This window comes from Kribbella sp. NPDC056861, assembly GCF_040687575.1.
Taxonomy (GTDB): domain Bacteria; phylum Actinomycetota; class Actinomycetes; order Propionibacteriales; family Kribbellaceae; genus Kribbella.
The window spans coordinates 434952-548723 of sequence record NZ_JBFBNQ010000002.1 but is presented as its reverse complement, the minus strand read 5'-3'; the positions used below and the strand labels follow the sequence as shown (position 1 = coordinate 548723).

General features: G+C 68.5%; 105 protein-coding genes and 2 tRNA genes (1 of these 107 cut by a window edge). 62 read left to right on the top strand and 45 right to left on the bottom strand.

Annotation, left to right across the window (positions count from 1 at the left end):
- Positions 1–430: 430 nt before the first annotated feature.
- The 12 genes from AB0P21_RS09605 to AB0P21_RS09550 all read right to left on the bottom strand — a co-directional run bounded on the left by AB0P21_RS09605 (position 431) and on the right by AB0P21_RS09550 (position 7403).
- Positions 431–853 (bottom strand): hypothetical protein, encoded by a 423-nt coding sequence (locus AB0P21_RS09605; protein WP_363695206.1) that lies wholly within the window; start codon positions 851–853, stop codon positions 431–433.
- Positions 854–1653: 800 nt separating this feature from the next.
- Positions 1654–1923: a helix-turn-helix domain-containing protein gene (locus AB0P21_RS09600; RefSeq protein ID WP_363695205.1), complete on the bottom strand. Its 270-nt coding sequence runs from the start codon at positions 1921–1923 to the stop codon at positions 1654–1656.
- Positions 1920–2573 carry a hypothetical protein gene (locus tag AB0P21_RS09595; protein WP_363695204.1) on the bottom strand — a complete coding sequence of 218 codons (654 nt, stop codon included), beginning with the start codon at positions 2571–2573 and terminating at the stop codon, positions 1920–1922. The genes AB0P21_RS09600 and AB0P21_RS09595 overlap by 4 nt, the downstream gene beginning before the upstream one ends.
- Positions 2570–2767: a hypothetical protein gene (locus AB0P21_RS09590; RefSeq protein ID WP_363695203.1), complete on the bottom strand. Its 198-nt coding sequence runs from the start codon at positions 2765–2767 to the stop codon at positions 2570–2572. Before AB0P21_RS09590 ends, AB0P21_RS09595 begins: the two co-directional genes overlap by 4 nt.
- Complete coding sequence (locus AB0P21_RS09585) at positions 2755–3591, bottom strand: hypothetical protein (RefSeq protein WP_363695202.1); 837 nt, start codon at positions 3589–3591, stop codon at positions 2755–2757. The genes AB0P21_RS09590 and AB0P21_RS09585 overlap by 13 nt, the downstream gene beginning before the upstream one ends.
- Entirely contained in the window at positions 3588–3923 is a 336-nt protein-coding gene (locus tag AB0P21_RS09580) for a restriction endonuclease (RefSeq protein WP_363695200.1), read from the bottom strand. Before AB0P21_RS09580 ends, AB0P21_RS09585 begins: the two co-directional genes overlap by 4 nt.
- A gap of 457 nt (positions 3924–4380) precedes the next feature.
- Positions 4381–4752 (bottom strand): hypothetical protein, encoded by a 372-nt coding sequence (locus AB0P21_RS09575; protein ID WP_363695199.1) that lies wholly within the window; start codon positions 4750–4752, stop codon positions 4381–4383.
- A gap of 182 nt (positions 4753–4934) precedes the next feature.
- Entirely contained in the window at positions 4935–5195 is a 261-nt protein-coding gene (locus AB0P21_RS09570) for a hypothetical protein (protein ID WP_363695197.1), read from the bottom strand.
- Positions 5192–5383 carry a hypothetical protein gene (locus tag AB0P21_RS09565; RefSeq protein ID WP_363695196.1) on the bottom strand — a complete coding sequence of 64 codons (192 nt, stop codon included), beginning with the start codon at positions 5381–5383 and terminating at the stop codon, positions 5192–5194. Before AB0P21_RS09565 ends, AB0P21_RS09570 begins: the two co-directional genes overlap by 4 nt.
- Entirely contained in the window at positions 5380–6174 is a 795-nt protein-coding gene (locus AB0P21_RS09560) for a recombinase RecT (RefSeq protein WP_363695195.1), read from the bottom strand. The genes AB0P21_RS09565 and AB0P21_RS09560 overlap by 4 nt, the downstream gene beginning before the upstream one ends.
- A gap of 15 nt (positions 6175–6189) precedes the next feature.
- Positions 6190–7188: a lambda-exonuclease family protein gene (locus AB0P21_RS09555; protein WP_363695194.1), complete on the bottom strand. Its 999-nt coding sequence runs from the start codon at positions 7186–7188 to the stop codon at positions 6190–6192.
- Positions 7185–7403: a helix-turn-helix domain-containing protein gene (locus AB0P21_RS09550; protein WP_363696469.1), complete on the bottom strand. Its 219-nt coding sequence runs from the start codon at positions 7401–7403 to the stop codon at positions 7185–7187. Before AB0P21_RS09550 ends, AB0P21_RS09555 begins: the two co-directional genes overlap by 4 nt.
- A 411-nt stretch (positions 7404–7814) precedes the next feature.
- Between AB0P21_RS09550 and AB0P21_RS09545 the strand changes: the two genes are divergently transcribed.
- From AB0P21_RS09545 to dmpG, 7 genes are all read left to right on the top strand, one after another.
- Positions 7815–8135 (top strand): helix-turn-helix domain-containing protein, encoded by a 321-nt coding sequence (locus AB0P21_RS09545; protein ID WP_363695192.1) that lies wholly within the window; start codon positions 7815–7817, stop codon positions 8133–8135.
- Between the two features lie 461 nt (positions 8136–8596).
- Positions 8597–8773 (top strand): hypothetical protein, encoded by a 177-nt coding sequence (locus AB0P21_RS09540; RefSeq protein ID WP_363695191.1) that lies wholly within the window; start codon positions 8597–8599, stop codon positions 8771–8773.
- Between the two features lie 510 nt (positions 8774–9283).
- Positions 9284–10504 (top strand): acetyl-CoA C-acetyltransferase, encoded by a 1221-nt coding sequence (locus tag AB0P21_RS09535; protein ID WP_363695190.1) that lies wholly within the window; start codon positions 9284–9286, stop codon positions 10502–10504.
- The gene (locus AB0P21_RS09530; RefSeq protein WP_363695188.1) at positions 10504–11259 is read left to right on the top strand and encodes an SDR family oxidoreductase; all 756 of its coding nucleotides are present in this window, start codon (positions 10504–10506) and stop codon (positions 11257–11259) included. The genes AB0P21_RS09535 and AB0P21_RS09530 overlap by 1 nt, the downstream gene beginning before the upstream one ends.
- A gap of 63 nt (positions 11260–11322) precedes the next feature.
- Positions 11323–12117 carry a fumarylacetoacetate hydrolase family protein gene (locus AB0P21_RS09525; protein ID WP_363695187.1) on the top strand — a complete coding sequence of 265 codons (795 nt, stop codon included), beginning with the start codon at positions 11323–11325 and terminating at the stop codon, positions 12115–12117.
- Complete coding sequence (locus AB0P21_RS09520; RefSeq protein WP_363695186.1) at positions 12114–13052, top strand: acetaldehyde dehydrogenase (acetylating); 939 nt, start codon at positions 12114–12116, stop codon at positions 13050–13052. The genes AB0P21_RS09525 and AB0P21_RS09520 overlap by 4 nt, the downstream gene beginning before the upstream one ends.
- A complete protein-coding gene (gene dmpG / locus AB0P21_RS09515) occupies positions 13049–14068 on the top strand; it encodes a 4-hydroxy-2-oxovalerate aldolase (protein ID WP_363695184.1) in 1020 nt (339 codons plus the stop codon). The genes AB0P21_RS09520 and dmpG overlap by 4 nt, the downstream gene beginning before the upstream one ends.
- Here dmpG and AB0P21_RS09510 read toward each other — a convergent pair.
- Genes AB0P21_RS09510 through AB0P21_RS09495 form a run of 4 tightly spaced genes read right to left on the bottom strand, consistent with a single transcriptional unit; the run spans position 14055 to position 17479 of the window.
- Positions 14055–14771, bottom strand: a complete 717-nt coding sequence (locus AB0P21_RS09510) for an ABC transporter permease subunit (protein WP_363695182.1) — start codon at positions 14769–14771, stop codon at positions 14055–14057. The genes dmpG and AB0P21_RS09510 overlap by 14 nt on opposite strands.
- 2 nt (positions 14772–14773) lie before the next feature.
- A complete protein-coding gene (locus tag AB0P21_RS09505) occupies positions 14774–15688 on the bottom strand; it encodes an ABC transporter ATP-binding protein (protein WP_363695180.1) in 915 nt (304 codons plus the stop codon).
- Positions 15685–16632: an ABC transporter permease subunit gene (locus tag AB0P21_RS09500; RefSeq protein WP_363695179.1), complete on the bottom strand. Its 948-nt coding sequence runs from the start codon at positions 16630–16632 to the stop codon at positions 15685–15687. Before AB0P21_RS09500 ends, AB0P21_RS09505 begins: the two co-directional genes overlap by 4 nt.
- Positions 16625–17479: an ABC transporter ATP-binding protein gene (locus AB0P21_RS09495; protein WP_363695178.1), complete on the bottom strand. Its 855-nt coding sequence runs from the start codon at positions 17477–17479 to the stop codon at positions 16625–16627. Before AB0P21_RS09495 ends, AB0P21_RS09500 begins: the two co-directional genes overlap by 8 nt.
- 165 nt (positions 17480–17644) lie before the next feature.
- Here AB0P21_RS09495 and AB0P21_RS09490 point away from each other — a divergent pair, with 165 nt between their 5' ends.
- Both AB0P21_RS09490 and AB0P21_RS09485 read left to right on the top strand, forming a co-directional pair.
- Positions 17645–18535: a GNAT family N-acetyltransferase gene (locus tag AB0P21_RS09490; RefSeq protein ID WP_363695176.1), complete on the top strand. Its 891-nt coding sequence runs from the start codon at positions 17645–17647 to the stop codon at positions 18533–18535.
- Between the two features lie 84 nt (positions 18536–18619).
- Positions 18620–19507 carry a GNAT family N-acetyltransferase gene (locus tag AB0P21_RS09485; protein WP_363695175.1) on the top strand — a complete coding sequence of 296 codons (888 nt, stop codon included), beginning with the start codon at positions 18620–18622 and terminating at the stop codon, positions 19505–19507.
- Here AB0P21_RS09485 and AB0P21_RS09480 read toward each other — a convergent pair.
- Together AB0P21_RS09480 and AB0P21_RS09475 are read right to left on the bottom strand one after the other, a co-directional pair.
- Complete coding sequence (locus tag AB0P21_RS09480) at positions 19504–19956, bottom strand: MaoC family dehydratase (protein ID WP_363695173.1); 453 nt, start codon at positions 19954–19956, stop codon at positions 19504–19506. The genes AB0P21_RS09485 and AB0P21_RS09480 overlap by 4 nt on opposite strands.
- Positions 19957–19968: 12 nt before the next feature.
- The gene (locus AB0P21_RS09475; RefSeq protein ID WP_363695171.1) at positions 19969–20727 is read right to left on the bottom strand and encodes an SDR family oxidoreductase; all 759 of its coding nucleotides are present in this window, start codon (positions 20725–20727) and stop codon (positions 19969–19971) included.
- 108 nt (positions 20728–20835) lie between these two features.
- Here AB0P21_RS09475 and AB0P21_RS09470 point away from each other — a divergent pair, with 108 nt between their 5' ends.
- Genes AB0P21_RS09470 through AB0P21_RS09455 form a run of 4 tightly spaced genes read left to right on the top strand, consistent with a single transcriptional unit; the run spans position 20836 to position 22567 of the window.
- On the top strand, positions 20836–21267 hold the full coding sequence (locus tag AB0P21_RS09470) for a thioesterase family protein (RefSeq protein WP_363695170.1): 432 nt from the start codon (positions 20836–20838) through the stop codon (positions 21265–21267).
- Positions 21264–21683, top strand: a complete 420-nt coding sequence (locus AB0P21_RS09465) for an acyl-CoA thioesterase (RefSeq protein ID WP_363695169.1) — start codon at positions 21264–21266, stop codon at positions 21681–21683. The genes AB0P21_RS09470 and AB0P21_RS09465 overlap by 4 nt, the downstream gene beginning before the upstream one ends.
- Before the next feature lie 13 nt (positions 21684–21696).
- A complete protein-coding gene (locus AB0P21_RS09460) occupies positions 21697–22116 on the top strand; it encodes a globin (RefSeq protein ID WP_363695168.1) in 420 nt (139 codons plus the stop codon).
- 22 nt (positions 22117–22138) lie between these two features.
- Complete coding sequence (locus AB0P21_RS09455; protein ID WP_363695167.1) at positions 22139–22567, top strand: OsmC family protein; 429 nt, start codon at positions 22139–22141, stop codon at positions 22565–22567.
- Positions 22568–22632: 65 nt separating this feature from the next.
- Here AB0P21_RS09455 and AB0P21_RS09450 read toward each other — a convergent pair whose 3' ends face one another.
- A complete protein-coding gene (locus AB0P21_RS09450; RefSeq protein ID WP_363695166.1) occupies positions 22633–22998 on the bottom strand; it encodes a hypothetical protein in 366 nt (121 codons plus the stop codon).
- 98 nt (positions 22999–23096) lie between these two features.
- Between AB0P21_RS09450 and AB0P21_RS09445 the strand changes: the two genes are divergently transcribed.
- Together AB0P21_RS09445 and AB0P21_RS09440 are read left to right on the top strand one after the other, a co-directional pair.
- The gene (locus AB0P21_RS09445) at positions 23097–25433 is read left to right on the top strand and encodes a tetratricopeptide repeat protein (RefSeq protein ID WP_363695165.1); all 2337 of its coding nucleotides are present in this window, start codon (positions 23097–23099) and stop codon (positions 25431–25433) included.
- Positions 25434–25554: 121 nt separating this feature from the next.
- Positions 25555–26469 (top strand): aminoglycoside phosphotransferase family protein, encoded by a 915-nt coding sequence (locus tag AB0P21_RS09440; RefSeq protein WP_363695164.1) that lies wholly within the window; start codon positions 25555–25557, stop codon positions 26467–26469.
- Here AB0P21_RS09440 and AB0P21_RS09435 read toward each other — a convergent pair.
- A complete protein-coding gene (locus tag AB0P21_RS09435; protein WP_363695162.1) occupies positions 26462–27007 on the bottom strand; it encodes a DUF642 domain-containing protein in 546 nt (181 codons plus the stop codon). The two genes, AB0P21_RS09440 and AB0P21_RS09435, sit on opposite strands and share 8 nt — an antisense overlap.
- Before the next feature lie 271 nt (positions 27008–27278).
- Here AB0P21_RS09435 and AB0P21_RS09430 point away from each other — a divergent pair, with 271 nt between their 5' ends.
- Positions 27279–28967, top strand: coding sequence for a DUF222 domain-containing protein (locus AB0P21_RS09430; protein ID WP_363695160.1), 1689 nt, complete (start codon positions 27279–27281; stop codon positions 28965–28967).
- 1540 nt (positions 28968–30507) lie between these two features.
- On the opposite strand, the gene AB0P21_RS09425 is transcribed toward AB0P21_RS09430, so the two are convergent.
- The gene (locus AB0P21_RS09425; protein ID WP_363695158.1) at positions 30508–31230 is read right to left on the bottom strand and encodes a mechanosensitive ion channel domain-containing protein; all 723 of its coding nucleotides are present in this window, start codon (positions 31228–31230) and stop codon (positions 30508–30510) included.
- Between the two features lie 542 nt (positions 31231–31772).
- Between AB0P21_RS09425 and AB0P21_RS09420 the strand changes: the two genes are divergently transcribed.
- Positions 31773–32582, top strand: a complete 810-nt coding sequence (locus AB0P21_RS09420) for a hypothetical protein (RefSeq protein ID WP_363695157.1) — start codon at positions 31773–31775, stop codon at positions 32580–32582.
- 2 nt (positions 32583–32584) lie between these two features.
- Here AB0P21_RS09420 and AB0P21_RS09415 read toward each other — a convergent pair whose 3' ends face one another.
- The gene (locus AB0P21_RS09415; protein WP_363695155.1) at positions 32585–34072 is read right to left on the bottom strand and encodes a glycerophosphodiester phosphodiesterase family protein; all 1488 of its coding nucleotides are present in this window, start codon (positions 34070–34072) and stop codon (positions 32585–32587) included.
- 210 nt (positions 34073–34282) lie between these two features.
- On the opposite strand from AB0P21_RS09415, the gene malQ reads away from it, so the two are divergent.
- The 5 genes from malQ (at position 34283) to AB0P21_RS09390 (ending at position 38612) form a co-directional block, all read left to right on the top strand.
- Positions 34283–36400 carry a 4-alpha-glucanotransferase gene (gene malQ, locus AB0P21_RS09410; RefSeq protein WP_363695153.1) on the top strand — a complete coding sequence of 706 codons (2118 nt, stop codon included), beginning with the start codon at positions 34283–34285 and terminating at the stop codon, positions 36398–36400.
- 145 nt (positions 36401–36545) lie between these two features.
- Entirely contained in the window at positions 36546–37181 is a 636-nt protein-coding gene (locus AB0P21_RS09405; protein ID WP_363695151.1) for a lytic polysaccharide monooxygenase, read from the top strand.
- A 179-nt stretch (positions 37182–37360) separates the two neighbouring features.
- Positions 37361–37864: a hypothetical protein gene (locus tag AB0P21_RS09400; RefSeq protein WP_363695150.1), complete on the top strand. Its 504-nt coding sequence runs from the start codon at positions 37361–37363 to the stop codon at positions 37862–37864.
- 84 nt (positions 37865–37948) lie between these two features.
- The gene (locus AB0P21_RS09395) at positions 37949–38227 is read left to right on the top strand and encodes a hypothetical protein (RefSeq protein ID WP_363695148.1); all 279 of its coding nucleotides are present in this window, start codon (positions 37949–37951) and stop codon (positions 38225–38227) included.
- Positions 38214–38612, top strand: a complete 399-nt coding sequence (locus AB0P21_RS09390; protein ID WP_363695146.1) for a DUF5130 family protein — start codon at positions 38214–38216, stop codon at positions 38610–38612. Before AB0P21_RS09395 ends, AB0P21_RS09390 begins: the two co-directional genes overlap by 14 nt.
- A 39-nt stretch (positions 38613–38651) precedes the next feature.
- On the opposite strand, the gene AB0P21_RS09385 is transcribed toward AB0P21_RS09390, so the two are convergent.
- The 3 genes from AB0P21_RS09385 to pepN all read right to left on the bottom strand — a co-directional run bounded on the left by AB0P21_RS09385 (position 38652) and on the right by pepN (position 42950).
- Positions 38652–39548 carry a hypothetical protein gene (locus tag AB0P21_RS09385; RefSeq protein WP_363695144.1) on the bottom strand — a complete coding sequence of 299 codons (897 nt, stop codon included), beginning with the start codon at positions 39546–39548 and terminating at the stop codon, positions 38652–38654.
- Between the two features lie 301 nt (positions 39549–39849).
- Entirely contained in the window at positions 39850–40377 is a 528-nt protein-coding gene (locus AB0P21_RS09380; RefSeq protein WP_363695142.1) for a hypothetical protein, read from the bottom strand.
- A complete protein-coding gene (pepN, locus tag AB0P21_RS09375) occupies positions 40377–42950 on the bottom strand; it encodes an aminopeptidase N (protein ID WP_363695140.1) in 2574 nt (857 codons plus the stop codon). The genes AB0P21_RS09380 and pepN overlap by 1 nt, the downstream gene beginning before the upstream one ends.
- Positions 42951–43106: 156 nt before the next feature.
- Between pepN and AB0P21_RS09370 the strand changes: the two genes are divergently transcribed.
- From AB0P21_RS09370 to AB0P21_RS09340, 7 genes are all read left to right on the top strand, one after another.
- Positions 43107–43721 carry a DsbA family protein gene (locus tag AB0P21_RS09370; RefSeq protein WP_363695139.1) on the top strand — a complete coding sequence of 205 codons (615 nt, stop codon included), beginning with the start codon at positions 43107–43109 and terminating at the stop codon, positions 43719–43721.
- A gap of 93 nt (positions 43722–43814) precedes the next feature.
- Entirely contained in the window at positions 43815–44939 is a 1125-nt protein-coding gene (locus AB0P21_RS09365) for a hypothetical protein (RefSeq protein ID WP_363695138.1), read from the top strand.
- 183 nt (positions 44940–45122) lie between these two features.
- Positions 45123–45596 (top strand): ribose-5-phosphate isomerase, encoded by a 474-nt coding sequence (locus tag AB0P21_RS09360; RefSeq protein WP_363695136.1) that lies wholly within the window; start codon positions 45123–45125, stop codon positions 45594–45596.
- A 174-nt stretch (positions 45597–45770) separates the two neighbouring features.
- Complete coding sequence (locus tag AB0P21_RS09355; RefSeq protein WP_363695135.1) at positions 45771–46610, top strand: DNA-formamidopyrimidine glycosylase family protein; 840 nt, start codon at positions 45771–45773, stop codon at positions 46608–46610.
- A 114-nt stretch (positions 46611–46724) separates the two neighbouring features.
- Positions 46725–47921 (top strand): PP2C family protein-serine/threonine phosphatase, encoded by a 1197-nt coding sequence (locus tag AB0P21_RS09350; RefSeq protein ID WP_363695133.1) that lies wholly within the window; start codon positions 46725–46727, stop codon positions 47919–47921.
- A 63-nt stretch (positions 47922–47984) separates the two neighbouring features.
- The gene (locus AB0P21_RS09345; RefSeq protein WP_363695131.1) at positions 47985–48617 is read left to right on the top strand and encodes a hypothetical protein; all 633 of its coding nucleotides are present in this window, start codon (positions 47985–47987) and stop codon (positions 48615–48617) included.
- Between the two features lie 43 nt (positions 48618–48660).
- On the top strand, positions 48661–49113 hold the full coding sequence (locus AB0P21_RS09340; protein ID WP_363695130.1) for a hypothetical protein: 453 nt from the start codon (positions 48661–48663) through the stop codon (positions 49111–49113).
- On the opposite strand, the gene AB0P21_RS09335 is transcribed toward AB0P21_RS09340, so the two are convergent.
- On the bottom strand, positions 49110–49556 hold the full coding sequence (locus tag AB0P21_RS09335; protein WP_363695129.1) for a MarR family transcriptional regulator: 447 nt from the start codon (positions 49554–49556) through the stop codon (positions 49110–49112). The two genes, AB0P21_RS09340 and AB0P21_RS09335, sit on opposite strands and share 4 nt — an antisense overlap.
- 60 nt (positions 49557–49616) lie before the next feature.
- Between AB0P21_RS09335 and AB0P21_RS09330 the strand changes: the two genes are divergently transcribed.
- The 4 genes from AB0P21_RS09330 (at position 49617) to AB0P21_RS09315 (ending at position 52032) form a co-directional block, all read left to right on the top strand.
- Positions 49617–49793 (top strand): hypothetical protein, encoded by a 177-nt coding sequence (locus tag AB0P21_RS09330; RefSeq protein WP_363695127.1) that lies wholly within the window; start codon positions 49617–49619, stop codon positions 49791–49793.
- Positions 49794–49841: 48 nt separating this feature from the next.
- Positions 49842–50285 (top strand): nitroreductase family deazaflavin-dependent oxidoreductase, encoded by a 444-nt coding sequence (locus AB0P21_RS09325; protein ID WP_363695125.1) that lies wholly within the window; start codon positions 49842–49844, stop codon positions 50283–50285.
- Positions 50286–50396: 111 nt separating this feature from the next.
- On the top strand, positions 50397–51125 hold the full coding sequence (locus AB0P21_RS09320) for a CDP-alcohol phosphatidyltransferase family protein (protein ID WP_363695123.1): 729 nt from the start codon (positions 50397–50399) through the stop codon (positions 51123–51125).
- Position 51126: 1 nt separating this feature from the next.
- A complete protein-coding gene (locus tag AB0P21_RS09315) occupies positions 51127–52032 on the top strand; it encodes a hypothetical protein (protein ID WP_363695122.1) in 906 nt (301 codons plus the stop codon).
- On the opposite strand, the gene AB0P21_RS09310 is transcribed toward AB0P21_RS09315, so the two are convergent.
- Both AB0P21_RS09310 and AB0P21_RS09305 read right to left on the bottom strand, forming a co-directional pair.
- A complete protein-coding gene (locus AB0P21_RS09310; protein WP_363695121.1) occupies positions 51977–53155 on the bottom strand; it encodes an AAA family ATPase in 1179 nt (392 codons plus the stop codon). The genes AB0P21_RS09315 and AB0P21_RS09310 overlap by 56 nt on opposite strands.
- Positions 53133–54092 (bottom strand): LysR substrate-binding domain-containing protein, encoded by a 960-nt coding sequence (locus AB0P21_RS09305; protein ID WP_363695120.1) that lies wholly within the window; start codon positions 54090–54092, stop codon positions 53133–53135. The genes AB0P21_RS09310 and AB0P21_RS09305 overlap by 23 nt, the downstream gene beginning before the upstream one ends.
- A gap of 50 nt (positions 54093–54142) precedes the next feature.
- Here AB0P21_RS09305 and AB0P21_RS09300 point away from each other — a divergent pair, with 50 nt between their 5' ends.
- The gene (locus AB0P21_RS09300; protein WP_363695119.1) at positions 54143–55093 is read left to right on the top strand and encodes a Gfo/Idh/MocA family oxidoreductase; all 951 of its coding nucleotides are present in this window, start codon (positions 54143–54145) and stop codon (positions 55091–55093) included.
- Positions 55090–56028 carry a quinone oxidoreductase gene (locus tag AB0P21_RS09295; protein WP_363695117.1) on the top strand — a complete coding sequence of 313 codons (939 nt, stop codon included), beginning with the start codon at positions 55090–55092 and terminating at the stop codon, positions 56026–56028. Before AB0P21_RS09300 ends, AB0P21_RS09295 begins: the two co-directional genes overlap by 4 nt.
- Positions 56029–56079: 51 nt before the next feature.
- Here AB0P21_RS09295 and AB0P21_RS09290 read toward each other — a convergent pair whose 3' ends face one another.
- The 5 genes from AB0P21_RS09290 to AB0P21_RS09270 all read right to left on the bottom strand — a co-directional run bounded on the left by AB0P21_RS09290 (position 56080) and on the right by AB0P21_RS09270 (position 66021).
- The gene (locus AB0P21_RS09290) at positions 56080–57948 is read right to left on the bottom strand and encodes an ABC transporter ATP-binding protein (RefSeq protein ID WP_363695115.1); all 1869 of its coding nucleotides are present in this window, start codon (positions 57946–57948) and stop codon (positions 56080–56082) included.
- Positions 57945–59609, bottom strand: coding sequence for an ABC transporter ATP-binding protein (locus AB0P21_RS09285; RefSeq protein WP_363695114.1), 1665 nt, complete (start codon positions 59607–59609; stop codon positions 57945–57947). The genes AB0P21_RS09290 and AB0P21_RS09285 overlap by 4 nt, the downstream gene beginning before the upstream one ends.
- A gap of 339 nt (positions 59610–59948) precedes the next feature.
- A complete protein-coding gene (locus AB0P21_RS09280; protein ID WP_363695113.1) occupies positions 59949–62783 on the bottom strand; it encodes a hypothetical protein in 2835 nt (944 codons plus the stop codon).
- Positions 62784–62871: 88 nt separating this feature from the next.
- Complete coding sequence (locus AB0P21_RS09275; RefSeq protein WP_363695112.1) at positions 62872–65661, bottom strand: hypothetical protein; 2790 nt, start codon at positions 65659–65661, stop codon at positions 62872–62874.
- Between the two features lie 286 nt (positions 65662–65947).
- Positions 65948–66021 (bottom strand) — tRNA-Gly (locus AB0P21_RS09270).
- Positions 66022–66144: 123 nt separating this feature from the next.
- Between AB0P21_RS09270 and AB0P21_RS09265 the strand changes: the two genes are divergently transcribed.
- From AB0P21_RS09265 to AB0P21_RS09220, 10 genes are all read left to right on the top strand, one after another.
- Positions 66145–66217 (top strand) — tRNA-Pro (locus AB0P21_RS09265).
- A gap of 77 nt (positions 66218–66294) precedes the next feature.
- Positions 66295–67686 carry a trigger factor gene (gene tig / locus AB0P21_RS09260; RefSeq protein ID WP_363695111.1) on the top strand — a complete coding sequence of 464 codons (1392 nt, stop codon included), beginning with the start codon at positions 66295–66297 and terminating at the stop codon, positions 67684–67686.
- 88 nt (positions 67687–67774) lie between these two features.
- The gene (locus AB0P21_RS09255; RefSeq protein WP_363695109.1) at positions 67775–68149 is read left to right on the top strand and encodes a VOC family protein; all 375 of its coding nucleotides are present in this window, start codon (positions 67775–67777) and stop codon (positions 68147–68149) included.
- 79 nt (positions 68150–68228) lie between these two features.
- Positions 68229–68852 (top strand): ATP-dependent Clp protease proteolytic subunit, encoded by a 624-nt coding sequence (locus tag AB0P21_RS09250; protein WP_363695108.1) that lies wholly within the window; start codon positions 68229–68231, stop codon positions 68850–68852.
- 28 nt (positions 68853–68880) lie between these two features.
- The gene (locus tag AB0P21_RS09245; RefSeq protein WP_363695107.1) at positions 68881–69492 is read left to right on the top strand and encodes an ATP-dependent Clp protease proteolytic subunit; all 612 of its coding nucleotides are present in this window, start codon (positions 68881–68883) and stop codon (positions 69490–69492) included.
- 214 nt (positions 69493–69706) lie between these two features.
- On the top strand, positions 69707–71002 hold the full coding sequence (clpX, locus tag AB0P21_RS09240) for an ATP-dependent Clp protease ATP-binding subunit ClpX (RefSeq protein WP_363695106.1): 1296 nt from the start codon (positions 69707–69709) through the stop codon (positions 71000–71002).
- Positions 71003–71182: 180 nt separating this feature from the next.
- Positions 71183–72778, top strand: coding sequence for an alpha/beta hydrolase (locus AB0P21_RS09235; protein ID WP_363695104.1), 1596 nt, complete (start codon positions 71183–71185; stop codon positions 72776–72778).
- Positions 72765–74372, top strand: coding sequence for an alpha/beta hydrolase (locus AB0P21_RS09230; RefSeq protein WP_363695102.1), 1608 nt, complete (start codon positions 72765–72767; stop codon positions 74370–74372). Before AB0P21_RS09235 ends, AB0P21_RS09230 begins: the two co-directional genes overlap by 14 nt.
- A gap of 80 nt (positions 74373–74452) precedes the next feature.
- The gene (locus AB0P21_RS09225; protein ID WP_363695100.1) at positions 74453–75991 is read left to right on the top strand and encodes an alkaline phosphatase D family protein; all 1539 of its coding nucleotides are present in this window, start codon (positions 74453–74455) and stop codon (positions 75989–75991) included.
- Positions 75992–76002: 11 nt separating this feature from the next.
- Positions 76003–77256 carry a hypothetical protein gene (locus AB0P21_RS09220; RefSeq protein ID WP_363695098.1) on the top strand — a complete coding sequence of 418 codons (1254 nt, stop codon included), beginning with the start codon at positions 76003–76005 and terminating at the stop codon, positions 77254–77256.
- 70 nt (positions 77257–77326) lie between these two features.
- On the opposite strand, the gene AB0P21_RS09215 is transcribed toward AB0P21_RS09220, so the two are convergent.
- Entirely contained in the window at positions 77327–78625 is a 1299-nt protein-coding gene (locus AB0P21_RS09215; protein WP_363695097.1) for a phosphodiester glycosidase family protein, read from the bottom strand.
- A 96-nt stretch (positions 78626–78721) separates the two neighbouring features.
- On the opposite strand from AB0P21_RS09215, the gene AB0P21_RS09210 reads away from it, so the two are divergent.
- Entirely contained in the window at positions 78722–79645 is a 924-nt protein-coding gene (locus AB0P21_RS09210) for an AEC family transporter (protein ID WP_363695095.1), read from the top strand.
- 15 nt (positions 79646–79660) lie between these two features.
- On the opposite strand, the gene AB0P21_RS09205 is transcribed toward AB0P21_RS09210, so the two are convergent.
- Entirely contained in the window at positions 79661–80527 is an 867-nt protein-coding gene (locus AB0P21_RS09205) for a hypothetical protein (protein ID WP_363695093.1), read from the bottom strand.
- A gap of 227 nt (positions 80528–80754) precedes the next feature.
- Positions 80755–83295: a valine--tRNA ligase gene (gene valS / locus AB0P21_RS09200; protein WP_363695092.1), complete on the bottom strand. Its 2541-nt coding sequence runs from the start codon at positions 83293–83295 to the stop codon at positions 80755–80757.
- Between the two features lie 72 nt (positions 83296–83367).
- Here valS and AB0P21_RS09195 point away from each other — a divergent pair, with 72 nt between their 5' ends.
- From AB0P21_RS09195 to AB0P21_RS09155, 9 genes are all read left to right on the top strand, one after another.
- Entirely contained in the window at positions 83368–84729 is a 1362-nt protein-coding gene (locus tag AB0P21_RS09195) for a folylpolyglutamate synthase/dihydrofolate synthase family protein (RefSeq protein ID WP_363695090.1), read from the top strand.
- 2 nt (positions 84730–84731) lie between these two features.
- Complete coding sequence (locus tag AB0P21_RS09190) at positions 84732–85058, top strand: DUF4233 domain-containing protein (protein WP_363696467.1); 327 nt, start codon at positions 84732–84734, stop codon at positions 85056–85058.
- A 55-nt stretch (positions 85059–85113) separates the two neighbouring features.
- Entirely contained in the window at positions 85114–85524 is a 411-nt protein-coding gene (gene ndk / locus AB0P21_RS09185; RefSeq protein ID WP_270131885.1) for a nucleoside-diphosphate kinase, read from the top strand.
- Between the two features lie 158 nt (positions 85525–85682).
- Positions 85683–86708, top strand: coding sequence for a rod shape-determining protein (locus AB0P21_RS09180; protein WP_363695088.1), 1026 nt, complete (start codon positions 85683–85685; stop codon positions 86706–86708).
- Positions 86709–86721: 13 nt separating this feature from the next.
- On the top strand, positions 86722–87648 hold the full coding sequence (gene mreC, locus AB0P21_RS09175) for a rod shape-determining protein MreC (protein ID WP_363695086.1): 927 nt from the start codon (positions 86722–86724) through the stop codon (positions 87646–87648).
- Position 87649: 1 nt separating this feature from the next.
- Positions 87650–88183 (top strand): rod shape-determining protein MreD, encoded by a 534-nt coding sequence (mreD, locus tag AB0P21_RS09170; RefSeq protein WP_363695084.1) that lies wholly within the window; start codon positions 87650–87652, stop codon positions 88181–88183.
- Positions 88180–90258: a penicillin-binding protein 2 gene (mrdA, locus tag AB0P21_RS09165; RefSeq protein WP_363695083.1), complete on the top strand. Its 2079-nt coding sequence runs from the start codon at positions 88180–88182 to the stop codon at positions 90256–90258. The genes mreD and mrdA overlap by 4 nt, the downstream gene beginning before the upstream one ends.
- An 85-nt stretch (positions 90259–90343) precedes the next feature.
- Complete coding sequence (gene rodA / locus AB0P21_RS09160; protein ID WP_363695082.1) at positions 90344–91510, top strand: rod shape-determining protein RodA; 1167 nt, start codon at positions 90344–90346, stop codon at positions 91508–91510.
- A 73-nt stretch (positions 91511–91583) separates the two neighbouring features.
- Positions 91584–92336 carry a hypothetical protein gene (locus tag AB0P21_RS09155; RefSeq protein ID WP_363695080.1) on the top strand — a complete coding sequence of 251 codons (753 nt, stop codon included), beginning with the start codon at positions 91584–91586 and terminating at the stop codon, positions 92334–92336.
- A gap of 12 nt (positions 92337–92348) precedes the next feature.
- Here the strand turns inward: AB0P21_RS09155 and AB0P21_RS09150 are convergent, their stop codons facing one another.
- Positions 92349–93338, bottom strand: coding sequence for an asparaginase (locus AB0P21_RS09150; RefSeq protein WP_363695079.1), 990 nt, complete (start codon positions 93336–93338; stop codon positions 92349–92351).
- Between the two features lie 35 nt (positions 93339–93373).
- Between AB0P21_RS09150 and pcaD the strand changes: the two genes are divergently transcribed.
- The 3 genes from pcaD (at position 93374) to AB0P21_RS09135 (ending at position 98657) form a co-directional block, all read left to right on the top strand.
- On the top strand, positions 93374–94132 hold the full coding sequence (pcaD, locus tag AB0P21_RS09145; RefSeq protein WP_363695078.1) for a 3-oxoadipate enol-lactonase: 759 nt from the start codon (positions 93374–93376) through the stop codon (positions 94130–94132).
- A 52-nt stretch (positions 94133–94184) separates the two neighbouring features.
- Entirely contained in the window at positions 94185–96527 is a 2343-nt protein-coding gene (locus AB0P21_RS09140) for a P-loop NTPase fold protein (protein WP_363695077.1), read from the top strand.
- Positions 96528–96725: 198 nt separating this feature from the next.
- Entirely contained in the window at positions 96726–98657 is a 1932-nt protein-coding gene (locus tag AB0P21_RS09135) for a TIGR03960 family B12-binding radical SAM protein (RefSeq protein ID WP_363695076.1), read from the top strand.
- Positions 98658–98694: 37 nt separating this feature from the next.
- Here AB0P21_RS09135 and AB0P21_RS09130 read toward each other — a convergent pair whose 3' ends face one another.
- The 5 genes from AB0P21_RS09130 to AB0P21_RS09110 all read right to left on the bottom strand — a co-directional run bounded on the left by AB0P21_RS09130 (position 98695) and on the right by AB0P21_RS09110 (position 103814).
- Positions 98695–99141, bottom strand: coding sequence for a hypothetical protein (locus AB0P21_RS09130; protein ID WP_363695075.1), 447 nt, complete (start codon positions 99139–99141; stop codon positions 98695–98697).
- 144 nt (positions 99142–99285) lie between these two features.
- On the bottom strand, positions 99286–99990 hold the full coding sequence (locus AB0P21_RS09125) for a tyrosine-protein phosphatase (protein WP_363695073.1): 705 nt from the start codon (positions 99988–99990) through the stop codon (positions 99286–99288).
- A 5-nt stretch (positions 99991–99995) separates the two neighbouring features.
- Positions 99996–101318, bottom strand: a complete 1323-nt coding sequence (locus tag AB0P21_RS09120; RefSeq protein WP_363695072.1) for a M20/M25/M40 family metallo-hydrolase — start codon at positions 101316–101318, stop codon at positions 99996–99998.
- Position 101319: 1 nt separating this feature from the next.
- Complete coding sequence (locus AB0P21_RS09115) at positions 101320–101562, bottom strand: hypothetical protein (RefSeq protein WP_363695071.1); 243 nt, start codon at positions 101560–101562, stop codon at positions 101320–101322.
- Between the two features lie 56 nt (positions 101563–101618).
- Positions 101619–103814, bottom strand: a complete 2196-nt coding sequence (locus tag AB0P21_RS09110; RefSeq protein ID WP_363695069.1) for a M43 family zinc metalloprotease — start codon at positions 103812–103814, stop codon at positions 101619–101621.
- Between the two features lie 265 nt (positions 103815–104079).
- Here AB0P21_RS09110 and AB0P21_RS09105 point away from each other — a divergent pair, with 265 nt between their 5' ends.
- The gene (locus AB0P21_RS09105; RefSeq protein WP_363695068.1) at positions 104080–104625 is read left to right on the top strand and encodes a hypothetical protein; all 546 of its coding nucleotides are present in this window, start codon (positions 104080–104082) and stop codon (positions 104623–104625) included.
- Here the strand turns inward: AB0P21_RS09105 and AB0P21_RS09100 are convergent.
- From AB0P21_RS09100 to AB0P21_RS09090, 3 genes are read right to left on the bottom strand one after another with little or no spacing between them, the layout of a single operon-like run.
- Positions 104622–105605, bottom strand: a complete 984-nt coding sequence (locus tag AB0P21_RS09100) for a GNAT family N-acetyltransferase (RefSeq protein WP_363695066.1) — start codon at positions 105603–105605, stop codon at positions 104622–104624. The genes AB0P21_RS09105 and AB0P21_RS09100 overlap by 4 nt on opposite strands.
- A 56-nt stretch (positions 105606–105661) precedes the next feature.
- A complete protein-coding gene (locus tag AB0P21_RS09095; RefSeq protein WP_363695065.1) occupies positions 105662–106540 on the bottom strand; it encodes a prephenate dehydratase in 879 nt (292 codons plus the stop codon).
- 39 nt (positions 106541–106579) lie between these two features.
- Positions 106580–107380, bottom strand: coding sequence for a lysophospholipid acyltransferase family protein (locus tag AB0P21_RS09090; protein ID WP_363695064.1), 801 nt, complete (start codon positions 107378–107380; stop codon positions 106580–106582).
- 261 nt (positions 107381–107641) lie between these two features.
- Between AB0P21_RS09090 and AB0P21_RS09085 the strand changes: the two genes are divergently transcribed.
- From AB0P21_RS09085 to AB0P21_RS09075, 3 genes are all read left to right on the top strand, one after another.
- Positions 107642–109861 (top strand): M64 family metallopeptidase, encoded by a 2220-nt coding sequence (locus tag AB0P21_RS09085; protein WP_363695063.1) that lies wholly within the window; start codon positions 107642–107644, stop codon positions 109859–109861.
- 78 nt (positions 109862–109939) lie between these two features.
- Positions 109940–110767 (top strand): TIGR03936 family radical SAM-associated protein, encoded by an 828-nt coding sequence (locus tag AB0P21_RS09080; protein ID WP_363695061.1) that lies wholly within the window; start codon positions 109940–109942, stop codon positions 110765–110767.
- A gap of 146 nt (positions 110768–110913) precedes the next feature.
- Positions 110914–113772, top strand: partial view of an Rne/Rng family ribonuclease gene (locus tag AB0P21_RS09075; protein ID WP_363695059.1) — the 5' portion only. 507 nt of this gene lie beyond the right edge of the window; the window shows 2859 of its 3366 coding nt (coding positions 1–2859); the start codon lies at positions 110914–110916; its stop codon lies beyond the right edge, outside the window.

The following is a 113772-nucleotide window of genomic DNA, read 5'->3' as shown; positions in this document are numbered from 1 at the left end:
CTAGGCATGTACCTAGTAGGCGGTTGGGTGATGCCTAGGTGCAGGGTTCTAGCTCTACGGCAGCATGGGCGCACTCGCACCAGTCGAGGTACCAGGTTCCCAGTGCGCGCGGTAGGGCATAGGGCCAGGCTGTGTGTCTGTTGGCTTGCTCGACTGCCTCATGCCATAGCTCGATGTACAGGGGCTGTAGGTGTAGGGGCTCGGAGCAACAGACTGTCCATCCTGCACTGTCGCTGTGCCTGTGTACCTGTGGCCTACAGGGGGTGTCTGTGGGTGCTGTGTGTGGGGCCTGCACCGGGGTCACTCCCTCAGCTCTGACGGTGAGGGCAGCTCGTCCACGGCGTACGCATGGCCGCCTACCCATACAACGCAGTCCTCTGGCTGTGCCTCGCGCTCCTCGCGGGCGTAGTCGTACGGTCCGTCTTGCATCTCAGCCTCCTGATGCGGCGATGCCGCCTGGCGTGATGGTCCAGACGATGACGTTGTTGCCGAACCGGTTGGGCCGACGAACGCCGGTGTCCTCCACCAGTCCATCGATGGCGCAGCGGCGACGGCCGCCGCTGATGGACTGGTGCGAGCGCCGCAAGACCGGCTCCAGTTCGTAGTCGGTGAGCGGTCCATGCGCCCGAAGGGCGCGGAGTATGTCGAGCCGGATTCCCTTGACCATCTGCGCCATGCGGTGCGAGGTCGCGGGGTGGTTGCGGGAGATGTTGATGTCTGGTCCCGTGATGGTCGGGGCCGGCCGTGGGGGCTGGCTGCGGTGACGGGCCCGCCAGCGGGCCTGTAGCCGCCAGAATTCGGGGTCGCAGGTCGGGTGGCGGCCGGTGCCCTCGGCAATGATCACGGCGTGCATGAGCGACCCGCAGACCTTGCACAGCGGGCTCATCGGAGGGTGACCCCCGCCGACCGGTCAGCAGCGGATGGCGGAGACGCTGCGAGATCGGCGGGGGTGGCTTGTGGCAGCTCGGACCCGATCGGTACCGGTACATGGCCGATGTCGGTTCGGTAGAGGCAGGTGGGGCGGTTCTTCTCATCGACCCAGCCGTCTTGGTCGGACCGGAGGTCTTGTGAGTCATCGAACCAGAGGTAGTGGCGGCAGTCGGCGCAGATCGCGCGCGCCTGTGTCAGGTCTGCCATCAGGCCATCACCGCCCCTCCTGGTTGGTCGCGGGCTGTTCTGCGGCGGTGGCACAGGCCACAGAGCGCGCGCAGGTTCTGCCAGCGGTTGTCGGTCTTGTCGCCGTTGATGTGGTCGGTCTCGGTGGACCAAGCGCGGTGGCATAGCTCGCACAGCGGATACGCCTTGCGGCGGTCCAGGCTGAGCTGTCGCCAACCGCCCTGGTCGTAGGCGCGGTTGGTCCGTAGACGGTCGGCTCTGCGGCGATGCTTAAGACATTGGGCAAGCCGATCGGTCACCAGCTCGGGACAGCCGGGGACCGAACACGGCCGAGGTGCGCGACTGGGCATGGCAACCCCCAGGCGTCAGCGCCGACAGTGGCCTTCGGATTTCAGGTCCGGGACTTGGCGGCCGATACACGCGGAGGCTCCGGGAAGGCGAATGCCCCGACCGGAAGGCGTAAGCGAGGGGAGCACCCTAACTTCAGCCGCTTCAGCGGGGCATTCTGCCTGGGGGGCACTTGGGTCCACCTACCCATCAAGATGGTGGAGTGATCCCAGACTGAAGCCATCCTGCGTCACGCAGGAGGTCAGACGCAAGTCGGCGCTGCCTGCGGTGGGTTGGATCACGGCGGCGTGCTTCGCGCTCGGCCAGGAGTACATCCTGAGACGAGTACAGCAGCGGTTTGCCCGGCAGATGCTCCGCCTTACGGACGGACTTGAGCAGGCCGCGCCGCGCCCACGACTTCACCGTGGCAACTGGTACGCGGGTGAGTTCGGCGGCCTGCCTGGCGGTCACGAGCTTCATGAGCGGGCCTCATCGACCAGCATCCGCACGAACAGCCGGTACTCGGCCTCACGCCAGTTCCGCCGACAGGCGGTGCACCGGACGAAGTCTTTCCCGTCGTCGCGGACGAGGGTCAGGGTGTCGCAGTACGGGCATGGAGCGGGCAAGCGGTGGACCAGGCGCGACCATCCGAGGATCTGGTCTGCGCGCACGCGCAGCCGAAACGAGCCGTCCACGGCAACGATGCCGGGTTCATAGATTAGGGCTCGGTGCCACAAGGTCAGCAGGCTCTGGCTGGCTTCGACGAGCGCCTTTGCTGGCCGCATCATGTTGTACGGCCGACTGCGCCACGACATCGCCTCACGGACCTTGGAGTCGGTCAGCGTGGCCCAGGCGGTCAGGTCTTCCATGCACGAAAGGGCGGCAGCGCGCAGCGGCGGAGACGAGGCGAAGCCGGGGCCGCTGATCTTCTCGCCGGCCGTGCCTCGGTACCGCAGGGCCACGCGGAGAGCGGCATAGCGGCGCGGCAGTCCGGCGATGTCGGCTCGGCCGCGTTCGGCGCATCCGTCGCAGACGAGTCGTTCGTCGGGCAGGTGCCGCGGGAGGCCATCCGGTCCGGTGCAGCGGGCGGCGCGGCAGCGGCGCGCCAGGGCCAGGGCGGTAGCGGTCATGCCAGGTCCCTCGCAATCTGTGCCATCTGGGGTTCGACGTTCACGGCGTAGCCCTGCTCGAATTGATCTAGGGCTTCGTCCACCAACTCGCAGAGCCGGTGGTAGGTCTGGACCTGCGGCGGGGTGAGGCGGTACATCGCCGCGAGGATGCGGTTGCTGCGTTCCTGACGGTCGAGTTCGCTCAGGCTGCCCATGTGATCCACTCCTGCGGCTTGAGGGCGACCGGGATACGCTCGATGCCGGGTTTCCAGACGAGCTGCTGGACGGTCTCGCCGCGACCCCACATGTTCCATGCCTTGAGCAACTTGCACATCAACACCGACTGCTCCGGAAGGGACAGGCCGCCGCGCTGCTTGCGGATCACGAGCGCCTGCCGGGCGAGCAGGAGCGGGCTGTCGATCGGGATGTTCGCACCGAGCGCCACGTCGTTCCACACGGTGTAGGCATCGGTGGAGGCTTCCTGGCACAGCAAGAGCGCGGTTGCCAGGACCGAGGGGGAACCGCCGCCGATCTTGCGGCGGGCGACCTTCGCCCAGGCGATGTGATCCGACAGTTCGGGGTGGAGCTCAATCACCGCGAACATCTGGTCAGGACTCGGCGTGCCTTTGCTGAGGTCGGTCCAGGTGCCGCCTTCGACAGCGCGCTTGTAGCGCCAGACCATCGCGGCTGTTGCAGCGAGGGTTCGGCCGTCGCCGTGCCCCTTCATCGCTAGGAGGTTGCCGGCCGTGCGGGACCGGCCGACATCGATGGTCTTGAACGCCTCTGGGTCGACGCCGTAGACCACGGTCATGGGAACGGTGCAACCGGAGTCCACGACGGCTTGTAGCCGGTGCTGGCCGTCCTTGAGCCGGCCGTCTGTGCCGACCTTGACGGTCTCGGCATTGTCGGCCCACTCGCCTCGGCGCATGCGGCCGACGAGGTCACGGACGAAGGCGTCATTCATCGGCCGGTTGCCGATGTTTCCGGCCAGCAGTCGCTGGGCGTACGTCGGGGTCATGGTGGCCTGCTCGAACTTCATGACATCTCCAGGTAGTCGGCGGTCCACTCGACCCGGTCCTGCGGGCCGGGGCCGGTGAGTCGCCAGTAGTGGATGGCGGAGGAGCGGGGCTGCTTCCAGGCGACGAGCGGAATTGCTGCAATGTGCTGGGCCATCCGCAGCAGCTCTACGCGCTCGGCCGGGCTGATGCGGCCGTTGCGTTTGCATTGCACGAAAAGGGCCTGTCCGGGCTTGAACGCGGCTAGGTCGACTTTGGTTTTGGAGCCCGCCGACCGGATTACGTCGTAGCCGTCAGTCACGAGCGCTGCCCGGACGGCGTGCTCGAAGTCCCTGCCAGCTCGGTAGTGGCTCATGGCAGGTCCCTCAGGGGAGGCATCGCGTCGAAGTCGCGCCAGTGCTGGACGTGCTCGTAGCACAGGTAGCGAGATGGGTGGCCGGGCATGCGGCGCTCGAAACGGCCGGGTAATGCGAGCGGAGCGGAGGTCCGGCCGAGATGGTTTGCCATGCAGTCGTCGCAGCGATGGGTGACGCGGTGTAAGCGCCGGTAGGTCGCGGACCGTCGCTGGCCCAAGGCTGGGGCGACTCGGGGGCGCGGTGCCTCGTCCGCCATGCCCTCAAGGGGAAGCGGGACATCCACAGGTCTGTCCACAGTTTCCACAGCTGTCCCTTTCGTCTAGATCTGCGCGCGCGGGTAGGGGTACAGGTAAGACCAGCCATCTACCTCTGATCTGATCTAAGAACCGGAATCCGCACGGAATAGAAATCCGGATTGGCTCTATTCCGTGCGGAATAGGGTCATCGTCTTAGCGGTCAGTCCGGGATGCGGAAGGCTCCGCGCGGAATGCCATTCTTGAGCCGCTTTCGCTGTCGATCTGCGGCGCGACGTGCATGAATAGCGTCGATGGGTTCGTGCCACTTGTCCCAGGACGGGATGTAGTAGGTCTGGTCGTCCTTCTGGCTAATCCGGCCGGAACGGAGCAAGAGACGGAAACTGTTCTGCCAGCCTTTGCGGCCGAGATGACGCAGAGACGATGTCGAGACGATCCCGTTTGTATCTCTTCTGTGACAATCGATGAGGATGCGCTGGAACAGCACCATCGCCGCGTCAGTGAGGTCGTCGGCGTACCCGTCATCGAAGAAGTTCCAGTCGATGGGGACCCATCGCTTACCCGATCTCGGCATCTAGTGCTTCCCATCGCTGATCGCCTCCTCAAGGTCTTTGAGTCGTCTGGCCTGTCCCTGCCGTTCGTCTGGTGGGGACAGGTCCGGGCGCGGCTGTACGCGCCGGCCGTTGCCTTCGGCCTCTAGATCTGTGAGTGCGCCGAACCGTTCCCGCATCAGGCGGCGGTACAGTTCGGCCGTGCTCACGGCTCCTCGACCTCGACCGTGACGGTGGTCTGGTTCTCGGGGATCACAACGACCGTGGGCCGCAATGGGAGCAGCACCGACTTGGGCAGGCGCAAGGTCAGCCTGACCAGCACCGAGCCGCCGAGCGGTACCTCTGGTCGGCGCTGGGTGATCCGGGCGACTCGCGCGGACTTCAGGGTGTCGCCGGTCGCGTGGAACTCGGGGACGACCTGGGCGTAGAACGTGGCATCGATGAACTGGGAACCGACCGAGTTCATGGCAGCTCCACTTCATCAGGAGTCACCAGGAGCGCGCGAGCACCGGCCGACTTGGCGAAGTCGCCCAGGCCGGACGTGCTGTACTGCACGTCGGTGATGTCGCAGCGATCGACGACGAGTGCGAACGGGGTCTGCACCTGGCCATCGGATGAATGGTCTAGTGGCAGTTCCAGAATCTGGAGCCTCATGCTGCCTCCCCGCTACCGGTGTCCACGCCCGCGAGGGTGGCCAGAACCTCGGGGTCGGAGACGCCTGGGGTGAAGGTCGAGATCTCTTCGTCCACCTGCATCGCTTGGGCCAGCTCGACGCTCATCGGCAGGTAGGGCGCGAGGCGGCGGATGCAGGTCTTGCGGGCCATTGCGTCGTAGTCGGTGACCCAGGGGCCGTCGTCCTTGGACCGGGCGCGGGCTCGGTACGCCTCCACCTTGAACTTGTCGAGGACGACGAAGTTGGTGCCGCCGTTGGTGAAGGTTGCGCAGGCGTACCAGCACTTCACCGGGCCGGGGTCCTGACCCAGGATCGGGGTGTGCTCGAGGAACGGGTTCGACCCGTACTTGTAGTCGAAGTGGTCGTTCTCGTAGACCGTCATCGCCATGATGTTGCGGACCTGGCCGGACTGGTTGGCCAGCTTGATGTAGCCGCGGTAGCCGATGATCAACTGCACGTTGCGTCCGAACGGCAGCAGATACGCCTCACCAGTCGGGGTGTTCGGCTCCAGGCCGAGCTGGGCGGCGGTGAGCAGCGCGCCCAGGAACGAGGTCTGGGTGCAGTCGGCCAGCTTCGGCGTGACCCGTACTGCGGTGGTGGCGATGCGGGCGATCCGCTCCGGCTTCACATGCTGCGGTAGGGCTTTCGCGATCTCGGGAAGAGATCGGTTGATCATGCTGATGACGTTGTCCGCCTTGGACTGCGGCGGGCGGCTCTGCGCAACTTCCTTGCTGTGGGCAAGTTCCTCGCGGACGGAGTCGGCGGTTGCCACGATGGGTGCTCCCTTCTAGAGGATGGCGAAGCGGCGGTACGGGTCGCCGGTGACCGTGTACTGATCGGCGATCTCGGGATAGTCCGCGCGCAGCGCCTTGGAGTTGATGGATCTGCGGCCGGAGACGTTGCCCCAGCGGACAGCGGGCTCACCGTGCAGGAGGCCGACCTCGGCCTCGCCCAAGATGTCCTTGATGGCGCTGTCGATGGCCTGGCGGATCTCCTCGGCCGACCGGATGTCGTCGGCCAGCTTGTTGCGCTGGGCCAGCAGTGAGGCAGCACCGATGCCGAGGTCCACCGACTTATCCGGGGTGGCCTTCGGATAGACCCGACCCAAGGTGTCGCGGGTGGAATCCGATCCGTCGATCGGCGGCGGTGTGTCACTTTGGACCAGGCGCCAGAACTCCTCCTCGCGTTCGAGGAGGTACTCCTCCAAGTGGCTGTCCCGGTCGAGCGCTCGCCACCGGAACTCTTGACCTCCGACCAGGCAACCGAAGTAGACGACCGGCACGCCGGTCACGGCCATGTAGTGGACGCCCTGGATCAGGGCGTGCTTACCGATGCCATCCGGTTCGGCCCAGTCGGCGGCGTTGCGAAGGCCAACGGTCTTGATCTCGGCAACAGCTACCGGTTCAGCGGATCTGTCGGTGCCTGACTGACAGGCGTAGACCAATCGGTCGACGTTAGCGAGTTGCCAGGGCCTGGCGATCGACTGTAGGGATCCAACGGCCGGCCGTAGCTGGAGGTCGCTGGTCAGGTCGGTCTCTAGCCTCTTGGCCAACTCGTCGGCGAGGACCGGTTCCAACTGAGTGCCCCAGTAGGCGGCCTCCGAAGGCGATGCGGTGTCGGCCGGTACCTTGCCGGTTTTCTCCTGCCAGATGGTGAACGCCGACTTGTACGGATTGAGGCCGAGGATCGCCGAGGCGTCGGACCCGCCCAGGCCGCGAGCCCGCTGTTCATGCCACTCCGGCGAGTGGGCGTCGACGGGGTCGAGGACCTGGTAGGCGGCGGTCACGACGCCTTCCGGCGAGGCTTGCGCACGGGCTTGGGTGAGGTCACTTCAAACCGGTTGCTGGCGAGGTACTGCGCGATGTCGTCCTCGCTGAACTGGACGCTTCCTTGGGTCCCGGCCCCGACCCTTGAGTAGCTGATCCGACCCTGGGCGCGGATGCGCCGGACGGTTCGATGAGACACGCCCAGCCGAGCAGCCAACTCGGTTTCGTTCAGCATCTTCGCGGTTGCTGTAGACAACGATTGCTCCCTTCACGGTGTGTCGCCTTGCTAAAGGCAACAAAATCCGGAAGAGGCGAAACCGTGCAAGAGGGGTGTCCAGGTGGTGCCAGTTTGGGCCAGCATTGGCCGCTACTAGCCGCTCCGGGCCAGAATTCAAGCCATCCGGCCGAGATTGCACCTTGTTGCAACGGCGCTTCGGAGCCGTGTCTATTGCTTGGCCGAACCTGGCCACTTTTGGAATAATAGTTGCCTGAGAAAGCTTCCTACTGACCTGATCGTCAGATTACGGTCATTGCCTATTCGATGGATGGGTGGCCGTCCGTCAACGGAACCAGGGGGATACCGGAGATTGGAGGTGGCTATTGAGTGCGGGTCCGAGGGGTCAGATTTGGGACTCGGGCAGTGTGGATGACGGAGGACAAGAATGGGGAGCCTGTCCTTGTGGTCAGAGAGAACAACCTCACCAACAGGGAGTTCATCGATGAGTTGAACGACACGCTGCGGATGTACAACCTGCGTGAGGAGTACTTGCGCAAGCCCTTCTCCTACCAGGAGGCGGCTACGCAGTTGGGGGTGTCAAGACGGACCTTGCAGCGCTGGAGGAACACAGGCAAGGTGCCGTACATCATGGTGGGGAAGCGTCCCAGGTTCACGGGGGCTGACATCGAACAGATACGCGAAATGATCGCGGACGGCTTGCTCTACGAAGAGCAGCGGCAACCGCGATAGAGGCCCGCCGGCCGTACGCCAAAGGCAGGACCGGCAGGGGCGCAAGGAGCACTTGCACCCCGACGTGCGCGGCCATATCCGCAACTGAGTACCAACCAGACGCCGACGCCTGGGGAGGCACAACCCCCCTCAGTAGCCGCCCCCGGCGTCGGCTGCACCCTGCCCAAAAGATGCCTAGGAGCACTGGGCGCGGCAGGGGCTCCATCGGGGGAGCGGGCGGGCCGCTGCCATCAACCGCGGCCCGCCCGTTGCAAAACATCGAGAGGATAAGGCATTGAGTACCGACGCACTACCGGTCGACCAACAGGACCGCCGATGACTCGGCGGCGATTCCACCCAGCCCACAAACCGGATGACGAGCGCTGGCTGCACCTCGTGCCTCCACCGCCCCGGCACACCCGGCCGTCCTGGTCCAGCAGGATCCGGCACGCGGCCCGACGGCTTCTGCGAACGCTGGCGCGATGAACGAGCTGACCGAACGCGAGCTGGCCATGCTGCGCGAGATGAACGAAGCCGCGAGCATCATCGCGGAGGCTCTGGGCTACCCGCACGACGAGACCTATGGCTGGGTGATCGGTGATCACACGGTGGTCACCTTGGCTCTAGAGGTGCGCTCTCGAGGAGTTGCTCCGCTATGACCGAGCGACCCGTACACCGGTACTTCCAGTGCCCCCGCTGCGATACCAGAAGCCAACATCCCCGAGACATCGAGTACGGCTACTGCGGCCGATGCCATGACTGGACTGGAGACGACCTTGCACGACCAGCCGACCACCGCCAGACCGCGCAGGCAGGGGCTGCGGTTCGGGACACGATCGCTGGCCACAGGCACCGATTCTGAGGCCGACGAGCGGCTAGTGGCCCCTGCGGAGGCCGAGGCGCTAGCGGCAGCGGAGCGGGCCCACTCGCATCTACCGGCCATCCTCGCTGAGTCACCGGTCACACTCGACACGCCGGTCTGTTGAGTCGGGTTTGTGGCGACCTACCATCGACCTACGACCCGTCTACCTTTGGCCATTGATGACCTAGAGTGACCAATGTTGACCTCATTTGCCACTTGGGCGATTACTCTCCGCAGGTCAGACGGGGGTGGCCAATGAGGAAAGAACTCATCGGCCGCGATCTGGGCCTGTAGAAGGGAATCAGCTGTGCCTGAAGCAGTCATCGTCTCCACCGCGCGCTCGCCGATCGGCCGGGCCCACAAGGGTTCGCTGAAGGACATCCGGCCGGACGACCTGGCCGTCCAGATCATCGAGGCAGCGGTCGGCAAGGCCGGCCTGACCGGGGACCAGATCGAGGACCTGATGCTCGGCTGCGCCGAGCCGCACGACGAGCACGGCGGCAACATGGCCCGCCGGATCGCCGTCCAGCTGGGCTGGGACAACACGCCGGCCACCACGATCAACCGGTTCTGCGCGTCCTCGACCCAGACCGCGCGGATGGCCTACCACGCGATCAAGTCCGGTGAGGGCGACATCTTCGTCAGCGCCGGCGTCGAGTGCGTCTCGCGGTACAAGAACTTCGGCTCGGCCGGGGTGGGCGACCCGAGCTCGTTCAACCAGGTCTTCGCCGACGCGGTCCAGCGGACCGAGAAGTACGCCGAGACCAACGACGTCTGGCACGACCCGCGCACCGACGGCCTGATCCCGGACGTCTACATCTCGATGGGTCAGACCGCCGAGAACGTGGCGACGCTGCGCGGGATCAGCCGCGAGGACCAGGACGCGTTCGGCGTCCGCTCGCAGAACCTGGCCGAGAAGGCGATCAACAACGGCTTCTTCGAGCGCGAGATCACCCCGGTGACGCTGCCCGACGGCACGGTGGTCAGCCACGACGACGGCCCGCGCGCCGGTACGACGCTGGACAAGGTCAGCCAGCTGAAGCCCGTGTTCCGCCCCGACGGCACCGTCACGGCCGGCAACTGCTGCCCGCTGAACGACGGCGCGGCCGCCGTGGTGATCATGAGCGACACCAAGGCCCGCGAGCTCGGCCTGACCCCGCTGGCCCGGATCGTCTCCACCGGCGTGAGTGGCCTGTCGCCGGAGATCATGGGTCTCGGACCGGTCGAGGCGACCAAGCAGGCGCTGGCCCGGGCCGGGATGAGCATCGGCGACATCGACCTGGTCGAGATCAACGAGGCGTTCGCCGTCCAGGTGATCGGCTCGGCCCGCGAGCTCGGGATCGAGGAGGACCGGCTGAACGTGCACGGCGGCGCGATCGCGCTCGGCCACCCGTTCGGCTCGACCGGCGCGCGGATCATGACCACGCTGGTCAACGGCCTGCAGTTCGAGGACAAGCAGTTCGGCCTCGAGACGATGTGCGTCGGCGGTGGCCAGGGCATGGCCGTGATCCTGGAGCGCCTGAGCTGATGAGTCTCAAGGGCAAGACGGCGATCGTCACCGGTGCCTCCCGCGGGATCGGGCTGGCGATCGCCAAGCGGCTGGTGGCCGACGGCGCCCATGTGATCATCACCGGCCGCAAGCAGGACGCGCTGGACGAGGCGATCGCCGACCTGGGTGGCCGGGACAACGCGATGGCCGTGGCAGGCAACGCCGCCGACGGCGCTCACCGGGCCAGCGTGGTGGCGGCGGCAGTAGCGACGTACGGGTCGGTGGATCTGCTGGTGAACAACACCGGCATCAACCCGATCTACGGCTCGCTGCTGGACGTCGACAGCGCGGTGGCGGCCAAGATGGTCGACACGAACGTGCTGGCGACCATCGCCTGGGTCAAGGCCTGCAGCGACGCCTGGATGCGCACCCACGGCGGCGCCGTGGTCAACCTGTCGTCGGTGGCCGGCCTGTCGCCGTCCCCCGGCATCGGCTGGTACGGCGCGACGAAGGCGATGCTGTCCCGCGTCACGGCGGAGTTGGCGGTCGAGCTGGCACCGGCGATCCGGGTCAACGCGGTCGCGCCGGCGGTGATCAAGACCAAGTTCGCCGGGGCCCTGTACGAAGGCCGCGAGGACAAGGTCGCGGCGGCGTACCCGATGAAGCGGCTGGGTACTCCGGACGACGTCGCCTCGCTGGTCTGGTTCCTGCTGTCCGACGAAGCCTCCTGGATCACCGGCCAGACCATCACCATCGACGGTGGCCTGACCTTGAACGGCGGCATCGTCGGCTAGACGGGAGTCCCGGTCAGCGGAACTCCGACCGTGACGGCCGGTGGAATTCGCGCACGATGAGCCATGACTTCCACCGAATCGATCGACGAAGCCACGGCCCGGCTCGCTCATGCGGTCAGGTCCGGCATCGGCTGTGCGCCGGTCCGCGAGCTGATCGGCGCGGACGGCGCGGCGGCGTACGAGGTGCAGCAGCGGGGGATCGCGACCAGGGTCGGCAACGGCGCGACTGTCCTCGGGCGCAAGATCGGCTTGACCTCGGCAGCGGTCCAGCGGCAGCTCGGCGTCGATCAGCCGGACTTCGGCGTACTGCTCAGCGACATGGCGTACGCCGATGCGGCGGAACTGCCGGTGGACCGGTTGCTGTTGCCTCGGGTGGAGGCCGAGATCGCCTTTGTACTGAAGGCAGATCTGGTGACCGGGCCGTTCGACGCCGAGACAGTCGCACAGGCGGTCGACTACGCGGTCGCGGCGCTGGAGATCGTGGACAGCCGGATCACCGGCTGGGACATCACCTTCGCGGACACGGTCGCTGACAACGCGTCGGCCGCGCAGTACGTGCTGGGGCGAGAGCGAGTCGGGCTGGATGCTTTCGTCCCGCGTGAGGTGACGATGTCGATGAGTCTCAACGGCGAGGTCGCTTCCACCGGAGCCGGTACTGCGTCGCTCGGCGATCCGTTGGCTGCCTTGGCTTGGCTGGCCACCACCGCGCTGGCGATGGGTGCGCCGCTGAGCGCCGGTGAGGTGGTGCTCAGCGGCGCGCTCGGACCCGTGGTGCCGATCGGCGCCGACGACTTCGTGACGGCCACGATCAGCGGCCTGGGCTCGGTCCAGGCCTCCTTTGTGAAGGCGCCGGCATGACCGGGCGGACGAAGGTCGCGGTGATCGGCTCGGGCAACATCGGCACCGACCTGATGATCAAGGTGCTCCGGCTGTCGCAGACCCTCGAGCTCGCGGCCATGGTCGGGATCGATCCGAAGTCCGACGGCCTGGCCAGGGCCGCCCGGCTCGGGGTGCCGACGACGGCGGACGGGGTCGACGGGCTGATCGCGCTGCCGGACTTCGGCGAGATCGCGATCGTCTTCGATGCCACCTCGGCGCCGGCTCACCGGGTCAACGCGGCTGCGCTGGCTCCGTACGGGAAAAGGTTGATCGATCTGACGCCGGCGGCGATCGGGCCGATGGTGGTGCCGGCGGTGAACCTCGACGACGAGCTGACCGCGCTCAACGTGAACATGGTGACCTGCGGCGGCCAGGCGACCATCCCGATCGTGGCGGCGCTGGCGGCCGTCGTACCGGTGCCGTACGCCGAGATCATCGCCTCGATCGCGTCTCGCTCAGCGGGACCGGGGACTCGGGCGAACATCGACGAGTTCACCGAGACAACCTCGCGGGCCATCGTCGAGGTCGGTGGCGCGGGCCGGGGCAAGGCGATCATCGTGCTGAACCCGGCGGAGCCGCCGCTGATCATGCGGGACACCGTGCTGGCGTTGGTCGATGCGCCCGATCCGGCAACGCAGGAAGCGATTCGGACGGCTGTCGCCGAGATGGTTCAGCGGGTCGCGGCCTACGTGCCGGGCTATCGGCTGAAGCAGCAGGTCCAGTTCGTCGCGGTCGATGGCACGAAGTACGCGACTCTCACCAGCGAACGCGTTACCCACCAGGTGTCCGTCTTGTTGGAGGTTGAAGGCGCCGCGCACTACCTGCCGGCGTACGCGGGGAATCTCGACATCATGACGAGTGCCGCGCTCCGGGTGGCCGAAGCGCTGGCCGGATCCAGGAAGGTGCCGGCATGAGGATCTTCCTGCAGGACGTGACGTTGCGGGACGGGATGCACGCCTTGCGGCATCGGATCACTCCGGCCAAGGTGGCTGAGATCGCGCGAGCGCTCGACGAGGCCGGCGTGGACGCGATCGAGGTCTCGCACGGTGACGGGCTGGGCGGCGGATCGCTGGTGTACGGGCCGGGAAGCCACACCGACTGGGAGTGGATCGAGGCGGCCGCGGGCGCAGTCACGAGGGCTCGGCTCACCACGTTGTTGTTGCCGGGCATCGGGACGGTCGAGGATCTGCGGCGGGCTCACGAGCTCGGTGTGCGGTCGGTCCGGATCGCGACGCACTGCACGGAGGCGGATATCAGCGCGCAGCACATCGCCGCGGCGCGGGAGCTCGGGATGGATGTATCGGGCTTTCTGATGATGAGCCATCTCGCCGAGCCGGCGGAGCTTGCCCGTCAGGCGGCGCTGATGGCGTCGTACGGGGCGCATTGTGTCTATGTCACCGACTCGGGTGGTCGGTTGTTGATGGACGACGTACGCGATCGGGTGCGGGCGTACCGCGAGGTGCTCGGCGACGAGGTGGAGATCGGCATCCACGCGCACGAGAACCTGTCGCTGGCGGTCGCGAACTCGGTGATCGCTGTGGAAGAAGGCGCGACCAGGGTGGATGCGTCGCTGGCCGGGCTCGGTGCCGGGGCCGGCAACTGCCCGATCGAACCGTTCGTTGCTGTGGCCACGCTGCGAGGTTGGGAGCAGGGCGCGGACCTGTTCGCGTTACAGGATACCGCTGAGGAGCTGGTCCGGCCGCTGCAGGATCGACCGGTCCGGGTCGACCGCGAGACGCTGACGCTCGGATTCGCCGGGGTCTACGGCTCGTTCCTGCGCCATGCGGAAGCCGTTGCCGAACGAACCGGTACCGAGGTCCGCGCGATCCTGGTCGAGGCCGGCCGCCGACGGCTGGTCGGTGGCCAGGAAGACCTGCTCACCGACATCGCCCTCGATCTGGCGGCAAGCCGAAGCCTCACTCAGCAGTAGAAAGGACCAGCGAGCGCAGCCGGGCGACGGCGAGGGAGAGACCGGCGACAACGACGGCGAGCAGCAGAATGGTGGCGATCGGGAGCTTCACTGCGGACTCGACATCGGTGGAGTCGGTGAGCTTCTGGATGACGGCCAGCGACCACTGCTGAATGCTGAGCGTCTTGGCGCCGTCGACGTACTGACCCATCACGCCCTCCCACAGCAGCGCGTAGATCAGGCCGATGGTGACCGCGTTGCCCGAGATCACCGAGAGGGCCAGGAAGATCGCGGTGTAAGCGATTCCGGCCACCAGCGAACCGATGCCAAAGGCAACGGCTGCCTGCGGGTGGTGCGCGTCCAGGATCAGCCCGGCGACGAACATGGGCAGTGCGCCGAGCACCAGGATCACGCCGATCGCGACCAGCGCCTTGGTCAGGATGATGGTCGAGCGCTTGATCGGCTTGCTGAGCAGGTAGACGATCGAGCCGTCGTCGATCTCCGACGAGAGCGCGCCGGTCGCCGCGATCAGCGAGACCAGCGGCACGATCACCGCCAGCCCGAACAGCTGCAGCAGCGCAGTACTGAAGTCGGCGCTGTCGTCGACGGTCAGCGCCAGCAGCACGCACAGGGCGAGCAGGACGCCGGGCAGGATGAAGAGCAACAGGCCACGTCGGTGACCGAACAGGGTGGCCATCGTCAGCCGGGCAATCGTCACGTTCATCGTCAGCGCCTCCCGACGAGGTAGGAGAAGACGCTCTCGAGGGACTCGTCGGTCGGCGCGACCTCGAGCAGCCGGATGCCGAGGTCGCGCGCCATCGCGGGCACGATCCGGCTGAAGCGTTCGAAGTCGATCACCTGCACCTGCAGGGAGCCGCCGTCCAGGTCGGCGCCCGAAGTACAGGCGTCGCCGATCAGGGCGGAGGCCAGCCGGCGGTTGTCGGAGGATCGCAGCCGATAGAGCACCGGCCGATCCGTCATCAGCGTGCGGATCGCGCGGTAGTCACCCGAGGCGGCGTGCCGGCCGGACACCACCACCTCGATGTGGGTCGCGACCTGCTGCACCTCCTCCAGGATGTGCGAGCTGAACAAGACCGTCCGGCCCGACGCGCCCATCGTGCGCAGCAGCCCCATCAGGTGCAGCCGCTGGCGCGGATCCATGCCGTTGAAGGGCTCGTCCAGCAGCAGCACCGACGGGTCGTGCACGAGGGCCGCCGCCATCTTGATCCGCTGCTTCATCCCCTTCGAGTACGTCGAGATGCGGCGCCCGGCTGCGTCGTCCATCGCCACCGTGGCGATCGCGTGCGCCGTCGCGGCGCCGGGATTCGGCAGCCCCTGCAACTCGGCGTTCGCGAGCACGAAGGCAGAGCCGGTCAGGCTGTCGTAGACGGCCTCGGTCTCGGGCACCAGCCCGATCTGCCGGTACGAGCTCTCGTTACGCCAGACCGGTACTCCGTCCAGCGTGACCGCGCCGGTGGAGGGCGGCAGGAAGCCGGCCATCATCGAGATCAGTGTCGACTTGCCCGCGCCGTTCGGTCCAAGCAGCCCGGTCACGCCAGGGCCGATCGTCATCGTGACGTCGTTGACCGCGACCACGTTGCCGTACCAGCGGGAGACCTTCTCGATCTGGAGCACGCTCATCCGCGAGCCACCTTCGCGTAGCGCACGTTGACACCCCAGACGCAGACGGCCACCAGGGCGACGTACACGGCGGCGAAGACCAGGCCTTGCGCGGTGGTCGGCTTGAAGTCGCCGCCACCGCGCAGGATGAAGCTCTGCAGCACGTCGACCAGGGTGAAAGGCGAGCCCAGGTTGGCGTAGCGGGCGGCGGTGGTGATCGGCAGCTCCGGGTCGGGGCTGAGGATCGCGACCGTGGTGACCACTGCGGTGAACGACACGATCAGCACGGCGATGATCGCTGCCACCGCGAAACCGCGGCGCGGGGTGGCCGCGGCGATCAGGCCGCCGATCGCGGCCAGCAGGATCGACAGCAGCAGAGCCGCGACGATGCCGCTGAGGAACTCCTTGGTCATGTCGGTGAAGTCGAACTTGGCGAGCAGCGCACCGGCGTACAGGATCACCAGGGGCAGGCCGATCAGGATCATCAGCGCCAGCACGAGGGCGGTGAGCTTGGCCAGCGCGTAGTCGGTGCGGCGCAGCGGCCGGGCCAGGTAGAGCACGATCGAGCGGTAGCGCAGGTCGCGGGAGAACAGTTGCGGCGCCTGCGAGGCCAGGTAGAGCGCGATGACCGCTTGCAGGAAGGAGATGTACCGCACCGGCGTCAGCGGCGGCTCTTCGAGCTTCATCGCCGACTCGATGCCGACGATGATCGCGACCGGTACCACCATCACCGCGAGCAGCAGGATCGGCATGATCTTCGACTTGGCGGAGCGGCCGAGCCCGTAGGCGTGCCGCAGGCTCGACACCACTAGCGCCTGCCAGATCGAGAACCGGCCGAGCCGCGGACCGTCGTAGTGCCGGTAGCCGATGTCATGGATCACGCCGGCCCGCTGCGGAACTCCGGGTTGAAGACCGGGCGGCGGACCGAGCTGAGGACTGGGCGGGGGACCGAGCTGGTCAGACACTGAAGACCTCTTCCAGGCGGTGCCGGTGCTGTTCGACCCGGACCAGCCCGAGACCGAGCTCGGCGACGGTGTCGCGGACCAGGTCATAGGTGGCCTCGCCGGTGATCTCGACGAGAACCAGGGGACCGTCCGGCCGTGCCCTGGCGCCGGCGCGTTCCAGCGCGGCGCCCAACCGATCGCGACCACTCAGATCCCGTACTTCGACCGCCAGTACTCCGGTCTCGCCGGTCAGCGCGGCCTTGGACTCCGACCGGAGCAACCGGCCGCCGTCCAGCACGACGATGTGGTCGCAGACATGCTCGAGCTCGCCGAGCAGGTGCGAAGTGATCAGGACAGGAATGCCGAACTCCGTGCCGATCCGGCGGACCAGCGTCAGCATCTCGTCGCGACCAGCCGGGTCGAGCCCGTTGGTCGGCTCGTCCAGCAGAACAAGTTTGGGGTCGTGCACCAGCGCCTGGGCGAGCTTGACGCGCTGCTTCATACCGGTCGAGTAGCCACCCATCGGGCGGTAGCGCGCTTCGTCGAGCCCGACATGCCGCAGTACGTCGGCGGCTCGCTCGCGGGCGGCCGTGGCGGGCAGGCCCGACATCTGCGCGAGGTGGACGGCGAACTCGGTCGCCGACACGTCGGGCGGCAGGCAGTCGTGCTCGGGCATGTAGCCGACGAGAGCACGGACCGCCTCGCCGCCGGTGACCACGTCGTGTCCCAGCACGATGGCGCTTCCGGCGGTCGGGGCGATCAGTCCGAGCAGAATCTTCAGCAGGGTCGACTTGCCGGCTCCGTTGGCTCCGACCAGTCCGGTCACGCCGGACCCCACCTCGACAGTCAGCTCGTCCAGGGCCGTCACACGCGGATATCGTTTGCTAAGCGATGTGGTCGCGATAACGGGCACCGGCCAACCCTAATGCCCACCTCGCCCCGGACAGAATCACAGCTGCCCGACAGCTGTTGCGATCGCGTTCCAACTGCAAAATGCGTGGCCGCCGGCCGGGGCCGTCAATAGGGTCGCGGCATGGAGATCAGGGTGGTGACGGCGGCTGACGCCGAGGCGGTCTCGCGGCTGCGGCGGGAGACCTATGCGTACTCCGTGATGTCGCCGGCCGCGACCCGGCACATGATCACGGTGCAGGGACCTGGTGAGCGGTTCCTCGCCCTCGTCGCGGAGGACGGCGGCGAGATCGTCGGGTGGGGATCGGCCGGGCTGAATGTCTGGACCAGCGAGCCGGGCTGGAGCAGCCTGTCGATCTACGTGCATCCGGAGCATCGCGGGCACGGCATCGGCGGCGCGTTGGCCGAGCGGCTGCACAGTCATCTGGGCGAGATCGGTGCGACGCGAGTGCGGGCCTTCGCGACGCCGGCCGGGGTCGGGTTCGCCACCGGACGCGGTTACGAGCCGGTTCGCGAGATGCACTACTCAGGAGTTGATCCGCGGGTGCTGCCCGACCAGCCGGCCACGCCGGACGGGATCCGAATCGCCACCCTCGACACGTTGGAACCGCGGCAGCTCTTCCTGGCCGACACGATCGCCTCGCTGGACGAGCCGGGGGACTCGCCGATGGATTCGGTGGACTACGACCACTGGGTCGCGGAGGTCTGGCAGTCGCCGGGCTCGGACAGGTCGCTGGGCGTCGCGGCGATGGCCGGCGACGAGGTGGCGAGCTTCGCGGCGATCGAACGCGACGGCGACCGGGCCTGGTCGGGGATGACCGGCACACTTCCGCAGTACCGGGGGCAGGGGCTGGCGAAGCTGGTCAAGTCGGTGGCGCTGCGGCGTTGCGCGGCGGCCGGGATCGTCGGCGCGTTCACCTCGAACGACGACTCGAACGCGCCGATGCTGGCGATCAACCACTGGCTGGGCTACCGCCGGATCGAGACCCAGACCGGGCTGCTCCGCAACCTTTGATTTGGGTAACGTTTTCCAGCCGTTCAGACCGGCGTGGTCCCAGCCGTAGGTATGTTCCGGAGTACTTCGCGAAGGAGCATCGAGATGGAGATCAGACCTGCCGTACCGGACGACGCCGATGCCGTGGTTGCCCTCTACGAACTCGTCGAACCGTGGTCCGTGACCACCGTGGAGCTGCTGCGGGCGAGTATCGCCCGGCACGCGGACTCCAGCAGCCGGACGTCGATCGCCGCGACCGAGGACGGCCGGCTGGTCGGCTGGAGCTCGTCGCAGCTGACCGCCGGCTCCAACCCGGTCAGCGGCGAGCTCCGGGTGATCGTGCATCCGGAGTACCGCAGCCGGGGTGCCGGGTCCGGGATGCTGGAGCGGGCTCATCAACGGTTGAAGGCGGCCGGCGCGGTGAGCGTCCGGGTCTTCGCCGAGCCCGCGTCGGGGGAGTGGGCGGCGCGCTGGGGTTATCGGCAGACCAGGCAGGTGCACTACGCCGGGATCGATCCACGGGCGGCGCCGGAGGTTCCCGCAGTACCGGCGGGGGTGCGGTTGGCGCCACTCGACGAGGTGGATCCGCGGCTCGTCCACGCCGCCGATGAAGTTGCCCAGCGCACCAAACCGGGCGACGCGAGGATCGAGAGCCACCCGTACGACGACTGGCTGGTCACCGTCTGGCAGGCGCCGGGGATGATGCTGGACCTGAGCGTCGCGGCGCTGCAGGACGACGAGGTGATCGGCTTCACCCGCGGGGTCGGCAGCTATCACAAGATCTGGTCGAACATGACCGCGACGATGCCCGAGCACCGCGGCCGCGGCCTGGCCAAGCTGGTCAAGTGCGCCGCGTTGCATCGCGCCGCGGCAGCGGGTGTGGTCGGCGCCTTCACCGCGAACTACGACGGCAACGAACCGATGCTTGCCGTCAACAACTGGTTGGGCTACCGCCGGGCGGCAACCCACTCAGTGCTCGTCTGTCCGCTCTAACGCACCAGCAGTACGACGGTCTCGGCGACGCAGGCAGGCTTGGTGGAGCCTTCCAGCTCGACGACCCACTGCAGCGAGACCTGGACACCGGCCGGGGTCTCCTGCGCGCCGGCGATCGAGGCGCCGGCCCGGATCCGGCTGCCGACCGGCACCGGGCTGGGGAACCGGACCTTGTTGACGCCGTAGTTCAGCTTCGCCGCGACGCCCTCGATCGACAGCAGTTGCTCGCCGAACTTGGCGATCAGGCTGAGGGTCAGGTAGCCGTGCGCGATCGTCCCGCCGTACGGGCCCTTGGCGGCGCGGTCGACGTCGACGTGGATCCACTGGTGGTCACCGGTCGCGTCGGCGAACTGGTTCACCTGCTCCTGGGTGATCTCCAGCCAGTCGGTCTCACCCAGCTGGGTGCCGACCGCGTTGACGACCTCGTCCACACCGGTGAAAGTCTGCATCTGTCAGAGCTCCTAGTTGCGGGGTCCGCCGGCGACGTACAGGACCTGGCCGGAGACGAAACCGGCCTCCTCGCTGCAGAAGAACGACGCGGCGGCGGCGATGTCGGCCGGGGTGCCGGTCCGGTTCACCGGGATGGTGGCGGCGGTGGCCTTCTTGAACTCCTCGAAGTCGACGCCGACCCGGGCCGCGGTGGCCGCCGTCATGTCGGTCTCGATGAAGCCGGGGGCGATCGCGTTCGAGGTGACGCCGAACTTGCCCAGCTCGAACGCCAGCGTCTTGGCCAGGCCCTGCAGGCCGGCCTTCGCGGCGGCGTAGTTGGACTGACCCCGGTTGCCCAGGGCGGAGGTGGAGGACAGGAACACGATCCGGCCGTAGCCCGCCTCGACCATGTGCGACTGGGTGGCCTTCGACATCAGGAAGCTGCCCCGCAGGTGCACCGACATCACGGTGTCCCAGTCGTCCTCGGACATCTTGAAGATCAGGTTGTCGCGCAGTACGCCGGCGTTGTTGACCAGGATCGTCGGCGCGCCCAGCTCGGCCACCACCCGCTCGACCGCGGCGGCCACCTGGTCGGACTTGCTCACGTCGCAGCCGACCGCGATCGCCTTGCCGCCGGCCGCCACGATCGCGTCCACGGTGTCGGCGCAGGCCTTCTCGTCCAGGTCCAGTACCGCGACCGCGTTGCCGTCGGCGGCGAGCCGAGACGCCACGGCGGCGCCGATTCCCCGGGCCGCCCCGGTCACGATCGCCACCCGCTGCTGCTCGCTCATCTCCGCCTGCTTTCGCTGTGCCTGTGTGTGAACTACCAGTGAGTACTCCGGGATGACATTACCCACGTTCGGTCACCGCCGGGATGGTGAGGATGCGATGATCGCCGTGTGGCTCATCACAACCGGCACGAATATCTCTGTCCGCTCCGCTGGGGCGACATGGATGCCATGGGCCACGTCAACAACGGCCGGTACGTCGACTACCTGCAGGACGCCCGGGTCGACTTCCTGTTCCGGACCGCCAAGGAGCTCGGCGCCGAAAACCTGGAGACCGGGCTGCTGGTCGCCCGGCACGAGGTGCAGTACCGGCGGCCGCTGGTCTTCCGGCCCGAGCCGGTGACGATCGAGCTGTGGATCAGCGAGATCAAGGCAGCCTCGTTCATGGTCGACTACGAGATCCTCGATCTGGCCGCGGACGGCTCGCGGACGACGTACGTCGAGGCCCGGACCCGGCTGGTCCCGTTCGATTTCGCCGCCAACCGGCTGCGCCGGATCACCCCGGTCGAGCGCGCGGCGCTGGAGAAGCTGGTGGGCTCGTGACCTTCACCCATCCCGTGCTGGTCCGCTGGTCCGACATCGACTCCTACGACCACGTGAACAACGTCCGGTACTTCGACTACTTCCAGGAGGCCCGGATCCTGTTCCTGGCCCAGCTGGTCGGGGTCAAGGGCGACTACTTCGCGCAGTACCCGGTGGTGCTGGTCAGCCAGACGGTCGACTACAAGCGCCCGATCCTGCTGCGGCAGCCGCCGTACGACGTGGATGTCTGGGTCGACGCGGTCGGCAGTACGTCGTACACGCTGGGCTCGCGGATCGTCGATCGCACCGCCGGCGGCGAGGACGTCTACGCCACGGCGGTGTCGGTGCTGGTCGCGGTGGACGGTGCGACACACGCCAAGCGGGAGCTGCTCGAGGCCGAACGGGAAGCCCTCGTGCGGCACGTTTCGGCGTCTTGAGACACTGATGACGATGAGCGAGCCGAAGAGTTTCTACGAGGCCGTGGGCGGAGCTGACACCTTCCACCGGCTGGTGGCCGCTTTCTACCGCGGGGTCGCCACCGACCCGGAACTGCGCCCGATGTACCCGGAGGAGGATCTCGGCCCGGCCGAGGTGCGGTTCCGGATGTTCCTGGAGCAGTACTGGGGTGGTCCGCGGACCTACTCCGAGCAGCGCGGGCATCCCCGGCTGCGGATGCGGCACAACCCGTTCGCGGTCACCCCGAGCGCCCGGGACCGCTGGCTGCACCACATGCGGGCGGCGCTCGACGAGATCAAGCTGGAGCCGGACCGCGACCAGGAGATCTGGACGTACATGGTGATGGCCGCGCACAGCATGGTGAACACCGACGAACCGACGTACCCCGGCGCGATCGACGTGTCCGGCAACTGAGCTTCAAGGAGAGATGACGAGCATGGCAACAGTTCGCACCGCCAAGGCCCACTGGGAAGGCTCGCTGCTCGAGGGCGCCGGCCAGGTCGCCCTGGAGTCGTCCGGGATCGGCACCTACGACGTGTCCTGGGCCTCCCGCGCCAACGACGCGAACGGCAAGACCAGCCCGGAAGAGCTGATCGCGGCGGCGCACTCGACCTGCTTCTCGATGGCGCTCTCGCACGCGCTGGCCGGGGCCGGCAACGCGCCGGAGTCGATCGACACCACCGCCGACGTCACCTTCCAGCCCGGTGAGGGCATCACCGGCATCAAGCTCTCGGTGAACGGCAAGGTCCCCGGCCTGACCGCCGACGAGTTCGCGCAGTTCGCCGAAGAGGCGAAGAAGAACTGCCCGGTCTCGCAGGCGCTGTCCGGGACCACGATCACGCTGGACGTCACCTTCACCGCTTGATTCCCAGCTCTGACACCGCACAGCTCCGGCGCCGGCCTCCGCGTAGGCCGGCGCCGGAGGCGTGTTCAGACCTTGCAGCGGTTCGACTCGTACCGCGCGACCGTGTAGTACATGTTGGGCTCGTAGACCCAGCCCTTGGTCGCCTTGCCGCTGATGTTGACGAACCACCAGACGTGGTTGGCCTCGTTGACTGCCCAGCAGTGCAGTGCGACAGCCGAGGGGCCGGTGCCGCGGACGCTGCAAGCCACCTTGGGTCCGGAGCGGATCGCAGCGCCGGAGTTCAGGGAGTTGTAGCCGGCTGACAGATCCTGGTGGTTGGTGCTGCCGGTGCAGTCTTCCAGAGCCGCGGCGTTGGCAGTCCCCGGTACGGCCAGCGTGACAGCGACCCCGGCGGAGACCAGGAGGGCGGAGAAAAGCTTGTTGGAGCGCAAGGTGGATTTCCTTTCCCGTTGGTAGCGGGCAAGCTAGCCAGCCTGGACATCGGTCCAGCGGTTTCCGATCGAACTCGATCACCTCGGCGAGGACAAACGTGAGCATTGAGCGTGCCCGGCCCGCGGCCGCCGTACCGGCTGGTGTGCGGACATTGAGCGATCTCAGTGCCGGGCTGGAGCGGCTGCGGTCGGCGGCCGGCGTCTCGTACCGCGAACTGCAGCGCCGGGTGGCCCAGTTGCGCCGGGACCGGGTGGCCTCGCCGGTCGCGTACGAGACGGTCTACCGCTGCCTCCAACCCGGGCGGCGGCGTCTGGACGTCGACCTGGTGGCCGACATCGCCACCGCGCTCACGGGGGACGAGGCCAGCGGCGCGGCCTGGCGGCGGGCGTACGAGTCCGTTGTCGACCAGATCAGGGACGAGCGGATCGTTGAGGTCGTCCCGGAGCTCGCCGCGGTCCGTCCGACGTTTGTCGGCCGTGGCGAGGAACTGAGTCGGTTGAGGCGCACTGTCGCCGACGGGCCTACTGTGCATCTGATCGACGGCATGCCTGGCTCGGGGAAGACCTGGCTGGTCAGCCAAGCCGCCCAGGACGCGATCGGTGCCGAGCAACCCGACTTCGTCGCCTTCGTCGACCTCCGTGGCTACGACTCCGTACGGCCGCCGGCGGATCCCGGTGCGGTGCTTGGCGAGCTTCTCAGGCTGCTGTCCGTTCCGCTGGCGCAGTTCGCTGGGCTGAGCACTGAGGAGCGGTCCCGGTTGTACCGGGAGCTGCTGGCCGATCGCCGGGTCGTGCTGGTGCTCGACGACGCGGCAGGTGACGAGCAGGTGCTACCACTGCTACCCGGTACTCCGGGGAGCATCGTGTTCGTCACGAGCCGGGTGCGGATGACCTGTACGCCGGGGAGCCGCCAGACGATCGGTGTGCTGCCGGCGAAGGACTCGGTGGAGGTACTGCGACGGGTGGTCGGCCGCGACTACGACAGCGACGACCTCGGAGTACTGGGCAGGCTTGCCGAGGCTGCGGCGCATCTGCCGCTGGCTCTGGCGCTGGTCGGCTCGCGGGCCAGGGACCGGCCGGACTGGACTCTCGCCGACCAGGTCGACCGGCTGGTCGAGAGCGCGCAGTTGCTGCGGATTGAGAAAGGCGTCGAGTTCGCCCTCGACCTGTCGTATCAGGCGCTCGATGAGCCGGCGCGGGCGATGTTGCGGGCGCTGAGCCTGCATCCGAGCCGGCGGATCGACACCGGGGCTGCGGCGGCTTTGGCCGAGTTGCCGATCTCCGACGCTGTGGGGTGCTTGGACTCGTTGCTCTCGGCCAATCTGGTGAGCAGCGGTAGTGAGGGGCGGGTCGAGGTCCATGACCTGGTCCGGATCTTCGCCACTGGTCGCGCACTGGACGAGGACCCGCCGCTGCAACGCGGCGAGGCGGCGTACCGGCTGGCGACGTACTACACGGCGACCGCCGCCCATGCGATGGAGCTGTGGAAGCCGGGAGTGATGGGCCTGTGGAAACCGGGTGGCCAGATCTCGGTGTCCTCGGAAGGAATCACGGTCGCACCGCTGCACACACCTGAGCAGGCACTGGCCTGGCTGGACGCCGAGCGGAGCACGATGGTGGCACTTGCCCTGGGTGATCACCCTTGCGCGAGCGGCCCGACCGCGTTGACGCTGGCCGAGGTGCTGAACCAGTACTTCAGGTTCCGTGGCCACTACCGCGAGGCCGAGATCATGTACGCCCGTGGCGCTCGCCAGGCCACCGGCGCCAGACGCGGCCGGATGGTGATGCGGCTGGCCGGCATCCGGGGCTCGCTCGGCCTCTACGAGCAGGCGATCGCCGACGGGCGCGAGGCCGAGCAGATCGGCCGCGCCGAGAACGACCTGCATCTCCAGGCCGGCGCGCTGACGAATCTCGCGATGATCGCGCGGATGGAACGCCGCTGGGCCGAGGCGAACCGGCTGTACCTGAAGGCGCTGAAGATCGTCGACAGCACGGACGACAGCTATCTCCGGGTGCTCGTCCGCAGCGGTCTCGGCGGCCTGCGGCGGCGTGAGGGCCGGCCGGACGAGGCGATCATCTGGCTCGAGCAGGCGCGCGACCTGGCCGACTCCGTCGAACACGACGAGCACCAGGCGATCGCCGCGAGGGCAAGCATCGCGGAGGTCCTGGAGGCGCTGGGTAGGACCTCCGAGGCGCTCAAGCAGGCGTCCGAGGTGCTGGCCGAGTCACGCGCGATCGGTCTCGTCTTCGTCGAGGTCGACGCGCTGGCACAGATCGCGCGGATCACCAGCCGCTCGGGTTCGCCACGCGACGCACTCGACCTGCACCTGACCGCGCTGCGGCTCGCCCGGGAGAACCAGCACCAGGTCGACATCATCGCCAATCTCGAACGGGACCTCGCCGAGACCCGCGAACGGCTGCTCGAGCAGGAGTAGCTACGCGAGCAGGATCTGTACGTCGTACGCGACCACCTCTGGGCACCACTGTCCGGTGCGATCTGCTCGAGTGTTGAGCCGGGCGACGGCTAGCGTGGCTGCGGTCGAAGGGGGTTCTGAAGTGAGTGACACGCCGGATCTTGGGCCTGTGCCGGTGCGGGTCGGGGTCGAGGTAGCGCTGGTACGCCGGTTGGTCGGCGAGCAGTTCCCCCAGTGGGCCGATCTTCCGGTCGAGCCGGTCGCCAAGGGTGGCTGGGACAACTGGACCTTCCATCTCGGCACCGAGTTGCTGGTGCGGTTGCCCAGCGCCTCGGAGTACGCGCAGGCGGTGGAGAAGGAGCATCGCTGGCTGCCGGTCCTCGCGGCGCGCCTCCCGCTGCCGATCCCCGTACCGCTGGGCAAAGGTCGGCCGACCGCGGAGTACCCGCATCCGTGGTCGATCTACCAGTGGCTCGACGGGGAGACCGCGACCATCGACCGCATTCTTGATCCTCGCCGCTTTGCCGGTGACCTGGCGGGATTCCTCGCTGCCTTGAGGAGTGTCGATGCGAGTGACGGGCCTCAGCCCGGGATCCACAACTGGTACCGCGGCGGCACGCTTCGCACGTACGACGAGGTCGTCCAGCGCGCGCTCGCCGCGTTGGACGGTGCTGTCGACGTCTCTTCGGCCCGCAAGGTGTGGGCTGCCGCGCTCGATGCGCGCTGGGACGGTGTCGACCGCTGGTTCCACGGCGATGTCGCCGAGGGGAACCTGTTGCTCAAGAACGGCCGGCTCGCAGCCGTCATCGACTTCGGCACCTGCGGCGTCGGCGACCCGTCCTGCGACCTCGCCGTCGCCTGGACCCTGCTGACCGCCGACGCCCGGCAACTCTTCCGCGACCGCCTTGCGGTGGACCAGGCTTCCTGGGCGCGCGGCCGCGGCTGGGCCCTCTGGAAGGCGCTCGCCACGTGCCTCTACACCTTCGAGGACCCCGCCGACGCCGCAGATTTCGCCGCCGCGAAACGCGTCGTCGACGAGATCCTCGCGTTCAGCTGATCCGGTTGACCGAGGCGGCCGAGGCCGGGCAGAGAATCAGCAGACAACTCTCCACCTTGACGTCATCGATCACCGCGCCCCAACTGGAGGCCGAAGTGCCAGCGAACTCCAGCACCGCGGAAGCCGACAGCAAATTGGTGAAGTAGAAACTGCGATAGGTCCAGCCCATGTTGTAGTTGTTCTTCCCGGCAACACTGAAGGTGTACGCATCCACCTGCTGCCCGTTGACCTTGACCGTCCCGCTCTTGACGGTCGGCGGCCCTTCCGGATTGCCAGCCACGGCAAAGCTGACCTTGTACGTCGTGAGCAGTTGCGTAGGCAGGGTGCGCGCGACAGCGCCGTCCCCGGATCCGTTGAGATCAAGGGATTGCTGTCCTTCGGCGTCCACCCAGTCGGTGGTCAGATCCACGCTGCCTGAGGTCACCGTCCAGCCTCCGAACTGCTGGCCTGCGATGTAGTCGTAGAACTCAACCGACAGCGGCGGATCTTCGAACCCGCTGGCAAAGTTCGAGGTGGCGGATGCAGGTGCGGCGGTCAAGGCGACGAGCAGGGTGGACAGCGTTAGTAAGAACGTCGTACGGCGGAGTTTGGACATGACGAGGCCTCCCCAGGCAGACGGACGGATCCTTGTCTGCAAGCGTACGGTCACTCTCCGCAGTCGGCCTGCTCTGACGGCGTGGGGGCTGCGTCGTCGCTGGATTCGGGGTGTGCATACTCGTGTTTCTGGATTCTGCGATGTGACGTTTCCTCTTGTGGATAAGGGGAAACTCGGCCGGTTTGTGTCGGTCGGATCGTCTAGCCTTTGAGGTATGGACGACCGTGCGGTGGTGTTGATGAGCGGCAGCGAACTGCTGTCTGCTTACGACGCCCTGCACGAAGAAGTCGAAACGCTGAAGGCCCGCCAGGCCCACGTCCTCAACCGCCTCGACCAGCTCGGCTACGCCGCTGAGGTCGGTGCCCACGACACCGCGCGGCTCATCACCTACCGATACCGTCTCGATCCCACCGAGGCCCACCGCCGCGTCCACTTCGCCACCCGCCTGCACAAATACCCGGTCGTCGCAGCCGCGCTCGCCGCCCCCAGTGGTGATCACAGCACCGACGTCGACGATGGCGACGCTGCGGTGGTGCTGCATATGGGGCAGGCCGAAGCGATCGTCTCCGCCCTGGACAAGATCCCCGCCCGAGCCAATGTCGCCGTCGAAGACCTCGCCGAAGCCGAACTCCGCATGGTCGAAGCTGGCGAACACCTCTCACCCTCGGGTCTGCGCACACTCGGCGTCCAGGTCCGCAACCTCCTCGACACCGACGGCCCCGAACCCCGCGAAGACGCCGCCCGGCGCCGCGAGGAAGTCTGGACCAAGAAAACCGACGACGGCGGCATCCGCTTCGGCGGCTTCTACGCCGCCGAGAACGCCGAAGCCCTGGAAACAGTCCTCCAGACCGGCGCGAAACCCCACAACACCGACGACGGGGACCCCGACCCGAGGCCGCGCGGGAAACGCCAGGCCGATGCGTTGATGGACGCCCTGACCATCGCCCTCAACTCCGGCGACCTCCCAGCCCGCGGCGGCATCAAGCCGCACATCACGGTCATGATCGACTTGAAAGACCTGCTCGAGGCCGGCAAGCACGCCACCGGTGACCTGGCCTTCGGCGACGGCCTGTCAGCGGCAGCGGTCCGCCGCCTAGCCTGCGACGCAGGCATCATCCCCATCGTCCTCGGCTCCACCGGCCAGCCCCTCGACGTCGGCCGCGAACACCGCCTCGTCACCCCTGCCATCCGCAACGCCCTGAACGTCCGCGACCGAGGCTGCGTGGTCTGCCACGCCCCACCGATCTACTGCGACGCCCACCACATCACCAGCTGGGCCGAAGGCGGCGACACCAGCCTCTCCAACATGGTCCTGCTCTGCCGCGTCGACCACACCTCGCTCCACCAGGGCCACTGGACAGTCATCATCGAAGATGATCAGGTGAAGGTCACTCCACCCGCCTGGGCGAACCGCCCTTCCGGCAGGCATCGAAAACCAGCCTCGCCCAGCCCTGCTGCCCCTGCACCTCTCGCGGCGACAGACGCTGACACCTGCCCAATACCTGCAGAGCCGACCACCGCCGCGATCACCAGCCGTCGTTCACCTGCAGACACGACAACAGACGCCACCGAGCCTTCACCCACCACAACCGGCACCAATCCAGCCCCATCCACCACCAGCAGCACCGATCCAGCCCGATCGGCCACCGCCAGTGCCGACGCAGCCCCATCCATCACCGCTGGTACTGACGCAGCCCATCCACCACCGCCGGCACCGAACCAGCCCCATCCACCACCACCGGTACTGACCCGGCACCACCCACACCAACACCCACCCGCCACTGGCCACACACCAGCGACGTCACCTGGATCACCCCCGAAGAAGCAGCCGCCTACGACCCATGGCCCGACACCGCCTGACCTACGTGGCTACAGCAGTGGGATCCACGGGTCAGAGCAGTAGCGACGTCTGCCGCGTGATTGACATGCCCCTCGACCGCAGCACGCGGTAAGCGTTGCGGTGCCGTCCAACCGGCCGTACCAAGAGCAGCACGACGCCCAGACCACACACACGAGCACGGTCCGAGCACCTCGACGTTGCACCGTGACCGACTGGACCACGAGGTCGCCAACACTGAGCTAGGCCTAGGCGCGTCCACCCCCGGTCGCCCTGGTCCAACCTTGGCGACAGGCTTGAGCCCGGACGGGTCGCAGCGCCGACCGACCTCACGACCGCAAGCGGGGCGGCCGCAGCGGCCCCACCCGACACGGCTCCAACACACACGCGCACGCACCCCAATCGGTCCGGGTGGGGCGCGTGCTCCAGCCCGATTCGCAAGTTCGGGTGGGCACATCCGTTGGGAGCAACGGAACGCGGTTCAGCTACGTCCGGAACCGGCCCCGCGGCCAGCCGGGGTGCGGCACTCCGTTCCGGCTCGACTCGCGGGCTGGGTGGGGCATCCCGTGAGCCCAATACAAACGCGAGTCAGATGCACCCGGACGCCGCCCCGCGATCAGCCCGGGTGCGGTACGCCGCTCCAGCCCGATTCGCGAGTTCGGGTGGGGGCATCCGGTGAGTGCAACGCAACGCTGCTCGGTTAAGCCCGGACTCGACCCCGAGACCTGCTTGGGTGGCCACGCCGCTTCAGCCCCGACTCGTAAGCTCGGTCATCCGGTGAGGGCAATACAACGCGGGTCAGTTACGCCCGGACCCCGCCCCGCGACTTGCCTGGGCGGGCACGCCGCTCCAGCTCGACTCGCGAGTTCGGGCGGGGCTATCCGGTGAGCGCAACGCAATCCGGCTCAGATGCGCCCGGACTCTGCCCCGCGATCAGTATGGGTGGGCACGCCGCTTCAGTTCGACTCGCGAGCTCGGGCAGGGCTATCCGGTGAGCACAACGCAATCCGGCTCAGATTCGCCCGGACCCCGCCCCGCGACCAGCCGAGGGGCGGCATCCGATGTGCGCAACACAACGCGGGTCAGATGCGCCCGCACGCCGCCCCGCAGTCAGCGCGGGTGGGCACGCTACTCCAACCCGATTCGCGAGTTCGGCCATCCGGTGAGGGGCAACGCAACGCGAGCTACTTACGCCCGGAACTTGCCCCCCGACCTGCCCGGGTGGGTACGCCGCTCCAGCTCGACTCGCGAGCTTGGGTGGGCCTCTCCGGGGAGCGCAACAAACCGCGGCTCAGATACGCCCTGACCCCGCTCCGCGACCAGCCCGGGCGGGCACGCCGCTTCAGCCCGACTCGTGAGTTCGGGTGGGGGCATCCGGTGAGCGCAACAAACCGCGGCTCAGTTGCGCCTGAACCCGCCCCGCGACCTGCCCGGGTGGGCACGCCGCTCCGGCCCGATTCGCGAGTTCGGGTGGGGGCATCCGGTGAGCGCAATGCAACGCGACTCAGATACGCCCAGACCCCGCCCTGCGACCTGCCCGGGTGGGCACGCCGCGCCAGCCCGATTCGCGAGTTCGGGTGGGGCGATCCGCCCAGCCCGACACCAGCTAGTCCCGAGGCTCGTGCCCGCCGGCAGCTCGCTCCGGCGCGGCCGTAGTACTCCGCGCAGGCGGCTCCTCCGCCGGCGCCTCGAGATGACCGATTCCGTCGGCAGCCTCGGCCGCGCTGCCTACGCCGGTGGTGGAGGTGCTGGGGGCGTCGGGGTCGCGGGTGGTGAGGTTGCCGACTCGGAGGACCTCGCCGTTGCGGACGTACCAGGTGGTGCCGTCTTCGCCGCGGAGGCGGGTGACTCGGAGACCCACTGCCTCGACGACGCCGGTGGCTTTCTCCATGTCGACGAGGTCGCCTACGCCGTACTGGTCTTCGAAGATCATGAAGACGCCGGCCAGGAAGTCCTTGACCAGGGTTTGGGCGCCGAAGCCCAGGGCTACGCCGATGATGCTGGCGGAGGCGACCACCGGGAGGATGTTGAAGCCGAGTTCGGCCAGGACCATCACGACCAGGACGGCGGTCAGGATGATGGTGACCGAGCTGCAGAGCAGGGAGGCGATGGTTTCGGCGCGTTGGGTGCGGCGGTCGCTGAGCAGGGTTTGCTCGACGAATTCCTGGCCGCGTTTGGAGCGGGCCAGGACGCCGGCGACGGCGCCGTTTCCGTTGCCGGTCTTGCGGGCGAAGCGGCGGATCGCTTTGTGCAGCAGCCAGCGGACCACGAAGAACGCGACGACCAGGCCGAGAATTCGGGCCGGGACCATGATGATCTGGTCCGTCACTTCCAGCTTCCCGTCGTTACCTCTGCGGAAGAAGGTCGGGAAGGTGTCCGGGACGGAAAACAGGGGGTGACTGAGCAGGGACACGGGGTAACTGAGCAGAATAGGCATCTCGCCGCCCTACTGTAGTGGCTGCGTCGTCAAGATCCGGCCGCCAGGATCTCTGCACTCCCCGACCGGAGACTTGCGAGGAGGAACGAACGGATATGCCGAGCCGGCTGGATGACGAGCTGACCAGGCTGGTGTCCGCGGGTGTCCTGCGCCCTTATCAAGCCGAAGCCCTCCGCATCGCCGCCAACGCGGATGCCACCTCCGCGCCCCGTACCGGCAGCGAGCACCCGAAGAACGCCGGCGGACACCCGAGAAACGCAGGCGGGCAGCCGAGAAGCACCGGCAGCGATCACCCGAGAAACTCCGCAGGCGGACAGCCCAGAAGCACCGCCGGAGATCAACTAAGAAGCACCCCCGACGAGCCACCGAAAACCACCACCGCTGAACAACCAAAACCCGCCCGTACTCCGCCAAGCGCCGTGCACTCCTCCGCCTTGACCGAGGTCCTCGGCTACATCGGCGGCGCCCTGCTCCTCGGAGCTGTGGCGCTTCTCACGGTCGCCAACTGGGGCGAGATGGGACACGCCGAGCGGATCAGCATCGGCACCACCGCGGCCGTCGTGCTGCTCGGCACCGCGATCGTGCTCGCGTTGCTCAAGCGACGGGAGCAACTCAGCTCGGCCCTGGCGTCGCTCGGGTGTTGCGTGGCCGGGTTCGCCACCTATGTCGCGATCGAGGGCGAGACCGGCCGGGTGGTCGGGGTCGCGGTGGCACTGACGCTCGCCGTGCTCGGGATCTGGTGGCTGGCCGGCTCTTCGTTGCTGGTGGCAACCTTCGCGATCCTCGCCGTCGGTGTGCTGGTGCTCACCGCCGACGTGCTCACCGCGGACTCGCCGGGCGCGTTCAACTCGGCCGGGATCGCCGGGACCGGGTTCATCCTGGTCGCCTTCGTGATGGGGATGATCGGCCTGGTCCGCGATCAGGTGACCGCGTGGTCGCTGGCCGGCGCCGCGATGTTCAGCTCCTCCATCTGCTGGCTGATCCAGGAGCGGGGCGAGGTGATGGCCCTGGCCGTCGGTACTGCGGGCCCGGCGGCTCTCCTGGTCGCCTACGGACGTCGCCACGCGTCGGCGTACGCGGTGGTCGGCTGTTCGATCCTGTTGGTCATCTGGCCGATCTCCCTCTACCAACTGACCGACAACGTCGCAGGTGTCGCCGTCGGCCTGGTGATAGCCAGTACTGCGCTTCTGATGGTCGTCATCGTCCTGACCCGCCGCCAACGCCGCCTGGCAGAAAGCAACTGAACTCAGGGCGTGCGAGTCACCTTCAACGCCTTCAAAGCCAGACTCCCGTCCGTGGAGCCACGCCCGATGTGCAGATACCCACCCCGGAACGCCTTGTTCGCGACAGTCACCTTCGCCGGCTGATCCAGCCGGCTCCAGGTCAGCGTGGTCGGCGTGACATCAAGCCGGAACCGCATCCACTCACCCCGGAACACCGCCGCAGTCTTCTTGACCGCCAGCTTCGTCCCCGGCCGGTTGCCGACACTGTGCGAGTACAGCCCCAGCTCCCCGTTCGCCTGCAGGATCGCGTGGTAGCCGTTGGAGGCGCCGAGCCGGTGCTCGTAGTACTCGTCGTCGGCGTGCCCGAAGGCCAGGGTCAGGTTCGCGAGCGGGTCGGCCGGCAGTACGGCGTACGACGCGGAGAACTCGACCGAGTAGACCGGTGAGGTGATCGGACCCAGGTTGCCGAGGGTGAGGAAGTGCTGCGTGCCCACGGCGTTGAGGCCGATGCTGCCGCCGCGTCCCCAGTTGACGGCGAACCTCTCGTCGTACGGGTCCCGGGTGAGCTCGCCCGCGACCAGTTGACCGCCGGCCCACTGGTCGGTGGTCACCTGCTCGGTCTTGCCACGCAGGTAGCCGATGTTCGAGGTCACGGCGCCCTGCATCCCCAGGGCGCGGTAGTGCTTGACGTCCGAGCGGCGGTGCAGCGGGTACGGCCAGACCGGGATCCCGGTCGCCACGACGGCGTCCACGAGCGATGCGGCCAGGTAGCCGCCCGGGCCGGAGTTCGGTACGACGATCGCGTCCGTGCGCGGCGACAGTTGCCCGGCGACCGACTGGATCGTTTCGGGCGTCATCTCCTTCGGTGAGGTGAAGTAGGCGAACACCCCGAGTCCGAGTGACTTCGCCTCGGCGATCCGCTCGCTCTTGAAGTAGGTCTTGATCAGGATCGACTGCTCCAGCCGGTACTTCGCCACCAGCGCCATCATCGGCCCGTAGGCGCGGTCGTCCTTCGCCTCGACCGCGAGGATCACCCGGCCGCCGAACTTGCGCAGTACGTCCTCGAACAGCGGCACCTTGAGCTTGGCCTGCGCCCAGTGCGGACCCAGCCGCGGTACCTCGAGCCAGCCCTCGGAGAGCTCGGCGTAGGTGGTGTTGCCCAGCTCGCCCTTGAGGTTGGTGGTCCGCTCCAGGGTCTGGTCGTGCAGACAGACCAGGACGTTGTCGGAGGTGATGCCGACGCTGATCTCCATCGCCTGGGCGCCCCAGGCGACCGCCGCGTCGTACGACTCCATGCTGTGCTCGGGGAAGATGTCGCCGACCCCGCGGTGCGCGACCAGGTAGTCGTCGGCTCGGTCCGCGACCCAGTCGGTCAGGCTGTAGTCGCCCATCAGGCCCTCGGTGGTGGCGGGCGTCTTGCGGCAACCGGTGACCAGCGAACCGGCGGTCAGCGCACCCAGCAACCCCAGGGCCGTACGACGGCTGATGCCGCGCGGCAGCGACTCATCCATAGGTGCCCCCATCTTGCGGGCGCAAGTTCCCCCCTGCGCCGTATCTCCTCGAAGAGTAAGCGCAGCACCGGGTTCTGCGGCAGTGCCCGATGCACGGTCGTGACGCAACGCCAACGGGCAGTGCCGAATCGCCTGCGGGCGGTGACGTTCAGGGTGCCTCCGGCGCGCGGCGTTCGGTACCAGGGCCGGTCATACGGCAGACTCGCACGCGTGACTGCTCCCACTCCAGCCCTTGTCGAGCTTGCCGTCGCGCACGGAGTGGCGACCGAGTACTGGAACTGGCAGGGCGAACACGTCCTGGTCTCGTCCGAGGTCGTCTCCGCCGTGCTCGCCGCGCTCGGTGTCGACGCGTCCACACCGGAGCGCGCCGCTGATGCGCTGGCCGAGCACCGGCTGGCTCGCTGGCGCCGTACTCTGCCCGCCACGTTGGTGATGCGGGAGGGCTGGACCCCGTGGTTCGCGGTGCACCTGCCGCACGGCTCGACCGCCGAGGTCTGGGTGGATCTGGAGGACGGCGGGCAGCGCCGCGACATCCCGCAGCAGGAGCACTGGGTCGAGCCCAAGTTCATCGACGGCGTGCAGATCGGCGAGGCGACGTACCAGCTGCCCGGCGACCTGCCGCTCGGCTACCACCGGCTCTGCGCGCGGATCGGCAGCAACCCGGAGATCTCGGTCGGCTCGGTGATCGTCACGCCGCAAAGCCTGCAGCCGCAGAAGCTGGACCGCACCTGGGGCTGGGTCCTGCAGCTGTACTCCGTCCGCTCGCGCCGGTCCTGGGGGATCGGCGACCTGCACGATCTCGCCGACCTGGCTGCCTGGTCGGCGACCGACCTCGGCGCCGGCTTCGTCCTGATCAACCCGCTGCACGCCGCCGAGACCGCCGGCCGGATGGAGCCCTCGCCGTACCTGCCGGCCTCCCGGCGGTTCGCGAACCCGCTCTACCTGCGGATCGAGGACATCGACGAGTACGGCGACCTGGCGCCGGCCGAGCGCGACCGGGTGCGGACCCTCGGGCTGCAGGCGCGAGCGTTGAGCGAGGACGCCGACGCGCTGGACCGGGACACCGTCTGGGCCGCCAAGCGTGAAGCCCTGCAACTGCTGTTCGGCGTCCGGCCCTCGATCGGCCGGATCTCGGAGTACGGCGCGTACTGCGACCGCGAGGGTCAGGGCCTGATCGACTTCGCCACCTGGGCCGCGATCGCCGATGTGCACGGTCCCGAGTGGAGCAAGTGGCCCGAGGAGCTGCAGGACCCGGCCGCTCCCAAGGTTGTTGCCTTCCGCAACGAGAATCCGGACGCGGTGGAGTTCCACTGCTGGCTGCAGTGGCAGCTCGACGACCAGCTCGCCCGGACCCAGGCGCGGGCCAAGTCGGCCGGTATGTCGCTGGGCATCCTGCACGACCTGGCGGTCGGCGTACACCCGGACGGCGCTGACGCCTGGGCGCTCAAGCGTGTGCTCGCGGCCGGCATCCACGTGGGTGCGCCGCCGGACGCGTTCAACCAGCAGGGACAGGACTGGTCGCAGCCGCCGTGGCGACCGGACGCGCTGGCGGACAGCGGCTACGCGCCGTGGCGTGACCTGGTGCGCGCGGTGATCCGGCACGGTGGCGGGCTGCGGATCGACCACATCCTCGGGCTCTTCCGCCTCTGGTGGGTCACCTCACCCGAGCGGCCGACCGAAGGCACCTACGTGCGCTACGACCACGAGGCGCTGATCGGCATCCTCGTGCTGGAGGCGTCGCGAGCCGGCGTCGTCGTGGTGGGGGAGGACCTCGGGACCGTCGAGCCGTGGGTCCGCGACTACCTCACCGAACGCGGAGTCCTCGGTACGTCGGTGCTGTGGTTCGAGCGCGACGCCAAGGGCAACCCGCTGCCGCCCGAGCGCTGGCGTGAGCTCTGCCTGGCCACCGTGACCACCCACGACCTGCCGCCGACCGCCGGATATCTCGCCGGGGATCACGTCGAGCTGCGGGACCGGCTCGGCCTGCTGACCCGCCCGGTCGCCGAGGAGCTCGCCATCGACGAGGCGGACCGGGACGCCTGGCTCAACGCGCTGCGCGAACGGCACCTGCTGGGCAACGCCGACGGCGATGTCGAGCGCATCGTCGAGGCACTGCACCGGTACGTCGCGCACACGCCGGCCAAGCTGGTCGGCGTCGCCCTCACCGACGCGGTCGGCGAACGGCGTACCCAGAACCAGCCGGGCACCACCGACGAGTACCCGAACTGGCGGATCCCGCTGGGTGGCCCGGGCGGGGTGCCGGTGCTGATCGAGGACCTGCCGAACAACCAGCGCCTGCGCCGCCTGATCGGCGTCCTGCACAGCTAGCGGCAGCCGGGAAACTAGCGGAAAGTAAACAACTACTCACGAGCCGTTGACAATAGATTTGAACGGTTGTTATCTATTGTCAACGAAGGCGCCTTCCTTCATTCCCCACCGCCCCCACAACCGGGAATCATGAAGGAGTGTCCGCATGCTGCGAACACGCAAACTCACCCTGGCCGGAGTCGCCGTCGGCGCGCTCGCGCTGACGGCCGCCACGTCCATCCCGCTGGCCTACGGTCACGGGTACACCACCGCACCGATCAGCCGCGCGAAACACTGCGCCAACAAGACGGTCTCCAACTGCGGTCAGATCCAATGGGAGCCGCAGAGCACCGAGGGCCCGAAGGGCTTCCCCGGTGCCGGACCGGCCGACGGAAAGCTCTGCTCGGCCGGGCTCGGGCAGTTCAACGAACTGAACGACCAACGCGGTGGCGCCTGGCCGGCCACCCAGGTCAGCTCGGGCGCGAACTTCAGCTTCAAGTGGCACCTGACCGCGATGCACGCCACCACGGACTTCAAGTACTACGTCACCAAGCAGGGCTGGAACCAGACCGCGCCGCTGACCCGTTCGGCGCTCGACCTGACCCCGTTCCTGACCTTCCCGATGAACGGCCAGCGGCCCGCCGCCGACGTCTCCCACGCCGGCCGGCTGCCGAACCGGACCGGGCGGCACATGATCCTCGCCGTCTGGACGATCGCCGACACGGCGAACGCGTTCTACCAGTGCTCGGACGTCAACTTCGGCAGCTCGTTGTCGAAGACCGGGACCGATTTCGACTTCTGACCGACGCCCCCCGACGTGGAGCCGAGCCGACTGCCCTCGGTTCGGCTCCACGTGGGCCGCTGGTTCGCAATCGCGGCTGGTTCAGGGTCGCGTGGTTCAGTATTCACGTTTCGTCAATAAGTTTCCGGGGAATGGCCCTTCTTGAAACCTTCCGCCCCGAGTTTCAAGGAGAGTCCCTCATGAAGTCCTTCGCCCGTCGCGTGACCGTGCCCTTGATCGCCTTGCTGGTCGGCTTCCTGCCCGGCCTGATGGTGATCGAGCAGGCGTCGGCCGTCACCAAGATGACGCACTCCCAGGCCACCGCGATCTTCAGCGCCGCCGGCATCACCTGGTCGTCCAGCGGCAACTGCTCCGACTGGAACAACTCCACCTGCACCTCGTTCACCAACATCAACGACAGCAGCGTGTACGGCGTACGCACCCTGAAGCAGGCCAGCGGCTGCGCGATCCGGATCACCGGCGGCACCGAGACCGGGCACGCGGGCGGCACCTACAGCCACCGCAACGGCTACAAGCTCGATGTCGCGGTGGCGACCTGCGTGAACAACTACGTGCGGAACACCTTCACCCGGATCGCCGACCGTGGTGACGGCGCGCAGCAGTGGCGGTCGGGCGCGGGCAACATCTACGCCAACGAGGGCAACCACTGGGACATCACGTTCTACAACTGCGGCGGCTGCTGAGCCCCGTAGTACCTGAAATGTCCGCACCCGTCCCGGTCGAGGCCCCGGGGCGGGTGCGGTCGTTCGTGGGACTAGTCTTGAGCCGTGATCACTCTGCTCTCCGGCCACACCTTGCTGGTGTTCGTCGGTATCCCGGCGCTGGTCGTGGCGGTGCTGGCCCTGCTGGTCTTCGCGTCCTCGATCGCGCAGGGTCCCCGCTACCGTCCGGGCCTGTCCTGGTGGGCTCCGCCGGTCTGGATCAACGGCCCGAGCGCGACCAAGCCGGACCCGGCCAGCCTGCCGCAGCTCCCAGCCGGCACCACTCCCGCGGCCGCCGGCACCGGCGTCGCCCGTACGACCGGAGGCGCAAGTGCCAGCTGGTGACGCATTCACCCCGGAGCAGCTCTACGACATCGAGCGGGCCGTCCGGCACGCCGAGAGCGCGTCGGGCCTGCACTTCTCCGTGTACGTCGGCGGCGCCGACTCCGAGACCCGGCCGTTCGCCCTGGAGCTGCTGAACGAGCTCGACGACCCGGACAACAGCGTCCTGGTGTACGTCGACCCGGCCGGCCGCCGGCTGGAGATCGTCTCGGGCTCGAACGCCCGGCGTCAGCTCACGGACACCTCGGCCGGCCTGGCCGCGCTGACCATGCAGACGTCGTTCGCCACCGGTGACCTGACCGGCGGTCTGGTCACCGGCGTCCAGCAGCTCGGCACCCACGCGCACCAGGCGCCGATGCTGCACGCCAACGAGCCGCACAAGCAGTAAGCACAGCACTGACCGGCCGGAGCCGGCCCGGCTGATCGATCAGCCGGGCTTGGCGGCCGGTTCGTACGTCGGGCAGGCCGGGCTCGAGTAGGCCGACTGCGTCTTCGGCGCCTGGCAGCTCTCCAGCGCGGCGTCGGAGGACGAGAACGGGCCGAGGTACACGACCCAGGCGTCGGACTCAGGGTTGCCGGAGCTGTCCGCGAGACCCGTGTACTGCCCGTTGAGCATCATCGCCCGGGCCGGTACGCCGGCGGCGATCATCTTGCCGGCGAGCTGCTTGGCGAGCGGAGCCGCGTCCATCCCGTTGTCGGTCGGGTACCGGTCCATCACGGCGATCCACTGCCCACGCTTGAAGACCGGCGAGGCCTTGCCCGTGTTCGGGGCCGCGCTGGTCGGGGGGTTGCTCGTCGCGGCTCGCTGGCTCGTCTTGGCGGGCACCGGCGGCTTGCGGTCGCCCTTGCCCGTGGTGACGGCCGCGGGGGCCGGGTTCGCCTTGGTGCTCTTCGCGGCGGGCGGGGCGGAACTCTGCGGAGCCAGCGCGAGCGGCGAGTTGCCGCTGCCCTGAGGCGCCGAGGAGTTGCCGTTCGTGAGGATGAAAGCAAAAGTCGCGACCATCGCGGCGCCCGCGACGATCGCGGCTCCGACCGCGGCGTGAGACCTCTTGGTTTTCTTCCGGCCGGAACGGCCCGCGTGGCCGGAGCGGTGGGCGCGGCCGCTGTGGGCCGCGGCGCGCTGGGCGGCCAGCCGTTCGGCCCGCTCGGCCTCGCTCTCGAGCTGGGCCCCGGAGAGGTCCTTCATCGGTACTGCGCGTCCGGTGCGGGCAGCCACCCGGCTGTCTCCGCCGTGGTTCAGCGCTCGCGCATTGGCACGAGTCGCCGACCGGCCGGCCGAGCGCTTCGCCCGGGTCGGTCCAGTCCGGTCATCCACGTGTGTCACGGCAAAGGTCCTCCCCAGTTCCTTTGAATGGTTATTCCCCGGTCAGCTTAATCCGGGTGGAGAGAAAAGTGAGCCCCCTTCACATGATGAGAATCTCCTTCTGGACAAGACGATCGCGGACCGCTACCGGGTCGCTGCGATCCGAGACAAGCAGTCGTTTCAATGTCACCGCCCGCGCATACACCGGAACGGTGCGGAGGCAGGTCGGAAGGTGCCAATTGCCGCCGGGAATTGCCTGAATGGAAATGATTTACCCATCACAGTGGGGTAAATGTGCTTTTCAGGTCCCGGAAGGCGCTTTTCAGGTCCCGGACGGAATGCCGCCGGGCTTCGGCGCCGGCCGGGTGTCCAGGCAGTCGTCCAGCCAGGTCTCGACGTCGACGTCGGCGTTCAGGATGTGGCTCACGTACGACGCCCGCTCGTGGCTGAGCACTTCCAGCTCCCAGACGCAGGGCGCGACGCCGGTCGGCGCCGGGCGCAGGTCGTCGACCTCGATCCCGCTGAAGATGCTCAGCCGGGACTGGAAGTCCTTCGCCCAGCTCTGCACGACCAGGTAGATGGCGTCGTCGGCCAGGTGCAGGATCACCACGCCGAGCCCGATGGCGCCCATCGCGTCGTCGAACTCCAACTGCCGGGCGGCGGCGGTCCGGGCAGCACCGACCATCTGGTCGTCCCAGGACCTGCCGCGGGCAGTGATCACGTACGGCTTCACCAGGCGCCCGGTGAAGCGCCAGGGCATCAGAGGCGTGACCGGGCGCGGCCGGTACGCCTCGGCCAGGCCTGTGAGGGCCACGGCCGAGGCGCCGGCTAACGAGGGATCAGAACCCATCAGCCGACAGCGTCGCGACGCTGGGCCTCCAGCGCACGTACTAGGTCGGCACGGGCTTCTCCGACGTACCGCAGAGTGGGTGCGTCGACCGACTCGGCCTCGGCGTCCAGCCAGCCGCTGAGCGCCTCCAGCGTGGATTCCTCCGGCAGGCCGCGCGGCGACAGGTAGACGAGCACGTTCTCGCCCATCGACGAGCCGAGCCGGGTGTAGACGTCCTTGGCGGCCGTCAGGTACTTACCGACGTACGGCCGGAGCAGGTCCTCCTGACCCGGCTGCTGGAAGCCCAGGATGGTCCGGAACTGCGTCTCGTTCGGGGTGTCCCCGGCCTCGACGGCGATCTGCCACGCGTTGGCCTTGGCCTCGGCGGTCGGCCGGGCGGCGCGCGCCTGAGCGGCCCGCTCCTGACCGGTCATGGTGGTGTCGCGGGTCAGCTCGTCCTCGATCGCGTCGGCGTCGACCTTGCCGAGCCGGGCCAGCGCCACGATCAGCGTCCAGCGCAGGTCGGTGTCGACCACCAGGCCGGCCGGCAGCTCGGACCCGTTCAGCCACTGGGCCAGTCGCTCGGCGCCGTCGGCGGAGAAGACGCCACCGATGTAGGCCCGGGCGAACGCGAGCTGATGATCGCTGCCTGCCTCGGCGTCGGCGAGCAGCTCACCCAGCGCGACCTCGTACTGCGCCCGCAGCTGATCACGGTTCTCCGGTGCGACGTAGCTGTTGATGACCGTCGAGGCCTGCCCGAGCAGCGACCGTACGCCGGTCAGGTCCGTCTCGGCGCGAATGCCCTTGAGCACGATCCCGACGTACTGGCTGGCCGGCATCTCGGCGTCCCGGGTCATGTCCCAGGCCGCGCCCCAGGCCAGCGCGCGGGCCAGTGAGTCCTGCAGCTGGTCGATCGACTCGACCAGCGTCAGCCGGGACCGCTCGTCCAGCCGGATCTTGGCGTAGGTGAGGTCGTCGTCGTTGAGCAGCACCAGATCGGGCTGCGCGGCGCCGACCAGTTCGGCCAGCTCGGTCCGCGGGCCGTCGATGTCGACCTCGAACCGCTCGGTCCGGACCAGGCCCTCGTCGGTCAGCCGGTAGAGGCCGACCGCGAGCCGGTGCGGCCGCAGCGTGGGGTGGTCGGCGGCCGCGGTCTGCTCGATCGCGAAGCTCTCGAACGCGCCGTCGGCGTCGACGGTGAAGTCGGCCCGCAGTGTGTTCACGCCGGCGGTCCGCAGCCAGCGCTCGGTCCAGTCGTCCAGGTCGCGCCCGGACGCCTTCTCCAGCGGCTTGAGCAGGTCGGCCAGCTCGGTGTTGCCGAACGCGTGGTCGGCGAAGTACTCCTTCAGCGCGGCGATGAAGGTGTCCTCACCGACGAACGCGACCAGCTGGCGCAGGGTGGAGGCGCCCTTGGCGTAGGTGATGCCGTCGAAGTTCACCTCGACCGCGTGGAAGTCGACCATGTCCGCGGCGATCGGGTGCGTCGAGGGCAGCTGGTCCTGCCGGTAGGCCCAGTTCTTCCGCGCGTTGCAGAAGGTGGTCCAGGCGCCGGCGTACTTCGTGGTCGCGGTCGCCTGGGCCCAGTGGCTGGCCCACTCGGCGAACGACTCGTTCAGCCACAGGTCGTCCCACCAGGTCATCGTGACTAGGTCGCCGAACCACATGTGCGCCAGCTCGTGCAGCACGGTGTTCGCGCGGCTCTCCAGCTCGGCGTGGGTGGTCCGGCTGCGGTAGATGTACTCGTCGCGGATGGTCACGCAGCCCGCGTTCTCCATCGCGCCCATGTTGTACTCCGGCACGAAGGCCTGGTCGTACTTGTGGAACGGGTACGGCGTACCGAAGGCGCGCTCGAACAGCTCGAAGCCCTGCTTGGTGACCTCGAACAGGTCGTCGACGTCGAGGGCGTCGGCCAGCGACGGGCGGCACAGCAGGGACATCGGGTAGGTGCCGTTCGGGCCGACGTACTCGTCGGTGACGACGTGGTACGGACCCGCCACGACGGCGGTGATGTAGGTGGAGATCGGCTCGGTCGGCGCGAAGCTCCAGGTCGCCAGCTCCTCGCCGTTCTCGCCCTTGTACGGCGCCGGCTCGGGGGTCGGCGCGTTGGAGATGACCACCCAGCGCGCGGGCGCCGAGACGGTGAAGGTGAACGGCGCCTTCAGGTCGGGCTGCTCGAAGGTGGCGAACACCCGGCGGGCGTCCGGTACCTCGAACTGGGTGTAGAGGTAGGTCTCCTTGTCGGCCGGGTCGACCGACCGGTGCAGCCCTTCGCCGGTGCGCGAGTAGATGCAGTCCGCGACCACGACCAGCTCGTTGCGCTCGGCCAGGCCGTCCAGCTGCAGCCGGGCGCCGTCGTACACGCTGTCGGGGTCGAGGGAGCGGCCGTTCAGCGTCACTTCCCGCACGGACGCCGCGATCAGGTCGGCGAAGGTGCTCGCCCCCGGCTCGGCGGTGAAGCTGAGAGTGGTGGTCGACGCGAAGGTCGCGGCGCCGCCGGCGGCAGTGGTCAGGTCGAGCTCGATCGCGTAGCTCACGTCACTGACCAGGCCGGCGCGGGTGCGCGCTTCGTTGCGCGTCAGGTTGGTTCCAGGCATGTCGGCATCCTATGCACCTGGATGCCGGGAACACCGAGGGTTTCCCCCCGACTTGCGCAACCTCCGCGAAAGCGTTGCCTGAGCTTGATCCGGCGCTGGCCGAGGGTGACGGGACGACTTCAACGGGTGACTGGTTCGATTTTGTACCATCGAATCATGACCCCCACCGCTGATTTCTGGTTCGACCCGGCCTGCCCGTGGGCCTGGATGACGTCTCGCTGGATGCTCGAGGTCGAGCAGGTCCGGGACGTGAAGACCGCCTGGCACGTGATGAGCCTGGCAGTCCTGAACGACGGCCGCGACGAGCTCGACGACGGCTACAAGAGCTTCCTGGTGCACGCGTGGGGCCCGGTCCGGGTCCTGATCGCGGCCGAGCAGGCGCACGGCAACGAGGTGCTGCTGCCGCTGTACACCGCACTCGGACAACGAATCCATGTCGACGGCCGCGGCATCCGCGAGGGTGGCAAGGAGCTGGTCGCCGAGGCGCTGGCCGAGGTCGGCCTGCCGGCCACGCTGATCGAGGCCTGGGACACCGACAAGTACGACGACGCGCTGCGCAAGTCGCACCACGAGGGGATGGACCAGGTCGGGATGGAGGTCGGCACCCCGGTGATCGCGGTCGAGGGCAACGCCTTCTTCGGCCCGGTGGTCACCCCCGCGCCCAAGGGTGAGGCGGCCGGCAAGCTCTGGGACGGCGTCCGGCTGGTGGCGGCCACCGACGGGTTCTTCGAGCTCAAGCGGACCCGCGACCGGGAGCCGATCTTCGACTGAAGCTTTCGAGCTGACTGACAAGGCTTGAAGGTTTGCCCGGCGCGCGCGAAGGTTACTCACCAAGTTGACCGTTCGACGGTGAGTAGGTTGCTTATGAAGCTTCTGCGCAGTGGCCTGTCCTTGATGCTGGCCGGATCGGGTGTGATCTGTATGACGGCCTCGGTAAGCCCGTCGTGGGCGGCGACCTCGTCGGCCACGACGGCCGCGGCGGTCGTCGTGCCACCCGGTGTGACAGCGGGGATCGCCGTCTTCGACCGGCAGACCGGCCAGTTCACCGACGTGATCAACCCGGACCTGCAGTTCCGGTCGGCGTCGGTGGTGAAGCTGCTGCTGGTGCTCGACTTCCTGTGGAACCGCGGCCCGGAGTACACGATCCCGGCGGCCGACAAGGCCCGGCTCGAGGTGATGCTGCGCAGCAGTGACGACGACGCGGCGAGCTACTACTGGGACTCCCTCGGCGGTACGGCGATCATCAACCGGATGGTGACGCGGCTCGGCCTGACCCACACGGCCGGGCCGCCGGCCACCCACCCGGGCTTCTGGGGCTATGCGGCCTTCACCGCGGCCGACACCGTCCGGATCTACCGCTACCTGCTCGACCAGGCCCCGGCGCCAGTGCGCGACTTCGTGATGGGCAACCTGCACCAGTCCACCCGCTTCGGCACCGACGGCTTCGACCAGTACTTCGGCATCGCATCGGTCTTCAATCCGGGATTCGCCCTCAAGCAGGGCTGGTCGGGCTTCCCCAGCTCCAGCGGCTTCGGGCAGGACAAGAGCAAGCCCAAGCAAGCCGCTGTCGACCTCACCAGCGAGGCCCTGCACACCACCGGGACGGTGGGGTCGGGGGACCGGACGATCGTCGCCGTCTACACGCTGCACCCGAACGGCACGGGGTACGGGAAGGCCTACACCGACGTGACCCGGCTGACCCGCACGCTGAACGTGCCGGGTGGGGCGAAGACGCCAGGAAGCTGGCTGACGACCAGCGGGTCCGGCGTACGGGTGCGGACTGCTCCGAACACCACCGGCGGCATCCTCGGCACGTTGCCGGCAGGGGTCGACGTACTGGTGGGCTGTCAGAAGAAGGGGCAGCTGATCAGCACCCCGTCGCGCAGCAGCGAGTGGTGGGCCTACCTGCCGAAGTACAACGGCTACGTGACGAATGTCTACGTCGGCACCAGCGGCGCAAAGCTCCCCGGAGTCCCGGACTGTCCGTAAGTGAGCGGTCGGGGGTGGCGATCCTCCGGCGCTTGCGGCGCCCAGGCACGCACCTCGCGGCACTGGCGAAGCATCCACGATGCTCCGCATCGAGGACGCTCCTCCAGCACCGCGATGCACGCACCTGGACACCGCAATCACTCGGAGGATCGCCACCCCCGACCGCTATGTAAGACTCTGGTCATGCGAGTGCACATCGGCTCTGACCATGCCGGCTTCGACCTGAAGAACCACCTGGTCCAGCACCTCAAGGGTGCCGGGCACGACGTCGTCGACCACGGCCCGGCCGTCTTCGACGCGGTCGACGACTACCCGCCGTTCTGCCTGCGGGCGGCGGAGGGGGTGGTCGGTGACGAGGGCAGCCTCGGCATCGTGATCGGCGGTTCGGGCAACGGCGAGCAGATCGCCGCGAACAAGGTGAAGGGGGTCCGGGCCGCGCTGGCCTGGAGCACCGAGACCGCCGAGCTCGGCCGGCTGCACAACAACGCGAACGTCGTCAGTGTCGGCGCGCGGATGCACACCGAGGCCGAGGCGACCGCGTTCGTGGAGACCTTCCTGGCCACCGCGTACTCCGGCGAGGAGCGGCACACCCGCCGGATCGAGATGCTGTCGTCCTACGAGGAGACCGGCGAGCTGCCGCCGCTGCCGTCGTCCTGACCTTCGTCCTGTCCCTGTTCCACCTGCCGCTTGCGCGCCGGCCGATCAGGGGTGCGCGGCCTGGAGACATCCCGGGCCCGCATCGATCGGCCGGTGCCGACCACGCCCGGAGTGGGCGCACCGCTCCGGCCCTTACCCGCTGAACCCGCTGACGCCGCACCCATAAGAGGAATCATGCCCGAAGGCCACACCCTGCACCGGCTGGCGAACGATGTCTGGGACGACTTCGGCGGCCGCGTCGTACGGACCTCGAGCCCGCAGGGCCGGTTCGTCGAGGGCGCCGCGCTGCTGGACGGCCATGTGCTGCGCGGGACCGAGGCGCACGGCAAGCACTTCCTGGCCGACTTCGAGGGCGCGGGCTGGCTGCACATCCACCTCGGCCTGATCGGCAAGGTCGACTTCGGCAAGATCGAGGCCGGCGACCCGGCGCCCGGACCGGTGGGTCAGGTCCGGCTGCGGTTGCAGAACGGCACGGCGTACGCCGATCTGCGCGGCGCGACGGTCTGCGAGGTGCTGACCGACGGCGAGCGCGAGGCGCTGATCAAACGGCTCGGGCCGGACCCGCTGCGCGACGACGCCGAGCCCGAGCTGGCCTGGAAGCGGATCCACCGCAGCAAGCTGCCGATCGGCCAGTTGCTGATGGACCAGGAGGTGCTCAGCGGGGTCGGCAACGTCTACCGCGCCGAGGTGCTGTTCCGCGCCAAGCTGCACCCGAAGACGCCGGGCCACCTGGTCAAGAAGAAGGAATGGCTCGGGATGTGGAACGACCTGCTGACGCTGATGAAGTACGGCGTCGAGACCGGCCGGATCGACACCGTCGCCGACGACCACACGCCGGAGGCGATGGGTCGCGACGCCCGGCAGGACGACCATGGCGGCGAGGTCTACGTATACCGCCGGCAGGGGATGAACTGTCACGTCTGCAACTCGGTGATCCGCACCGAGCTGCTGGCCGGACGCAACCTGTTTTGGTGCCCGAAGTGCCAGCGGACCGGGCTGACCCGACGCGGCTGAGCAGGGCGTGGCCCGGAACGTGCCGTCCGCAACGGTCTCGATTGTGAAAAGGCTGCAATCAAGTTGTGACAATGTAATGCGCGGACCGACAGGTGCCGTTATCTTCTTCTCACCATGAGTAGCGTCGCGGGCGGCAACGCCGTTGTCCGGCGAGTCGGCAGGCGAGCCGAGTCGCTGCTTCGGCGCGCACGCCGATCACACCAGCTGACCTTCGTCGGTCTGCTGGCGTTGACTGTCACGGTCAGTTCCGCCGCGTTGGCGATGCCGTCCTACATACCCACTACTGTGCTGGTCATACCTCTGTTGCTCGGCGGATTGGTGCTGAGGTTCAAGTCGCTGCTGGTGCTGACCGTGATTGCCCTGGTGCTCGGTTCGTACGTGATGTCCGAACGCGTCTCCGGACTGCCCAAGATCGGGTTCGTGGTCGTCCTGGCGGTGATCGCCTGGATCATCCTGACCGGCGCGAAGGTGCGCAGCCGGCTCGGTGTCCAGGGCACCCGCGGCGAGACGATGCTGATTGAGCTGCGGGACACGCTGACGGCCCAGGGTGAGCTGCCCGAGCTGCCGTCCGGGTGGCTGGCCGAGCACGCGATCCGGTCAGCCGGCGGGGGCTCGTTCTCGGGTGACTTCGTGGTGTCGACGGTCCGGGCCGACGAGGTGCTCGAGATCGCGCTGGTCGACGTCTCGGGCAAGGGGATCGACGCCGGCACCCGGGCGCTGCTGCTGTCGGGGGCGTTCGGCGGGCTGCTCGGGGTGGTGCCGGTCGAGGACTTCCTGCCGGCCGCCAACCACTACCTGCGGCGGCAGGACTGGAACGACGACTTCGCGACGGTCGTGCACGTCGCGGTCGACCTGCGCACGGGCGAGTTCGAAGTACGGACTGCTGGGCATCCGCCGGCGATCCTGTTCGACTCGTGGTCGGGGCGGTGGCAGTCGAGAGACGCCGACGGGCCGCTGCTCGGGCTGGTCGAGGCGCCCGAGTTCACGGTGAACCGCGGCGAGCTGAAGATGGGCGACGCGCTGTTCCTCTACAGCGACGGCATGGTGGAGACGCCGCGCCGCGACATCGAGCGGGGTACGGACCGGCTGGTGGGGCATGCCGAGCGGCTGGTCGCCTCCGGTTTCCGGGGCGCCGCGCACGAGCTGGTCGACGAGATCGGCGGGCCGGGGGACGACTCGGCGATCGTGGTCATCCACCGCAAGACGAACCCGTCGGAGTCGGCCGAGGCGCCCGCGTGCGCCACCACGCAACCGGGTTTCAGCACCAAGTTGCAACGCCGTAAGACCGCAATGCTTCGCTACGCCCGCTGATCGCGCGCATACTGCAAGAGAGACCCCCTACCGGGGACTCTGCCGCTCGAACGGGGCTGTGCCGTGATCGCTAACTCGGCCAGGATGGTGCCGCTGCTGCTGATCGCCGTTCCTGCGCTGCTCACGATCGGGGCGCAGAGTGCGAGCGGGGACGAGACGCCGCCGGCTGAGCCGGTGCTGGTGTCCTCCTCGCCGTCGCAGGCGGTATCGCCGACACCGACCGAGACGCCACCCGGTACGCCGTCGGCCACGCCGCCTACGAGCACCCCGCCGACAACCCCGCCCGGCACACCGTCGACGACTCCGACGGTGTCGACCACCCCGTCGGTGACTCCGACGCCGTCTGCCTCGTATCTTCCCAAGCGGCCGACGCATCCAGCCGTGAGCTGGCCCTCCAGTACTCCGTCCGCCACGCCCTCGGTCGCCGCCTTCACCACCGCGCCGGTGCAGCGCGAGAAGCCGGCTGAGGCGCCGCCGAGCGTCGTAGTACCGGGGGAGACTTATCTGCCCAGCCCACCGGAGTTGCCTGCCGCGACGAGTGGTGGCGAGCAGGTCGAGGGGGTCGCGCTGGCCCGGAGCTCTGCGTCCGGGCTGTCGCTCGGGATGCTCGGCGGAATCTTCCTCGCCTCCGGCGGCGTCCTGATGGCGGCCGCGGCGATGCTCAACCTGCGGCGGCGCGGCAAACACAGCGGTTGAGCCGGGCCGGGCTGACCGGGGTGATGGCGTAGCGTCCTGCGTCGTGACGATCGATGGGGTGGACAGCGGCGCCGACCGAAGCGCGCCGGACGTGTCGTTCGACGAGATGCTGGCGATGACACCGGCGTCGATGCGCGACGTCTTCCCGCAGACCCACTGGCAGCTGGGCAAGCTCTGGGCCCTCGACCTGCGGGTTGAGCCGGTCGAGGTCGCCGACCTGCTCTGGATGTTCGACCTCCCGCTGTGGCAGCTCAACGGCGAACGCTTCAAGGTCACCCCCAACCAGGTGGCCGCCACCCCGATGAACTACCGCCCGCACTACGAGCGCGTGATGGACGCGGACCTCGACTTCCCGATCCACCTGGTCGCCTACCGCGGCCGGCTGGTGGTCCTGGACGGCGTCCACCGCCTGCTCAAGGCGCACTTCCTCCGTCGCCGCTGGATCGAAGGCAAGATCGCCACCGCGGCCCAGCTCCAGGAATGCACGCCCAGCTAATCCGTCGCGGCAGCGATGACTCGGGTCAGGGATTTGTGCAGGGCTTCGAGTTCGGGCAGCGTCATGCCCAGCCGGCCGATGATCGCGGGCGGGATCTTCAGCGCCTCGGCGCGGAGGGCCTGACCGGCATTGGTCAGGCGGACAGCCAGCGAGCGCTCGTCGCGAGGGTCACGGGCGCGAGTCAGGTAGCCGGCGGACTCCAGCCGCTTGAGCAGCGGCGACAGCGTGCCCGGGTCCAGTTGCAGCAGATTGCTCAGCTGCTTGACCGACAACGGTGACTCCTCCCAGAGCGCAAGCATCACCAGGTACTGCGGGTGCGTCAGCCCCATCGGCTCCAGCAACGGGCGATAGAGTGCGATGACGCTGCGGGACGCGACCGCCAGCGCGAAGCAGACCTGACGGTCCAGGGCCAGCAGGTCCAGCTCTTCGGATTCCGGTGCCATGCGTCTACACTATCAATTGGTGTACAAACTGTTGCCACACCAAACGTCTGGAGAGACGCGATGAACGACAAGAACGCCGGCCTGAGCCCGCTGTACCGGATCCGCTGGCGCCTGACCTGGTTGCTGCTGCACATCGCCGGTCCGGCGACGCTGCCCGATCACCTGGACCCCCGCCGCCGGATGGAGCGCGAGCGCGCCGCCCGGGTGGCCCGCTTCCAGGCCGCGCACCACGCCTGACCCGCGAGATGGCGGGCGGCTGGACTCTTGATCGGGCAGGATGGTGACATGTCATCCTCCGAAGAAGAATATGCCCCGAGCCCGACCGGCTGGGTCCGCGACGCGGTCGCCAAGATCGTCGCCAGCGGCGACACCAGGTCGGGTCAGTTCAACAGCAGCCAGCCGGTCGTCCTGCTGACCATGGTCGGCGCGAAGACCGGTCAGCTCCGCAAGGTGCCGTTGATGCGGGTCGAGCGCGACGGCAAGTACCTCGCGGTCGCCTCGCTGGGCGGCGCGCCCAAGCACCCGGTCTGGTACTACAACCTGCTCGCCGATCCCAAGGTCTCGCTGCAGGACGGTACCGAGACCAACGAGTACGTCGCCCGCGAGCTCGACGGCGACGAGCGGGCCGAGTGGTGGGAGCTGGCCGGCCAGGTCTTCCCGAACTACCTCGAGTACCAGCAGAAGACCGAGCGGCTGATCCCGGTCTTCCTGCTGGAGCGCGTCGGGTAACGGTATCCGGTCACCGGTCCCGCACCCGCCCTGTGAGACTCTGGCTGCGGTAATCCAGCGCGTTGGCGCCGGCCCGAGTTCTGGGAGTTTCTGCTGACCACACAAGACGCGGTGCGGGAACCGTTCGTCGGGTCGACGCGCTTGCGTCTGGCCGGACTTGCACTGCATGCCTATACCGCGAGCGGAACGGTGCTCGCGCTGCTGATCGTGATCGCGGCGATCGACGGGGACGCCGTCCGGGCGCTCTGGCTCGGCCTGGCCGCGCTCTGGATCGACGGCACCGACGGGATGATCGCGCGCCGGCTGCGGGTGAAGGAGACCATCCCGTGGTTCGACGGCGCGATGCTCGACAACATCGTCGACTACCTGACCTACGCCTTCGCGCCGATCGTGTTGCTGTGGACCGGTGGCTACCTGCCGCACGGCTTCATCGGCGCCGCGCTGGCCGCGCTGCCGCTGCTTGCCTCCAGCTACCAGTTCTGCCGGACCGACGCGAAGACCGACGACCACTTCTTCCTGGGCTTCCCGAGCTACTGGAACGTGGTCGCCTTCTACGTGGTGATCCTCGGCCTCGGCCCGACCGCGACCGGCGTGATCCTGCTGACCTGCTCGATCCTGGTCTTCGTCCCGGTCAAGTACGTCTACCCGTCGCGGACCAAGGTGTTCCGGACGATGAACCTGGTCACCACGCTGATCTGGCTGGCCGCGTACGCCGTACTGCTGACCCAGATGCCCGACCCGAGCCCGATCGTGGTCGGCATCTCGCTGGCCTACCTCGTGTACTACGCGGGGCTCAGTCTGTATCTGACCTTCTGGGCGCCCCGACGCAAGGCCGCCTGAGTTGCTCCTCGGACTGAGCGCGGCCCTCGGCGCCGCAGTGGTGTTCGGGATCGCGGCGATCCTGCAGGCGGTCGGCTCCCGCAAGGTGCCGACCGGCTCGGAGCTCGATCCGCGCCGGTTCGGCGGCTTCGTCGCCGCCCTGCTCCGGCAGCCGGCGTTCCTCGGCGCGCTGGTGCTCCAACTGGCCGGCTTCGGTCTGCACTTCGTGGCCCTGCGACTGCTCCCGCTGTACCTCGCCCAGGCCGGCATCGCGACCAGCCTGGTGGTCACCGCCCTGCTGGCGACCCGCTGGATGTCGGACAAGCTGTCCGCGGTCGAATGGTCAGCAGTCGTTGCCGTCTGCGCCGGACTCGGCCTGCTGGCGGTCTCGGCCGGTGACGCCGGTGAGAGTGCTCGCCACAACGGTCTGGCGATCGGCGTGATCGTCGGCCTGGTCGCCATCGCAGTACTGGGTGGTGTCGCGAGCCGTTCGCAGCACGCGAGCGCGACCGCGGTGCTCGGAGTGCTCGCCGGTCTCGGGTACGCCGGGGTGGCGATCTCGGCACGGTTGCTGGACGACAGTTCGATCAGCGCGCTGTTCCAGAGCCCCACGACGTACACGCTGCCGGTCTCGGCCGCGCTCGCGTTCCTGCTCTACTCGCTCGCCCTGCAACGCGGTTCGGTGACGCTGGCGACCACGCCGATGATCGCGCTGCAGACCATCACCCCGGCCGCGGTCGGCGTCCTGGTGCTCGACGACGCGGTCCGCGACGGCTGGTACGCCGGTGCGCTCGGCGGCTTCGCCGTGACCGCCGTCGGCGCTCTCATCCTGGTCCGCTTCGAAAGCGTCAAGGACGAGCCTGCTGCCGGGGCTAGCGACTCGGCCACTTCCACGGTGGCTCGTCCAGAGGGCCCTGACCGGCGATAGCCGTCCGGCCGAACTCCTTGACGAGTTCGATCGTGCGCAGGTCGAGCCCGGTCTCGTCGGCGCCTGCCTGAAGTGCTGCCAGGAACGGGCGGGAGTGCGTCACGATGATCACCTGAGTGTTCTGCGCGGCGGTGGTCACGAGATTCGCCAGTGCGGGCAGCAGTTCGGGGTGCAGGCTGGTCTCGGGCTCGTTGAGGACCAGCAAGGTCGGCGGTCGCGGCGTCAGCAGGGCGGCGACCCAGAGCAGATATCTGAGGGTGCCGTCGGACAGTTCGGCGCCGGACAGCGGCCGGAGCAGACCGTGCTGGCGGAAGGCGAGCTCGAACCGGCCGCCGGCGGTCTGGATGCTCAACTCGCTGCCAGGGAAGGCTTGTTCGATCGCGCCGTCGAGTTCGCCGGCCACGCCGATCTCGCGGATCGTCTGGAGAGCGGCCGCGACATCGGCGCCCTCGGGGCCGAGGACCGTCGTCCGGGTTCCGATCTGGACCTGCCTGGCCGGCGCGTCGGAGTCGGTGCGCAGGTGGTCGTAGAACCGCCAGGACCGCATCCGGTCGCGCAGCTTCAGCAACTCGGGCGCGCGCTCCGGATCGGAGTACTCGCTGAGCATGCTGTCGAAGGACTGCAGTGGATGACCACTGTCGCGCCACTTGCCGTCGTCGTCACGGATCCGTACGCCGCCGTTGCCGCGATCGGCCAGCAAGGAGGCAGGTCTGAGGAACGGCCCGGCCCACAACACCTCTCGCTTGATCTCGGGATCCTGCGAGAAGACCGAGAGGCTGGGCTGCGGCAGTCCGAGGTCCATCGCATAGCCGTAGTCCTCGGACGCGAAGCCCATCCGCAGACCGACCGGCTTGGTCCGTCTGGTCCCCTGGATCGGCCGCTCGCCCCGCCGGACCGCGCCGGAGATGTTCTCCGGGCCGGCCCACAGCGTCGACTGCAGCCCGCCCTCGCGGGCCAGGGCCGCCACGGCTCCGTTGCGCGAGGCATCGGCCAGCAGCCGCAGCGCGCGGTACAGACTCGACTTGCCGGTCCCGTTGGACCCCGTCACCACGTTGACCTGCCCCAGTGGCACCACCAGCCGCAACAACGACCGATAGTTCTCAATTGCCAGCGTGGTCAACATGCTGGCCACCGTAGCGAGTCCCACCGACAGCGCTCAGCTGTTCGAGAACGGCCTGCAGGATCGGGGAGTCCTGAGCCCCCTCCTGTACTGCGGCGAACACGTGCCGCTGAGGCTGTTGCGTCGCCACCGGGCGGACTGTCAGCCCAGGCGGAAGGTTCTGCTGGGCCAGCCGGGGGAGCAGGGCCACACCGTGGCTGTGGGCAACCAGTTGGGTGACGGCCAGCCAGTCGTCCACCTGGTGACGGATGTCAGGCGTGAAGCCGGCGGCCGCGCATGCGGTGCCGGTGATCGAGGCGCAGCAGCCGCCGGGCGAGCCAGTGATCCAGGCATCCTCGGCGAGGTCGCGCAGGTTGATGGCGGCGTCCCCGGCATGCGGATGACCAGCCGGTACTGCGACGTCCAGCACGTCGGCCCCCAGCTCGACGCGGTGGTAGCGAGGATCGCCGACGGTCGGCGAGCCGTCGAACGCCACCGCGATCGCGACGTCGATGCGGCCCGCGTCGAGTTGGTCGAACAGTTGTGGCGGCTCGCTCTGTCGAAGCGAGACGACGAGCTCGGGGTACTTCGCGGCCAGGTGGTCGAGGGCGGTGGGCAACAAGCCGGCGAGTGCGGTGGAGAAGGCACCGATCCTCACCGTGCCGCGGAGTGTCTCGTCGAAGGTCTGCAGGTCGTGACGCGCGTGTTCGAGCTGGGCGAAGACGGTGTCGGCGTGGCCGAGCAGCGCCTCGCCGCGTGGCGTGAGGGCGATCCGGCGGCCGTCCTTGCGGGTGACCGGGAAGCCGAGATCGTGGGACAGGCCGGCCAGTTGCTGGGAGACCGCGGAGGGCGTCAGGTGCAGCGCCTCGGCGGTCGCCGTGACCGTGCCACGCTCACGGAACTCCCGCAGTACGCGGAGTCTGCGGAGGTCGTCCATGAAGTCGTGGCTTAACGGTTTCATGTGAAAAGAATAGATGGACCGGAAGATCTGGGCGGGGACAGACTGGGGGCATGACCACAGCACCGATTCGCCTCGGCATCGTCGGCCTCGGGGCGATGGGCCGGCAGTTGCTCGAGACCGCTCTGGATCACCCGGATTTCACCGTCGTCCACGCGGTTGATCTCGCGCCGGCTGTTGTTGCCGAACTTCAGGCCAGACATCCGGGGGTCAGGTTCAGTACCTCGCCTTTTGAGGTGATCGGTGCGGCGGATGTCGACGCCGTGTACGTCGCGACGCCGCCGGCCACGCACGCGGCTCTCGTCGTACCGGCGTTCGAGGCTGGGCAGGCGGTGTTCTGCGAGAAGCCGCTGGCGGTGTCGGACGCCGATGGGTCGGCGATGGTCGAAGCCGCAGCGGGGAAGGCGGCGGCGGTGAACTTCTCGTTGTCCGACCGGCAGTCGACTCGCTACGTCGAGCAGGCGATCGCGGATGGGCGGGTCGGTGAGGTGCTCGGGGTGGAGATCCGGCTGACGTTCCCGGTCTGGCCGCGGGCCTTCCAGTCTGACGCGACCTGGGTGGGGGAGCGGGCGCAGGGCGGGTTCGTCCGCGAGGTGTTCTCGCATTTCGCTTATCTGACCGACCGGCTGGTCGGGCCGCTGGTGCCGGTGCAGGTCGAGCTCGGTCATCGCGACGCGGCGGCGAGTGAGAGTGCGGCGTACGGGTTGATGCGGGCGGGTGAGGTGCCGGTGCAGCTGACCGGGATCGTCGGCGCTGCTGGGGTCGAGAGCTATGAGTGGGTACTGCGGGGCACCAAGCAGTCCTATCGACTGTCGGCCTGGCGCGACCTGTTTGTTGCTGAGGGCAATGGTTGGCAGCCGGTCGAGTTGACCGGAGAGCTCGGGTCGGAGGCGACCCGGTTGACGCTGTTCGCGCAGGCGGTGCGATGTTCGCACTCGCCGGAGTTGGCCGATTTCGCCGCCGCCGAGCGGGTGCGCCAGGTGGTCGAGGCGTTCCACCGATGAAGGTGATCAAGGCGGTCTCCCCGGAGACTCTGCGCCTGGTCGAGCGATCGTCGATTCCTTTGCAGGCAGGCGAGGTGCGGATCTCGGTGATGGTTGCTGGGGTCAACTATCTCGACATCCAGGAACGCACGGGCGCCTATCCGCGCGCCTTCCCCTACGTGCCCGGCGGCGAGGGCAGCGGCACGATCACGGAGCTCGCACCCGACGTGTCGGGGCTGCAGCTCGGTCAACGCGTCTGCTGGCAAGGCGTCCCAGCGTCGTACGCCGAGGAGGTGGTCGCGCCGGCCTGGAAGGTGATCCCGGTGCCTGACGAGGTCAGCCACGAGATCGCCGCCGTGATCCTGCTGCAGGGGCTGACCGCGCAGTACCTGACGACTGCCTCGTACGCCGTACGGCGTGGTGATCTGGTCGTCATCCATGCCGGCGCAGGCGGAGTCGGCCTCCTCCTCACCCAGCTTGCGAAGTCCCTCGGTGCCGTTGTGATCACCACTGTCTCCACCCCGGAGAAGGCCGCGCTATCCCTCGCGGCCGGCGCCGACAAAGCAGTCGCCTACGAGTCCTTCGCCGAACTGGCCGCCGGCCGAGCCGCAGTGGTCTACGACTCCGTCGGCCAATCAACCTTCGAAGACTCCCTCCGCTCCCTCGCGCCCCGAGGCACCCTCGTCCTCTACGGCCAGTCCAGCGGCCCGGTCCCATCCTTCGACCTCGCCCGCTTGGGTCCCGCCGGCTCGTTGACCATCACCCGCCCTACCCTCCGCCACTTCGTCAGCACCCCTCACGACCTGCACACCCGAGCCGACGCACTCTTCACCCACCTATTCGCCGGCACCCTCCAGCCGCGCATTGGCGGCGTCTACCCCCTCGCCGACGCCGCGGCAGCCCACCAGGCGCTGCAGTCCCGCCAGACCACCGGCAAACTTCTGCTCAGACCATGAAAAACCGCCCCGCACCTGACCAGGTGCGGGGCGGTTCGTCGTACGAACAGCTCAGGCCAACGAGTCTTCCCAAGCCTGGTGCAGGTCGGCGTAGTTGCCGCCCGTGGTGATCAGCGCCGACGGGGCGCCGTCTTCGATGATCCGGCCGTGTTCCAGCACGATCACCCGGTCGGCGGTCTCCACCGTGGACAGCCGGTGGGCGATCACGATCGCCGTCCGGTCGTCCAGGATGGTGCGCAGCGCGCGCTGGATCAGCCGCTCGCTGGGGATGTCGAGGCTGGAGGTCGCCTCGTCCAGGATCAGCACCGCCGGGTCCGCCAGGAACGCCCGGGCGAAGGCCACCAACTGCCGTTGACCGGCCGACAGCCGGCTGCCGCGTTTCTCGACCGCCGTCTCGTACCCGTCCGGCAGCGCCATGATGAAGTCGTGCGCGCCGATCACCTTGGCCGCGTCGACGATCTCGTCCATCGTCGCGTCCGGTTTGCCGAACCGGATGTTGTCGGCCACCGAGCCGGTGAACAGGAAGTTCTCCTGGGTCACCATCACCACCCGCTCGCGCAGGTCGTCCTCGGTCAGGTCGCGCAGGTCGATGCCGTCCAGCAGCACCTGCCCGCCGGTCGGGTCGTAGAAGCGCGCCACCAGCTTGGCGATCGTCGTCTTACCGGCGCCCGTGGTACCGACCAGCGCAAGTGTCTGCCCAGCCGGTACGTCGAGCTCGAGCCCCGGCAGCACCGGCACCCCATCGACATACTGGAACTTCACGTTCCGCAGTTCCAGATGCCCACGCGCCTTCTGCGCCGGCTTCGCGGGCTTGACCGGCTCGGGGACATCCGGCTTCTCGGCCAGTACGCCGGACAGCTTCTCCAGCGCCGCGCTCGCCGACAGGAACGTGTTGTAGAACTGCGAGATGTCCTGCAGCGGCTCGAAAAACTGCCGCAGGTAGAGCAGGAACGCGGTCAGCACGCCGACCGTGACGTGCCCGTGGTAGGCCTGCCAGCCGCCGTACGCCAGGATCGCCACGATGGTGATGTTCCCGACGCCCTTGATCGACGGCATGAAGATCGCGTTGATCCGGAACGACTCGAGGTTCGCCTCGCGGTACTTGTCGTTGACGCCCCAGAAGATCTCCTCGTTGCGCGGCTCCCGCCGGAACGCCTGGACCGCACGGATCCCGGTCATCGACTCGACGAAGTGCACGATCACCAGGACGACGGCCTCGCGCGTACGCCGGTAGACGATCGCCGACCGGCGCCGGAACCACGCGGTCAGCAGGAACAGCACCGGGAACGACAGCAGCGCCAGCAACCCCAGCTTGACGTCCAGCGTCAGCAGCAGGATCGCCGTACCGACCAGGGTCAGGATCGCCGTCACCAGGCCGTCGAAACCCGTCTCCAGCATCTCGTCGATGACGTCCACGTCGGAGGTCAGGCGCGAGATCACCCGGCCCGAGGTGTACTTGTCGTGGAACGACGGGCTGAGCCGCTGGAAGTGGTCGAACACCCGCCGGCGCAGGCCGAGCAGGATGGTCTGGCCGAGCCGGCCGGACCGCATCAGGAAGATCTGCCGCATCCCGGCCTGCAGCAGCGCCATCGCGAACACGATCAGCACGATCTCGACCAGCGTCGAGGTGCCCTTGCCTGCCAGGATCGGCGGGATGCCCTTGTCGATGCCGAGGTGGACCAGGTACGGCACCGACAGCCGGGCCGCGTTCTCGATCACGACGATGCCGACCAGCAGCCAGATCATCTTCTTGTACGGGCGGAGCAACTCGCCGAGCAGCTTGCGCGAGTCCTCCTTCAGCCGGACGGTCGTTGCCTTCGACAACTCCCGGTCCGGGTCCTCGGCGTACCCGCGCCAGGTCTCCTCGGCGATCGGCTGCCCATCAGGCTGAGGCTGAGGTGTCTGCTGAGTGGTCGTCACGCAAGCACCTCCTCCTCTTCCGCTGCCAGCAACATCCGGTACGCCGGTACCGTCGCCAGCAACTCGGCATGCGTGCCGACATGCGTGATCGTGCCGCCCTCGAGCAGCGCGACCTGGTCGGCCAGCATCACCGTCGAGGCCCGGTGCGCCACCACGATGCCGGTGGTCGCGGAGAGCACATTGCGCAACGCCTCCTCGACCAGCGCCTCGGTGTGCACGTCGAGCGCCGACAACGTGTCGTCCAGCACCAGCACCGCAGGCCGGGCCAGTACTGCGCGCGCCAACGCGAGTCGTTGCCGTTGGCCACCGGACAGCGACATGCCTTGCTCGCCCACCCGGGTCTCCAGGCCCCAGGGCAGGTCGTTGGCGAAGGTCGCCTGGGCGATCTCCAGGGCCTGCTGGACCTCGGCGTCGGTCGCGTCGGGCCGGCCGAGGGTGATGTTCTCCCGGGCGCTCATCGAGAACAGGGTCGGGTCGTCGAACGCGGAGGCGACCGCGCTGCGCAGCGACTTCAGGGTGAGGTCGCGGACGTCGTGCCCGTCGATCGTGATCCGCCCGCCGGTGACGTCGTACAGCCGGGGGACCAGCGCGGTCAGGGTGGTCTTGCCCGAGCCGGTGGCGCCGACCAGGGCGAGCGTCGTGCCGGGGGCGAGATCCAGGTTGATGTCGTGCAGGATGTCGGCCGAGTCCGGTCCGTACCGGAAGCTGACGTTCTCGAACACCAGGTGACCGCGCGGGTCGGCCAGCTCGTCGGGACCGTCGGTGATGGTGGACTCGGTGTCCAGGATCTCGCTGATCCGGTCCGCCGACGTCATCGCCTCCTGCGCCATCGCCAGGATGGTGCCGAGCGACTCGACCGGCCAGATCAGCGACAGCATCAAGGTGATGAACGCGACCAGGGTGCCGAGCGTGATCGACTCCCGGCCGACGGCGAGCGCGCCGAGCAGCAGCACGATCACCAGGGTCAGGTTCGGGATCACCTCCAGGAAGGTCCAGAACCGCGATGCCAGCCGGACCTTGTCGACCGAGGTCTCGTACAGCTTCACCGCGCCGTCGTCGAACTGCTGCTTGACGTGCTCGCGGCGGCCGAACGCCTTGATCACCCGGAAGCCGACCGCCGACTCCTCGATCCGGGTGGCCAGGTCGCCCTGCTGGTCCTGCACCCGGCGGGAGATCGCCAGGTACTTCTTCTCGAACTTCAGCGACACGACGATGATCGGCGCGGCCGCGACCAGCACGACGACGCCGAGCGGCCAGTACAGCCGCAGCAGCAGGATGGTGACGACCACCAGTTGCAGGATGTTGATCACCAGGAACAACAGGCCGAAGCCCATGAACCGGCGGATGGTGGACAGGTCGGCGGTCACCCGGGACAGCAGCTGACCGCTCTGCCAGCGGCTGTGGAACTCCATCGGGAGCGACTGCAGCCGGATGTAGAGGTCGTTGCGCAGCGCGGCCTCGAGGTCGCTGACCGCGCGGGACTGGGCCCACCGGCGGACCCAGACCAGCAGTACTTCGCTGACACTCAGGCCGAGGGCCAGCAGACCGAGGGGGAGGAGCAGATCGATCTCGCGGCGGGTGACCGGACCGTCGATGATCGCCCGGGTGACCAGGGGGACGGTGAGGCTGACGCCTACGCCCAGCACCGCCGTGGTGAACATGATCGCCAGGCGGTACCGATGGGGGCGGAGATAGGGGCGGAGCCGCCAGAGGTTCTGGCTTCGCCGCGGGGTCCTGCGGTTGGGAACGGGTGCGATAGAGGGCGCTTGGGCAGGTGGCTCTGAGGGCATCTGGAGGGGCGCACTTCCCATCATGCTCGGCTCGGGAGGGCTGGTGTCGTGCAGGCGACCGGAAAACGGCGCACTTTCCATCATCGCTCAGTGGTCAGCGCTTGTCCTGCGAATTCCATTCCCTGGAGCTGAATTACCACTTGTTGCAATGAGCGAGCCCCGGCACCGAGCGGCGACGGGGCTCACGGTCATCACGAGTCGTGATGAATCTCAGGTCCGCAAGAGCGCGACGCCATCGATCACGGCCTGGGCGGCGCCGACCGAGACGATCTTCAGCTCCCCGGTCCGGAACGCGGTCACCGGCAGCAACGTGACCGTCACCTTGCTGCTCGGCGCGACCAGCGAAACCCGCCCGACCTTCACACCGGCGTGGTACACATCCACGCTGCCCTGCCCCGGCCCGTTGACCGTCACCAGCGCGACCCGCAGACCAGCCTCACCCGGCTTGGCCAGCGTCGCCCCAGTGGCCTTCAGCTGCGAGATGGTCCCCTTGTAGGTGATCGAACTGGTCGTCCGCGTGACCGTCCCGGTCGCCGTCAACGCCCGGTCGTCCTGCGGTGCCGCGGCGCAGGCAGGCTCAGACCAGCCAGACAGGTTGCCGACGGCATCCCGCGCCCGAACCATGAAGCACCGGTCCACACCAGCCACCGGCGTCCAGGCGACCGAGGTAGCAGCTGTGCCTTGCCAGGCAGCTGGGTACTGCCATTTGCCGTTAGCCTGACCGGCCAGCGCGTCCCGGTAGACCACGTCGTACGACGCAACGCTGCCGCTGTTGTCGGCGAACGCGTACTTGAAGCTGCCGCTAGCCGCCGTGATGACCCGCTCACCGGCGCTGCTACTGGTCAGTGCGGGTGCGGCGAAGTCGGCCAGGGTGCAGAAGGACTGACTCCACTCGCCCTGGTTGCCGGCCCGGTCACGTGCCCTGGCCTGGAAGCAGGTGTCGGCGTTCTGCTCCGCGAAGTGGCCGACATAGTTCTGGTGCTTCGGCAACTTCTGCCAAGTAGGTGGCATCACCCAGTCGCCGTACGGCGCGGTCGGCGAGGTGCGGTCCTGGTAGCGGACGTCGTACTGCGCGATGCCACTGGCCGGGTCGGCGGCTGTCGCCGGGTCCTGGAACGTGTAGCGGAAGGTGAGGTCCTGCCGCTGCTGGGCCCGCGGGCCGGGGTCACCACTGGTCAGCACGGGGGCGACCTTGTCGGTGTCAACCGTCGGCTGCGGTGCGAGCCAGTCCAGCGTGACCAGCCGGGGCTGCCGGTTGCGGTCGTTGTAGACCAGGCGGGCGGCGTCCGCGTCGTCCGGCACGTAGCTGGGGTTCGGCCAGAAGTACCCGGCGATCGGTCCGTAGCGGCGCTCGACGAGGTTCAGCGTGTTCAGGTCGGTGACCCTGAGGTCGATCTGCTCCGTCGGCGCCGTGTCGGTGCCGCGGGTGTCCTGGATGAGGAAGTTGTAGCCGAGCTTCCAGCGGGGACCGAGGGTGATCGTCCGCGTCGGTACCTGCTCCTGGACGTCGAGGATCCGGTCGCCCGGGCCCGCGCAGTCGACCACGACCCAGCGCCCCGCGGCCTGGATGCCCTGGGCGGGCCCACAGCCGGACCCGGCGTCGAGTCGGGTGGAGAACCCGTTGGCGGTCGCGATCAGGTCGTCGTGCTGGTCCGGCCCGGTCCACACCGTCTCGCCGTTCACCCCGACCGGCTTGGGGAAGGTGGTTCCGATCCACTTCCGCGCCGCCAGGTCGTAGACCTGCACGGTGCTGTCCGTCACCCCGACGGCGACCAGCTTGCCGCCCCGGCCGAGATCCACGTTCGGCCTGACGAAGGGGATGGAACCCTTCGAGTCGGTCACCACTCCGTAGTGGACACCGTCAGGCTCGCGACGGAAGGTCAACTGCGCGTCGCCCGCGAACTCCGGTGTGTTCCCGACCGGATCCAGCGTGAACCCGGCTTTGGTCCAGTTCGCGCCCAGGTCCGTGGTTTGGTTGACGATCGAGGTCCCGTCGCCGGCCAGGCCTGCCTGCGGCGGCTGCGACGTACTGGTGAGCACCTTGTCGCCGGACAGCATCACGTCATTGGCCTGGCCGCGGAACGGCGGGGTCTGGGCGATCGGCTCCAGGACGCCGTCGGATCCGATCGAGGCCACCTGCGCCTGGGCAGTGACGAGAAGCCGTCCGTTGCCCTGGTCTGCCGCGTCGTGCACCCCTGTGACGAGGTTCCTGGTCACAGTGCCGTCCTGGAGGCTGACCTTGGCCAGCTCTTTGGTGTCCGGCACCTGTACGGCGATGTCGTCACCCAGCGGCAGCAACGGCTGCTCGAACGGTACGACGGTAGTGCCTTCGGCTGAGCCGGTCCGTTGCTTCCAGGCAAGGGTGGTCGTCGTGCCGGAAGCCGAGGTCTGCCAGATGATCCGGCCGGGAGTCAGTTGCGCCCACTCGGTCCAGGTGGCCAGGGTCGCCACCTTCGTCGCGACACCGGTGGTTGTGTCCAGGACGAACAGACCGGTAGCTGTGCCGAGCAGGAAGGCTTCGTCGGTACGGTCGAGCACCCTGGCGCTGGTGACTCCGGTCACCGGCGTCTCGACGCCTGCGAAGGTCCGGAGGACGAAGCTGTCCTCGTCGTTCAGCAGCATGCCGTTGGCATAGACATCGTGGATCAGGAAGCCAGGCGGTGGGTAGATCGTCTGGGTGGCGCCCGCACCCACCTTGCGGATCACGACCGCGCCGGACTCCTGCTGCAGCGCGTACTCGCCGACGAGCTCGGGAGCGTCCTTCAGATCGAGGTTGTGTCGTTGGTACGCGCCCTTGGCAGAGCCGTCGACGGCGCTCTTGATGCTCCACGGCGCCGGGACGAAATCCGTCGGCCAGCCGTAGTCGGTCAGGTAGTACTTGCTTGTTGCCGCGACGATCTGCACCGGCGGATCGGGCTCGAGGCGGGGAGCGAGCAGAGCGCCCTCGCCGAGATGGATCGGTGGCTCGGCCGCCACGGCCGGGCTCGCACCGATCGGCAGTAGCGCTAGTAGGCAGGCGGCGGCAACCGCAGTACGGAACTTCAAGAGGATCCCTCCCACAGGACCGGCGAAGCCGGATCAGCGGGCGAAGCCTAGGCGGCGGAAGGGCCAGCGCGGCCCTTCCGCCGTCGGCCTAGTACCTCAGGAAGGCGACGCCGTCGATCCGCGCCTGGGCGGTCGAGGTCGAGATGATCTTCACGACCCCGGTCCGGAACGCGGTGACCGGCAGATAGGTGACCGTGCGGGCCGTGGTGGTGGCGGCCAGCGAGACGGTCCCGATCTTGACGTTGGCGTGGTAGACGTCGACCTTGCCCTGGCCGGGGCCGTTGATCGTGACGAGCGCGATCCGGAGGCCGGCTTCGTTGGCGGTCTTGGTCAGGAAGGCGCCGTTGGCCCGGAGATCCGAGGTGGTGCCCAGGTACGCGGTGGCGTCGGCGACCCGGACCACGGTGCCGGACGACAGCAGGGCGCGGTCGTCCTGCGGGGTCACCGAGCAGAGCGGCGGCGACCAGGCCGACAGGTTCCCCAGGACGTCTCGGGCGCGGACCATGTAGCACTGGTCGTAGCCCGGCCGGGGTACCCAGTTGATCGAGGTGAGGTCGGTGTCCTGCCAGGCCGCCGGGTAGGTCCAGACTCCGAAGGCAGCGCCTGCCGCGGCCTCCTTGTAGACGATGTCGTAGCTCGCGACCGAGGTCTCGTCGGTGTACGACCAGCGGACGGTGCCTGTCGCGGCCAGTTGGATCCGGTCGATCTTGAGCGTGAAGGCGACTGGTGCGACGCCGTCGACCTCGCTGCAGTAGGAGGCGCTCCAGCCGCTCAGGTTGCCTGCGTAGTCGCGGGCGCGGACCTGCCAGCAGGTGTCGGTGCCAGGCGTCGCGCTGTAGCTCGCCGCTGTGGTCTTGAGGCCTTGCCAGCTCGGCACCTCGTTCCAGGCGCCGTACGGCGAGGTGCGGTTGGGGCGCTGCTGGATGCGGAGGTCGTAGGACAGCACGCCGGTGGCCGGCGAGTTCGGGTCCTGCGGGTCGGTGAAGGCCCAGTCGAACGACAGGCTGGTGTTGTCGCGCAGGCGTTCGCCTGCGGTCGCGCTGGTCAGTACCGGCGCGACGGTGTCCGGTCGCTGCTGCGGGTCGGGCTTCACCCAGGTGAGGTTGATGATCCGCGGCCGGGCGTCCGGGTCGGCGTACACGATCTTGAAGCCACCACCGCCGTCGGCGCGGAAGCTGGCGGGCTGCAGGAGCCTGCCGTTGATCGGTCCGTAGCGGCGCTGGTCGAGGCCCGGGTCGTTGAGGTCGGTGACCAGCAACTCCTTGGTGGTAAGGCCGTTGGTGTCCTCACCGACAGTCGTCTGTACTACGAACCCGTTGCCGAGCTGGGCGTCGGCGGCGACAGTCAGGTTGCGCGGCGCCTCCGGGCCCTTGGTGTCGACGACCTGGCTGCCGCCGTTGCAACCACTGAGCAGGGCCCAGCGTCCGTTGACCCGGTCCGGGCCGACCGTGCAGCCACTGGGTACCGTGACGGTCTTGATCGCCTGGGTGGTCAGGTCCTTGCCGGTGAGCACTCCCGGCTCGGTGACCTTCCAGAGCGAGCTGTCGGCCAGGGCGAAGGGCACTGCGAAGTCGTCGACCTTGGTCTTGGTGGCGACGTTGTAGACCTCGGCGGTGGCGGCGTTCGGCGTACGGTGCGAGACCAGCTTGCCGCCCTTGCCCAGCACGACCTCGTCGGCCGCCGGGAAGGTCAGGTCGCCGCCGGAGCCGCGCACCCGGGCGATACCGGCCTGGTAGGTCACCAGGGTGGTTCCCTCGAGCTGCAGCGGCTTGGTGACATTGCTGGTAGCCAGCGAAGTCCACGTGGTGCCGTTGGTGGTCGTCTCGTAGACACCGCGGTCCGGCTGGTAGTCCGCTGTCACTACGCGCGCTCCGGACATCCCCACAGTGCTGACCTGGGCTGCGAAGGCGGGCGTGGCCTTGACGGTCGTCAGTACGCCGTCGGCGCCGACGCTGGCCACCTTGCTCTGCGCACTGACCAGCAGCCGGCCGTTGCTCAGGTCTACCGCGTCGTGGACGCCCGTGACGAATGCCGGAGTGACTGCGCCGCCGCTGGCCGCGATCTTTGACAGCTGCTTGGTCTCGGGCACGAGCACGGCCAGGTCGTCACCCACTGTGAGCAGCGGCTGGCCGAAGGGCACTACTACAGAGCCAGTGGTCGCGCCTTGCTTCCAGCCGACCGTCTTGGAGTTGGCGGTGGCTGCGGTCTGCCAGAGCACCCTGTTGGGAGTCAGGGCGGCCCAGGCCGGGTTGGCGGCCAGCGTCGCGGCGGCGGTCGCAGTACCGGTTGCTGTATCTACTACGGACAGCTGGCCGGCCACGCTGATCAGGATCGACGTGGCGGTCGTGTCGAGGATGACGGGGTCGCCGAAGGTCGCGCCGGTGACCGGCTTCTCCGTGTTGTCCACGGCGCGCAGCGCGAACGAGCTGTCAGCAGCGCGGGACAGCAGGATCCCGCCCGGGTAAGCGCCTTGGTATGTCGCCCCCGCCGGTACTGCGACCTGGCTGACCGCGTCCGTCGCGATGTCCCGGAAGCTGACCTGCGCGGCCGCAGGCGTCACGACGTACTTGCCGAGCAGCGTCGGAACCTGATCCGGCTCGTCGCGGAGTCGCGGCGCGGTCCGGACGACAGCACCGTTGGTGCTGCTCAGAATCTCCCACGGCTCCGGCGAGTGATCGTCAGGCTGCCCGTACGACGTCACGTAGTACGAGCTCGTGGCCTGCCGGATCTGCACCGCCGGATCAGCCACGGCCCGGTTCCCGACCGCCGTCCCCTCCCCGAGGTGCTGCGGCGGATCAGCAGCCATCACCTTGACAGCGGCCACCGGCAGCAGGACAGCCGCACAGGCGGCAGCGATCAGCTTTGAGCGCAACATCATGGATTCAAACCCCCTCGGCGGCACAGCCACCGTGTTTTCCCCTAGATCGCGGCACCCTAACTCGTAACCGGGAGTAGCGGAAGCAGTTGCGGTAACAGGCAACGCCCGCGCCGGCTCCTTCGTCGCCTGCTCCCCACCCCCAGCTCCCTCGCTCCTCCGTCGCTCGTCCCGCTGCCATGACAGCACTGACGCGAAGGCCGGCCCCGTTGCCGGGCTGCCGCATTGCTCCCACCCGAGCGGGGAAACGACAAAGGGCCCTCAGTCGGTGACTGAGGGCCCTTCGTGGTGGAGCGGGTGACGAGAATCGAACTCGCGTAATCAGTTTGGAAGACTGGGGCTCTACCATTGAGCTACACCCGCATGAGCCCTGGCTGGGCACGCGCACATGATTCCACATCGGTGGGCCAGGTCTCAAACTGGTTGCCGGTGAGGGGGTGGTGGCGCGAGCACTGGTTCCGGTCCATTAGACTCGTGCGGTCACTGCGGGGCGTAGCGTAGTGGCTAGCGCGCCTGCTTTGGGAGCAGGAGACCGCAGGTTCGAGTCCTGTCGCCCCGACAGACCTCTGCAGCACCGTGCAGCGTGGCCTGTCCGGCCACGGCTGTGAACGTCATCGATCAAGGAGAACCGCCACCGTGAAGAGCACCGTCGAGTCCTTGAGCCCGACCAAGGTCAAGCTCATCGTCGAGGTGCCGTTCGAGGAGCTCAAGCCGAGCCTCGACGCGGCGTACAGGAGCATTGGCAGCCAGATCGTCGTCCCGGGCTTCCGCAAGGGCAAGATCCCGCCGCAGGTCATCGACCAGCGGGTCGGTCGCGGTCCGGTGCTCGAAGAGGCGATCAACGACGCGCTGCCGAAGCTGTACTCGCAGGCCGTCCAGGACAACCAGGTCAAGGCGATCGGCCGGCCCGAGGTCGACGTGACCGAGTTCAACGACAAGGAGAGCCTGCAGTTCTCCGCCGAGGTCGAGGTCCGTCCCGAGATCACCCTGCCGGACCTGGAGGGGATCGAGGCCGGTGTCGAGGACATCGCGATCAGCGACGACGAGGTGGCCGAGCAGATCGAGGCGCTGCGGCAGCGGTTCGGCTCGCTGAACCCGGTCGAGCGCGCGGTCGGCGACAAGGACTTCATCACGATCGACCTGTCGGCCACCAAGGACGGCGAGAAGATCGAGGAGGCGCAGGCCACCGGCCTGTCCTACCAGGTCGGCAGCGGTCAGCTGCTGGACGGTCTGGACGACGCGGTGCTCGGCCTGAACGCCGGCGAGTCGAAGACCTTCGTGACCCAGCTGGTCGGCGGTGAGCTCAAGGGCGAGGACGTCGACGTCGAGGTCACCGTGACCGCGGTCAAGGAGCAGGAGCTGCCGGAGTTCGACGACGACTTCGCCCAGACCGCGTCGGAGTTCGACACCGCCGACGAGCTGAAGGCCGACGTCCGTGGCCGGCTGGAGCGCGGCAAGCGGCTCGAGCAGGCCGGCGACGCCCGCGACGCGGTACTCGAGAAGATCCTCACCCTGGTCGAGGTGCCGGTCCCCGAGGGCCTGCTGACCGACGAGCTGGCCGCCCGCCGGGAGAACCTCGAGCAGCAGCTCGGCTACTCCGGGATGGACTTCGCCCAGTTCCTCGAGGGCGAGGAGCAGACCGAGGAAGAGTTCGACGAGGACCTGAAGAAGCGTTCCGAGGACGCGATCAAGGCCCAGTTCGTCCTCGACCTGGTGGCCGAGCAGCAGGAGCTGAGCGTCAACGACCAGGAGCTGACCGAGCACATCGTCCGGCACGCGCAGCGTTCCGGCGTCAGCCCGGACCAGTTCGCCCAGCACGCCGTCGAGAACAACCTGGTGCCGAGCCTGGTCTCCGAGGTCGTCCGCGGCAAGGCGCTGGCCCACCTGGTCGAGGCCGCCAAGATCACCGACGCCTCCGGCAACGTGGTCGAGCTGAAGACCCTGCAGCCGGACGGCACCTACGCCGACCCGGCCGAGGCCACTGAGGCCGCCGACGCCCCGGCCGAGGAAGAGCCCGCCAAGGCCTGAAATACCTGAACCACCTGAACGAACAGCCGACGGCCCCGGATCCATCACGGATCCGGGGCCGTCGGCTGTTTCACCGTGAGAGGGAGATATGACCATCACCATCCGGGCCGCGCTCACCAACGTCGAGGTCGACGACCTCGACACCGCCATTCCTCTCTATCAACAGCTGGCCGGCGGTGCGGACGTCAGGCGGTTCACCTACAAGGAGCTCGAGGTGGCCGCCGTCGGCACGTTCCTGCTGCTCTCAGGTCCGACGGAGAACTACGTGTCCCAGCACGCGACCCTCGTCGTCGACTCTCTGGATCCGGTCCTCGAAGCGCTGGAGGCGGCAGGTGCCGAACTGCTGGAAGCGCCCAACGTCGTACCGAACGGCACCCGCATCGTCGCCCGCCATCCGGACGGTTCGGTCTTCGAGTACATGCAGCCGCACGCCGCCGAAAACCCTGATTCCCGGGTTAGCTGAGAGCAGACGGCGTGCGCCGTGAGCGAACAGGCGCCTACCAGCCTTAGGTCTGTCGTCGCGGACCAGTAATGTCGGCATGGTGAACGAGACATTTGCAGCCAGCCCCACCGCCGCGGGCGGCACCGGATCCGGCGGACTCGACGACCACATCTACCAGCGCTTGCTGACCAACCGGATCATTTTCCTGGGGTCAGAGGTTCGCGACGACAACGCGAACGCGATCTGCGCTCAGATGTTGCTCCTCAACGCCGAGGACCCCAACAAGGACATCTGGCTGTACATCAACTCACCGGGTGGCTCGGTGGACTCCGGCATGGCGATCTACGACACCATGCAGTGGATCTCCAACGACGTCGCCACGGTCGGGATGGGTCTGGCCGCCTCGATGGGCCAGTTCCTGCTCTGCGCCGGCGCGAAGGACAAGCGCTTCGCCCTGCCGCACGCGCGGATCATGATGCACCAGCCTTCCGGCGGAATGGGCGGTACCGCCTCCGACATCAAGATCCAGGCCCAGCAGTCGCTGCACATCAAGGCGCAGCTGTTCAAGCTGATCGCCGAGCACACCGGTCAGCCGCTCGAGCAGGTCGAGACCGACGCCGACCGGGACCGCTGGTTCACCGCGGACCAGGCGAAGGACTACGGCTTCATCGACCACGTCGTGGCCAGCGCTGCTCAGCTCAGCAGCGGCAGCCCGAACTCCTGACCTCTCCTGCTAAACTAAGGACATCAGCATGAACTACTTCATCCCGCAGTGGGAGGAGCGCACGTCGTACGGCATGCGCCGGATCGACCCCTACACCAAGCTGTTCGAGGACCGGATCATCTTCCTCGGCACCCCGATCACCGACGAGATCGCCAACGCCGTGATGGCGCAGCTGCTCTGCCTGCAGGCGATGGACTCCGACCGGGACATCAGCATCTACATCAACTCGCCCGGTGGTTCGTTCACGGCGCTGACCGCGATCTACGACACCATCCGGTACATCAAGCCGGACGTGCAGACGGTCTGCCTCGGCCAGGCCGCCTCGGCCGCCGCGGTGTTGCTCGCCGCCGGTACGCCGGGCAAGCGCCTCGCCCTGCCGAACAGCCGGATCATCATCCACCAGCCGGCCACCGAGGGCACCTACGGGCAGTCCAGCGACATCGAGATCCAGGCGAACGAGATCCTGCGTCTGCGCTCGCTGCTGGAGACCATGCTCGCCGAGGCCAGCGGCAAGCCGCTCGAGGAGGTTTCCCGCGACATCGAGCGGGACAAGTTCCTGACCGCGCAGCAGGCCATCGAGTACGGCCTGATCGACGACATCCTGCAGACCCTCAAGACCCCGGTCCCGGCCGGCGTCTGAGAAGTACCCGTTCCGCTTCGGCGGTACTGTTCCCAGCGGCCGATGCTGTCAAGCGACAGTGCGTTCGCCACCGGCGTAGTCACAACCCGTCGGCGGGCGCGGCGTTTCGGCCCCTGGCGCGGTACCGTCGAAGCGAGTTCCGGGTGGGGATCAGCCCCGAGGGTTCAGGTTCGAGTCCGCCCGGTTCGACTGCTCAGAGAAGGGATCTGTCCCGGTGGCACGCATAGGTGACGGCGGTGACCTGCTCAAATGCTCGTTCTGCGGGAAGAGCCAGAAGCAGGTCAAGAAGCTCATCGCCGGTCCCGGCGTCTACATCTGCGACGAGTGCATCGATCTCTGCAACGAGATCATCGAGGAGGAGCTGAACGAGGGCTCCGAGGTCGGTCTGACGGAGCTGCCGAAGCCCCGTGAGATCTACGACTTCCTCAATGCGTACGTCGTCGGACAGGACGTGGCGAAGAAGGCGCTGGCAGTGGCGGTCTACAACCACTACAAGCGCGTCCGTGACGGTCAGGGCTCCTCGAGCGCCGGCCGGCACGCCAAGGACGAAGCGGTCGAGCTGGCCAAGTCGAACATCCTGCTGATCGGCCCGACGGGCTGCGGCAAGACGTACTTGGCGCAGACCCTGGCCAGGATGCTGAACGTTCCGTTCGCGATCGCCGACGCCACCGCGCTGACCGAGGCGGGCTACGTCGGCGAGGACGTCGAGAACATCCTGCTGAAGCTGATCCAGGCGGCCGACTACGACGTCAAGAAGGCCGAGACCGGGATCATCTACATCGACGAGGTCGACAAGATCGCTCGCAAGAGCGAGAACCCGTCGATCACCCGCGATGTCTCCGGCGAGGGCGTCCAGCAGGCACTGCTGAAGATCCTGGAAGGGACCACGGCCAGCGTTCCGCCGCAGGGCGGCCGCAAGCACCCGCACCAGGAGTTCATCCAGATCGACACCACCAACGTGCTGTTCATCGTCGGCGGCGCGTTCGCCGGCCTGGACCACATGGTGGAGCAGCGGGTCGGCAAGAAGACGCTCGGCTTCAACGCCAAGCGCGAGCCGGAGAAGCCGAAGGAGCTCAGCGGCTACTCCGACGTGATGCCCGAGGACCTGCTGAAGTTCGGCCTGATCCCCGAGTTCATCGGCCGGCTGCCCGTCATCACGACGGTCTCCCCGCTGGACCGGGACGCGCTGATCAAGATCCTGTCCGAGCCGAAGAACGCGCTGGTCAAGCAGTACCGGCGGCTGTTCGAGATCGACAACGTCGAGCTGGAGTTCAGCGAGGACGCGGTCGAGGCGATCGCGGACCAGGCGCTGCTGCGCGGCACCGGCGCCCGTGGGCTGCGCGCGATCATGGAAGAAGTCCTGCTGAACGTGATGTACGAGGTGCCGAGCCGCGAGGACGTCGCCAAGGTCGTCGTCACCAGCGAAGTCGTGCTGGAGAACGTCAACCCGACGCTGATCCCGCGCGACCAGATCGAGCGCAAGCGCGAGCGCCGCGAGAAGACCGCCTGACAGGGCAACCGACAGGGCAATCCGTACTACGGGTGAGCTGCGTGCAGCAGCTTCACTCCTGAGAGGGGCCGGCATCCGCTGACAGGCGGATGACCGGCCTCCTTCCGTTGGCGGACTCGCACCGACGGTCTCCAGCCATAGCGTCGACACCGTCCGAACCGTCGACTCCCTGGGGAATCCATGAGTTCACGTACCGCCCTGCGCGTCTCGGCCCTACTGGCCGGCCTGGCTCTCGTAGTACCGGGTGTCACCGCGTCCGCTGCGCCCAAGCCGGCCATGCCGAAGATCAACTGGGGGAGCTGCGGCGACACCCCGGCGCTGAAACCCTTCCAGTGCGCCACTGTGAAGGTGCCGACCGACTACGACCACCCGCGCGGTCCGACCACCACCATCGCGCTGACCCGGCTGCCCGCCGGCGACCCGGCTCGTCGCATCGGCACGTTGTTCACCAACCCAGGTGGCCCCGGTGGTCCAGGCGTCCCGTTCGTTCAGCAGCTCGGCCAGACCGCGTACTCGCCGCAGGTCAGGGCACAGTTCGACATCCTCGGCTTCGATCCGCGGGGAGTGGGCCAATCAGATCCGGCGACCTGCTACCGGACCGAGGCCGAGGAGCACAAGGTGCTCACCAGCCAGCCGGAGTTCCCTGTCACCCGCGCCGAGGAGCGGTCCGCGATCGGTTGGGGCGTCGGCGTCGGTCTGAACTGCAGCGCCCGCGCGGGAGACAAGCTCGCCCATATGTCGACGGCGAACGTTGCCCGCGACCTGGATCTTCTCCGGCAGTCGGTCGGCGACGACAAGCTGACCTACTTCGGCTACTCCTACGGCACGTATCTCGGCGCCACCTACGCGAAGCTGTTCCCGACGAAGGTCCGCGCGCTGGTCCTCGACGGAACCCTCAACCCCGCCTGGTACTCCGGTTCGGATGGCGACCAGCGGCCGTTCGGCGTACGGATCAGGCAAGGTGACGGCGCCGCGGAAGCCTTCACGCAGTTCAAGGCCGAGTGCAAGATGGCCGGCCCGGCACGGTGTTCGCTGGCCAAGCTAGGTGATCCGTCGACGGTCGTCGAGAACCTCTTCGAGCGGCTCAAGACGCATCCGGTCGTCGTGACGCAGCCGGACGGGACCACGACCACCGTGACCTACCAGGTCGCTGTGTTCGTGGCCTTTCAGAACCTGTACGACCCGGCCGGCTGGTCGAATCTCGCGGACATGTACAGCCAGCTGGTGACCTCGGCGAAGAGCAAGACCGCTGGAGTGAAAGCGCCGGCCGCCCTGATCGATTGGACCAAGCACAGGGAGGAGTACGCGTCGCTTGCCCAGGGCATGCAGCCCTGCATCGAGAGTCCGTCGACCGGACGGCCGCTGTCCTACCCCGCGTACGCCGATGCTGCCGACAAGGCTGCACCTCACTTCGGTCGGCTACGCGCCTGGCTCAGCCTGCCGTGCGAGTTCCTGCCGATCCGGGACGCCGACGCGTTCAAGGGTCCCTGGCCAAACCAGGTGAAGCCGCCGGTACTGGTGATCGGTACGCGCTACGACCCGGCCACGCCGTACCAGGCCACTCGCCCGTACTCCGACCTGTTCCCCGACGCCCGGATGCTCACAGTCGAAGGCTTCGGCCACACCGCGCTCTTCAAGAGCAGCTGCGCCGACGCCCGCATCACGACGTACCTGACGACCCTGAAGGCGCCTGCCGACGGCACCAGTTGCCAGCAGGACTACAAGCCCTTCACTGCCGCCGCTGCTGTCGCTAAGGAGACCCATGAGAACCGCTAACCGAGTAGCTGCCGTCCTGGCCGCCACTGCGCTCGTAGTACCGACCGCTACTGCCTCTGCCGCGCCGCAACAACCACTGGTACCCAAGATCAACTGGGGGAGCTGCGGCGACACTCCTGCCCTGAAACCCTTCCAGTGCGCGACTGTGGAGGTCCCGACCGACTACGACCGTCCACGTGGTGCCACTACGACGATCGCGCTGACTCGGTTGCCCGCCAGCGATCCGGCACGCAGGATCGGCACGCTGTTCACCAACCCGGGTGGTCCTGGCGGTCCGGGCGTTCCGTTCGTCCAGCAGGCTGCGCAGATCGCCTACACGCCTGAGGTTCGCGCGCAGTTCGACATCCTGGGCTTCGATCCGCGAGGCGTCGGCAAGTCGGATCCGGTGACGTGCTACCCAACGGCGGCTGAGGAGGCCGCTGCGATCCAGGGCGCGGTGGCAGGGTTCCCGACCACGCCGGCCGAGGACAGGGCTTATATCAAAGCGAATCTGAAGCTCGCCGTCAGTTGCCTGACCACCTCACCCGACCGGCTCGCACACTTCTCGACGGCCAATGTCGCGCGGGACATGGACCTGCTCCGGCAGGCGGTCGGTGACAAGAAGCTGTCCTACATCGGCTACTCCTACGGCACCGACCTCGGTGCGACGTACGCGAAGTTCTTCCCGAACAACGTGCGTGCGCTCGTGCTCGACGGCACCCTGTTGCCCTCCTGGTACTCCGGTTCGGATGGCGACCGCCGGCCGGTCGGCGTACGGCTGCGGCAGAGCGAGGGGGCGGCGGAGACCTTCACGCAGTTCAAGGCGGAGTGCAAGAAGGCCGGCCCCGCCCAGTGCGAGGTCGCGAAGCTCGGTGACCCGGCCACGGTCGTGGAGGGCGTGTTGACGCGCCTCAAGGCGAACCCGATCACCGTGACGCTTCCCGACGGCACCAAGGAGGCGGTGACGTACCAGGACGCGGTCGGACTGACCTTCCAGTACCTGTACGAGCCGGTCATCTGGCCGGAGCTGGCTGACTTCTACCGAGCGCTGGCCGTTGCCCCGAAGGCGACCGCCAAGGCCGCGTCCGTGCCGGCGCCGAAGGCACTGCTGGACTGGAACAACCGCAAGGAGGAGTACTCGTCGATCGGCGAGTCCCTGCAGTTCTGCGTCGACTCGAAGCAGACCGGCCGCCCGCTGGCCTACCCGGCATGGGCGGACCAGGCGAACCAGCGCGCGCCGCACTTCGGCCGGATGCGGTCGTGGGTGGGCCTGACATGTGAGTTCCTGCCGGTCCGGGACAGCGACGCGTTCCTCGGCCCGTGGGAGAACAAGGTGAAGTCGCCGGTGCTGGTGATCGGCACCCGGTACGACCCGGCCACGCCGTACCAGGCGACCCGCCCGTACTCCGACCTGTACCCCGACGCGCGGATGCTCACGGTCGAGGGCTGGGGACACACCACGCTGCTCAAGAGCCGGTGTGCCGACGCCCGGATCACGGAGTACCTGACGCAGCTCAAGGCGCCCGCCGACGGCAGCACGTGTCAGCAGGACCGCAAGCCCTTCGACCCGGTGCCGGCCACCCAGAAATTCATCCAAGGAGCGGTTGTCCGGTAGGACAAGGTGTAGGAAAGTTACGGCTTGATGGGGATCATGGGCACCGACCGCCCCAATGCGCACCTCGGAAGGTGAGGCCCATGAACCCCATCAGTCGTCGAACTCTTGTCCTCGGCGGACTCGCGGCGGCAGGTGCCACCGCGCTGCCCGCCCGCTCCAGCATCATCTCCGCCACCGCGGCCGTCCCGTACCCGTTCCAGCTGGGCATCGCCTCCGGTGAGCCGGACGCGAGCAGCGTCGTGCTGTGGACCCGGCTGGCGCCGTCGCCGCTCAACGCGGACGGCCAGGGCGGGATGGCGAACGCCAACGTCGCCGTGGACTGGCAGGTGTCGACCACCGAGTCCTTCAGCACGCTGGTCGCGTCGGGTGCCGTCACTGCGACGTACGGGGCGGCGCACTCGGTGCATGTGATCGCCAGCGGGCTCAACCCCGACTCGGACTACTTCTACCGCTTCCGTGCCCAGGGACACGTCTCACCCGTCGGCCGCACCCGTACTGCGCCTGCGGCCGGTACCAATGGCCGTGACCTGACCATGGCGTTCACCTCGTGCGCGCACTACGAGGAGGGCTACTACACGGCGTACCGGCGGATGGCTGAGGACAACCCGGGTCTCATCCTGTTCCTGGGCGACTACATCTACGAGTACCCGGCTACTGCGGGCCGGACCCGGCTGCACCTGGGTGGTACCGAGATCACGACGCTGGCGGACTACCGGCGACGCTATGCGCAGTACAAGTCGGATCCGGATCTGCAGGCGGCGCATGCGGTCGCGCCGTGGATCGTCGTACCGGATGACCATGAGGTGGAGAACAACCACGCCGGCAACATCCGTGCCGACAGCACGCCTTCGCTGACCGCGGCGCAGTGGACTGCTCGCCGTACGGCGGCGTACCGGGCGTACTACGAGAACATGCCGCTGCGGCCGGCGCAGTCGCCAAGTGGCGCGTCGATCCCGCTCTACCGGCGTCTGCAGTGGGGCAAGCTCGCTACCTTCCACATGCTCGACACACGTCAGTACCGCAACGACCAGGCCTGTGGTGACGGCTGGAAGATCTGCTCGGACGCAGACCTCGCCTCCCGGAGTCTGCCGGGCAACGCCCAGGAGACGTGGCTGCTGGACGGGCTCAACCAGAAGGCGGCGACCTGGGACATCATCGGGCAGCAGGTGTTCTTCGCCCGGCGCTTCAACTCGACCGGGGCGAGCATGGACTCGTGGGACGGCTACCGCGCCTCCCGGGCCCGGATCCAGCAGGGCTGGGTCAACCGCGGCGTACGGAACCCTGTGGTCCTCACCGGAGACGTGCACCGGGCGTGGGCCAGCAACCTGATGGCTGACTACAACAACGCGAACTCGGCCGTGATCGGCAGCGAGCTCGTCACCAGCTCGGTCACGTCGAGCGGTGACGGCGACGGCGCCACCGCGATCCCGGACGTCGGCAACAACCCGTGGCTCAAGTTCTTCAACAACCGCCGCGGCTACATCCGGACCACCGTGTCGCCGACCCAGCTGCGGGCCGATTTCCGCGCCGTGGCGAAGGTTTCGGAGCATGACGCCGCGGTGTCCACCGCGAAGTCCTTCGTGATCCAAGAGGGCCAGCCCGGCCTTCAGGCAGTCTGAGAGGAGCAGCGATGAAGAAGAAGCTAGTCGCCACCGCTGTCGCCGTTCCCTCGCTCCTGTTCAGTTTCGTGGTCCCCGCGGCCCACGCTGCCGTCGTGACGCCGACCTGGTCGACCGCGAACAGTGTGGCGTCCGGGGATCAGGATGCGCCAGCTGTCGCGACCAACCGCAATGGGTACGTCGCTGTGGTCTGGGAGGACGACCGGGATACGACCGATGCCGCCGACAACACCCACAGCGAGGTCTTCCTGCGGCTGTATCGCAATGGGACAGCGCTCTACGAGAAGAAGCTGTCTGCCGCCGGGGGCAGTGGGGTCACCACCTGGCGGCACCTGCACCCGGATGTCGGGCTGGACGACAAGGGCAACGCCGTTGTGGTGTGGGCCGACGATCCGGATGGCAACGGCTACTACAACGTGCCGTACCGCGTGGTGAACACAGCCGGGACCGTCACGGCATCAGGTAGCGCCAACAGCAATTCGGACGGCCAGCAGCGGTTCCCGCGGGTTGCGGTCGACCCGGATGGTGCGCCTTCGAGTGCTGCCGTCGCCTTCACCGTGGTGTGGGAGGACCTTCAGACGCCTGCCGGTGCGCTGCCGACCATCAAGGCGGCCGGGTTCACCGGACCGACGACGCGGGCGTGGGAGGTCACCGCCTCCACGACCACCGGGCAGCATCACAACCCTGATGTCGCGGTCTCGGCCTCGGGCGACGCTGTGGTGGTCTGGGACGACGGGTCCACCGATACGGCGTACAACGTGGGGCTGGTCGGCCTGGCTCGTACCAACGGCGCGGTCAACCTGTCTCGGCGTACGGCGAATGCCACCACCGCCGGGGCGCAGCTGCACGCGTCGGTCGCCGCCAACTTCAACGGCGACTTCGCGGTCGCGTGGGAGTCGGGAGCGGGATCGTGGACCCGCAGCTTCACCGGCACCGGCGCCGCGCGCTTCACCGATCTGCAGGTCGTTGCCACCGGCAAGCTTCCTTCGGTGGGCATCGACGATCAGGCCAACAGCGTCGTCGGCTGGACGGCGCAGGCCACTGATCTCGACGTCTGGGTCCGCGGCTTCAATCCGAGCGGTACTACGGACGCGCCGCGGTTGTCGGCCCAGCAGTTGAGCCAGGTGACGCCGGGGCGGCAGGAGCAGATGGTGGTCGCGGTCTCGCCCTGGTCGGAGGTGGCGGTCGCCTACACCGATGACAACGACGGGAACACCTATGACCAGGTGATCCTCGGACAGGGCATCTCGAACAGCAACTTCTGAGGTTGGTTCAAGAGCTGGAGAATCCAGGCAGACAGCGTCGTCTGCCTGGATTCTCCTTGTGTACTAGGCCTTATTTCTCGACATAGATCAGGGCGTCGCCAACGGCCCGCTCGGCGCCGTTCGTGCCGCTCGGGTGGCTGACGAGCGCGCCGTTGACCGCCATCGCGGTCGAGCCGCCGCCGTCCAGGTTGATCGCGTCGTGCAGGCCGAGCGCCTGGGCGACCGCGGCCGTCTCGTCCATCGTGGTGCCGATGCTGGTGGTCTGGCGGCCGTCGATGGTGGCCAGCGTGAGCTTGCCGTCGGCGGCGGCGCCGACGATCGTGCGCGGGTTGCGGTCGAAGAAGCTGCCGGTGCCGGCCGGGACGACGATCTGGCCGTTGGCGGTGAGGCGGTAGCGGCCGGTGACGCCGTACAGGTCCTTCTTCAGCTTGAGGTTGGTGCCGTACTCGTTGGCGACGGCGAGGTCGGTCTTCAGGCAGGTGTGGGAGACCATGCCGAGGAGTGCGTTCGAGTCGCTGCCCGTGGCCTGCAGGGAGGTCTGGTTCTTGGTCAGGCTCGTGCCGCGGGTGGCTGCGACTCGCTCGACGCAGCCGTCGCGGTCGAGGACGACCTCGATGCCTGCGCCGGCCGGGGTGGTGGCGGCGAACTCGGGGGTGAACAGGGTGACGTCGCCTGGCTCGGTGCAGGAGGTCTGGGCTGGGAGAGTGGCGCAGGCGGCCGGGATCACCGGTGGATGGTTGACGAACTCGAGCGGCAGGGTCGCGCCGGTCTTCGGGTTCTTGACCGTGCCGGTCCAGGTCAGGTGGCCCATCACCGCTTTGTTGCTCTTGGCATCGATGATGAAGTTGGCCTCGGCCGGGTCGGTCAGCGGTTCGCTGAGCAGCTTGCCGTCGAAGATGCCGAGGCCGACCGGGTCGCCGGGGTAGAGGGCGCTGGCGGTGAACGTGAAGAACGAGGCGTTGACGCCGGCCAGGGCGCCCGCAGTACGGACCAGGTCGGTGGTCTTCTCGACCTTGGCGAGGTCGGGGCCGTAGGTGGCCTTCAGTTCTCCTCTCGCCTTGCGCGGGTCGATGGTGAGCACGTTGACGACCCACGGGCCGCGCGGCGTGGTGTTGATCTGGTCGGCCGGGGCGGGATCGGTGCCGCGGACGATGCGGGTCAGGGTGACGCCCTTCGCGAGCGCGGTGGCGGTGCGCGTCTCGACGAGATCTGCATCGCCGAGCGGGAGGACGTTGGCGGCGTACTGGACGACGGGCTTTGCGGTGTCTGGGCTGGGGCTCTGGGCAAGGGCGCTGCCTGCTGGAGTGATGATCAGCGCGGCGAGCGCCGTCACTCCGGCGAGGGTGCGGCTGCTGCGGGGACGAGTCATGGCGGCCATCCTTCGGGGTTTTGGTGGAATCTTTCCATCCAGCAGCCTTTCATGTCAGTAACTTGCAGATGAACCGTTTCAGCTACGATCGCTGGAGTGAGTGCCGTCGTCGCCGCCTTCGTCGCACTCGTTGCGGTCGCCGTCCTGGGATATCTGGTCGGCCTGGCCGGCGTACTGCGGCCCGAGGACGAGCTGGTGCTCTCCAGGTTCGCGTTCTTCGTCGCGACACCCGCCTTGCTGTTCACCACGGTCGCCCGGGCCGATCTGCACGCGATCTTCTCGCCGGTGCTGCTGACCAACCTGGCCGGTGTGTTCGTCGTCCAGGTGCTGTATCTGCTGGTCGCCGTGCTGCTGTGGCGGCGCAGCCGGTCGGAGGCGACGGTCGGCGTACTGGCGGCGTCGTACGTGAACGCGGGCAACCTCGGCGTACCGGTCGCGGCGTACGTGCTCGGCGACGGGGCGCTGGTCGCGCCGATCGTGTTGTTCCAGTTGCTGGTGATGGCGCCGGTCGCGTTCGCGATCCTGGACGGGGATCGGCAGGGGAGCGGCCGACGAGCCTCGCTGGGCACGCTGCTCACTCGGCCGCTGCGAAACCCGCTGTCAGTCGCGTCGCTGCTCGGCTTGCTGTTCGCCGCGGTCGGGATCCAGCTGCCGTCGCTGGTGATGCGCCCGATCGACCTGGTGGCCGCGGCGGCGGTGCCGATCGCGCTGGTGGCCTATGGGTTGAGCCTGAGTGGCGCGAAGGACTCGGTCAACCTCGATCGCGACGTGGCGCTGGCCGTCGTACTGAAGACGCTCGTGCAGCCACTGGTCGCGTACTCCGTCGGGCGCTTCCTCCTCGGGCTGGAAGGCGCAGCGCTGCTCGCGCCCGTTCTGCTGGCCGCGCTGCCGACCGCCCAGAACGTCTACGTGTACGCCGTGCAGTACCGCGCCGCGCGACGCCTGGCGCGAAGCGCGGTACTGCTGAGCACGTTGCTGTCGATCCCGGTGATGATCGCCCTCGCGGGCCTGCTCGCCTGAGCTACTTCATCGCCCCTACTTCATCGCCGTGAACGCCTCGTCGGCCAATGGACCGACGTCGTTCACGCTGACCCCGTCGTTGGCCGCCTGGGCGATCACCGTGAGGGTGTTCGACCCGCGGTAGCACTGCGTCGGCAGCGTGCTGCTCGACTCGACACAGGTGGACTGCCCGACCTCTTTGACCATCTCGGGGGTGGCGCCCGAATCCTTGATCGTCTTGTCGATGTCGACCTTGCCCCGCAACGCGATCACCACGAACAGCCGCTGACCGTCGAGATTCCCGTACGCCTCGACCGTCGCCTGCTTGCCGTCGTTGATCCGGCTCAACGCGTCCCGGGTCTGGTCCAGCTTCAACTGCTCGCGGATCTGCGTGTCGGTCACGCGGTCCAGCCCGGCCAGCTTCGCGGGCGGCTCGATCCCGCGAGCCGTGTTCAACCGGCTCATCGGGCCGAGGCCACCGAAGTACCCGACTGCGGCGACCACCAGCAATGCCAGGACCACTCCGCCGACGGTGACCCAGGGATTCCGTCGCCACTGGATGCCCTTCACCCAGCGCAGCGGGGCCTTCCACCACGGGCCCTTCTTCGCGCCGTCGGCTTTGGGTTTGGCTTCATCAGCCTTGGCTGCCTTGGGCTGCGCCGGAATCGACTGGGTATCAGCCTCAGCCGCAGCCTTCGCGCCGGCCGGAGCATCACCCGTGCTGGTCGCGGCGGCGGGCGGAGTCGAGGCAGCGGGCGTCGTCGACGTGGCAGGCGTGGTCGAAGCGGCCGGAGTCAACGGCGTCTGAGGCGGCAGTGGCGTCTGCTTCGGGAGCGGCGTCTGCGGGGGAAGGGCTGACTGCTTGGGCTTGTCGTCCGGGCCAGGGGTGGTGGGGGTGCTCATCAAGTGCTCCTCGGGGCGCGCGGACGGGATCGCCGGGGGTTGGCTAAGTAGCCCCGATCGTTTCATATCAAAACAAGATGACGCCGCAGGGTAGTCGGCCCGGTGAACCCAGTAGCCGCACCCACCAACTGCACTGCAGACAAAAGCAGCGCGCCCGCCTCAGAAGAGACGGGCGCACCGAACAAACAGCCCGAGCTGACCGACCAACGCCGACCGGCCAGGACCGCTCAGAGCGCGGCGATAACAGAGACCTCGTCCGACTCGTCCGGGCTCCACAGGATCTCGCCGGTGATCCGCCCGGCCGCCCGGAGATCGACCTCGGCGCGCTCCGCCAGACCGAGACGCGCGGCAGGCCCGCTGACCTCGACCTTGGAGACCTCGGTCTTCATCGAGACCTGAGCGGTCGACTTGGCGCCCCGGATTCCGGCCAGCACCTCGGCGACCGCGTCAAGAACCGCCGGGTCCTGCTCGGCCGACGCGATGTCGACCTCCGGGACCGGCCACGACGTGGTGTGGATCGAGCCTTCCTGCCACCACGACCAGACCTCTTCGGTCGCGAACGGCAGGTACGGCGCGAGCAGTCGCAGCTGGACCGACAGGGCGACAGCCAGCGCGGCCTTCGCCGAGGTGGCGCCCGCTTCGCCGTGACCGCCGTACGCGCGCTCCTTGACCAGCTCGACGTAGTCGTCGCAGAAGCTCCAGAAGAACCGCTCGGCGGCTTCGAGCGCACCGGTGTAGTCGTACCGGTCGAAGGCAGCCGTCGCTTCCTCGGTCGCCGTCCGCAGTTGGGCCAGCATCGCCAGGTCGACGGGCTCGGTGACCGCGCTCGCGTCGACCGAGGTGGCACCGAACGACAGCACAAACTTCGAGGCGTTCAGGACCTTGATCGCGAGCCGGCGGCCGACCTTCATCTGCGACTCGTCGAACGGCGAGTCCATCCCCGGCCGGGCCATCGCCGCGCGCCAGCGGACCGCGTCGGAGCCGAACTTCTCCAGGATCTCCGACGGGACCACCGCGTTGCCCTTGGACTTCGACATCTTCTTGCGGTCCGGGTCGACGACGAAGCCGGAGATCATCGACCGCGCCCACGGCAGGGTGCCGTTCTCGAAGTGCGCCCGGACGACGCGGGAGAACAGCCAGGTGCGGATGATCTCGTGCGCGTGCGTGTTCAGGTCCATCGGGAAGGTGCGCTCGAACAGGTCGTTGTCGCGCTCCCAGCCGCAGACGATGTGCGGGCTGAGCGACGAGGTCGCCCAGGTGTCCATCACGTCCGGCTCCGCGACGAAGCCGCCCGGCTTGCCGCGCTGCGACTCGTCGTATCCACCCGGGACCTGCGAGGTCGGGTCGATCGGCAGGTCGGCCTCGCGCGGGACCAGCGGGTGCGCGTAGTCCGGCTCGCCCTCGTGGTTCAGCGGGTACCAGACCGGGAACGGGACGCCGAAGTAGCGCTGGCGGGAGATCAGCCAGTCGCCGTTCAGGCCGTCGACCCAGTTCAGGTACCGGTGCTTCATGTGCTCCGGGACCCACTCGAGCTCGTTGCCGCGCTCGATGAACTCGGCCTTCAGCTCGGTGTCGCGGCCGCCGTTCTTGATGTACCACTGCCGGCTGGAGACGATCTCGAGCGGCTTGTCGCCGTTCTCGTAGAAGTTCGCCTTCCGGGTGGTCGCCTTCGGCTCGCCGTCCAGATCGCCGCTCTCGCGCAGCTTGGCGACGACCAGCTCGCGGGCGCTGAAGATGGTCTTGCCGGCCAGTTCGGCGTACAGCTCCGAGCCGTCGAGCCACTCCGGGGTGTCGCGCAGCAGCCGGCCGTCACGCCCGACGATGGTGCGGACCGGCAGCTGCAGGTTGCGCCACCAGATCACGTCGGTCGGGTCACCGAAGGTGCAGCACATCGCGATGCCGGCGCCCTTGTCGGGCTCGGCCGCCTCGTGCGCCAGGACCGGGATCTCGATGTCGAACAGCGGCGAGCGGACCGTCGTACCGAACAGGTCCTTGTACCGCTCGTCGGACGGGTGCGCGATCAGCGCGACACAGGCCGGCAGCAACTCGGGCCGGGTGGTCTCGATGTAGATCGGTCCGGCCGGACCGTGGAAGGCGATCCGGTGGAAGGCGCCCGGGTAGTCGCGGGCCTCCATCTCGGCCTGCGCGACCGCGGTCTGGAACGTGACGTCCCACATCGTCGGCGCCTCGGACAGGTACGCCTCGCCGCGGGCGAAGTTGCGCAGGAAGGCGCGCTGCGACGCGCGCCGGGAGTCCTCGGAGATGGTCGTGTAGAGGTAGTTCCAGTCGACGCTCAGGCCGACCTGGCGCCACATCGCCTCGAACGCCTTCTCGTCGACGTGGGTCAGCTCACCGCACAGCTCGACGAAGTTCTGCCGCGAGATCGGGACCTGCTTCTTCGCGTCCGGCTTGGCCGGCGGCTCGAACGACGGGTCGTAGGGCAGCGACGGGTCGCACTTGACGCCGTAGTAGTTCTGCACCCGGCGCTCGGTCGGCAGGCCGTTGTCGTCCCAGCCGATCGGGTAGAAGACCTTCTTGCCGCGCATCCGCTGGAACCGCGCGACCAGGTCGGTGTGGGTGTAGCTGAAGATGTGCCCGACGTGCAGCGACCCGGAGACGGTCGGCGGCGGGGTGTCGATCGAGTAGACGTCGGCGCGCTCCGCGGTACGGTCGAAGGCGTAGGTCTGTTGCTCCTTCCATACGGCAGCCCACTTCTCCTCGAGGCCGTCGAGGGTGGGCTTGTCAGGAACGCGGGACGTCTCGGTCATACGGCAATCCTAGTGGTTGTCAAGGGGTGCTCACGACGGGTTATCCACACCCCCTCCTACACTGGCCGTCTGATGAGTGACCTCTCCTATGCCGAGGTATCGGCGAAGCTCCAGGCCCGTTGGCCGGAGAACAAGATCGATCCCACGCTGGACCGGGTCCAGCGGCTCGTCGAGCTGCTCGGCGACCCGCAGAAGGCCTATCCCGTCGTCCACCTGACCGGCACCAACGGCAAGACCTCGACCGCCCGGATGGTCGACGCGCTGCTGCGGGAGGCCGGGCTGCGGACCGGGCGGTTCACCAGCCCCCACCTGGAGACCGTGCGCGAGCGGATCACGCTCAACGGCGAGCCGATCGACGAGCAGCGGTTCGTCGAGATCTACACCGAGATCGAGCCGTACGTCGACGTGGTGGACGCCGAGAACGAGCACCCGCTGTCGTTCTTCGAGGTGATGACCGCGATGGCCTTCGCCGCCTTCGCCGACGCGCCGGTCGACGTCGCGGTGATCGAGGTCGGTCTCGGCGGCACCTGGGACTCCACCAACGTCGCCGACGGCACCGTCGCGGTGATCACCCCGGTGGCCGTCGACCACGCGCACATCCTCGGCTCGGATCCGGTCACCATCGCCCGGGACAAGTCCGGGATCATCAAGGCCGGCAGCACCGCGGTGATCGCGCAGCAGAGCCTCGACGTCGCCGAGGTGCTGGTACGCCGGGCCGCCGAGGTCGGCGCCCAGGTCGCTCGCGAGGGACTCGAGTACGGCGTGGTCAGCCGCTCGGTCGCGGTCGGCGGTCAGCTGATCTCGTTCAAGGGTCTCGGCGGCGAGTACGACGACATCTTCCTGCCGCTGCACGGTGAGTACCAGGCACACAACGCCGCCACCGCGCTGGCCGCGGTCGAGGCGCTGCTCGGCGCGACCAGCCAGAACGAGGGCGACCGGATGACCCGCGAGCTGGTCGAGGCGGCCTTCGCCGAGGTCACCAGCCCGGGCCGGATGGAGGTCGTCCGGACCAGCCCGACGGTGATCGTCGACGCCGCGCACAACCCGCACGGCGCCGAGGCGACCGCCGCGACCGTGACCGAGGCGTTCGCGTTCCAGCCGCTGATCGGCGTACTGGGCTGTATGAAGGACAAGGACGTGTACGCGATCCTGGAGGCCTACGAGCCGATCATGGAGACCGTCGTCTGCACCCGGAACTCGTTCGAGCGGTCGATGCCGGCCGACGAGCTGGGCGAGATCGCGATCGAGATCTTCGGCGAGGACCGGGTGCTGGTCCGGCCCAAGCTGCTGGACGCGATCGACGACGCGATCCGGCTGGCCGAGGAGAACGCGCTCGCGATGGGCACCGGCGGCGTCCTGGTCACCGGCTCGGTGATCACCGCGGGCGAGGCGCGCACGCTGCTGGTCCGCAAGCGCGCGGGGGACCGGCAGTGAGGATGCTCGCGGGCATCGTGCTCGGCTTCGAGTTCCTGATCCTGGCCCTGGTGACCCCGGTGATGATCTCGGTCGCCGACGTGAAACCCAGTACCGCGCTCCCGCTGTGCCTCGGCCTCGCCGTCCTGGCGCTCGTCGCCGCCGGCCTGCTGCGCAACCAGCTCGGCTACATCCTCGGCTCGGTGATCCAGGTCGCCGCGGTCGGCCTGGGCTTCGTCGTACCGGTGATGTTCGTCCTCGGTCTGGCCTTCGCAGCCTTCTGGGTGGCGTCCATCGTGCTCGGCCGCCGGATCGACGAAGCCAAGGCCGCCCAGGCCCAAGCCACCTGACACCACTAGGCTCGGCCGCAGTACCCGCCTGAACAGCATCGGAGAGAGAACAGACATGTCGCAGCGCACCCTCGTCCTGCTCAAGCCCGACACGGTACGCCGTGGCCTGGTCGGGGAGGTCCTCGGACGGTTCGAGGCGAAGGGCCTCGCCGTCGTCGCGATGGACCTGCGCACGATCGACGGCGACCTCGCCGACCAGCACTACGCCGAGCACGTCGAGCGCGACTTCTACCCGCCGCTGCGCACCTTCGTCACCAGCGGCCCGCTGGTCGCGCTGGTGCTCGAGGGCGACGAGGCGGTCGAGGTGGTCCGCGGCCTGAACGGCGCGACGGACGGCCGCAAGGCAGCCCCGGGAACCATCCGCGGCGACCTCTCGCTGTCCAACCGGGAGAACCTCGTGCACGGCTCGGACTCGCCCGAGTCGGCCGAGCGGGAGATCAAGATCTGGTTCCCCGACCTGCCGTAGTACGGGTCGCCCCGGCGGGTCTGGGACAGTGATCGGTCGGATACTATGCGTTCGCGGTCGACCTGCTAATCCGGACTCGTCGGGCCCGTGTCGATGCGCAGGCGACAGAGGTCGCGCACATAGCCTGAGAACTCCGGATCGAGCGGAAGGGCGCCTTCATGGCGAACAGCATGCTCGGCCGCGACATGGCGGTCGACCTCGGTACAGCCAACACCCTCGTGTACGTCCGGGGGCGTGGCGTCGTGCTGAACGAGCCGTCCGTGGTCGCGATCCGCACCGACGAGCCGCGTGAGGCGGTCGCGTTCGGCGCCGAGGCGAAGAAGATGATCGGCCGGACGCCGGGCAACATCACCGCGATCCGGCCGCTCAAGGACGGCGTGATCGCCGACTTCGACGCCGCCGAGCAGATGCTGCGCTACTTCATCCAGCGCGTCCACCGCCGCCGGTACTTCGCCAAGCCGCGGATCGTGGTCTGCGTCCCGTCCGGCATCACCGCGGTGGAGCAGCGCGCGGTCCGCGACGCCGGCTACATGGCCGGCGCCCGCAAGGTCTACATCATCGAGGAGCCGATGGCGGCCGCCCTCGGCTCGAACCTCGAGGTCCGCGACGCGACCGGCAACATGGTGGTCGACATCGGCGGCGGCACCACCGAGGTCGCGGTGATCTCGTTCGGCGGCATCGTCACCAGCCAGTCGATCCGGGTGGCCGGTGACGCGATCGACAAGGCGGTCGTGAACTACTGCAAGAAGGAGTACTCGCTGATGCTCGGCGAGGCCACCTCCGAGCAGATCAAGATGACCATCGGCTCGGCCTTCCCGACCTCGGACGGGCCGGACTCGGAGATCCGCGGCCGGGACATGGTCTCCGGCCTGCCGCGCAGCGTGATGGTCTCCTCGGCCAGCATCCGGCAGGCGATCGAGGAGCCGATCACCGCGATCGTCGACGCGGTCAAGGCCACCCTGGACAAGACCCCGCCCGAGCTGGCCGGCGACATCGTCGACCGGGGCATCGTGCTGACCGGCGGCGGCGCGCTGCTGAAGGGCATGGACGAGCGGCTGCGGCACGAGACCGGGATCCCGATCCATGTCGCCGACAACCCACTGGACGCCGTCGTACTCGGGGCCGGCAAGTGCGTCGACAACATCGAGACGCTGAACCGCATCCTCGTCACCGACCGCCGCTGAGCGAAGGCACGCGATGCTCAAAGACCTCGGGACCCCGGCCAAGGGCCTGGTCCGTTCGGCCGGTCTGCCGCGGGAGATCCGCCGCCGGCGGACCATCCTGGTGCTGGTCGTCCTGGCCTCCTTCACCCTGATCGTGCTGGACGCGCGACGCTCGGCGGGCTCACCCGTCGAGCCGCTGCGGCATGCGGCGGCGTCGGTGTTCGGCCCGCTGGAGTCCACCGCGACGAACGCCCGGCAGCCTGTGGACAACCTGCGGGACCGGTTCGCCGAAGTGGATAGATTGAAAGCAGAGAACGAAAAACTCACGGCGGACAACGAGAAACTCGTCAGCGACCTGCGCACCACCGACTACGCCCGCAACCGCGCGGGCGAGCTGGACCGGCTGCTGCGGATCGCGCCGAAGTTCACCGTGACCCCGGCCCGGGTGATCGGGTTGGGCAGTGCACAGAGCTTCAACCACACAGTGACCATCGATGCCGGTACGGCGGACGGAGTGCGACCCGATATGACAGTACTGAACGGCGACGGGCTGGTGGGCCGCGTCGTGCGGACCACCGAGGCCACCGCCACGGTGCTGCTGATCGGCGACCGCAACTCCACCGTCGGCGGCCGGCTGAACTCGACGATGGCGCTCGGCTTCGTCTCCGGCCGCGGCGAGGTCGGCTCCTCGGCGGCGCTGGACTACAAGCTGGTCGACCTGAAGGCCCGGCCCAAGGTGGGCGACCGGATCGTCACCTGGGGCTCCAGCGGCAACGCGCCGTACGTGCCGGGCGTGCCGATCGGCGAGGTCACCTCGGTGACGGCGGTCCAGGGCGCGCTCGGCTCGACCGCGCTGATGAAGCCGTTCGTCGACCCGACACGGCTCGACCTGGTCGGCGTCGTGACCGGACCGCCGGCCCGGGCGCCGCGGGTTGCGGTCCCGCCGGAGAAGGGCCGCTGAGATGCCTGCCATCCGGATCGCCCTGGCCGCGTTCTTCCTGATCTTGGCGGTCACTGTGCAGACCTCGCTGCTGCCGCACATCGCGGTCGCCGGGGTGACCTGCGACCTGGTGCTGATCGTGGTCGTCGCGCTGGGACTGTCCCGCGGCCCCGAGTGGGGTGCGATCGCCGGCTTCCTCGGCGGCCTGATGCTCGACGTGGTGCCGCCGGCCGACCACACCGCCGGTCGCTGGGCCCTCGCGCTCGCCCTCTCGGGATATGTCGCCGGTCTGATCCGGCGTGAGACCTCGGCAGCTCCGGTCGGCCCGCTCGGGGTGGCGCTCTCCGTCGTGCTGGGCGCGGCGCTGTCCCTGACCGTGTACTCCGCGACCGGGTCGCTGCTGCACGACCCGGCGGTCGACTGGGGTGAGTTCGGCGTCCGCCTCGGCATCGCCGCAGGGTACGACGTGGTCGGCGCGATCGTGGTGATCCCGCTGGTGATGTGGGTGATGGGACGCGTCGTGCCGGCGCGGGAGCGGCAGCGGGTGCTGCGATGAGTTTCGACAGCTTCAACCCGGCGCCGCTCAAGCCGCGGCTGCGCCTGTTCGTGATCCAGGTGCTCGTCTTCTCGCTGATGTTCACCCTGCTGGCCCGCCTTTGGTACATGCAGGTCATGTCGGCCGACGACTACTCCCAGGCCGCGACGCAGAACCACACCCGTGAGGTGCTGGTCCCCGCCCCGCGCGGCACGATCGTCGACGCGGCCGGCCGGACGCTGGTCGGCAACCGGGTCTCCCTGGTGATCACCGTGGACCGCTCGGTGCTGGCCAAGCTGCCCGACTCCGAGCAGCAGGCGGTGCTGGCCCGGCTGGCGAAGGTGCTCGGCCAGAAGCCGAAGGACCTGACCGCCCGGACGATGCTCTGCGGCGAGCCCGGCGCCTCCAAACCGCCGGCCTGCTGGAACGGCACGCCGTACCAGCCGATTCCGGTCGCGAAGGACGTCAGCGAGCAGGTCGCGATCGAGGTGATGGAGCGCCGCGAGGACTTCCCGGGCGTGGCCGCCGAATCGGCGACGCTGCGCGCGTACCCCGCGCCGTACAAGGTGAATGCGGCGCACATCCTCGGCTACCTGTCGCCGATCACCACCAACGAGCTGGACGAGCTCGACAAGGCCGGGCAGGACTCGGTGCCGCACCGCTCCGACCTGGTCGGCCGGGCCGGGGTCGAGCGCACCTACGACCAGATGCTGCGCGGCGCGCCAGGCGTCAAGAACGTGATCGTCGACGCGGTCGGCTACACGACCGGGATCGAGAAGCAGACCGCGCCGGTGCCGGGCTCGACGTTGATGACGAGTATCGACGCCCGGGTGCAGGCCTCGGTCGAGGCCCAGCTGCGCGGCGCGATCATGACGGCCCGCAAGCAGTACGACAAGATCACCAAGAAGAAGTACATCGCCGATTCCGGCGCCGCCGTCGTGCTGGACACCAAGACCGGCCAGGTGGTCGCGATGGCCAGCTATCCGAACTACGACCCGGGTGTCTGGGTCGGTGGCATCTCGCAACGCGAGCTCGACGCGCTCTACTCGACCAAAGCCGGTACTCCGCTGGTGTCGCGGGCCGTGCAGGGTCAACTCGCCCCCGCCTCGACCTTCAAGGTGATCACCACCGCGGCCGCGATGGCCAACGGGTACGGGCCGAAGACCCGGCTGGACTGCTCGTCGTTCTTCGAGGTCGGCGACCGCCGGTTCAAGAACTACGAGTCCGCCTCCTACGGGATGATCGGCTTCAACCAGGCCCTCGCGCTGTCCTGCGACACCTTCTTCTACCGGATCGCGTACGCGCTGTGGCTGAAGGAGGGCGGCAACTCCAGCGACCTGAACGCGGTCGACCCGCTGGTCGAGATGGCGCAGAAGTTCGGCCTCGGCAAGCCGACCGGGATCGACCTGCCCGGCGAGGTCTCCGGCCGGATCGCCGACCGGAAGTGGAAGAAGGAGTACTACGACGCGCAGAAGGACTACTACTGCAAGCTCGCCGACAACCCGCCGGCCGGCACCTCGGCGTTCCTGAAGCAGTTCTCCCGCGAGTTCTGCGTCGACGGCTACCGCTACCGCGCCGGTGACGCGGTCAACTTCTCCATCGGCCAGGGCGACACCACCGTCACTCCGTTGCAGATGGCAACGGTTTATGCGGCGCTGTCGAACGGCGGCAAGCTCTGGGAGCCGCGCGTGGCGAAGGCGGTGATCAGCCCGGGTGGCAAGGTCCGGCCGGTCCCGCCGAAGCTGGCCTCGCAGTTGCCGGTGTCGGCCTCGACCCTGCGTTACATCGACAGGTCGCTGCAGGACACGGTCCGGACCGGGACGGCGGCCTGGAAGTTCGGCGGCTTCCCGCTCGACCAGGTGCCGATCCGCGCCAAGACCGGCACGGCCGAGGTCTACGGCAAGCAGACCACCTCCTGGATGGCGACCTACACGGATCGCTATGCCGTCGTGATGATGATCAGCCAGGCGGGGACGGGTTCCGGCGCCTCCGGCACTGCGGTGCGGCACATCTACGAGACGCTCTACAACATCAAGCCAGCGGTCACGCCGCCGCCCGGCAAGCCGACGTCGCCCACCGGACAGCGAGCCGACTGATGAGCCAGCTGACCCCGACGCTCTGTCGGCCGACGAGTTCGCTGCCCCCGACATCGCCCCCGACATCCGGTGAGCAGGTCGGACGATGAGCCTGTTGACGCCGCTGCGGCCGTCTGGAGCGCGGGCCGATCGGCGGTCCACCCTGTGGCAGGTCGACTGGGTGCTGGTGATCGGCGTGCTGGCCTTGTCGGCCATCGGCGCGCTGCTGATCTGGTCCGCGACCTACGAGCGCACCTCACTCACCGGCGGCAACGAGCACGCCTTCCTGGTCCGGCACGCGCTCAACTTCGCCATCGGCCTGGTCCTCGCGGTGCTCGCTGCCGTCACCGACCACCGCCGCGTCCGCATCCTCGCCCCGGTCCTGTACGCCGCGTCCGTGGTCGGGCTGATCCTCGTCCTGGTCCCCGGTGTCGGCGCATCGATCAACGGATCCCGGTCCTGGATCCAGCTGCCCTGGATGTCCGTGCAACCCAGCGAGTTCGCCAAGCTCGCGGTGATCGTCGGGATGGCGCTGCTGATCGCGGAGAAGGGCGAGACCAACCACCGCGAGGCGCGCACGATCGACATCGCCCAGGCGATCGCGGTGGCCGCGATCCCGGTCTGCCTGGTGATGCTGCAACCCGACCTCGGCACCGTGATGGTGCTCGGCTCGATCGTGTTCGGCATCGTCGCGGTCTCCGGGGTGCCGAAGCGCTGGATGATCGGCATCGTGACGGCCGCCACCGTGATCGCGGTGCTGGCGGTCCAGCTCAACGTGCTGAAGAAGTACCAGCTGGCCCGGTTCACCGCGTTCGCGGATCCGTCCCAGGACCCGCAGGGCATCGGCTACAACGTGAACCAGGCCCGGATCGCGATCGGCAACGGCGGCATCTTCGGCCAGGGGCTGTTCCACGGCTCGCAGACCCAGAACGCGTTCGTGCCCGAGCAGCACACCGACTTCGTCTTTACCGTCGCCGGCGAGGAGCTCGGCCTGATCGGGGCCGGCGCAATCATCTGTTTGTTCGTGCTGATCCTGTGGCGTGGACTGCGGATCGCGGTCAACGCGCGGGACGCGTTCGGCCGGCTGATCGCGACCGGGGTGGTGTGCTGGTTCGCCTTCCAGGCCTTCGAGAACATCGGTATGACGCTGGGCATCATGCCGGTCACCGGGCTGCCGCTGCCGTTCGTCTCCTACGGCGGATCGTCGATGTTCGCGGGGCTGCTGGCGGTCGGGCTGCTGCAGAACATCCACCTGCGATCCCACCAGGTTTAGCGCGGGGATTCCGGCACACGTCAGTCAGGTACGCTTCAGCTTCCCTGCGCCCTCGAAGGTTCTGGATGGGTTCATGAAGCTCGCGTCGCCGTTCCCGCTCGTCGTTGCCGCCGCTCTCACGTTGACGCTCACCGCCTGCGGTGGGGACAACCCCAGTGGGGCCTCCGACCCGTCACCGGCACCCTCGGTGACCGCTCCCTCCACGGACAGTACGCCGACCGACCAGCCCACCGAGACCGGTCCAGTCAAACGCACGAAAGCCGAACTGGTGAAGGCGTTGCTCGAGCTGAAAGACCTGCCGACTGGTTTCGCCGAGGACGAGGACGACCCGGCCGGCGAGGGCGGCACGCCGTTCTCCTCGCCGACCAGCAAGTGCAAAACGCTTGTGAAGTACCTGAACGCCGACGAGGCGCCCGAATCGAAGGCAAACGCGCACCGTTCGTTCGCCGGCGGCCAGGAAGGCCCGTACATCGACTTCTCGCTCGACTCGCTGCGCACCTCGGCGGCGGTCGGTGACCTGCAGACGTCGTACCGGGAAGCCGTCACCGCCTGCAAGAAGGTGACGATGCGGGTCGAGGGCGCGGGCTCGACCCAGATGGAGGTCGCCGAGATCACCGCCCCCGCGTTCGGCGACTCACCCTTCGCCTTCAAGCTGGTCGGCGTCAGCGGTCCGAAACAAGGCCTCGAGTACGTCGCCGCCATCACCGGCATCGGCGACGTCATCCTGTCGGTCGGCATCCTGGCCGGCCAGGAAGGCGAACTCGACGGGGCCACCGAAGCAGCCGTCGAGAAGGCCCGCACCATCTTGCTCAAAACCGGCGGCTGACTTCAGGTCCTACTAGATCAGCGAGTGGATCTCGCCGACTGGGTGGCCGCCGCCGAGGATCGGCAAGCTGATCAGCTCGGCGGCAGGGGAGACGTCCAGACCGCACTTCTGCAGGAGGGTGAGAGCGAGTGCGGTGGTCGCCCGCGGGTTGCCGTCGATGACCTTGATCGCGACCGCGTGCCCGTCCGGTGTCGCCATCGCGATCACACCTTCCGCACCGCCCTTGGCGACCACGCCGGGGAGCAGCCGCATCACTTCGCTGTTCTGATGACCCTTGCCACCAACGAGTTCCGGGTATGCGCGCATCGCGGCGGCGATCCGGCCTTCCGCAGTACCGGCTGGGGCGGTGGCGAGCCGGCTGAAGGCGAGAGCCAAGCCAGACAGCGGCATCCCGAGCAGGGGAGTGCCGCAACCATCAACAGTGACGATTCCGGTCGACGACGAGGTCAGCCGCTCGATCTCCGCCGTAACGATCCGCTGCACCGGCGACTCAGGATCGAGGTACCGCGCCGGATCGTCGCCCAGGACCACAGCGGCCTTGAGCATCGCCGCGTGCTTGCCGGAGCAGTTCATCCGCACCCGCGACGGTTCGATGCCCTCGGCAATCAATCGGAAGCGGGTCGGCTCGTCCTCCGGCCGGTCCGGCGGGCAACGCAACGCATCGCGACCCAGCCCCGCCGAGGCGAGCAGCCGGTCGACCAGCGCCACATGCCGATCCTCACCCGTGTGACTCCCGGCTCCGATCGCCGTTTCCTCGCCATCGAGCTCTGCGCCCGCCACGATGCACCCGACCGCCTGCAGCGGCTTGGCCGTCGACCGAGGCAGTACTACGGCGTCGACGTCACCCGCCGCGAACACCTGTTTGCCATCCGGATCGATCGCCACCGCCAGCCCGAAGTGCCGGCTCTCCACGAACCCGCTCCGCACCACTTCGGCCAGCTCGACAACGCTTTCGCGACCGGGAACACCAGCGGGAACACCAGGAGAGACACCGTTGACCATGCGGGAAAGCTAGCAGCGTTCGTAAGGTGGGTCCCATGCGACTCAACTACCAAGCGACCGGCCCCGAAGACGCGCCCGTCGTGCTGCTCGGCTCGTCCCTCGGTACGACGCACGCGATGTGGGCGCCGCAACTCGACGCGCTGTCGGAGCGGTTCCGGGTGATCGCGTTCGACCACCGCGGCCACGGCGATTCCGACGCCCCCGACGGCCCGTACGCGATCGAGGACCTCGGCGGCGACGTGATCGAACTGCTGAACGAACTGCTGATCGAGCGGGCGTCGTACGTCGGCATCTCGATCGGCGGCGCGGTCGGCCTCTGGCTGGCCGAGAACGCCCCCGACCGCTTCCACCGCTTCGCGCTCCTCTGCCCACCGGCGTACCCGGCCGCCGGCGCCCAGATGTGGACCGACCGCGCCGCCCAGGTCCGCGCCGAAGGCACCAAGGCGATCGTGGAACCCACTCTCACCCGGTGGTTCCTCCCGGAGTACGCCGCTGCGCATCCCACTGAGGTGGAGATCATTCGGCAGCAGCTCCTCACCACGTCCCCCGAGGGGTACGCCGCGTGCTGCGAAGCCTTGGGCGCAATGGATCTCCGCCCGGCCCTCGCCGACATCACCGCTCCCGTCCTGCTAGTCATCACAGAGTCGGACGCCTCGGTCCCACCCGAAACCGTCATCCCACTCGCCGCCCAGATCCCCGGCGCCCACCTGGAAATCCTCGAAGACGCCGCTCACCTGGTCACGTATTCGCACCCCGAGCAGATCAACAAACTCCTCCTCACCCACCTCACCTGACCACTGTCCGTAGCTGCTGTCCGCCCACTAACCTTCAACCGGGGAGGTGCGGATGGCTTCGCAGCAGCAGGTTCGGGCAGAGGTGCAGGGGCATGAGGTCGAGCTCGTTCTCGGGGACATCTTCGAGAGCGACGCGGACTTCCTGGTGGTGCCTGTCAGTACCAGCGGGAGCATGGCTCCCGAGTTCAGCGACCGGCTCACCCGGCTCGGCGGCTCACCGCCGACGGGACCGCTCAAAGCCGGTGAGGTCAAACTCGCGGGCCGACTCGATGGCAGCGGTCAGCAGGTGCTGCTCGCAGCGGGTCTGACCTATCCCGAGCCGGTGGTGGAGGCTGTGCAAGCGGCTGCGCACAACGTGGCCGCTGTGGTGGAGAAGGCGGGCGGATCTGTCGCGTTTCCTTTACTCGGCGCGGGGAGCGGAGGGCTGTCTGCGGCTGAGTCGCTGGAGGCGATAGTCACTGGGTACGGCGAGCATCGCGGCTCATCACTTCGGGTACACATCGTCGAGCCCGATCTCTACCAGCGGATGCTCGACTTCGCTGCACCCACGGCCAGCGAGGGACCAGAGCCTGAGGCATCGGAGGCCCAGGCAGCGTCCGAGAGCCATCCGTCGGCCAGCCAGTCTGCGTCCGGCAGCATCAGCCTCGGTGCCCCATCCGCCACTGCACCAGACAGCGCGGCGGCCACCGCGCAGAGCGTCCAGCCAGCGTCGCCTCAGACCACCACCAGACGTCGGCGCGAGGAGCTCGTGCCCACGCACACCGACGGTCCCGCGTCCGTCGACGAGCTCGGCCGCCAGGGATTCGCCCGCGTACTCGCCCGCCGCATCCGAGATGCGCGCAAGGAAGAGCAGCGCAACAGCGAGCGGGCGAGAGACCTGCGGAGCCGGCGGGGCGGTTCCTTCATCGTCCACCTGCATGCGCCGTGGGGCGCCGGCAAGACCTCCGTGCTCAACTTCCTCGCCGCCGAGCTGCGCAAGCCGGACGAGACGACCAAGGACAAGCGATCCGTCGTGGTCGAGTTCAACGCCTGGCGGCACCAGCGGATCGAGCCGCCGTGGTGGTGGCTGATGACCGCCCTGTACTCCGGCGCAGTCCGCGACCTCGACACGTTCGACAGGCGACGCGGACTCCTGCTGCGGCTCCGCGAGTGGCTATGGCGGTCGAAGGGCGGCTGGCCCGGCTATCTGGCGCTGCTACTAGTTGCCGCAGCCGTCACGGCCGCCTGGCGAGCTGGGTGGTTCGGTGCCGCCGGCAACGAGGACCTGCTGTCGCCTGACTCGCTCAAGGGCGTACTGGTCACCGCGGCCGCCATCATCACCCCGGCGCTGACCATCTGGGGACTCCTGCATGCGATGGGCCGCTGGGTGTTCACCACCTCGGCGCGGGGCGCACGGCGGTTCCTGGCGAACACCAGCGACCCGATGCGGCTCGTGCAAGAGCACCTGGCTGACCTGACCGACTGGATCCATCACGACGTGGTGGTGATGATCGACGACCTGGACCGGTGCAAGGGCCCGTACGTCGTGGAGTTGCTGGAGGGTATCCAGACGCTTTTCCGCGACGTACCGGTGACCTATGTGATCGCCGCCGATCGAGACTGGCTCGCGGACAGCTACGCGGCGGAGTACTCCGGATTTGTCAGCGGGGCCGGCGAGGTTGGTAGGCCCATCGGCTATCTGTTCCTGGAGAAGACCTTTCAGATCTCCACCGGGCTGCCCCAGGCGGGCAAGCGGCTCGACACGTTCTGGGGGCGGATCCTCCGGTCGCCGAGTGTGCCGGACGAGCAGGAGCTGGCCGAGGCGCGTACGACCGCGCGCCGCGAGCTCGGTGGGAAGCAGAGCCGGGAAGCCCGCGCGGAGGTGCGCGCCAACCCCGGCCGGACGCCAGCCGACGAGCAGGCGCGGCTGGAGACGCTCGCCGTCGAGATGGTCAGCGAGCGAGCCCAGCGCCAGAACACGCACACCCTCGAACCGTTCCGTGCGCTGCTCGGCCGCGACCCGAACCCGCGAGCGATGAAGCGCCTCGTCAACGCGTACGGCATCGCCCGCGGGATCGAGACGCTGCAGGGCGTGAACCTCGAGGACAACCACGTCCGCGAGCAGGAGACTGCGCTCTGGACCATCCTCACCCTCCGCTGGCCCAAACTCGCCGGCCACCTGGCCCGCTACCCCGAACACCTCAAATACGCCGTCCCCGCCGCCTCAGCAAGCACCCCCAGCAGCCCACGGAGCACCCCAGCCGCCCCAGCAAGCACCCCCACCGAGCTGCCGAGCAGCATCCCCGCCGACCTCCGCCCACTCTTCGCCGACCCCGAACTCCACGCCGTGGTCCAGGGCGAAGGCGTCGCAGCCGCCCTCACCCCCGAGATCCTCGCCGCCACAACCCTCCGCTGACTCTCGCGCGGACAGTACGCCGCGCTGACACTCCGGAGGGAAAGCACGACGAACACCGTCCTCACGGTGCAAGCAAAGCTAGCCAACCGGCTGCGGAACACCCGGAGCTACTCGGCCCGATCAGCCGCCGATGCGGGGCTACGCGGGCACCGGCGTTAGGCTGGTGGGCGGCTCTGACCTCGGACTGGAAGACCTGTGATGACTGTTGAATCGTTGTTCCCGCGGCTGGAAGCGCTGCTGCCGACTGTGCAGAAGCCGATCCAGTATGTGGGCGGTGAGCTCAACTCGGTCAGCAAGGACTGGGACTCGGTGAGCGTGCGCTGGGCGCTGATGTACCCGGACGCGTACGAGGTCGGCCTGCCGAACCAAGGGGTCCAGATCCTGTACGAGGTGCTGAACGAGCGCGAGCACACCCTCGCCGAGCGCACGTACTCCGTCTGGCCCGACATGGAGCAGGTGATGCGGGACCACCAGATTCCGCAGTTCACGCTGGACAGCCACCGGCCGGTCCGGGCGTTCGACGTCTTCGGGCTGTCGTTCTCGACCGAGCTCGGCTACACCAACATGCTGACCGCGCTCGACCTAGCCGGGATCCCGCTGTACGCCGTCGATCGCACCGACGAGGACCCGATCGTGCTGGCCGGCGGGCACGCCGCGTTCAACCCCGAGCCGGTCGCGGACTTCATCGACGCGGCGGTGCTCGGCGACGGTGAGGAGATCGTGCTGGCGATCTCCGAGGTGATCCGGGAGTGGAAGGACGAGGGCAGCCCGGGCGGCCGCGACGAGGTACTGCTCCGGCTCGCCGCCACCGGCGGCGTCTACATCCCGAAGTTCTTCACCGTCGACTACCTCGAAGACGGCCGGATCAAGCGGATCGCGCCGAACAAGCCGGGTGTGCCGTGGCGGACCGCCAAGCACACCGTGATGGACCTGGACGCCTGGCCGTACCCGAAGAAGCCGCTGGTCCCGCTGGCCGAGACCGTGCACGAGCGGTTCTCGGTGGAGATCTTCCGCGGTTGCACCCGCGGCTGCCGGTTCTGCCAGGCCGGGATGATCACCCGCCCGGTCCGCGAGCGCAGCATCACCACCATCGGCGACATGATCGAGAACGGGCTGAACAAGACCGGTTTCGAGGAGGTCGGGCTGCTCAGCCTGTCGTCGGCCGACCACAGCGAGATCGCCGAGGTGGCCAAGGGCCTGGGCGACCGGTACGAGGGCAGCAACGTCTCGCTCTCGTTGCCCTCGACAAGGGTCGACGCGTTCAACATCACGCTGGCCAACGAGTTCTCCCGTAACGGCCGGCGCAGCGGTCTGACGTTCGCCCCCGAGGGCGGCTCGGACCGGATGCGCAAGGTGATCAACAAGATGGTCAGCGAGGACGACCTGATCCGCACCGTCGGCGCGGCGTACAGCCACGGCTGGCGGCAGGTGAAGCTGTACTTCATGTGCGGGTTGCCGACCGAGACCGACGAGGACGTGCTGGCGATCGCCGACCTGGCCAAGCGGGTGATCCAGACCGGCCGCGAGGTGTCCGGCCGCAACGACATCCGCTGCACGGTCTCGATCGGCGGGTTCGTGCCGAAGCCGCACACGCCGTTCCAGTGGGCCTCGCAGCTCGGCGTCGAGGAGACCGACGCCCGGCTGGCGAAGCTGAACCAGGCGATCCGCGCGGACAAGAAGTACGCCAAGGCGATCGGCTTCCGGTACCACGACGGCAAGCCGGGCATCATCGAGGGCCTGCTGTCCCGCGGCGACCGCCGGGTCGGCAGGATCATCGAGCAGGTCTGGCGCGACGGCGGCCGGTTCGACGGCTGGAGCGAGCACTTCTCCTACGACCGCTGGATCGCCGCCACCGAGAAGGCGCTGGCCGACGAGCCGGTCGACCTCGCCTGGTACACGACCCGCGAGCGCGAGTACGCCGAGGTGCTGCCCTGGGACCACCTGGACTCCGGGCTGGACCGCGACTGGCTGTGGGAGGACTGGCAGGACTCGCTCGAGGAGGACGGCGGTCTCGAGGTCGAGGACTGCCGCTGGACCCCGTGCTTCGACTGCGGCGTCTGCCCGCAGATGAACACCGAGATCCAGATCGGCCCCACCGGCAAGAAGCTGCTCCCGCTCTCGATCGCCTAGCAGCCGAACCAGCAGGCAATCACCGCGAGCCGGCAGCTCAGAGCGGGTTGGTGCCGTCCAGATTGAAGGCGCCACCCCGCCGGAAGCCACGCTTGGCGCCGAAATGACCGTTCTCGGCGGCCATCCGGAACCACGGCTCACCGGCCTCGATCCCGTCCCGGTCCTCGACCAGCCGGCCCATCTCCCACATCGACTCGACGTCTCCGGCATCGATTGCAGTGAGCAGCAGCCGTTCGGCCCGCTCGGTGTCGCCGTCGAGCTTGGCCAGTATCGCCAGCGCCCGGATCGCCCGCGGATCACCCGCGTCGGCGGCCGCCTGCGCCTCCTCGACCGACTTGAACGTGCGCCGGCGCCGCAGCCACCCGATCGCCGACCCGACCATCGCGACGGCCCAGATCACCAGACCGACGTTCAGCATCGTCCGGTTGTCCGTCAGCAGCCCGGTGATGCTGAACCCGGCTGCGGCCAGCAACACAACGATCATTGCAGGATCCTCTCCCCAGCCCGCGCCGCCCCCCAGCGGTCCCACTGTGGTTCAAGGTAACCGACGGGTGGCCCCTTCGGGCAGGCCACCGCGCGTCGGGTGTACGTCCTGCCGCCGCTCAAACGCAGGGTTCAAACGCCGCGTTCAGACCAGCCGCGCGGCGAGCTGGCTGATCTCGGCCGCGGTCAGCCCGCAAGTGGCCAGATAGGCCCGCACCCCGCCGTACTGCGTATCGACATGCTCCAGCGAGTCCAGAATCGTCTCTGGCAGCGTCCGCCAGAGCATCTCGTTGGCAGCGCGTTCGTCGGCCGACAGCTCAGCCAGCCGCGCGACCAGCCCGAGTCGTTGCTCGCTGATCGCATAGTCCGCCGCGATCTCCTCCCGCGGCACACCGACCAGGTCGAGCAGCAGCGCGACCAGTAACCCGGTCCGGTCCTTGCCCGACTTGCAGTGCACCACGACCGGCGCCTCCGCGGGAGCCGAGGCGATCGCCCGCAACGCCTGCACGATCTGCCCCTGGTTGCGATCGAGGCTGCCGCGATAGATGTCCGCCATCAACGGCTCGTCGTCGGGCACCCGCTCCTGCTCCCGGATCGGGTCGATCCACGGAATCCGGCGATAGACCGCGTCGCCGTCCAGCGGATGTGTCTGCTTCATCTCCCAGTCGGAGCGCAGATCGAGCACCAGGCCAGGCCCGGCCGCCCGCAGAGCGGCCACCCCGTCGGCATCAAGCTGATCGGGGGAGTCGGTCCGGATCACCGTGCCTGCCCGCGTGACCCCGCCGTACCGGGTCGGGAATCCGCCCAGTTCACGGGTGTTGAGGCAACCACTCCACTCGAGATCCGTCACCCCGGTTAGCTTAGGACACCTCCCAGCGACTCGAAGTCGTGCCAGGCGCCGCCGTCCCAGTACAGGTGATGCAGTGCCGAATCGGTGCCGACCACGAAGACATCGAGCCGACCAGGCCCCCACGAGACCACCGAGCCAGTAGGCCGAGGTGCCGCGGGAGCGCTGATCAGCTCGAGCCACCCGGCCAACGCCGCCGCGTTCATCCGCAGGATCTCGCCGGCGAACGCCCAGTCGAGGAACTCGAGCTTGTCGTTGGCCGAATGGATGTGCCCGTTGGCGCTGTCGGCCCCCTCGATCGTGAGCACGGCCGGCATCCCCGCGTTGATGAACGGGACGTGGTCGCTGGCGAACGGATTCAGCGACGTCTCGACCTTCAGTCCCGTGTACGTCGCGGCCGCGGTGGCGAGGTCGCCGATCTGCCCGGACGACACCGCGGCGCCCTCCAGCAACACGGTCGGAACCGCCGTGTTCTTCGACGCGATCATGTCCATGTTGAGCACCGCGCGGATCCGCGACCGCTCGGCGGCCGGCAGCGCGGCGACGTACTGCTTGCTCCCGAACAGCCCTTCCTCCTCGCCACCGAAGAGAATCAGCCGTACGTCGTGCCGCCACGTCCGGCTTGCGATCAGCCGGCCGAGCTCCAGTACGCCGGCCGACCCGCTCCCGTTGTCATCGGCGCCCGGTGCGCTCGCCCCCACGCCACCGGAGAGGTTGATCGAGTCGAGGTGCGCGGTGACCACCACCAGCCCGCGCGGACCGGTGCCGGTGCCCGGCCGATCGCCGATCAGGTTCTCCGAGTGGCCCGACGCGCCGACCGTGATCGGCATCCGGGTCACTTGGTAGCCAAGGGCAACCATTCGGGCGGCCGCGAAGTCCACCGCGGTGGTGAACGACGGGCTGAGCGAGTGCCTGGTCGGCAGGCTGGCCAACCAGGTCAGATCAGCCTGGTACGACGCCGGCGCCAACTCGCCGAGCAGCGCCGCGATCGCCGGGTCGGTGCGCAGGGCAACGGGATTGGGGACGTCGACGACCGTCGTGCCGGCCTTCAGGGTCTCGACCCGCCAGCAGTGGTTGGAGCGCCGACGGGGTTTGTCGTCGGCCGAGATCACCAGATGCCGGCCGTGATCCAGCAGCGGAGTGATGTCGGGAAAGGCGCCCTGGAAGCTCCGCCCGACCTGCGTCACCAGCACCAGCCCGGCGGCGGTCCGGGACGCCCGCCCGAGCTTCTGGTCGGCGGGTCCCCACATGATCGTCCGGTCGCCGAACCGCGCCGACTTGGCGCCGTCCGCAGCGTCCGCGGTCGGCACCACCAAGTACCGAACAGCCATCTCACTCCTTCCAGAGGATCTCCAGCCGATCCGCCGTCACCGCGACGATCGACCCGCTGGAGCCGGTACTGCGACTGATCTGGCCGGCCGCCGACCAGCGGCCGGCACTGCCCTGGTCGCCGGCCTGGCGGGCGTCGCCGCGCCCGATCAGCCAGTCGGTGAAGGCCCCGTCGGCGCGGAACTCCACCCCCCGCCGGCCACGGGCCGGCGGGAAGGCGAAGTCGTCGCGGCGGTAGACGGTCAATCCGTCGTGGTCCTCCTCGAAGGAGTGCGTCCACCGGCCGGTCAGCAGCGCGGTGTTCAGTTCAGCACCGCCTGCTCGGTGGTGGTCAGCGGCATCTGGTCCGGCGCCGGCTGGTCCAGCTTGAAATCGCTGATCACGCCGCCGAGCGACTCGAAACCGTTCCAGGCGGCTCCGTCCCACCACTTGTGGTACATCGCTCCGTCGGTGCCGGCCACGAAGACGTCCAGCCGATCAGGACCCCACGCCGTCACCCGGGGCTCGCCGACACAGATGCCGCCGAGAGCCTCGAACCCGGACCAGGCCGAGCCGTCCCACCACTGGTGGTACAGCCCGGAGTCGGTGCCGATCACGAACACGTCGAGCCGGTTCGCGGCCCACGAGACCACGGTCGGCGCGCTGACGCAGATCCCGCCGAGGTTCTCCCAGTCCGCCGACCACGCAGTACCGTCGTACCACTTGTGGTAGAGCGCGGAGTCGGTCCCGATCACGAACAGGTCGAGCCGGTTCGGGCCCCAGGCAACGGCGGTCGGGGGACTGGCGCAGACGCCGCCGAGGGACTCGAAGCCGTTCCACGCCGTACCGTCCCACCACTTGTGGTAGACCGCGTTGTCGGTGCCGAGGACGAAGACATCCAGCCGATCAGGGCCCCAGGCAACTACTTCGGGCGGGCTCAGGCAGATGCCGCCGAGGGACTCGAAACCGTTCCAGGCCGAGCCGTCCCACCACTTGTGGTAGAGCCCGCGGTCGGTGCCGAGCACGAAGACGTCCAGCCGGTCGGAGCCCCAGGTGGCCACCCGGGGCGGGCTGATGCAGACGCCGCCGAGCGCTTCGTAGCCGGTCTCCGACGGTCCCCAGGCGGTCCCGTCCCACCACTTGTGGTAGAGCCCGCGGTCGGTGCCGAGGACGAACGCGTCGAGCCGGTTCGGCCCCCAGGACGCGACTTCAGGAGCACTCATACACACACCACCCAGGTATTCGTAGCCGTTGACGGACGGTCCCCAGGCGGCTCCGTCCCACCACTTGTGGTAGGTCGCCCGGTCGGTGCCGAGCACGAACGCGTCGATCCGGTTCTCGTCCCAGGAGACGATCGGGCCGGCCGGCGTGGGCTGCGCGGTACCGGATCCTGAGCCCTGGTTGAGCTCGGTGCGGACCGTGTCCAGGCAGGCCTCCATCCGGGTCACCTGGTCGTTGGTGAACATCACCATGCCGCGGTCGTCGGTGTAGTCCATGTAGTTGACGAACAGGTCGCCGTTCGGCCCGTTGCTGCAGGACAGCTTCGGGAACGTCGGTACGCCGAAGTTCGGTCCTCCCGCGTTGGGGGTGTCGGCGACCTCGTCGCTGCCACTGCAACCACTGCCGTCGTCGCCCCAGATGTGGAACAGGTTCAGGTAGTGGCCGATCTCGTGCGTCGTGGTCCGGCCGAGGTCGAACGGCGCCGCGGCGGTCCCGTTCGTGCCGAAGCCGCTGTGCAGGATGACGACACCGTCGGTCTCGGCCGGACCGCCGGGGAACTGCGCGTAGCCGAGCAGGCCGCCACCGAGCTGACCTACCCAGATGTTCAGATACCGGTCGGCCGGCCAGGGGTCGATGCCGCCGGTCGCGGACGACTTGATCGCGTCGTCGGTCCCGAAGGACGCGCGCGTCGTCTGGGTCCGGGTGACACCCGTGGTCGGGTTGCCGTCCGGGTCCGTGGTGGCCAGCCGGAACTCGATCCGGGCGTCGGCGACCAGGCCGGTGAACGGCGCCGGTACGAACCCGATGTCGGTGTTGGTAGCCCGGAAATCGTGGTTCAGGACGTCGAGCTGGCTGTCGATCTGGGCCTGCGAGATGTTCTGCGCGGCGGTGTTCCAGACGACGTGCACGACCACCTGGATCTGCGCGACCCCGCTGAACCGCTGGTTGTTCGCGAAGTACTGCGTGGTCGCGTTCTCCAGGTAGGAACGCGCCGCGACGTACTCCGCCGACGTCGACAGCAGCCGCCGGTGCACGTCCATCACACCGCACTGACGCCGCGACGGCTGCTCCACGTCACGGCCCGCGCCACCACCGGTCATCCCGGCCGCCCCGCCGCCACCCGTCATCCCAGTCGCGCCACCACCACCGGTCATCCCCGGTGCGCCGCCACCGCCCGTCGGCATCCCCGGCACCCCGTTCGCCGACGGCGACGCGCCGGCCGGCATCGCTCCACCGGGCATCTGATCCCCGGCGCCCCGTTCGTTCTTGTCCGCTCTCCCGTTCGCCTTCCTCGGCATGTCTCCCCCTTGCACCTGCGGGAGCGACGAAGAAGGACGGAACCCTTGCCCCGTACAGATTCCGGACCGGGACGTGTCAGTCCCCCAGACCCCACGCACCAGCCGAAGACGGCATCCACCGTCTTCCCCACCGAACAGGCTGCCCCCAAGACGCTGCTCCTTCTCAGAGTCCACCCGTCACCACCGGTGCACAACCCCGCAGGCCCGGGTAGTCAGTTTCGTGGTTTCCTTCGCCCACGTTGGAGAATGGCGTCAGGAGGGGTGGATGAGAAGAGAGCTGTCCGTGCCGTTCGAGCTGCGGGGTCACCGCGGACTCGTGAACATCCGCGTGCTCGCCAACGACGACCCCTGGGCGTCGGGCCACCAACTCGTCGCGCCGGACTTCGACGCCGAGGCCTTCCGCAACTTCCCGATCTGCACCGCGACGGTGCGCTACCACGGGCAGGGCCTGAACGCGATCATGGGCTGGGTCCAGCTGGTCACCCGGTCGTTCGACGGCGACGTGTCCGTCGACGCGCTGCCGTTGACCGCCGACACGAGCCCGCTGTACGTCTACGGCTTCCTGCCGCCGTTCTTCGACGCCCCCGCGAACCCGGGCCATCCCGACGGTGTCTGGCGCGCCGACACGTTCTTGGTGATCGTGCCCGACGTGATCCGCACCCGCGTGCTCGAGCCGATCGCCGCCTTCACCTGGGGCTACCGCCTGCACAGCGGGTACGCCGATCCGCTCGACCCGGCCCGCCGCCCGGCCGACTGGTCGGATCACCGCGCAGTACTGGCCGAGCGGTATCCCGACTGGACGTTCCGCTAGAGCTCCAGCTCCCAGTCCTGGCGCTGCGCCACCGGGCGGAAGCCGAGGTGCTCGTTGACGGCGATCATCGGGGTGTTGGTCGGCGCGTTCCAGGTGTGCAGGACGGCCGGCTGGTCCAGCTCTGCCTGCAGGGAACGGAAGTTGGGGACCTTCACCGCGAGCCCGAGCCGCCGGCCGCGGTGCTCCCGGCGGACGAAGGTGCCCCACTGGAAGAGGCGATCGGGGTTCGTGGTCGAGCCGCCCATCTCCGTGTACGCCGCCAGCTGCCCGTCGGCGTCGATCGCGACCGTGGTGTGACAGAACCGGCCCTGCTTGATCCGCAGCGCATCGGTCTCGCGCACCCGCTCGGGGGTCCAACGAGCCGGCTCAGAGCTCGCTTCACCGGTAGGCACGTCCTCGGCCATCGCGCTCAGCGCGTCGGCGAACTGCTCGATCCACTCATCCGGGTGCTCGTCGCGCCACTGCAGGATCCGGTACCCGTCGACCGGCTGGTCCAGCTCGGCCAGCCGCTCTTCCGACAGCGGCAACTCGAGCACCTGGTGCAGCTCGACGTGCTTGCGCTCGAACCCGCGCGCGGCAGCGAACGCAGTACCGGCGCTCTCACCGGTCTCCGCGTCGGCGTGCATGGTGCTGCTGACCAAGGTCCGGCCGGCTGCCTTCGCCCGCTCGATCACTGCGTCGAGCAACCGGCTGCCCACCCCGGTACGCCGGTACTGCGCGGCGACGGCCAGCTCCAGCGTGACCTCGTGCGTGTTCTCCTGCAGCCACCAGTCGAGCCAGGCGATCCCGAGCCAGGTGTCGCCGTCGACCAGCCCCAGCCCGTTGGCGCGTACGTCGGAGTGCTCGTCGGCCATCAGCACCCGAGCCTCTTCGATACCCCGGTTGCTCGGGAACTCGTCCTCCTGGCGGACCGCGTCCCGGAGCGTGAAGAACCGCTCGAACACCGTGGCGTCGCGCCCGTCCACCTCAACGATTTCCATCCCGTCAACCTAGGGGAGGCGGGCGGGGGAGCGCGCTGGTTTTTACGCGCTGGGTTCTAGCGGTGCGGCCGGAGCGTGCGGTTGGCGGCCGGCTCGGCGATCTGCTCGCGGAACGGGTGCGCCGGGTAGACGCCGAGCAGCCGGACCTCGACCGAGAAGAAGGCCAGCTCCTCCAGCGCGAGCGCGACGTTCGGGTCCTCGGGGTGGCCCTCGACGTCGGCGTAGAACTGGGTCGCGAAGAACGAGCCGCCGAGCTGGTAGCTCTCCAGCTTGGTCATGTTGACGCCGTTGGTGGCGAAACCGCCCATCGCCTTGTAGAGCGCGGCGGGGACGTTGCGGACGCGGTACACGAAGCTGGTGATGGTCGGCCCGGAGCCGGCCGCGGGCACCTGCGGCTCGCGGGACAGCACCAGGAACCGAGTGGTGTTGTGGTGCTCGTCCTCGACGTCCTGGGCCAGGATCTCCAGCCCGTAGAGCCCGGCCGCGGCGATCGGCGACAGTGCCGCGACGGTGGGGTCCCGCAGCTCGGACACCTCGCGGGCCGAGCCGGCCGTGTCGTCGGCGACGATCGTCGACCAGCCGTGCTCGCGGATGATCTTGCGGCACTGGCCGAGCGCGTGCACGTGGCTGCGGACCGTCTTGATCGCCGCCAGCGAGGTGCCCGGGACGGCCATCAGCTGGAAGTGGATCGGCAGGAAGAACTCGCCGATGATGTGCAGCCCCGAGTCCGGCAGCAGGTGGTGGATGTCGGCCACCCGGCCGGCGATCGAGTTGTCCACCGGGATCATCGCCAGCCCGGCGCGCCCGGTGCTGACCGCCTCGAGCGCGTCCTCGAATGTCGTACAGGGCAGCTGTTCGCGGCCGGGAAACATCTCGGTGCACGCCATCGCCGAATTGGCTCCTGGCTCACCCTGGTAGGCGATCGGTCCGTTCACGGTTTCCCAGCCTAGTGCCACCCTGTCTCACCCCTTGAATCAGGTGTCCGTCTTGCGGACTTTCTTCGGGGCGCCGGTGGTGGCCCGGCCCTCCAGTTGCTTGGCCTTGGTGGCGTACATGTCGACGTACTCCTGGCCGGACAGCTCCATGATCTTGTACATGATCTCGTCGGTGACGGCGCGCAGGATCAGCCGGTCACCCTCCATCCCCTCGTACCGGGAGAAGTCCAGCGGCTCGCCGAACTTGATCGTCGGGGAGGCGACCGAGGCGACCACCTTGCCCGGGGGAGCGACCACGTCGGTGCCGATCACGCCGACCGGGATCACCGGCACGCGAGCCTCCAGCGCCAGCCGGGCGACGCCGGTCCGGCCCTTGTACAGCTTCCCGTCGTGCGACCGGGTGCCCTCGGGGTAGATGCCGAACAGGTCGCCCCGCTCCAGCACCTTCAGCCCGGCCTTGATCGCGCCCTCGGACGCCGACCCGCCGGACCGGTCGATCGGCACCTGACCGGTGCCCTTGAAGAACCCACGCTGGAACCGCCCCTTGATCCCGGCCCCGGTGAAGTAGTCCGACTTGGCCACGAAGGTGACCCGGCGGCGCAGTACCAGCGGCATGAAGATCCAGTCGGCGTACGACAGGTGGTTGCTCGCGATGATCGCCGGCCCGCTCTCCGGGATGTTCTCCGCCCCCTCCACCTTCGGCCGGAAGATGCGCTTGACCGGCGGACCGACCACGACGTTCTTCAGCACCCAGTAGATGCCCTTGCCGTCGCCGTCACCGGCCTCGACCGAACGCTCCCGCTCCGGCTCGAACCCTGGCGACTGTGCCGGTTCCGTCATCGATGTCCTTTCCTCACGTTTCCCCGAGCCCTCATGATGCCGTACGACGCCCCGCCCCGCCCTCCTCCACCGCCAAGTCCGCCACGCGGCACCCCCTGACAACGCTCCGCCGTCTTCGTAGGCTTCTCCCGGCAGGCTCACCACGACCCCGCCGACCCTGGGGAGGACCGCACCGTGAGGACCCATTCCAAAGTCCGACGCCTGACGGCAGTCGCAGCAGTCACCGCGGCGGTCCTAGCTGGTCTGCCTGTGGCGGCCACCGTGAGCGCCACCGCGGTGGTGCCCGCCGCCAGTGCAGCGGCCCCGGCCACCGTCGTACCGCTCCAAGTAACCGGCCCCGCCACCTCGCGCTTCAACCTCGTGGTGATGGGCGACGGTTACACCGCAGCCGAGCTCCCCAAGTTCCGCGAGCAGCTCGACAAGCACCTCAACATTCTCTGGAGCATCGAGCCCTTCAAGACCTACCGCAACTACATCAACGTGTACGCCGTCGAGATCCCCTCACCCGGCAGCGGCGTCGACTGCGACCCCAACCTCACCTCGCCCAAAATCGACACCCCCCTCCAGATGGGTTTCTGGGGCGGCTGCAACCCCGCCTCGGTCCAGCGCCTCCTGACGGTGAGCGCGACCGCGGCAGCGCAGTACGCCGACCTGGTCCCCGGCACCACCTCCGCCAACCGCCAGATTCTTGCCATCGGCAACAGCGACACGTACGGCGGCGCCGGCGGCAGCTACGCGACCGCGTCCGGCGGCAACGCGCTGTCCGCCCTCATCACCCCGCACGAGCTCGGCCACTCGCTCGGCGGCCTGCAGGACGAGTACGACTACTACGCCCGCGGCGACCGCGGCGCGGCGTACGAGGGTCCGGAGCCCAGCTCGATCCACCACACCCTGCTCACCGAGCAGCAGATGCTCGCCGAACAGAAGAAGTGGTTCCGCTGGCTCGGCGAACCGTCGGAGTCAGGCGGCCCGATCGCCCGCTACGAGGCCGGCATGTACGCCGGCTCCGGCGTCTGGCGCCCCAGCAAACACTCGATGATGAAGGTCCTCGGCTACTACTTCGACCAGGTCTCCCGCGAACGGATGACCCAGCGAATCTCCTCCCGAGCCACCCTGATCCAGTCCAGCACTCCACCCGGCCCGGTCGCCCGCAACCAGCTCGTCTGGCTGCAGACCCTGCACCCCGCCAGCCACGAACTGACCGTCACCTGGACCCTCGACGGCACCACCCTCCCCACCAACAACCAGCGCTACGTAGACCTGGCAGCGCTCCAACTCACCCCCGCGACGCACACCCTCACCGCGAAGATCACCGACCCCACCCCCTTCGTCCGGGACCCCGCAGTAAGAGCCTCCCCAGCCCTGACCACCACCCGCACCTGGACGATCACCCAATCCTCAGTGCTCACAGACGCCACTCCGCCGACCTTCACCACCTCGACCTCCACCGAGCACCCGGTCAACGCGAGTGAAGTCGTCTACGCAGAAACCACCCAGTCAGACACCCACCAGCCCCCGATCACCTGGCAACTCGACAACAAAACAATCCCCAACCCCGGCAACGACCGCGACCTCCCCCTCGCCCCGCTCAACCTCACCGGCCCCCACACCCTCACCGCCACCGTCGGCACCGACCGCCTCACCTGGCAGATCGACGGCACCGGACCCACCGTCACCCCCACCCTCTCCAAGCCACTCCTCAAGATCACCAAACCCACCGGCCCGGAGTACATCTACAACGACGCCTTCACCATGGCCCTGAAGGCGACAGACGACACCGCCGGCTACGTAGTACCGGAGTTCCGCGTCGACGGCGACGGTTGGTACAACTACTACGGCTGGCCCACCGACGCGACCGCCCCGTTCAAGTTCACCGCCGAGGGCACCGAGATCGACCAGCTCGTCTACGGCAAGCTCGGCGTACCGCGCGTGGTCCCGTGGGACGACGTCCCGTCCGGCTACGGCCGGCACCAGCTCGAGTACCGCGCGATCGATGCCCCCGGCAACATCGCCGCCCCGAACCGCCTCGCGGTAACGCTTCTCCGCCCGGCTCCCACCTGCACCACCACCATCACCGGCGCCCGCAACGGCCCCCTCACCGTCACCACCGGCGTTACCTGCCTGACCAACGCCACCATCAACGGCCCGGTGGCTATCCGCGAGGGCGCATCACTGGTCGCCACCGACACCAGGATCAACGGCCCGGTCACCGCCACCAAGGCAGCAGACCTCCACCTACTCCGTACTACGGTCAACGGCCCAGTCACGCTCACCGGCGTCACCCGCAGCGCAGTACTGGTCGGCACCACCGTAAGCGGCCCGGTCACCGCCAAGGCAGCGACCACCGCCGACCCCGTAGTACTGGCCGGCAACACCATCAAGGGCCCGCTCACCTGCTCCGCCAACGCAGCGCCCCCGACCAACCTGCAAGCCCCCAACCAGGTCACCGGCCCCCGCACCGGCCAGTGCGCCACCCTCTGACCCGAACGACTGCCCTCAGAAAGCCGCCCGGGGGAGCGGTGGTGAGCACCCCAGCCCCAAGCCTGCGAGAATGCCGGTGTGGCACCAGTACAGGCTCCGCCGTCCCAGCAGCTTCCCGCGGTCCAGAAGCTGCGGATCCGCTTCGCCAAGCGCGGGCGGTTGCGCTTCACCTCGCACCGCGACTTCCAGCGCGCCTTCGAGCGGGCGGTCCGCCGGGCCGGCCTGCCGGTGGCGTTCTCGCACGGCTTCAGCCCGCACCCGAAGATCTCGTACGCCGGTGCCGCGCCGACCGGCGCCGCCTCGGAGGCGGAGTACCTGGAGATCTCGCTCACACAGGAGCGCGATCCCGAGCGGGTCCGGGCCGACCTGGACGAGGCACTCCCGCCGGGCCTGGACGTGCTCGAGGTGGTGGTGGCCGGACCAGGGTCGCTGGCCGACCAGCTCGAGGCCAGCGAGTGGCTGATCGCGCTGCCTGGCGTGGATCCCGCGGACGCCGAGCAAGCGGTCGCCGCGTTCCTCGCCCGGGACGAAATTCTGGTCGAGCGCATGACCAAACGGGGGCTTCGGTCGTTTGACTGCCGGGAAGCCGTCCTCCGACTCACCGTCGGTAGTGACCCGGCGACGGTTGCGACGTGTGCGATACTGCAAGTGGTGTTACGGCTCGGAACCCCGGCCGTGAGACCCGACGACGTTCTCGCCGGCGTGCTAGAGGTAGCGACGCTTCCGGTGACGGGCCCGGCTCTTCTGACCAGGCTCGCCCAGGGCCCGCTTATCGCGGCCACCGGCACTGTGGACGATCCGCTCGCTCGTGACCGCGACGCCACCCAGGCGACCGCGACCGGCCAGGCGGTTGACCAGCAGACGCAAGTAGCGGAGAGCGACGCCGCCGCTCCAGTTGTGCCCTGACGGCGCGACCAGGGGCGGATCCAGAAGGCTTCCGCCGTACCGGATTTGCACCCCGGGAGTGGCGAACCGTGACCGCTTTCTGGCAGCACCGGACCCGTGACAGGGGTCGCAGGGTGCGCCGGAGGGCCTGAGGAGACCCGCACCGCATGCTCGACAACGAGCCGACCACCACCGAAGCAGCCGATTCGGCTGCCACCGCCCCCGCAGCCAAGCGTGCTGCCCGACAACCGGCCGCCAAGAAGGCGACCACCACGCGCAAGCGCACGGCCAAGAAGGCCGCTGTGCCCGCCGAGGCCGCTGCCGTCAGCACCCAGGACGACGGCGAGACCGCCGACCCGGCCCCCGCGCCGGTCAAGAAGGCCGCCGCGAAGCGCACGGTCAAGAAGGCGGCCGCCAAGCGTCCCGCCAAGAAGACCGCAGCCTCCCGCACGGCCGCCCAGGACAGCCTCCTGGACGACGCCGCACCGGCTGACTCCGTACCGGCTGACTCCGCGCTCGCCGAGACGGCGGACGCCACTCTGACCGAGGCAGCCGAGCCCAAGGCTCCGGCCCGCGCCGCGAAGAAGACCACCACCCGCAAGCGCACCGCGAAGAAGGCGGCTGCCCCGCAGCCCGACCTCCTCTCGCCGGACACCGCCCTGACGGACGGCCCCGTAGCCGCGGCCGAGCTCCCCGAAGAGCAGCTGACCGAGGAAGAGCTCGCCGCCGCCGAGGCCGCAGCAGCTGAGGCCGCCGCAGCGGAGGCAGCGCTGCTCGCAGCAGCCACCGAGGCCCCGGCCCGCCGGTCGCGCCGACGCGCGCCGGCCGCTGCCGCCGTACTGTTCCAGGCGCCCACCGAGGTGCCCAAGCAGGCAGCGGCGACCAGCCCGGTCGAGGCAACCCCCGAAGCCACCCCGGACGAGGCACCTGCGCCGCGTCGTTCGCGTCGCCGCTCCACCGCCGCCGAGCGGGCCGCCGAGGCAGCAGCCACCGCTGAGGCCGAGGTCGCCGAGGTCGAGGTCGAGGAGACCCCCGAGGTAGCCGACGAGCAGGCGAGCACGGGCAGCAGCCGCCGTCGCCGCAGCCGTCGTGGCCGCGACGCCGAAGAGGTCGCCGCCGACCGCGCCGAGCCGGTGCTCGAGCAGGCCCGGGAGACCGAGGCCGACGACGAGACCGACGAGGACAGCAACGCCGAGGCCGACGAGAACGACGGCGACGACTCCGAGGGCACCCGCCGTCGCCGTCGCCGCCGTGGTGGCCGTCGCCGCCGCAAGGCCGGGGACGCCGACTCCGAGGACAACGCCGACGAGGGTGACGAGTCCGACGACGACCAGTCCGAGGACGAGAGTGACGAGGCCGGCGACACCGACCAGTCGTCCGAGGCCGACTCCGACGAGGACGGCGAGTCCGGTACGTCGTCGCGCCGCCGCCGGCGCCGTCGTCGCCGCAAGGGCGAGGACACCGCGCTGGCCGCCGACGACCCGGACGAGACCGTCGTCCGGGTGCGCGAGCCGCGCAGCAAGACCGTCAACAACGAGATCACCGCGGTTGAGGGCTCGACCCGGCTGGAGGCGAAGAAGCAGCGTCGCCGCGAGGGCCGCGCCGCTGGCCGCCGCCGGGCGCCGATCGTGACCGAGGCCGAGTTCCTGGCCCGGCGCGAGTCGGTCGAGCGGACGATGGTGATCCGGACCCGCGAGGACCTGACCCAGATCGCGGTCTCCGAGGACAACGTCCTGGTCGAGCACTACGTGACGACCGCCGAGCAGAGCTCGCTGATCGGCAACGTGTACCTCGGCCGCGTGCAGAACGTGCTGCCCAGCATGGAGGCCGCGTTCATCGACATCGGCAAGGGCCGCAACGCGGTCCTGTACGCCGGTGAGGTGGACTGGGCGACCCTCGGTGGCGCCAACGGCCCGCGCAAGATCGAGCAGGTGCTCAAGTCCGGTCAGGCGGTCCTGGTCCAGGTGACCAAGGACCCGATCGGCCACAAGGGCGCCCGCCTCACCAACCAGATCAGCCTGCCCGGCCGGTACGTCGTCTACGTGCCGCGCGGCGGCAACGGCGGGATCAGCCGCAAGCTGCCCGACACCGAGCGGAACCGCCTGAAGGGCATCCTCAAGGACATCGTCCCGGACGAGGCCGGCGTGATCGTGCGCACCGCGGCCGAGGGCGCGACCGAGGAGGAGCTGACCTCGGACGTCAGCCGGCTGCAGTCGTACTGGACCGAGATCGACAAGAAGTCGAAGGGCGGCCAGGCGCCGGCGCTGCTGCACGGCGAGCCCGACCTGCTGATCCGGGTCGTCCGCGACCTGTTCACCGAGGACTTCTCCAAGCTGGTCATCTCCGGCGAGGACGCCTACGACCAGGTCAAGGAGTACGTCTCGTACGTCGCTCCGCACCTGGCCGACCGGGTGGAGCAGTGGGACGACGCCAAGTCCGGCGACGTGTTCGCGAACTACCGGATCGACGAGCAGATCAAGAAGGCGCTGGACCGCAAGGTCTGGCTGCCGTCGGGCGGTTCGCTGATCATCGACCGGACCGAGGCGATGACGGTCGTCGACGTCAACACCGGCAAGTTCACCGGCTCCGGCGGCAACCTCGAGGAGACGGTCACCAAGAACAACCTGGAGGCGGCCGAGGAGATCGTCCGCCAGCTCCGGCTGCGCGACATCGGCGGCATCATCGTGATCGACTTCATCGACATGGTGCTGGAGCTCAACCGCGACCTGGTACTGCGCCGGCTGGTCGAGTGCCTGGGCCGTGACCGGACCAAGCACCAGGTCGCCGAGGTGACCTCGCTCGGGTTGGTCCAGATGACCCGCAAGCGGATCGGCACCGGCCTGCTGGAGGCGTTCAGCGAGAACTGCGACCACTGCGGTGGCCGCGGGCTGATCCTGCACGACGAGCCGAAGGAGTCCCGCCGCCGGCAGGACGACGGCCGTGGCCGCCAGCAGCAGCCGCAGCACTCGCACGACCACAAGCCCGAGGGTGACGCCGCGAAGAAGACCTCGCGCAGCCGCAACCGG

What these genes read in the sequence shown, in the direction of transcription:
- AB0P21_RS09180 (WP_363695088.1), top strand. Translation starts at nt 85,683, where the DNA reads ATGGCGAACAGCATGCTCGGCCGCGACATGGCGGTCGACCTCGGTACA.
- AB0P21_RS09595 (WP_363695204.1), bottom strand. Translation starts at nt 2,573, where the DNA reads ATGACCGCTACCGCCCTGGCCCTGGCGCGCCGCTGCCGCGCCGCCCGC.
- AB0P21_RS09490 (WP_363695176.1), top strand. Translation starts at nt 17,645, where the DNA reads ATGGAGATCAGGGTGGTGACGGCGGCTGACGCCGAGGCGGTCTCGCGG.
- AB0P21_RS09090 (WP_363695064.1), bottom strand. Translation starts at nt 107,380, where the DNA reads ATGACGGAACCGGCACAGTCGCCAGGGTTCGAGCCGGAGCGGGAGCGT.
- AB0P21_RS09135 (WP_363695076.1), top strand. Translation starts at nt 96,726, where the DNA reads ATGACTGTTGAATCGTTGTTCCCGCGGCTGGAAGCGCTGCTGCCGACT.
- AB0P21_RS09510 (WP_363695182.1), bottom strand. Translation starts at nt 14,771, where the DNA reads ATGAACGTGACGATTGCCCGGCTGACGATGGCCACCCTGTTCGGTCAC.
- AB0P21_RS09355 (WP_363695135.1), top strand. Translation starts at nt 45,771, where the DNA reads ATGCCCGAAGGCCACACCCTGCACCGGCTGGCGAACGATGTCTGGGAC.
- AB0P21_RS09105 (WP_363695068.1), top strand. Translation starts at nt 104,080, where the DNA reads ATGAGAAGAGAGCTGTCCGTGCCGTTCGAGCTGCGGGGTCACCGCGGA.
- AB0P21_RS09310 (WP_363695121.1), bottom strand. Translation starts at nt 53,155, where the DNA reads ATGTTGACCACGCTGGCAATTGAGAACTATCGGTCGTTGTTGCGGCTG.
- AB0P21_RS09150 (WP_363695079.1), bottom strand. Translation starts at nt 93,338, where the DNA reads ATGGTCAACGGTGTCTCTCCTGGTGTTCCCGCTGGTGTTCCCGGTCGC.
- AB0P21_RS09100 (WP_363695066.1), bottom strand. Translation starts at nt 105,605, where the DNA reads ATGGAAATCGTTGAGGTGGACGGGCGCGACGCCACGGTGTTCGAGCGG.
- AB0P21_RS09545 (WP_363695192.1), top strand. Translation starts at nt 7,815, where the DNA reads ATGACGGAGGACAAGAATGGGGAGCCTGTCCTTGTGGTCAGAGAGAAC.
- pcaD (WP_363695078.1), top strand. Translation starts at nt 93,374, where the DNA reads ATGCGACTCAACTACCAAGCGACCGGCCCCGAAGACGCGCCCGTCGTG.
- AB0P21_RS09485 (WP_363695175.1), top strand. Translation starts at nt 18,620, where the DNA reads ATGGAGATCAGACCTGCCGTACCGGACGACGCCGATGCCGTGGTTGCC.
- AB0P21_RS09565 (WP_363695196.1), bottom strand. Translation starts at nt 5,383, where the DNA reads ATGAGGCTCCAGATTCTGGAACTGCCACTAGACCATTCATCCGATGGC.
- AB0P21_RS09230 (WP_363695102.1), top strand. Translation starts at nt 72,765, where the DNA reads ATGAGAACCGCTAACCGAGTAGCTGCCGTCCTGGCCGCCACTGCGCTC.
- AB0P21_RS09520 (WP_363695186.1), top strand. Translation starts at nt 12,114, where the DNA reads ATGACCGGGCGGACGAAGGTCGCGGTGATCGGCTCGGGCAACATCGGC.
- AB0P21_RS09475 (WP_363695171.1), bottom strand. Translation starts at nt 20,727, where the DNA reads ATGAGCGAGCAGCAGCGGGTGGCGATCGTGACCGGGGCGGCCCGGGGA.
- AB0P21_RS09480 (WP_363695173.1), bottom strand. Translation starts at nt 19,956, where the DNA reads ATGCAGACTTTCACCGGTGTGGACGAGGTCGTCAACGCGGTCGGCACC.
- AB0P21_RS09380 (WP_363695142.1), bottom strand. Translation starts at nt 40,377, where the DNA reads ATGGGTTCTGATCCCTCGTTAGCCGGCGCCTCGGCCGTGGCCCTCACA.
- AB0P21_RS09590 (WP_363695203.1), bottom strand. Translation starts at nt 2,767, where the DNA reads ATGGGCAGCCTGAGCGAACTCGACCGTCAGGAACGCAGCAACCGCATC.
- AB0P21_RS09430 (WP_363695160.1), top strand. Translation starts at nt 27,279, where the DNA reads ATGGACGACCGTGCGGTGGTGTTGATGAGCGGCAGCGAACTGCTGTCT.
- AB0P21_RS09370 (WP_363695139.1), top strand. Translation starts at nt 43,107, where the DNA reads ATGACCCCCACCGCTGATTTCTGGTTCGACCCGGCCTGCCCGTGGGCC.
- AB0P21_RS09405 (WP_363695151.1), top strand. Translation starts at nt 36,546, where the DNA reads ATGCTGCGAACACGCAAACTCACCCTGGCCGGAGTCGCCGTCGGCGCG.
- AB0P21_RS09335 (WP_363695129.1), bottom strand. Translation starts at nt 49,556, where the DNA reads ATGGCACCGGAATCCGAAGAGCTGGACCTGCTGGCCCTGGACCGTCAG.
- AB0P21_RS09580 (WP_363695200.1), bottom strand. Translation starts at nt 3,923, where the DNA reads ATGAGCCACTACCGAGCTGGCAGGGACTTCGAGCACGCCGTCCGGGCA.
- AB0P21_RS09325 (WP_363695125.1), top strand. Translation starts at nt 49,842, where the DNA reads ATGTCATCCTCCGAAGAAGAATATGCCCCGAGCCCGACCGGCTGGGTC.
- AB0P21_RS09350 (WP_363695133.1), top strand. Translation starts at nt 46,725, where the DNA reads ATGAGTAGCGTCGCGGGCGGCAACGCCGTTGTCCGGCGAGTCGGCAGG.
- AB0P21_RS09505 (WP_363695180.1), bottom strand. Translation starts at nt 15,688, where the DNA reads ATGAGCGTGCTCCAGATCGAGAAGGTCTCCCGCTGGTACGGCAACGTG.
- mreC (WP_363695086.1), top strand. Translation starts at nt 86,722, where the DNA reads ATGCTCAAAGACCTCGGGACCCCGGCCAAGGGCCTGGTCCGTTCGGCC.
- valS (WP_363695092.1), bottom strand. Translation starts at nt 83,295, where the DNA reads ATGACCGAGACGTCCCGCGTTCCTGACAAGCCCACCCTCGACGGCCTC.
- AB0P21_RS09360 (WP_363695136.1), top strand. Translation starts at nt 45,123, where the DNA reads ATGCGAGTGCACATCGGCTCTGACCATGCCGGCTTCGACCTGAAGAAC.
- AB0P21_RS09455 (WP_363695167.1), top strand. Translation starts at nt 22,139, where the DNA reads ATGGCAACAGTTCGCACCGCCAAGGCCCACTGGGAAGGCTCGCTGCTC.
- AB0P21_RS09460 (WP_363695168.1), top strand. Translation starts at nt 21,697, where the DNA reads ATGAGCGAGCCGAAGAGTTTCTACGAGGCCGTGGGCGGAGCTGACACC.
- AB0P21_RS09245 (WP_363695107.1), top strand. Translation starts at nt 68,881, where the DNA reads ATGAACTACTTCATCCCGCAGTGGGAGGAGCGCACGTCGTACGGCATG.
- AB0P21_RS09330 (WP_363695127.1), top strand. Translation starts at nt 49,617, where the DNA reads ATGAACGACAAGAACGCCGGCCTGAGCCCGCTGTACCGGATCCGCTGG.
- AB0P21_RS09295 (WP_363695117.1), top strand. Translation starts at nt 55,090, where the DNA reads ATGAAGGTGATCAAGGCGGTCTCCCCGGAGACTCTGCGCCTGGTCGAG.
- AB0P21_RS09415 (WP_363695155.1), bottom strand. Translation starts at nt 34,072, where the DNA reads ATGGATGAGTCGCTGCCGCGCGGCATCAGCCGTCGTACGGCCCTGGGG.
- AB0P21_RS09195 (WP_363695090.1), top strand. Translation starts at nt 83,368, where the DNA reads ATGAGTGACCTCTCCTATGCCGAGGTATCGGCGAAGCTCCAGGCCCGT.
- AB0P21_RS09190 (WP_363696467.1), top strand. Translation starts at nt 84,732, where the DNA reads ATGCTCGCGGGCATCGTGCTCGGCTTCGAGTTCCTGATCCTGGCCCTG.
- AB0P21_RS09600 (WP_363695205.1), bottom strand. Translation starts at nt 1,923, where the DNA reads ATGAAGCTCGTGACCGCCAGGCAGGCCGCCGAACTCACCCGCGTACCA.
- AB0P21_RS09585 (WP_363695202.1), bottom strand. Translation starts at nt 3,591, where the DNA reads ATGAAGTTCGAGCAGGCCACCATGACCCCGACGTACGCCCAGCGACTG.
- AB0P21_RS09550 (WP_363696469.1), bottom strand. Translation starts at nt 7,403, where the DNA reads ATGCTGAACGAAACCGAGTTGGCTGCTCGGCTGGGCGTGTCTCATCGA.
- AB0P21_RS09235 (WP_363695104.1), top strand. Translation starts at nt 71,183, where the DNA reads ATGAGTTCACGTACCGCCCTGCGCGTCTCGGCCCTACTGGCCGGCCTG.
- AB0P21_RS09155 (WP_363695080.1), top strand. Translation starts at nt 91,584, where the DNA reads ATGAAGCTCGCGTCGCCGTTCCCGCTCGTCGTTGCCGCCGCTCTCACG.
- AB0P21_RS09275 (WP_363695112.1), bottom strand. Translation starts at nt 65,661, where the DNA reads ATGATGTTGCGCTCAAAGCTGATCGCTGCCGCCTGTGCGGCTGTCCTG.
- AB0P21_RS09605 (WP_363695206.1), bottom strand. Translation starts at nt 853, where the DNA reads ATGCACGCCGTGATCATTGCCGAGGGCACCGGCCGCCACCCGACCTGC.
- AB0P21_RS09365 (WP_363695138.1), top strand. Translation starts at nt 43,815, where the DNA reads ATGAAGCTTCTGCGCAGTGGCCTGTCCTTGATGCTGGCCGGATCGGGT.
- AB0P21_RS09140 (WP_363695077.1), top strand. Translation starts at nt 94,185, where the DNA reads ATGGCTTCGCAGCAGCAGGTTCGGGCAGAGGTGCAGGGGCATGAGGTC.
- mrdA (WP_363695083.1), top strand. Translation starts at nt 88,180, where the DNA reads ATGAGTTTCGACAGCTTCAACCCGGCGCCGCTCAAGCCGCGGCTGCGC.
- AB0P21_RS09575 (WP_363695199.1), bottom strand. Translation starts at nt 4,752, where the DNA reads ATGCCGAGATCGGGTAAGCGATGGGTCCCCATCGACTGGAACTTCTTC.
- AB0P21_RS09300 (WP_363695119.1), top strand. Translation starts at nt 54,143, where the DNA reads ATGACCACAGCACCGATTCGCCTCGGCATCGTCGGCCTCGGGGCGATG.
- AB0P21_RS09120 (WP_363695072.1), bottom strand. Translation starts at nt 101,318, where the DNA reads ATGGCTGTTCGGTACTTGGTGGTGCCGACCGCGGACGCTGCGGACGGC.
- AB0P21_RS09255 (WP_363695109.1), top strand. Translation starts at nt 67,775, where the DNA reads ATGACCATCACCATCCGGGCCGCGCTCACCAACGTCGAGGTCGACGAC.
- AB0P21_RS09215 (WP_363695097.1), bottom strand. Translation starts at nt 78,625, where the DNA reads ATGACTCGTCCCCGCAGCAGCCGCACCCTCGCCGGAGTGACGGCGCTC.
- AB0P21_RS09540 (WP_363695191.1), top strand. Translation starts at nt 8,597, where the DNA reads ATGAACGAGCTGACCGAACGCGAGCTGGCCATGCTGCGCGAGATGAAC.
- AB0P21_RS09110 (WP_363695069.1), bottom strand. Translation starts at nt 103,814, where the DNA reads ATGCCGAGGAAGGCGAACGGGAGAGCGGACAAGAACGAACGGGGCGCC.
- AB0P21_RS09220 (WP_363695098.1), top strand. Translation starts at nt 76,003, where the DNA reads ATGAAGAAGAAGCTAGTCGCCACCGCTGTCGCCGTTCCCTCGCTCCTG.
- dmpG (WP_363695184.1), top strand. Translation starts at nt 13,049, where the DNA reads ATGAGGATCTTCCTGCAGGACGTGACGTTGCGGGACGGGATGCACGCC.
- ndk (WP_270131885.1), top strand. Translation starts at nt 85,114, where the DNA reads ATGTCGCAGCGCACCCTCGTCCTGCTCAAGCCCGACACGGTACGCCGT.
- AB0P21_RS09570 (WP_363695197.1), bottom strand. Translation starts at nt 5,195, where the DNA reads ATGAACTCGGTCGGTTCCCAGTTCATCGATGCCACGTTCTACGCCCAG.
- AB0P21_RS09130 (WP_363695075.1), bottom strand. Translation starts at nt 99,141, where the DNA reads ATGATCGTTGTGTTGCTGGCCGCAGCCGGGTTCAGCATCACCGGGCTG.
- AB0P21_RS09400 (WP_363695150.1), top strand. Translation starts at nt 37,361, where the DNA reads ATGAAGTCCTTCGCCCGTCGCGTGACCGTGCCCTTGATCGCCTTGCTG.
- AB0P21_RS09205 (WP_363695093.1), bottom strand. Translation starts at nt 80,527, where the DNA reads ATGAGCACCCCCACCACCCCTGGCCCGGACGACAAGCCCAAGCAGTCA.
- AB0P21_RS09530 (WP_363695188.1), top strand. Translation starts at nt 10,504, where the DNA reads ATGAGTCTCAAGGGCAAGACGGCGATCGTCACCGGTGCCTCCCGCGGG.
- AB0P21_RS09525 (WP_363695187.1), top strand. Translation starts at nt 11,323, where the DNA reads ATGACTTCCACCGAATCGATCGACGAAGCCACGGCCCGGCTCGCTCAT.
- rodA (WP_363695082.1), top strand. Translation starts at nt 90,344, where the DNA reads ATGAGCCTGTTGACGCCGCTGCGGCCGTCTGGAGCGCGGGCCGATCGG.
- AB0P21_RS09225 (WP_363695100.1), top strand. Translation starts at nt 74,453, where the DNA reads ATGAACCCCATCAGTCGTCGAACTCTTGTCCTCGGCGGACTCGCGGCG.
- mreD (WP_363695084.1), top strand. Translation starts at nt 87,650, where the DNA reads ATGCCTGCCATCCGGATCGCCCTGGCCGCGTTCTTCCTGATCTTGGCG.
- AB0P21_RS09285 (WP_363695114.1), bottom strand. Translation starts at nt 59,609, where the DNA reads ATGTTCACCACGGCGGTGCTGGGCGTAGGCGTCAGCCTCACCGTCCCC.
- AB0P21_RS09305 (WP_363695120.1), bottom strand. Translation starts at nt 54,092, where the DNA reads ATGAAACCGTTAAGCCACGACTTCATGGACGACCTCCGCAGACTCCGC.
- pepN (WP_363695140.1), bottom strand. Translation starts at nt 42,950, where the DNA reads ATGCCTGGAACCAACCTGACGCGCAACGAAGCGCGCACCCGCGCCGGC.